99 protein-coding genes and 1 tRNA gene (2 of these 100 cut by a window edge) are annotated in these 113,457 nt (G+C 68.1%); 62 read left to right on the plus strand and 38 right to left on the minus strand.

The features are described from left to right. The 3 genes from ffh to ACN20X_RS07415 all read left to right on the plus strand — a co-directional run. Positions 1-790, plus strand: partial view of a signal recognition particle protein gene (gene ffh, locus ACN20X_RS07405; protein ID WP_016447993.1) — the 3' portion only. 605 nt of this gene lie to the left of the window's left edge; only the last 790 of its 1,395 coding nucleotides appear in the window; its start codon lies off the left edge, out of view; it ends in the stop codon at positions 788-790. 93 nt (positions 791-883) lie between these two features. Beyond that, positions 884-1,438: a C40 family peptidase gene (locus ACN20X_RS07410; protein ID WP_133072301.1), complete on the plus strand. Its 555-nt coding sequence runs from the start codon at positions 884-886 to the stop codon at positions 1,436-1,438. A gap of 86 nt (positions 1,439-1,524) precedes the next feature. Then, the gene (locus ACN20X_RS07415) at positions 1,525-1,920 is read left to right on the plus strand and encodes a helix-turn-helix domain-containing protein (RefSeq protein WP_016447991.1); all 396 of its coding nucleotides are present in this window, start codon (positions 1,525-1,527) and stop codon (positions 1,918-1,920) included. A 22-nt stretch (positions 1,921-1,942) separates the two neighbouring features. On the opposite strand, the gene ACN20X_RS07420 is transcribed toward ACN20X_RS07415, so the two are convergent. The 9 genes from ACN20X_RS07420 to modA all read right to left on the minus strand — a co-directional run bounded on the left by ACN20X_RS07420 (position 1,943) and on the right by modA (position 11,981). Then, a complete protein-coding gene (locus ACN20X_RS07420) occupies positions 1,943-2,617 on the minus strand; it encodes a DUF1266 domain-containing protein (RefSeq protein ID WP_061288083.1) in 675 nt (224 codons plus the stop codon). Next, a complete protein-coding gene (locus ACN20X_RS07425) occupies positions 2,614-3,831 on the minus strand; it encodes a hypothetical protein (RefSeq protein WP_473210407.1) in 1,218 nt (405 codons plus the stop codon). The genes ACN20X_RS07420 and ACN20X_RS07425 overlap by 4 nt, the downstream gene beginning before the upstream one ends. After that, positions 3,828-6,116: a hypothetical protein gene (locus ACN20X_RS07430; protein WP_473210408.1), complete on the minus strand. Its 2,289-nt coding sequence runs from the start codon at positions 6,114-6,116 to the stop codon at positions 3,828-3,830. The genes ACN20X_RS07425 and ACN20X_RS07430 overlap by 4 nt, the downstream gene beginning before the upstream one ends. A gap of 210 nt (positions 6,117-6,326) precedes the next feature. Beyond that, complete coding sequence (miaB, locus tag ACN20X_RS07435; RefSeq protein ID WP_203399951.1) at positions 6,327-7,655, minus strand: tRNA (N6-isopentenyl adenosine(37)-C2)-methylthiotransferase MiaB; 1,329 nt, start codon at positions 7,653-7,655, stop codon at positions 6,327-6,329. 157 nt (positions 7,656-7,812) lie between these two features. Further along, positions 7,813-8,214, minus strand: a complete 402-nt coding sequence (locus ACN20X_RS07440) for a hypothetical protein (protein ID WP_310042457.1) — start codon at positions 8,212-8,214, stop codon at positions 7,813-7,815. A 73-nt stretch (positions 8,215-8,287) separates the two neighbouring features. After that, positions 8,288-9,208, minus strand: coding sequence for a formate dehydrogenase accessory sulfurtransferase FdhD (gene fdhD / locus ACN20X_RS07445; protein ID WP_473210409.1), 921 nt, complete (start codon positions 9,206-9,208; stop codon positions 8,288-8,290). 52 nt (positions 9,209-9,260) lie between these two features. Beyond that, positions 9,261-10,391 carry a molybdenum ABC transporter ATP-binding protein gene (gene modC, locus ACN20X_RS07450; RefSeq protein WP_473210410.1) on the minus strand — a complete coding sequence of 377 codons (1,131 nt, stop codon included), beginning with the start codon at positions 10,389-10,391 and terminating at the stop codon, positions 9,261-9,263. After that, entirely contained in the window at positions 10,388-11,068 is a 681-nt protein-coding gene (modB, locus tag ACN20X_RS07455; RefSeq protein ID WP_473210411.1) for a molybdate ABC transporter permease subunit, read from the minus strand. The genes modC and modB overlap by 4 nt, the downstream gene beginning before the upstream one ends. 151 nt (positions 11,069-11,219) lie before the next feature. Continuing rightward, a complete protein-coding gene (gene modA, locus ACN20X_RS07460; protein WP_160852005.1) occupies positions 11,220-11,981 on the minus strand; it encodes a molybdate ABC transporter substrate-binding protein in 762 nt (253 codons plus the stop codon). 103 nt (positions 11,982-12,084) lie between these two features. Here modA and ACN20X_RS07465 point away from each other — a divergent pair, with 103 nt between their 5' ends. From ACN20X_RS07465 to ACN20X_RS07475, 3 genes are all read left to right on the plus strand, one after another. Next, positions 12,085-12,912 (plus strand): TOBE domain-containing protein, encoded by an 828-nt coding sequence (locus ACN20X_RS07465; RefSeq protein WP_473210412.1) that lies wholly within the window; start codon positions 12,085-12,087, stop codon positions 12,910-12,912. 216 nt (positions 12,913-13,128) lie between these two features. Beyond that, positions 13,129-13,407, plus strand: a complete 279-nt coding sequence (locus ACN20X_RS07470) for a hypothetical protein (protein WP_016447980.1) — start codon at positions 13,129-13,131, stop codon at positions 13,405-13,407. Between the two features lie 93 nt (positions 13,408-13,500). Beyond that, positions 13,501-13,911 (plus strand): hypothetical protein, encoded by a 411-nt coding sequence (locus ACN20X_RS07475; protein ID WP_343740597.1) that lies wholly within the window; start codon positions 13,501-13,503, stop codon positions 13,909-13,911. Between the two features lie 80 nt (positions 13,912-13,991). Here ACN20X_RS07475 and ACN20X_RS07480 read toward each other — a convergent pair whose 3' ends face one another. Beyond that, on the minus strand, positions 13,992-15,149 hold the full coding sequence (locus ACN20X_RS07480) for an MFS transporter (RefSeq protein WP_259649132.1): 1,158 nt from the start codon (positions 15,147-15,149) through the stop codon (positions 13,992-13,994). 736 nt (positions 15,150-15,885) lie between these two features. Between ACN20X_RS07480 and ACN20X_RS07485 the strand changes: the two genes are divergently transcribed. The 5 genes from ACN20X_RS07485 (at position 15,886) to ACN20X_RS07505 (ending at position 23,381) form a co-directional block, all read left to right on the plus strand. Then, positions 15,886-18,054: a TonB-dependent siderophore receptor gene (locus ACN20X_RS07485; protein ID WP_473210413.1), complete on the plus strand. Its 2,169-nt coding sequence runs from the start codon at positions 15,886-15,888 to the stop codon at positions 18,052-18,054. A 249-nt stretch (positions 18,055-18,303) separates the two neighbouring features. Next, on the plus strand, positions 18,304-19,500 hold the full coding sequence (locus ACN20X_RS07490) for an imelysin family protein (RefSeq protein ID WP_016453160.1): 1,197 nt from the start codon (positions 18,304-18,306) through the stop codon (positions 19,498-19,500). 104 nt (positions 19,501-19,604) lie between these two features. Further along, positions 19,605-21,101 carry a di-heme oxidoreductase family protein gene (locus tag ACN20X_RS07495; RefSeq protein WP_473210414.1) on the plus strand — a complete coding sequence of 499 codons (1,497 nt, stop codon included), beginning with the start codon at positions 19,605-19,607 and terminating at the stop codon, positions 21,099-21,101. Continuing rightward, entirely contained in the window at positions 21,101-22,195 is a 1,095-nt protein-coding gene (locus tag ACN20X_RS07500; protein ID WP_473210415.1) for an imelysin family protein, read from the plus strand. The genes ACN20X_RS07495 and ACN20X_RS07500 overlap by 1 nt, the downstream gene beginning before the upstream one ends. Then, complete coding sequence (locus tag ACN20X_RS07505) at positions 22,179-23,381, plus strand: DUF1513 domain-containing protein (protein ID WP_016447973.1); 1,203 nt, start codon at positions 22,179-22,181, stop codon at positions 23,379-23,381. Before ACN20X_RS07500 ends, ACN20X_RS07505 begins: the two co-directional genes overlap by 17 nt. A gap of 106 nt (positions 23,382-23,487) precedes the next feature. Here the strand turns inward: ACN20X_RS07505 and ACN20X_RS07510 are convergent. The 5 genes from ACN20X_RS07510 to ACN20X_RS07530 all read right to left on the minus strand — a co-directional run bounded on the left by ACN20X_RS07510 (position 23,488) and on the right by ACN20X_RS07530 (position 28,619). Continuing rightward, positions 23,488-23,564, minus strand: a tRNA-Met gene (locus tag ACN20X_RS07510). A gap of 129 nt (positions 23,565-23,693) precedes the next feature. Beyond that, complete coding sequence (locus ACN20X_RS07515) at positions 23,694-24,473, minus strand: enoyl-CoA hydratase (RefSeq protein WP_034390562.1); 780 nt, start codon at positions 24,471-24,473, stop codon at positions 23,694-23,696. A 95-nt stretch (positions 24,474-24,568) separates the two neighbouring features. Beyond that, positions 24,569-26,491 carry a M61 family metallopeptidase gene (locus ACN20X_RS07520; protein ID WP_473210416.1) on the minus strand — a complete coding sequence of 641 codons (1,923 nt, stop codon included), beginning with the start codon at positions 26,489-26,491 and terminating at the stop codon, positions 24,569-24,571. A 121-nt stretch (positions 26,492-26,612) separates the two neighbouring features. Next, positions 26,613-27,329: a DsbC family protein gene (locus tag ACN20X_RS07525; protein WP_016447970.1), complete on the minus strand. Its 717-nt coding sequence runs from the start codon at positions 27,327-27,329 to the stop codon at positions 26,613-26,615. Between the two features lie 144 nt (positions 27,330-27,473). Next, on the minus strand, positions 27,474-28,619 hold the full coding sequence (locus ACN20X_RS07530) for an FAD-dependent monooxygenase (RefSeq protein ID WP_026062153.1): 1,146 nt from the start codon (positions 28,617-28,619) through the stop codon (positions 27,474-27,476). A gap of 175 nt (positions 28,620-28,794) precedes the next feature. On the opposite strand from ACN20X_RS07530, the gene ACN20X_RS07535 reads away from it, so the two are divergent. From ACN20X_RS07535 to ACN20X_RS07570, 8 genes are all read left to right on the plus strand, one after another. Further along, positions 28,795-29,661 (plus strand): MOSC domain-containing protein, encoded by an 867-nt coding sequence (locus ACN20X_RS07535; protein ID WP_034347768.1) that lies wholly within the window; start codon positions 28,795-28,797, stop codon positions 29,659-29,661. Between the two features lie 69 nt (positions 29,662-29,730). After that, positions 29,731-30,825, plus strand: a complete 1,095-nt coding sequence (ychF, locus tag ACN20X_RS07540) for a redox-regulated ATPase YchF (protein WP_016447967.1) — start codon at positions 29,731-29,733, stop codon at positions 30,823-30,825. Between the two features lie 159 nt (positions 30,826-30,984). Continuing rightward, positions 30,985-31,527, plus strand: a complete 543-nt coding sequence (locus tag ACN20X_RS07545; protein ID WP_016447966.1) for a CbrC family protein — start codon at positions 30,985-30,987, stop codon at positions 31,525-31,527. Continuing rightward, positions 31,524-32,411 carry an SMI1/KNR4 family protein gene (locus ACN20X_RS07550; RefSeq protein ID WP_310042432.1) on the plus strand — a complete coding sequence of 296 codons (888 nt, stop codon included), beginning with the start codon at positions 31,524-31,526 and terminating at the stop codon, positions 32,409-32,411. Before ACN20X_RS07545 ends, ACN20X_RS07550 begins: the two co-directional genes overlap by 4 nt. A 431-nt stretch (positions 32,412-32,842) precedes the next feature. Beyond that, on the plus strand, positions 32,843-33,991 hold the full coding sequence (locus tag ACN20X_RS07555; protein WP_047217472.1) for a PDDEXK nuclease domain-containing protein: 1,149 nt from the start codon (positions 32,843-32,845) through the stop codon (positions 33,989-33,991). Positions 33,992-34,189: 198 nt separating this feature from the next. Beyond that, positions 34,190-35,140, plus strand: coding sequence for an NUDIX hydrolase (locus ACN20X_RS07560; RefSeq protein ID WP_013804059.1), 951 nt, complete (start codon positions 34,190-34,192; stop codon positions 35,138-35,140). Between the two features lie 124 nt (positions 35,141-35,264). Continuing rightward, the gene (gene nadC / locus ACN20X_RS07565) at positions 35,265-36,146 is read left to right on the plus strand and encodes a carboxylating nicotinate-nucleotide diphosphorylase (protein ID WP_016453171.1); all 882 of its coding nucleotides are present in this window, start codon (positions 35,265-35,267) and stop codon (positions 36,144-36,146) included. A gap of 194 nt (positions 36,147-36,340) precedes the next feature. Then, entirely contained in the window at positions 36,341-37,345 is a 1,005-nt protein-coding gene (locus ACN20X_RS07570; protein ID WP_250438916.1) for a tripartite tricarboxylate transporter substrate-binding protein, read from the plus strand. Positions 37,346-37,393: 48 nt separating this feature from the next. On the opposite strand, the gene ACN20X_RS07575 is transcribed toward ACN20X_RS07570, so the two are convergent. After that, on the minus strand, positions 37,394-38,176 hold the full coding sequence (locus ACN20X_RS07575) for a 3-hydroxybutyrate dehydrogenase (RefSeq protein WP_012203473.1): 783 nt from the start codon (positions 38,174-38,176) through the stop codon (positions 37,394-37,396). A gap of 157 nt (positions 38,177-38,333) precedes the next feature. Next, the gene (locus ACN20X_RS07580) at positions 38,334-39,263 is read right to left on the minus strand and encodes a LysR family transcriptional regulator (RefSeq protein WP_473210417.1); all 930 of its coding nucleotides are present in this window, start codon (positions 39,261-39,263) and stop codon (positions 38,334-38,336) included. 130 nt (positions 39,264-39,393) lie between these two features. Between ACN20X_RS07580 and mdlC the strand changes: the two genes are divergently transcribed. The 9 genes from mdlC to ACN20X_RS07625 all read left to right on the plus strand — a co-directional run bounded on the left by mdlC (position 39,394) and on the right by ACN20X_RS07625 (position 52,194). Further along, positions 39,394-41,040: a benzoylformate decarboxylase gene (gene mdlC / locus ACN20X_RS07585; protein ID WP_223275118.1), complete on the plus strand. Its 1,647-nt coding sequence runs from the start codon at positions 39,394-39,396 to the stop codon at positions 41,038-41,040. Between the two features lie 28 nt (positions 41,041-41,068). Beyond that, positions 41,069-42,007: a ketopantoate reductase family protein gene (locus ACN20X_RS07590; RefSeq protein WP_473210418.1), complete on the plus strand. Its 939-nt coding sequence runs from the start codon at positions 41,069-41,071 to the stop codon at positions 42,005-42,007. Positions 42,008-42,049: 42 nt separating this feature from the next. After that, complete coding sequence (locus tag ACN20X_RS07595; RefSeq protein ID WP_473210419.1) at positions 42,050-43,024, plus strand: Bug family tripartite tricarboxylate transporter substrate binding protein; 975 nt, start codon at positions 42,050-42,052, stop codon at positions 43,022-43,024. Between the two features lie 70 nt (positions 43,025-43,094). Beyond that, positions 43,095-44,093, plus strand: a complete 999-nt coding sequence (locus tag ACN20X_RS07600; RefSeq protein ID WP_141830153.1) for a Bug family tripartite tricarboxylate transporter substrate binding protein — start codon at positions 43,095-43,097, stop codon at positions 44,091-44,093. 453 nt (positions 44,094-44,546) lie between these two features. Beyond that, positions 44,547-45,758: an efflux RND transporter periplasmic adaptor subunit gene (locus ACN20X_RS07605; RefSeq protein ID WP_133072287.1), complete on the plus strand. Its 1,212-nt coding sequence runs from the start codon at positions 44,547-44,549 to the stop codon at positions 45,756-45,758. After that, positions 45,755-48,928, plus strand: a complete 3,174-nt coding sequence (locus ACN20X_RS07610; RefSeq protein ID WP_473210420.1) for an efflux RND transporter permease subunit — start codon at positions 45,755-45,757, stop codon at positions 48,926-48,928. The genes ACN20X_RS07605 and ACN20X_RS07610 overlap by 4 nt, the downstream gene beginning before the upstream one ends. A gap of 11 nt (positions 48,929-48,939) precedes the next feature. Then, the gene (locus ACN20X_RS07615; protein WP_473210421.1) at positions 48,940-50,259 is read left to right on the plus strand and encodes a TolC family protein; all 1,320 of its coding nucleotides are present in this window, start codon (positions 48,940-48,942) and stop codon (positions 50,257-50,259) included. Positions 50,260-50,462: 203 nt separating this feature from the next. Then, complete coding sequence (locus ACN20X_RS07620) at positions 50,463-51,563, plus strand: sensor histidine kinase (RefSeq protein WP_047217479.1); 1,101 nt, start codon at positions 50,463-50,465, stop codon at positions 51,561-51,563. Beyond that, the gene (locus tag ACN20X_RS07625; RefSeq protein ID WP_473210422.1) at positions 51,556-52,194 is read left to right on the plus strand and encodes a response regulator transcription factor; all 639 of its coding nucleotides are present in this window, start codon (positions 51,556-51,558) and stop codon (positions 52,192-52,194) included. The genes ACN20X_RS07620 and ACN20X_RS07625 overlap by 8 nt, the downstream gene beginning before the upstream one ends. A gap of 49 nt (positions 52,195-52,243) precedes the next feature. On the opposite strand, the gene ACN20X_RS07630 is transcribed toward ACN20X_RS07625, so the two are convergent. The 5 genes from ACN20X_RS07630 to ACN20X_RS07650 form a co-directional block, all read right to left on the minus strand. Next, the gene (locus ACN20X_RS07630; protein ID WP_279493306.1) at positions 52,244-53,917 is read right to left on the minus strand and encodes an MFS transporter; all 1,674 of its coding nucleotides are present in this window, start codon (positions 53,915-53,917) and stop codon (positions 52,244-52,246) included. 11 nt (positions 53,918-53,928) lie between these two features. Beyond that, a complete protein-coding gene (locus tag ACN20X_RS07635; protein ID WP_473210423.1) occupies positions 53,929-55,827 on the minus strand; it encodes an amidohydrolase in 1,899 nt (632 codons plus the stop codon). Between the two features lie 124 nt (positions 55,828-55,951). Beyond that, on the minus strand, positions 55,952-56,218 hold the full coding sequence (locus ACN20X_RS07640; protein ID WP_016447950.1) for a XapX domain-containing protein: 267 nt from the start codon (positions 56,216-56,218) through the stop codon (positions 55,952-55,954). A gap of 39 nt (positions 56,219-56,257) precedes the next feature. Then, entirely contained in the window at positions 56,258-56,956 is a 699-nt protein-coding gene (locus tag ACN20X_RS07645) for a hydrolase (RefSeq protein WP_016447949.1), read from the minus strand. A 108-nt stretch (positions 56,957-57,064) separates the two neighbouring features. After that, the gene (locus ACN20X_RS07650) at positions 57,065-57,769 is read right to left on the minus strand and encodes a pirin family protein (protein WP_154835588.1); all 705 of its coding nucleotides are present in this window, start codon (positions 57,767-57,769) and stop codon (positions 57,065-57,067) included. A gap of 102 nt (positions 57,770-57,871) precedes the next feature. On the opposite strand from ACN20X_RS07650, the gene ACN20X_RS07655 reads away from it, so the two are divergent. Then, positions 57,872-58,795, plus strand: a complete 924-nt coding sequence (locus tag ACN20X_RS07655; protein WP_016447947.1) for a LysR family transcriptional regulator — start codon at positions 57,872-57,874, stop codon at positions 58,793-58,795. 39 nt (positions 58,796-58,834) lie between these two features. On the opposite strand, the gene ACN20X_RS07660 is transcribed toward ACN20X_RS07655, so the two are convergent. Next, positions 58,835-59,356, minus strand: coding sequence for a YqaA family protein (locus ACN20X_RS07660; protein WP_016447946.1), 522 nt, complete (start codon positions 59,354-59,356; stop codon positions 58,835-58,837). 106 nt (positions 59,357-59,462) lie between these two features. On the opposite strand from ACN20X_RS07660, the gene ACN20X_RS07665 reads away from it, so the two are divergent. From ACN20X_RS07665 to ACN20X_RS07690, 6 genes are all read left to right on the plus strand, one after another. Further along, positions 59,463-60,050 (plus strand): hypothetical protein, encoded by a 588-nt coding sequence (locus tag ACN20X_RS07665; protein ID WP_473210424.1) that lies wholly within the window; start codon positions 59,463-59,465, stop codon positions 60,048-60,050. A 143-nt stretch (positions 60,051-60,193) separates the two neighbouring features. After that, positions 60,194-61,264: a tRNA dihydrouridine synthase DusB gene (dusB, locus tag ACN20X_RS07670; protein WP_473210425.1), complete on the plus strand. Its 1,071-nt coding sequence runs from the start codon at positions 60,194-60,196 to the stop codon at positions 61,262-61,264. Continuing rightward, positions 61,261-61,494: a Fis family transcriptional regulator gene (locus tag ACN20X_RS07675; RefSeq protein WP_016447943.1), complete on the plus strand. Its 234-nt coding sequence runs from the start codon at positions 61,261-61,263 to the stop codon at positions 61,492-61,494. The genes dusB and ACN20X_RS07675 overlap by 4 nt, the downstream gene beginning before the upstream one ends. A gap of 44 nt (positions 61,495-61,538) precedes the next feature. Continuing rightward, positions 61,539-63,137, plus strand: a complete 1,599-nt coding sequence (gene purH, locus ACN20X_RS07680) for a bifunctional phosphoribosylaminoimidazolecarboxamide formyltransferase/IMP cyclohydrolase (protein ID WP_016447942.1) — start codon at positions 61,539-61,541, stop codon at positions 63,135-63,137. Next, on the plus strand, positions 63,137-63,613 hold the full coding sequence (locus tag ACN20X_RS07685) for a c-type cytochrome (RefSeq protein WP_392412455.1): 477 nt from the start codon (positions 63,137-63,139) through the stop codon (positions 63,611-63,613). The genes purH and ACN20X_RS07685 overlap by 1 nt, the downstream gene beginning before the upstream one ends. 2 nt (positions 63,614-63,615) lie before the next feature. Continuing rightward, positions 63,616-64,215 carry a DNA-3-methyladenine glycosylase I gene (locus ACN20X_RS07690; protein WP_016447940.1) on the plus strand — a complete coding sequence of 200 codons (600 nt, stop codon included), beginning with the start codon at positions 63,616-63,618 and terminating at the stop codon, positions 64,213-64,215. 50 nt (positions 64,216-64,265) lie between these two features. Here ACN20X_RS07690 and hemL read toward each other — a convergent pair whose 3' ends face one another. Together hemL and thiD are read right to left on the minus strand one after the other, a co-directional pair. Continuing rightward, a complete protein-coding gene (hemL, locus tag ACN20X_RS07695) occupies positions 64,266-65,582 on the minus strand; it encodes a glutamate-1-semialdehyde 2,1-aminomutase (protein WP_370690594.1) in 1,317 nt (438 codons plus the stop codon). 74 nt (positions 65,583-65,656) lie between these two features. After that, positions 65,657-66,616, minus strand: coding sequence for a bifunctional hydroxymethylpyrimidine kinase/phosphomethylpyrimidine kinase (gene thiD, locus ACN20X_RS07700; RefSeq protein ID WP_070080647.1), 960 nt, complete (start codon positions 66,614-66,616; stop codon positions 65,657-65,659). A gap of 115 nt (positions 66,617-66,731) precedes the next feature. On the opposite strand from thiD, the gene ACN20X_RS07705 reads away from it, so the two are divergent. The 6 genes from ACN20X_RS07705 to ACN20X_RS07730 are packed head-to-tail and all read left to right on the plus strand — an operon-like array spanning position 66,732 to position 76,907. Beyond that, entirely contained in the window at positions 66,732-66,884 is a 153-nt protein-coding gene (locus ACN20X_RS07705; RefSeq protein WP_017406135.1) for a rubredoxin, read from the plus strand. 47 nt (positions 66,885-66,931) lie between these two features. Then, entirely contained in the window at positions 66,932-67,330 is a 399-nt protein-coding gene (locus tag ACN20X_RS07710) for a response regulator (RefSeq protein ID WP_016447937.1), read from the plus strand. Further along, positions 67,330-67,695, plus strand: coding sequence for a response regulator (locus ACN20X_RS07715; protein ID WP_016447936.1), 366 nt, complete (start codon positions 67,330-67,332; stop codon positions 67,693-67,695). The genes ACN20X_RS07710 and ACN20X_RS07715 overlap by 1 nt, the downstream gene beginning before the upstream one ends. 15 nt (positions 67,696-67,710) lie before the next feature. Continuing rightward, the gene (locus tag ACN20X_RS07720) at positions 67,711-68,238 is read left to right on the plus strand and encodes a chemotaxis protein CheW (protein ID WP_016447935.1); all 528 of its coding nucleotides are present in this window, start codon (positions 67,711-67,713) and stop codon (positions 68,236-68,238) included. An 18-nt stretch (positions 68,239-68,256) separates the two neighbouring features. After that, positions 68,257-70,509 carry a methyl-accepting chemotaxis protein gene (locus tag ACN20X_RS07725; protein ID WP_016447934.1) on the plus strand — a complete coding sequence of 751 codons (2,253 nt, stop codon included), beginning with the start codon at positions 68,257-68,259 and terminating at the stop codon, positions 70,507-70,509. A 50-nt stretch (positions 70,510-70,559) separates the two neighbouring features. After that, positions 70,560-76,907 (plus strand): hybrid sensor histidine kinase/response regulator, encoded by a 6,348-nt coding sequence (locus tag ACN20X_RS07730; RefSeq protein ID WP_473210426.1) that lies wholly within the window; start codon positions 70,560-70,562, stop codon positions 76,905-76,907. Between the two features lie 89 nt (positions 76,908-76,996). Here ACN20X_RS07730 and ACN20X_RS07735 read toward each other — a convergent pair whose 3' ends face one another. Beyond that, a complete protein-coding gene (locus tag ACN20X_RS07735) occupies positions 76,997-78,478 on the minus strand; it encodes a cryptochrome/photolyase family protein (RefSeq protein ID WP_473210427.1) in 1,482 nt (493 codons plus the stop codon). Positions 78,479-78,502: 24 nt separating this feature from the next. On the opposite strand from ACN20X_RS07735, the gene ACN20X_RS07740 reads away from it, so the two are divergent. The 7 genes from ACN20X_RS07740 (at position 78,503) to ACN20X_RS07770 (ending at position 83,820) form a co-directional block, all read left to right on the plus strand. Then, the gene (locus ACN20X_RS07740; protein WP_012203507.1) at positions 78,503-79,102 is read left to right on the plus strand and encodes a YqgE/AlgH family protein; all 600 of its coding nucleotides are present in this window, start codon (positions 78,503-78,505) and stop codon (positions 79,100-79,102) included. After that, positions 79,099-79,557 carry a Holliday junction resolvase RuvX gene (ruvX, locus tag ACN20X_RS07745; protein ID WP_043790397.1) on the plus strand — a complete coding sequence of 153 codons (459 nt, stop codon included), beginning with the start codon at positions 79,099-79,101 and terminating at the stop codon, positions 79,555-79,557. The genes ACN20X_RS07740 and ruvX overlap by 4 nt, the downstream gene beginning before the upstream one ends. Further along, on the plus strand, positions 79,554-80,072 hold the full coding sequence (gene pyrR, locus ACN20X_RS07750; RefSeq protein ID WP_013804027.1) for a bifunctional pyr operon transcriptional regulator/uracil phosphoribosyltransferase PyrR: 519 nt from the start codon (positions 79,554-79,556) through the stop codon (positions 80,070-80,072). Before ruvX ends, pyrR begins: the two co-directional genes overlap by 4 nt. A 2-nt stretch (positions 80,073-80,074) precedes the next feature. Then, positions 80,075-81,037: an aspartate carbamoyltransferase catalytic subunit gene (locus tag ACN20X_RS07755; protein WP_012203510.1), complete on the plus strand. Its 963-nt coding sequence runs from the start codon at positions 80,075-80,077 to the stop codon at positions 81,035-81,037. Between the two features lie 244 nt (positions 81,038-81,281). Further along, positions 81,282-82,577, plus strand: a complete 1,296-nt coding sequence (locus tag ACN20X_RS07760; RefSeq protein WP_016447929.1) for a dihydroorotase — start codon at positions 81,282-81,284, stop codon at positions 82,575-82,577. A gap of 2 nt (positions 82,578-82,579) precedes the next feature. Continuing rightward, a complete protein-coding gene (locus ACN20X_RS07765) occupies positions 82,580-83,329 on the plus strand; it encodes a lysophospholipid acyltransferase family protein (protein WP_016447928.1) in 750 nt (249 codons plus the stop codon). A 14-nt stretch (positions 83,330-83,343) separates the two neighbouring features. Beyond that, positions 83,344-83,820: a GNAT family N-acetyltransferase gene (locus ACN20X_RS07770; protein ID WP_017406130.1), complete on the plus strand. Its 477-nt coding sequence runs from the start codon at positions 83,344-83,346 to the stop codon at positions 83,818-83,820. Between the two features lie 25 nt (positions 83,821-83,845). Here ACN20X_RS07770 and ACN20X_RS07775 read toward each other — a convergent pair whose 3' ends face one another. From ACN20X_RS07775 to ACN20X_RS07790, 4 genes are all read right to left on the minus strand, one after another. Continuing rightward, entirely contained in the window at positions 83,846-84,232 is a 387-nt protein-coding gene (locus ACN20X_RS07775) for a DUF1987 domain-containing protein (RefSeq protein WP_016447926.1), read from the minus strand. A gap of 35 nt (positions 84,233-84,267) precedes the next feature. Next, entirely contained in the window at positions 84,268-84,900 is a 633-nt protein-coding gene (locus ACN20X_RS07780; protein ID WP_016453196.1) for a DUF6272 family protein, read from the minus strand. Beyond that, positions 84,897-86,294 (minus strand): SpoIIE family protein phosphatase, encoded by a 1,398-nt coding sequence (locus ACN20X_RS07785; protein WP_016447924.1) that lies wholly within the window; start codon positions 86,292-86,294, stop codon positions 84,897-84,899. Before ACN20X_RS07785 ends, ACN20X_RS07780 begins: the two co-directional genes overlap by 4 nt. 97 nt (positions 86,295-86,391) lie before the next feature. Continuing rightward, entirely contained in the window at positions 86,392-87,489 is a 1,098-nt protein-coding gene (locus ACN20X_RS07790; RefSeq protein ID WP_034347786.1) for an ABC transporter ATP-binding protein, read from the minus strand. Between the two features lie 212 nt (positions 87,490-87,701). Between ACN20X_RS07790 and ACN20X_RS07795 the strand changes: the two genes are divergently transcribed. The 11 genes from ACN20X_RS07795 (at position 87,702) to ACN20X_RS07845 (ending at position 101,176) form a co-directional block, all read left to right on the plus strand. Continuing rightward, positions 87,702-89,348: an ABC transporter permease gene (locus tag ACN20X_RS07795; RefSeq protein ID WP_473210428.1), complete on the plus strand. Its 1,647-nt coding sequence runs from the start codon at positions 87,702-87,704 to the stop codon at positions 89,346-89,348. 57 nt (positions 89,349-89,405) lie between these two features. Continuing rightward, positions 89,406-90,314, plus strand: a complete 909-nt coding sequence (locus ACN20X_RS07800) for a LysR family transcriptional regulator (protein WP_473210429.1) — start codon at positions 89,406-89,408, stop codon at positions 90,312-90,314. Positions 90,315-90,426: 112 nt separating this feature from the next. Beyond that, entirely contained in the window at positions 90,427-91,812 is a 1,386-nt protein-coding gene (locus ACN20X_RS07805) for an 8-oxoguanine deaminase (RefSeq protein WP_013804017.1), read from the plus strand. A 206-nt stretch (positions 91,813-92,018) separates the two neighbouring features. Further along, positions 92,019-93,335 (plus strand): nucleobase:cation symporter-2 family protein, encoded by a 1,317-nt coding sequence (locus tag ACN20X_RS07810; RefSeq protein ID WP_013804016.1) that lies wholly within the window; start codon positions 92,019-92,021, stop codon positions 93,333-93,335. Between the two features lie 31 nt (positions 93,336-93,366). Beyond that, complete coding sequence (gene arsC, locus ACN20X_RS07815; protein ID WP_016447918.1) at positions 93,367-93,735, plus strand: arsenate reductase (glutaredoxin); 369 nt, start codon at positions 93,367-93,369, stop codon at positions 93,733-93,735. 95 nt (positions 93,736-93,830) lie between these two features. Continuing rightward, a complete protein-coding gene (locus ACN20X_RS07820; RefSeq protein WP_016447917.1) occupies positions 93,831-95,384 on the plus strand; it encodes a Do family serine endopeptidase in 1,554 nt (517 codons plus the stop codon). A 287-nt stretch (positions 95,385-95,671) separates the two neighbouring features. Next, positions 95,672-97,207 carry a phosphatase domain-containing putative toxin gene (locus tag ACN20X_RS07825; protein WP_473210430.1) on the plus strand — a complete coding sequence of 512 codons (1,536 nt, stop codon included), beginning with the start codon at positions 95,672-95,674 and terminating at the stop codon, positions 97,205-97,207. A gap of 35 nt (positions 97,208-97,242) precedes the next feature. Further along, entirely contained in the window at positions 97,243-97,647 is a 405-nt protein-coding gene (locus tag ACN20X_RS07830; RefSeq protein WP_012203525.1) for a hypothetical protein, read from the plus strand. 197 nt (positions 97,648-97,844) lie between these two features. Next, entirely contained in the window at positions 97,845-98,519 is a 675-nt protein-coding gene (locus ACN20X_RS07835) for a response regulator (RefSeq protein WP_017405435.1), read from the plus strand. After that, positions 98,516-99,976, plus strand: a complete 1,461-nt coding sequence (locus ACN20X_RS07840; RefSeq protein ID WP_473210431.1) for an ATP-binding protein — start codon at positions 98,516-98,518, stop codon at positions 99,974-99,976. The genes ACN20X_RS07835 and ACN20X_RS07840 overlap by 4 nt, the downstream gene beginning before the upstream one ends. 168 nt (positions 99,977-100,144) lie before the next feature. Continuing rightward, the gene (locus tag ACN20X_RS07845) at positions 100,145-101,176 is read left to right on the plus strand and encodes a sensor domain-containing diguanylate cyclase (RefSeq protein ID WP_016453209.1); all 1,032 of its coding nucleotides are present in this window, start codon (positions 100,145-100,147) and stop codon (positions 101,174-101,176) included. Positions 101,177-101,276: 100 nt separating this feature from the next. Here the strand turns inward: ACN20X_RS07845 and ACN20X_RS07850 are convergent, their stop codons facing one another. Then, the gene (locus ACN20X_RS07850) at positions 101,277-102,884 is read right to left on the minus strand and encodes a methyl-accepting chemotaxis protein (protein WP_016447912.1); all 1,608 of its coding nucleotides are present in this window, start codon (positions 102,882-102,884) and stop codon (positions 101,277-101,279) included. 442 nt (positions 102,885-103,326) lie between these two features. Here ACN20X_RS07850 and ACN20X_RS07855 point away from each other — a divergent pair, with 442 nt between their 5' ends. Then, entirely contained in the window at positions 103,327-103,860 is a 534-nt protein-coding gene (locus ACN20X_RS07855) for a DUF2939 domain-containing protein (RefSeq protein WP_046987310.1), read from the plus strand. Positions 103,861-103,892: 32 nt separating this feature from the next. Here ACN20X_RS07855 and ACN20X_RS07860 read toward each other — a convergent pair whose 3' ends face one another. The 3 genes from ACN20X_RS07860 to ACN20X_RS07870 all read right to left on the minus strand — a co-directional run bounded on the left by ACN20X_RS07860 (position 103,893) and on the right by ACN20X_RS07870 (position 105,275). Continuing rightward, positions 103,893-104,117, minus strand: a complete 225-nt coding sequence (locus ACN20X_RS07860) for a hypothetical protein (protein WP_016453212.1) — start codon at positions 104,115-104,117, stop codon at positions 103,893-103,895. A gap of 21 nt (positions 104,118-104,138) precedes the next feature. After that, complete coding sequence (gene yfcF / locus ACN20X_RS07865; protein WP_473210806.1) at positions 104,139-104,762, minus strand: glutathione transferase; 624 nt, start codon at positions 104,760-104,762, stop codon at positions 104,139-104,141. Between the two features lie 174 nt (positions 104,763-104,936). Then, positions 104,937-105,275 (minus strand): hypothetical protein, encoded by a 339-nt coding sequence (locus ACN20X_RS07870; RefSeq protein ID WP_017405441.1) that lies wholly within the window; start codon positions 105,273-105,275, stop codon positions 104,937-104,939. An 812-nt stretch (positions 105,276-106,087) separates the two neighbouring features. On the opposite strand from ACN20X_RS07870, the gene ACN20X_RS07875 reads away from it, so the two are divergent. Then, positions 106,088-107,425 carry a methyl-accepting chemotaxis protein gene (locus ACN20X_RS07875; protein WP_312840183.1) on the plus strand — a complete coding sequence of 446 codons (1,338 nt, stop codon included), beginning with the start codon at positions 106,088-106,090 and terminating at the stop codon, positions 107,423-107,425. Between the two features lie 12 nt (positions 107,426-107,437). On the opposite strand, the gene ACN20X_RS07880 is transcribed toward ACN20X_RS07875, so the two are convergent. Continuing rightward, positions 107,438-108,106 carry a hypothetical protein gene (locus ACN20X_RS07880; protein ID WP_473210432.1) on the minus strand — a complete coding sequence of 223 codons (669 nt, stop codon included), beginning with the start codon at positions 108,104-108,106 and terminating at the stop codon, positions 107,438-107,440. A gap of 106 nt (positions 108,107-108,212) precedes the next feature. On the opposite strand from ACN20X_RS07880, the gene ACN20X_RS07885 reads away from it, so the two are divergent. Then, positions 108,213-108,785 carry a helix-turn-helix domain-containing protein gene (locus ACN20X_RS07885; protein ID WP_473210433.1) on the plus strand — a complete coding sequence of 191 codons (573 nt, stop codon included), beginning with the start codon at positions 108,213-108,215 and terminating at the stop codon, positions 108,783-108,785. A 19-nt stretch (positions 108,786-108,804) separates the two neighbouring features. Here the strand turns inward: ACN20X_RS07885 and ACN20X_RS07890 are convergent, their stop codons facing one another. The 3 genes from ACN20X_RS07890 to ACN20X_RS07900 all read right to left on the minus strand — a co-directional run. Then, positions 108,805-109,563, minus strand: a complete 759-nt coding sequence (locus ACN20X_RS07890) for a copper chaperone (protein ID WP_473210434.1) — start codon at positions 109,561-109,563, stop codon at positions 108,805-108,807. A gap of 9 nt (positions 109,564-109,572) precedes the next feature. After that, positions 109,573-111,069, minus strand: a complete 1,497-nt coding sequence (locus ACN20X_RS07895; protein ID WP_473210435.1) for a tyrosinase family protein — start codon at positions 111,067-111,069, stop codon at positions 109,573-109,575. 331 nt (positions 111,070-111,400) lie between these two features. Next, positions 111,401-113,457 carry the 3' portion of an IPTL-CTERM sorting domain-containing protein gene (locus ACN20X_RS07900; protein ID WP_392442605.1) on the minus strand. 13 nt of this gene lie beyond the right edge of the window, so only the last 2,057 of its 2,070 coding nucleotides appear in the window; the start codon falls outside the window, past its right edge — the gene reads right to left on this strand; it ends in the stop codon at positions 111,401-111,403.

The following is a 113,457-nucleotide window of genomic DNA, read 5'->3' on the forward strand; positions in this document are numbered from 1 at the left end:
GGCCGAGATCAAGGATCTGCACGCCACGCTCAAGCCGGTCGAGACCCTGTTCGTCGTCGATGCCATGCAGGGCCAGGATGCGATCAACACGGCCAAGGCCTTCAAGGAGGCCCTGCCCCTGACCGGCATCGTGCTCACCAAGCTCGATGGTGACTCGCGCGGCGGCGCGGCGCTGTCGGTGCGCCAGATCACGGGCGCGCCCATCAAGTTCGCCGGCGTGTCCGAGAAGATCGACGGCCTGGAAGTCTTCGACGCCGACCGCCACGCGCAGCGCGTGCTGGGCATGGGCGACATCGTGGCCCTGGTCGAGCAGGTCACCAAGGGCGTGGACATGGAGGCCGCGCAGAAGCTGGCCGAGAAGGTCAAGAGCGGTGACGGCTTCGACCTCAACGACTTCCTGGCCCAGATCCAGCAGATGAAGCAGATGGGCGGCCTGTCCAACCTCATGGACAAGCTGCCGGCACAGCTCACCGCCAAGGCCGGCCAGGTGGACATGGACAAGGCCGAGCGCGAGATCCGCCGCAAGGAAGGCATCATCTGCTCCATGACTGCCAAGGAGCGCAAGAAGCCCGAGATCATCAAGGCCACGCGCAAGAAGCGCATTGCCGACGGCGCGGGCGTGCAGGTCCAGGAAGTCAACCGCCTGCTCAAGGAGTTCGAGCAGATGCAGGAGATGATGAAGAAGATGAAGGGCGGCGGCCTCATGAAGATGATGAAGCGCATGGGCGGCATGAAGGCCATGAAGGGAATGATGGGCGGTGGCGGCGGCATGCCCAAGCTGCCGTTCTGAGCGGGCCGGGCCCCGCCGATGGACAGTCAAGCCGCAGCACAGCCTGCGGCTTTTCTTTGGCCGCTGCGGGGCTTTGTGAGAACATGCGGCGCCATGAAGGCTGGCGTTTCGACTTCCCTTGCGGCTTCCCGCGTGACTGCATCGCGGCTGTCTCGCCGTGACTGGGGCCTGCTGGCGGCGGCTGCGCTGCTGGCCGGCTGCTCGTCTGCTCCCCGCAAGGGCGCGGGTCCCGGGCCTGCTCCTTCGCCGCAGGCCCTGAACCTGGATGGCGAGTTGCGCGAGGCCCTGCTGGCGCGCACCATGCTCGTGGTCAACACGCCGTATACCTACGGCGGCAATTCGCCCGACGGCGGTTTCGACTGCAGCGGCCTGATCCAGTGGGCCGTGGGCGGCATTACCGAAAGCCGCCTGCCGCGCACCACGGCCCAGTGGGCGCAGTTCAGCAATCCCGTGGGCAGCCGCAGCCTGCAGCGCGGCGACTTCGTGTTCTTCAATACCCTGGGTGCGCGCTACTCGCACATGGGCATCTTTGTGGGCAACGGCCAGTTCGTGCATGCGCCGTCCAGCGGCGGCACGGTGCAGCGCGTGCGCATGGACAACCCCTATTTCGCCAGGCGCTTCACCGAGGCGCGCAGCATCTTCGCCTGAGCGCCTGCCAGGCAAGACGCCGGGCTTGGCGCCGGCTCTTGAATCGATGGTCCAATGAGAGCTCCATAGAAATCCAGGGTTTCGGAATGGATAACAAGCTCGAATTCGCACAGCGCCTGCGCCAGGCCATCGAGGCTGCGGGTCTGGAGCCGCGGCCCAGCGTGCTGCTGAATCTGTTCAATTCCAGTTACTGGGGTCGGCCGATTTCGTTCCAGGCGGTTGCGCGCTGGCTCAACGGCGAGGCCGTGCCCGAGCAGGACAAGCTGGTGCTGCTGGCCGAGCTGCTCAGGATCGAGCCCGAAGTGCTGCGCTTTGGCGACCCTGCCCAGCGGTCACTGCCGCCTCAGCACGAATGCCAGGAACCGGGCGTGGGCTATCTTGAACGCGAAACCTTCGACGCCTTTCTGAGGCTGCCCGCGCCGCAACGCCAGGTGGTGCGGGAGGTGATCCTGACCTTCGCCAAGGTGCACGGCGAAGGCTGAGGGCCGGGCCACTTGGCAGCCGTCACCGCACCGCCTGCGGCTGCCAGGGCATGGCATGCCAGGGATGGCGCGGATCGGCCACCCATTGCTGCACCTCCTCGGGCGTCACGCTGCGGCCCAGCACGTCGGCCCGGCCACGGGCCAGCCATTGGCTGCGGCCCCGCGCATAGGCTTGGCCGAAGGCCTGCCAGCTGTCAAAGCAATCCCGCGCGCGGCATGCGTTCAGGTGAAGGATCTGCTGGTGCAGGGCCTCGTCCAGCCAGCCCAGCAGCCAAGCACATCGCACGTGGAAGGCCACGCGCGCGCAGGCAAAGGCCATGGCGGCATGGGGATCGTCGCCGGCCTGCAGGCGCTGCAGGTCCAGCGTGAACCAGCGCTGGCGCAGGCCGTCGGGCAACTGGCGTGCGATCTGGGCATCGTCCAGGTCGGTGCGCAGGCCAAGGTGGTGCAGCACCATGGGGCGCAGCTGGGTGGTCAGGGCGTCGTCGGCACCATGGAGCTGCCGGTCTGCAAAGCCGCCCTGGATGGCGTGAAAGGCCATGGGATGGGCCAGGGCCAGGGCCCAGTCCAGCGCCGCATCGCCGCTGCGGTAGCTGCTGAAGTCGCCGCGCTGGCGCGCCGCACGCCTGCGGCGCAGGCCGGCGCGCACTGCCCACCAGACCAATGCAGACAGCACAACAAGAGTGAAGGCGGTCATCGCGGATTTCCTGTCCTGCCCGGCGATCCTGCCCGGCGCCGCGCCAGCTCCAGCGACTGCTGCAGGGCCGCGCTGCGCGGCATGCGCTCGAAGGCGGGCACGGGCACGGTGTCGCGGCGTGCCGCGACCAGCCATTGCATCAGGGGCGACCGGATATCCAGCTGCTCCAGCAGCGCCGGGTGGGACTGCAGCAGCCACAGCTGCTCGGCCTCGGTGTGCAGCTCGCCGGCCGCGCACCAGGCGCCGGTGTGGCCCGAGGCCAGCAGATGCGCCGGACGGCGCACGATGCCCATGGCCAGGGCATCCGCTGGCGCCTCGCCATCGGCATCGAGGTGGTTGAGCAGGGCCAGCACGTCGGCCAGGTAGCGCGCAATCGGCGGGCGGTTCTGCTTGCCCTTGATCTGGTCGATGCGCAGCCGCCCGCCGTCAAGCACCTGGGCGCTGACGGTGATGCGCGGCTGGGCCGTGCCCGTGCGGTAGCTGAACAGGCGCAGCCGGCCCTGCTCGCAGGCTTCGGCGTAGTGCTCGCCGTAGCCGCCGCGCAGTGCGCCGCGCTCGCTGAACTGGCCCAGGCAGTGGCGCATCATCTGGCTTTCATAGGCCATTTCGGCGCGCAGGTCCGGGCTTTGGGCATCGAATTCGACGAAGACACCCAGCTGGCCACGCAGCAGCGGGCGCACGGCGCCGGGTCGGTGCTCGGCCCAGCCGCTTTCGCTTTTTCTGGCGAAGGCCAGGTGCTCCAGCGTCCAGCGCGCCAGGGCCTGCGGGCAGTTGATGCGCTGCAGCTTGCCCTCAAGCGCCGTGCCGCGCCGGGTGGACAGGAACTCCAGCAGCCGGCTTTCCAGCGCCAGCAGCGGGGCGCTGTCAGGCTCCACCCACCACAGCGGTGCGCTGGCGCCGGCCGCAGGGCTTTCATGTGGCGGTGGCTGGCGGGCCGCATGCGCGCGCAGGCGCTCCAGCGCCCAGGCGGCAGGCTCGGTGCGCCTGTGCAGGCGCAGCAGTTCGGCCTGCGTGGAGATGGGCTGAACGGCCGGCGGATCGGCGTCGAGGTTGCCGATCACGTGGCGGTAGAAGTGGTTGGCCAGCCAGGCCGCGATCTCCTGACTGTCGCCGCGCGCCGCGCTGCGCTCACGTATGCGCTGCTTGATGTCCGGCGCATTGACCACGTCGCGCGGGCGGTAGGCGCTGGCTGCCGTGGCGGCTCCCGGGTTCACCACAGCTTCCACCAGGGCTTGCTGTCCGAGTGCAGCTTGAGGCAGCGCTGGAGGCCGTCTCTGGCCATCTTGTGCTCGGCCTCGCTGTCATCGGGGGTGAGCTTGGCGATGGCCTCGCGGTGCAGGGCCACGGCCTGATCGATGGGGCCGCAGCTTTCCATGGCGCAGGCCAGGCGGCGCAGCGTGTAGCACTCGCCCAGGGCGCGCACTTCGGGCAGCAGGGCCTCCAGGCGGGGGCGCACCACGTCGCCATGGCTTTCGGAGAAGAAGTCGAGCAGGGACATCAGGGCCGCCAGGTAGTCGCGCCGCTGTTCGCGCTGCTCGTCTGCGTCCAGTTCCTCGAACCACTGGTCCAGGCGTTCCAGCCAGATGCCGATCTCGCCCGCGCGGCCGAGCTGGTAGAGCGCCAGCGCCACGCTGGGGAAGTAGTCGGTGGGGCAGTGGCGGCTGTAGCCGTAGTCCTGGGTGAAGTGCCACAGCTGCTCGGCCGCCGTGACGATGCCGGGTCGGTCATCACGGCGGATGGCACACCACAGCAGGCCGTCATGGTGCTCGGCGAAGGGGCTGCTGGACAGTCCCTTGTGGTGCAGGGCTGCAGCCTCTTCATAGCGCTGCTGCGAGCGGTACTTGATGGCAAGGTTGTTGCAGAGCATGGAGTAGACGTGCAGGTGCGCGTCCTTGTACCTGCCCTGGCCGCTGGCCCAGAAGGCTTCGAAGCGGGCCAGGCCCTCTTCGTAGTAGCGCTGCACCAGCGGCTCGCGCACCTCGTCGTCCGGCACCTGACGGCCTTCGCCCATGAGGGCGGCCAGGTCGTCCTCGTCGTCCAGGGTCACGCCCGCTGCATAGCACCAGTGGGCGCCATGGCCCTGCGCAAAGGGGCGCTGCAGCGCCTGTGCGGCCGGCAGCGCGGCGAAGCGCGCGGCCCAGAGCATGGGCAGCAGCTCGGAGTTGGCGTGCCGGGGCTGCTCGCCCACGCCGCGCTCGAGCAGCGGCAGGGCCTGTTCCCATTGGTGGTTCCTGGCCAGGCGCCAGCCGTCGATCATGTCCAGCAGCGGATGGCCGGGCGCCTGGGCACGCGCCAGGGCCAGGTAGTCGTCGGCGCTGCGCGCAGCAGCCGGGCTGTCTTCCAGGATCTCCTGCATGTCGGAATCCAGTCCCGCCCAGGCCAGGATCAGCGCCCAGGCGGGGGCGTGGGCGGTGTCGCTGTCCACCATGCGCAGTGCCAGCTCATAGCCCTGGCGGGCCGATCCGGGGCGGCTGTGCAGCACGCTCTCCAGCGCCAGGTCCGCCGCATCGGCCAGGCGGCCCGCCTCTTGCAGCCATTGCAGGACCAGGCCGCTGAAGGCGTCGTCGGAGTCGTCCACCAGGCCGAAGCGGCCCAGCTCGGCCAGCTGCAGCGCGGCCTCTGGCTGGCCCATGGCATGGCAGGCCATGGCCTGCAGCCGTGCCTCATGGACCTTGCGGTGCGCGCGCACCGCCTGCGATGCGGCGGGGCTTTCCGTGCGGGCCAGGTGCTGCTGCGCCGCCATCAGCACGGCCGGAACGCTTTGCGGGGCCAGCGGCAGCACTTCGCGCGCAAGGTGCAGCCAGTCGTCGAAGTCCACGTTCTGGTCGGCGTCTGCCAGGGCCAACTGCGCCGTGGCGGCCTGCACATGGCGCACGGTGGCCGGCACGTCGCCGCGCAGGCGGGCCAGCTCGGCCTTGCGCAGGCTGGCACGCGCGTCGCGGCGCGCGGGGGATGCCTCGCCGTCGGGGTCGCTGCGCTCGTGGTTGCACTGCAGGTCCACGCCTTGCTCGGCCAGTTCCCAGGCCTGGGCCTCGCGGGCCAGGTAGTGCCAGCCATTCCAGTAGCGATAGGGCTCGCCGGTGTGCGGCAGCCGGCCCATGAGATCGGCGGCATGCGCGAGCAGGGCCACGCCGCCTTCGCGGTCAAAGCGCAGCCGGCTCTGGATGTCGCTGAGCGCCAGGCTGGCCGTGGCCAGCAGGTGGTTGTCACCCTGCAGGTGCTGCAGCGTGGCATCGCGGTGCTCGCGCAGCAGGGCGTTGGCGGTCTCGGGCCGTTCCAGGTCGAGCCAGAGATCGTGCAGACGCTCCAGTTCGCTCACCGTGGCCGGCGCGAAGCGCTGCTGCGAGAGCAGCTCCATGACGGCCGCCTGGCGTTCGGCCGGGGCGATGGGGCTGGTTTCATCTTCCTGTTGCAGCAGGTCGTGCGCCTGGTCCATGAAGGCATGCAGGGCTTCGCCCTCAAGGATGGCCTGGGCGTTGGCGGGCTGGGAGGTGTTCATGGAATCGATAGCAAGCAAGCGAAGCTGGAAAAGCCATGCAGGCCGACAGACCTCAGGGCGGCAACCCGCGATGCTAGCGGGCCGGCCCGCGCCAGGCCAGTGTGGCCGGGATGTTTTCACGTCCTGTTACACGCAAAAAGCCCGGCATTGCCGGGCTTTCGTTACGCCAGAGGTCGCTGGGCCACCGGGGCCGCCGGGATCGGGTTGGGATCAGTGGCGCACCACGACCTCGCCGCGCAGCGTGAAGGTGCGTGCCTCGGTGATCTTCACATCGATCATCTGGCCGATCAGGCGGTCGTTGCCCGGGAAGTTGACCACGCGGTTGCACTCGGTGCGGCCCATGAGTTCGCTGCCATCGCGCTTGGACAGTCCTTCCACCAGCAGGCGCTGCACCGTGCCCACGCGCTCGTCGCTGATGTCCTTGATGTTGTTGTTGATCACGGCCTGCAGCTCCTGCAGGCGGCGCAGCTTGACCTCGTGGGGCGTGTCGTCGTGCAGGTTGGCGGCCGGCGTGCCGGGGCGGGGGCTGAAGATGAAGCTGAAGCTGTTGTCGAAGCGCACGTCGTGGATGAGCTTCATCATCTTCTGGAAGTCTTCCTCGGTCTCGCCGGGGAAGCCCACGATGAAGTCGCTGCTCATGGCCATCTCGGGCCGGATGGCACGCAGCTTGCGGATGGTGCTCTTGTATTCCATGGCCGTGTAGCCGCGCTTCATGGCCATGAGTATCTTGTCGCTGCCGTGCTGCACGGGCAGGTGCAGGTGGCTGACCAGCTTGGGCAGCCGAGCGTAGGCCTCGATCAGGCGCGGCGTGAATTCGTTGGGATGGCTGGTGGTGTAGCGGATGCGCTCGATGCCGGGGATCTCGGACACGTATTCCAGCAGCAGGGCAAAGTCGGCGATCTCGGCCGTGTCACCCATCTTGCCCAGGTAGGCGTTCACGTTCTGGCCCAGCAGCGTGACCTCCTTCACGCCCTGGTCGGCCAGGCCCGCGACCTCGACCAGCACGTCCTCGAACGGGCGGCTGACTTCCTCGCCGCGCGTATAGGGCACGACGCAGTAGCTGCAGTATTTGGAGCAGCCTTCCATGATGGAGACAAAGGCCGAGGAGCCTTCCACGCGCGCCGGTGGCAGGTGGTCGAATTTCTCGATCTCGGGAAAGCTGATATCGACCTGGGGCTTGTGCCTGGCGGCGCGTGCATTGAGCAGCTCGGGCAGGCGGTGCAGGGTCTGCGGGCCGAAGACCACGTCCACATAGGGCGCGCGCTTGATGATTTCCTCGCCCTCCTGGCTGGCCACGCAGCCGCCCACGCCGATGAGCACGCCGCGTTCCTTCAGGTGCTTGTAGCGGCCCAGGTCGCTGAACACCTTCTCCTGTGCCTTCTCGCGCACCGAGCAGGTGTTGAACAGGATCAGGTCGGCCTGCTCCGGGTCGTCGGTGGACTCGTAGCCCTGGGCTGCGCCCAGCACATCGGCCATCTTGTCCGAGTCGTACTCGTTCATCTGGCAGCCGAAGGTTTTGATAAAGACTTTCTTGGACATGGTGGGGTTCCGTCAGGCAGCCGCCGCACTGCGAGCGGCGGTCTGCAAAAAAATGAAGATGGCCGGGCCAGGGCGGGCGCTGTGCTCCCTGGCCCGAGCCGCTGCGCCCCGCAAGCTGCGGGCCGCATCCATCGTGTGCGTGCGGTGTGCGCCGGCCTCAGTTGAAGAAGCGGTGCAGCATCGACTTGGGCTTGTAGTGCTTGTCGGCCTCGGCCTTGGTCAGGATCCAGGCCTGGTGCAGCCACTGCGTCTGCGGCTCGATCACATAGCCCACCACGAGCTTGCTGCCCTGGTAGTTGACGGCCTGCACCAGCGTGCGCTCGGGGCTGAACAGGCGAAAGCCCGGGCTGGTGCGAATGGTCTTGCCGTCGATTTCGACCACGGGAAACTGCGCGGTCACAACCAGCTCGCCGAACTGGGCCTGCGGCGGGAAGTTGCGTGTCTCGTTGGAGGGCAGGCCCTGCGCGGCCGCGCCCAGGCTGGCGCAGGCCAGGCCGGCGAGCAGGGCGCCGGCGCACAGGCGGCGGACGGCAGAGAAATGGGGCTTGCAGCGGTTCATGGTGTACATCCAGGGGCTGAACCCGCGATTCTACGAACTTGCCGCTGCGCGGGCGCGGCACTCGGGCATTAGGTCAGGCGCGGCCCGGCGCATACAGCACGGCCTTGGGCGGCCGGCACAGGCCCCAGAAGCGCAGGCCGGTCAGCTCGGCCATCTGCACGCCCATGGCCGTGGGGGCGGAGATGGTGGCCAGGGCGGCGATGCCGACCCTGGCGCATTTGCGCACCAGCTCATGGCTGCCCCGGCTGGAGAGCACGACAAAACCGGCCTCGCCCAGGCGGCCGGTGCGCGAGAGGCGGCCGACCAGCTTGTCCAGCGCGTTGTGGCGGCCCACGTCCTCGAGCACATCCGTCAGTTGCCCGTCCAGCCCTGCCCAGCCTGCGGCATGCACGGCGCCGGCTTCGGCGTTGAGCAACTGCAGCGGCGGCAGTGCCGCGATGGCTGCGCAGACGGTGTCGGCATCGACACGGGCGATCCAGTCGTGCGCGGGCAGCGGGTCGAAGGACAGGTCCAGCGCCGCGAAGCTGTCCACGCCGCAGACGCCGCAGCCCGTGCGCCCGCTCATGCTGCGGCGCCGGTCCTTGAGGCGGGCGAAGCAGCGCGAGGCCACGTCCAGCTGCACCTCGATGCCGTCCATGCCGGACAGAAGGCCTGCCGCTTCGGCGGCCACTGCCCGCACCTCGATGCCGTAGCAGTCGGCGCCGCTGTCCAGGATGCCCTCGGTGAGCGCAAAACCCAGCGCAAAGTCTTCCAGGTCCGAGGGCGTACCCATCATCACGGCATGCGAGATGCCATTGAACACCAGGGCGATGGGGACTTCGCTGGCCAGCACCTGGGGTTCGGGCTGGAGGCTGACGGCGCCGCCATCGGCGATCCGGTGGCGCACCACCGCATGCGTGCGCAGTGCGGCAATGGCGGGCGCGATGGCGCAGGCAGCATCTGCCGGGCCCGAGTCCGGGGCGGGTGCGGGAGCGTGTTCGGTGGTGGCGTTCATGGCGTGGGCCGCGCAGGCGGCCTGCGCATGATATCGGTGCCGCCGCGCAGCTTCAGTCCAGCAATGCCATGCCCTTGATCTGGGCGAAGACATGCATGCCCGGCGCAATGCCCAGCTGCCGGGCGGAATGCAGGGTGATGCGCGCCAGCAGGCGGGACGTGCCCAGCTGCAGCGAGACCATGACCTGGCCCGGGCCGTCCTCGCGCAGATCCTGCACGGTGGCCGCCAGGATGTTGAGGATGCTGCTGTCTTGCGGGTGCTGCAGGCTCAGGCTCACATCGCGCGCTTGCACGCGCAGCTGCACGCTCTCGCCGATGGGGCGCGGGCGGGCCATGACAAGGCGAAGGCGCCCGCCGTCGAAGGACAGCGTGCTCAGGTGGGCATCCGGATCGTGCTGCCGGATCTGCGCACTGAGCATGGACGCTGCCGTGTCGCCCATGCTCAGCGGCAGGTCCAGCCGTGCCAGCAGTTCGCTGGTGGCGCCGGCCGCGACGATGCCGCCTGCCTTGAGCAGCACCAGGTGCTGGGCCAGGCGCGCTACCTCGTCGATGGAGTGGCTGACATAGACCACGGGAATGTCGAGTTCACGGCGCAGCTGGTCCAGGTAGGGCAGGACCTCGGCCTTGCGCTGGGCGTCCAGCGCGGCCAGCGGTTCGTCCATGAGCAGCACGCGGGGGCTGGTGGCCAGGGCGCGCGCAATGGCCACGCGCTGGCGCTCGCCGCCCGACAGGGTGGAGGGCATGCGGTCCATCAAATGGCCTATGCCCAGCAGGGACACGGCCTGCTCCTGGGACACCTTGCGCCGCTCGGCGGGCGTGCGCCGCATGCCGTAGTCGATGTTGCGCTGCACGCTCAGGTGCGGGAACAGGCTGGCTTCCTGGAACACATAGCCCAGGGCGCGGCGGTGCGTGGGCAGCCACTGGCTGGCCGCATCGTCCTGCCAGACCTCGCCATTGACGACGACACGGCCCCGTGCGCGCTCCAGCCCTGCCAGCGCGCGCAAGCAGGTGGTCTTGCCGCAGCCCGAGGGGCCGAACAGGGCGGTGACGCCGCGCCCGGGCAGCTGCAGCTGCACATCGAGGCGGAAGTCGGCACGTTCCAGCGCCAGCGCAGCAAGGATTTGCGAAGGGCTCGCGGCGGGCGGGGCGCCGGCCGAAGCAACGGGAGAGAAGTCAGTCATCATGCGCGGCGCTCCTCGCGCGGCTGCAACAGGTGCAGGGCCAGCAGCACCAGGAAGGAGAACACCACCATGCCGCCGGCCAGCCAGTGGGCGTGGGCGTACTCCATGGCCTCCACGTGGTCGTAGATCTGCACCGAGACCACGCGCGTCACGCCGGGGATATTGCCGCCCAGCATCAGCACCACACCGAACTCGCCCACGGTGTGCGCGAAGGTCAGCACGGCTGCGGTGATGAAGCCCGGGCGCGCCAACGGCAGCGCCACGGTGAAGAAGCGGTCCAGCGGCCCCGCGCCCAGGCTGGCCGCGGCCTCCATGGGGCGCGTGCCCAGCGACTCGAAGGCGCGCTGCAGCGGCTGCACCGTGAACGGCAGGGAATACACCAGGGACCCGATGACCAGGCCCGGAAAAGTGAAGGGCAGGGTGCTCAGCCCCAGCGCCTGCGTCAGCTGCCCCACGGGGCCGTTGGGACCCATGGTCACCAGCAGGTAGAAGCCGATCACCGTGGGCGGAAGCACCAGGGGCAGCGCCACCACGGCGCCAATCGGGCCGCGCCAGCGCGAGCGCGTATGCGCCAGCCACCAGGCCAGCGGCGTGCACAGCGCCAGCAGCAGCACCGTGGTCACGCTGGCAAGTTTCAGCGTCAGCCGTATGGCGGCGTAGTCGTCGGCGGTAAGAATCATGCGGGAAGAATTCAGTGGTTCGCAGCGCTGTTGGATCTCACTCAACGCACGAAACCGGCGCGGCCCGGCTCAGCGACGCTGAGCACGGGTCCGTGCCGGCCGACCCCTCCCCAGGAGAGAGGGAAGGCGCGCAAGCGCGCCTCAACAGGTGTCAGAAGCTATAGCCGTAGGAGCGGATGATGGCACGGGCCTTGTCGGCGCGCAGGTACTTCATCAGCTCGGTGGCGGCTTCGTTGTCCTTGCCGCTATTGAGCACGATGGCGTCCTGGCGGATGGGCTCGTGCATGGAGCCGGGCACCTGCCAGGCCGAGCCTTCGCGCAGCTTGCCGTTTTCCATCACCTGCGACAGGGCCACGAAGCCCAGCTGGGCATTGCCCGTGGCCGCGAACTGGTAGGTCTGGGCGATGTTCTCGCCCATGACGATGCGCGGCTGCACCTGGGCCGTGATGCCCAGCTTGTCCAGCACTTCCATGGCTGCCGTGCCGTAGGGCGCCAGCTTGGGATTGGCCACGGCGATGTGCTTGTAGTCGCCGGTCTTGAGGACCTCGCCCTTGTCGTCCACATAGCCGGGCTTGGGGCTCCACAGCACGAGCTGGCCGATGGCGTAGGTGAAGCGCGAGTCGGGCAGGCCACGGCCTTCCTTGGCGATCTTTCCGGGCGTGGTGTCGTCGGCGGCCAGCAGGATCTGGAAGGGCGCGCCGTTGACGATCTGCGCATAGAACTTGCCCGTGGCGCCGAAGGACAGCAGGGCCTTGTGGCCGGTGTCCTTCTCGAACTCGGCGGCGATCTTCTGCATGGGCGCCGTGAAGTTGGCGGCAACGGCCACCGACACTTCGGCAGCCTGCGCAGCGACACCGCCCAACAGGGCAAGGGCGGCAAAGGCGGTGGCACGCAGGGGCTGGTTCACGTTCATGGGTCTCTCGCTATTCCGTTGGTGAATAGCGCAGTGTAGCGACCTGAAAATGCGCATGCAGGGTGCAGGCGTTTTGCTTCGTGGGAAATAACGCTTGGCGGGCATGATGTCGCGCATGACTGCCGACGCTCCTGCTTCACCCTCCGATCTGGCGCCCGCGCTGGGCCATGACCTGGCTGACCGCCGCCTCGCCATCCTGCGCCATATCGCAGCAGGGCATTCGATTTCACAGGCGGCGCGCGAGGCCGGCGTCAGCTACAAGGCGGCATGGCAGGCGCTGGATGTGCTGACCAATCTCGCGGGCTGTGCCCTGGTGGAGCGCTCGGTCGGCGGCGCCGGCGGCGGCGGCGCGCGCATCACCGCAGCCGGGCAGTCCCTGCTGGCCATGGCCGATGCGCTGGAGCAGGCCCGTGCACAGGTGCTGCAGCGCTTTGGCGGGCCGGCCGGCGTTTCCTCGGCGGCTCCCGGACTGGGGCTGAGCCTGCGCACCAGCATGCGCAATCTGTGGCCTTGCCGGGTCGGGGCCCTGCAGGCGCAGGGTGCCCAGGTCCGCGTCTGGATGCTGCCCGATGGCGGTGGCGATGCACCAGGCATTGCCGCTCGCATCACCGCCGAAAGCGCCCAGTTGCTGGGCCTGGCCCCTGGCCTGCCCGTGATGGCGCTGTGCAAGGCCACTGCCGTCCAGGTGCTGCCAGTGGCGCCGCTGGCCGGTGCGCAGGGCCTGGCCAATGCCTGGCCTGCCAAGGTGCAACGCCTGGCCCGTGCCGAGGGGGACGGACCGCGCGAAGTGGTGGCCAGGCTGCCCTGGGGCGGCAGCGGCGTGGGGTATGCGGCGCAGCAGGCGCAAGGCGAGCCCTGGACGCTGCGCACAGGACGCAAGGTCTGGCTGTCGGTGCCGGAGTCCGCCGTGGTGCTGGCCGTGGCCGACTGACACGACTGACCTGACAGGGTCGATTGAGCTGATTGGGCCGATTGGGCGTCGAGAAGGCCGCAGCGCGTTGCGCGTGCGCTGCAGTGGCTGCAGATTCGGACGGGTCTTATGGCGCATCCCGGGCGGGATACGAAAAATTGTGCCGCAGCGCAACCTGCGCGCTCCGGTGGCGCAGGCTTTCCCGGCGACCGATCCATCGAAACCTCCCTGGCCCCCATGAGCATCCTGAAATTGCGCAGGCAAGAGAAAGTGGCGTTCTACACCGCCTTGCTGTGTTCGTCCGTCGCGGCGTTCATCTTCTTCGCGTCCCAGGACGTGGCGGACAGTCTGGAGCAGCGGCTGGGTGCGCTGGCCATCTGCATCGTCATCGGCGCCGTGGTGACCCTGTTCAATCACTGGTGGTTCAGAGTCTGGGGCTGGCACCTGGTGCCGGTCACCCTGCTCCTGTTCTATGGCGGCACGCTGGTCGCAGGCTGGCTGTTTGGCGGTCGATGATCGCGATGGCGCCGAAGGGGAACCTGCCGCAATGCTTTGCGTCGAAGAGCCTTTGCGACTGCCTCCCAGGCCTCACACGGCCTTGCCCCTGCCATGAAGACCACCCTGTCCGCCGCCCTGATCTGCCTGTTCCTGTCTGCCCCGGCCCTGGCCCGTCCGCTGGACCCGGCGCCGCTGGATGCCTCGCAGTTCAACCTGGGACTGGTCGGCCTTGCCGGCGAGATTTCGCCAGCGGAGCAGCATCTGGAGGCCATGCTCAGGCGGCCCGAGGCCAATGCCGTCCTGCTGTCGGTGATCGACGATCCGCGCCGATCTCCCGTGGCCAAGCTCTATGCGCTGTGCGGGCTCAAGCGCATGGGCAGCGGCGGCTACGAGGCAGCGCTGGTCAAGCTGCGCGGCTTTGAGGGCCAGGTCTCCGTGATGCTGGGAGACCAGATGTTCCAGGAAGACATCCGCGAGGCGGCAGACCGCATCGAAAACCTGGAGTGCAGCGAAGGCGGCTGAGCCTGGGCACGCCGGTTGCCGGACAAAAAAAGAGCTGCCATCGGCAGCTCTTTGCATGGCAGGGCCGTTGCCCGCACCGCTCAGGACAGCTCGCGCCCCTTGAGTTCGGGGATCAGGAAGGCCGTGGCCAGCATGTCCAGCACATAGATGGCCGCCAGCAGGGCGATCGCCACCTGGAACGAATAGCTCATGGCCAGCGCACCGATCACCACCGGGCCCAGTCCGCCCACGGCGCGGCCGATGTTGAACAGCACGTTCTGCGCGGTGGCGCGCGCCTCGGTGGGATAGGCCTCGCTCATCACGGCGCCGTAGCCGCCCATCATTCCGTTGACGAACAGGCCCATGAGGGCCCCCGCCCAGAGCATGGCCGTAGGGTCGGACAGCTGTGAATAGAGCACGACCATGATGACCGAGCCCAGCTGGAAGATCAGGAAGCTGGGCTTGCGGCCGATGCGGTCGGCCAGCTGGCCGAAGACCCAGATGCCGACCATCATTCCCACCACGGTCACGGCAGTCCATATCGAGGACTTGGTCAGGCTGAAGCCCAGTTGCTTGGACAGGAAGCTGGGCATCCAGATCATGATGCCGTAGTAGCCGAAGTTCTGGACCGAGGTCAGCACGATCACACCCAGGCTGACCTTGGCCGTGGCGCGGTCCTTCACCAGCAGCTTCAGGCTTTGCAGCACCGGCACGCGGGCCGAGGGCGTGGCGGACTGCTGGCGCTTCACGAAGACCTCGGGCTCGTGCAGCTTGTTGCGAATCACCCAGGCCACCACGGCCGGTATCACGCCCACCAGGAACATGCCGCGCCAGCCTATGAGGGGCAGCAGCAGCGGCGTCAGCAGCGCCGCACCCAGCACACCCATTTGCCAGCCCAGGGCCACGTAGGACGAGACGCGCGCGCGGTGGCGGGCAGGCCAGGCCTCGGCGGCCAGTGCCATGCCGATGCCGAACTCGCCGCCCAGGCCGATGCCCGCAATCGTGCGGTAGGCCAGCAGGTCCCAGTAGCCCTGCGCGAAGGCGCACAGGCCCGTGAAGACTGCGAACAGCATGATGGTCCAGGTCAGCACGCGGATGCGCCCGTAGCGGTCGCTGAGCAGGCCGAAGAAGATGCCGCCGAACACGGCACCGATCAGCGTCCAGGTCACCAGCGAGCCGGCCTGGCCCGGCGTGAGGTGCAGGTCGGCCGAGATGGCCGACAGCATGAAGCCCAGGATCAGCAGGTCGAAGCCGTCCATGGCATAGCCGACGGCCGAGCCGGCCAGGGCCTTCCAGCTGTAGCCATTGACCTGGGTGGCATGGGCGCCGGCATGCGTGTCTGTGCTGGCGCCGGCAGCATGGGCTGCGAGCGCTCCGGAGGAAGTGGTGGTCACGTGAAGATCCTTGAAAGCCAGGACGGCGCGCGCTCTCGCTGGGGTGAGGCACCACGCAAAACGCCTGCGCCGCCGGCTGAGCCGGCGTGCGGACACGCTGCGCGTGTGCTGCATCCTGGGAAGGCGATGGGCACGGGAGTCCTGGTGGGAAAACAAGCTGGGCGGCCGGCATGCCGGAGCATGGCAGGGGCTGCGCGCAAAGACAGAGCGCAAGGTGCAGCGCCAAAAGACCGCTTCTGCAAAAAGCGAAAGCCCTGAATCGGCTGGGCGATCAGGGCTTGGAGGCTGCGGGCAGGCCCGGTGAAAAGGGCGCTCCCATGCGGGCGGGCGCAATGGTAAGGGAAGTGGCCGGACAAGGCAAGTAGGGCAGGCTTGCCAGACAGCTTCTACGGCATGGACGGCTGGTACTGCCCGGCGGGCGCGGGACGGATTCGGGTGTTGCGCGGATGCAGCAGCCCCTGTGCTGCCGATGGCCCAGACAATTGAAGAAACGATAATGAGAACAAATCGCATTCGCTTTCTCTTCATGCCCTTCGACCCATCGGAGGGCATGGCGAGGAAGTTTTTTTATTGCCGTATTGCTGTTCTCCCGGAGCATTTCATGCCACTGCATCGCCTTCAACCCGGCCATCGCCCTGCGCCTCTTGCGCTGGCCATCTCCCTTGCCATCGGCGCCCTGTCCGCTCAGGCTCAGGCATTGCCGGACACGCAGAACCCGGCCACGCTGCCCACGGTCAACGTGATCTCCAACCAGTTGGGCGAGGTGACCGAAGGCTCGGGCTCCTATACGCCGGGCACCATTGCCACAGCCACGCGCATGGTGCTGACGCCGCGCGAGACGCCGCAGTCCATCAGCGTGGTCACACGCCAGAAGATGGATGACTTCAACCTCACCTCCATCGACCAGGTGATGGAGCACACGCCCGGCATCAGCATCGTCACCTATGACAGCGAGCGCACCGAGTACTACGCCCGCGGCTTCGCCATCCAGAACTTCCAGTACGACGGCATTCCGATGATGCGCGACTCCGCGTACTCGGCCGGCAACACCCTCAGCGACATGGCGATCTATGACCGCGTCGAGGTGCTCAAGGGCGCAACCGGCCTGCTCACGGGCAGCGGCACTCCGGGCGCGACCATCAACCTGATCCGCAAGAAGCCCACGCGCGATTTCCGCGGGCATGCGTCCATCTCTGCGGGCAGCTGGAGCAACTACCGCACCGAGGTGGATGTGGGCGGCGCACTCAATGCAAGCGGCAGCGTGCGCGCGCGTGGCGTGGCCGCCTACCAGGACAAGGACTCGTTCATGGACCGCTATTCGCGCAAGACCGCGACGCTGTACGGCATTGTGGAAATGGACCTGACGCCACGCACTTTGCTGACGCTGGGCGGCGATGCGCAGAACAACCGTCCGGTCAACTCCACCTGGGGCGGCATTCCGCTGCTCAATGCCGATGGCCAATTCAATGACATGCCGCGCTCGCACAACAACGGCACGCGCTGGAGCCGCTGGGACCAGTACACGCGCACGGCCTTTGCCACGCTGGAGCACAGCTTCGGCAACGGCTGGGTGGCCAAGGCGCAGTTCAACCACCAGATCAACGGCTACAACGCCAACCTGGGCGCGGCGGCTGCGGGCTTCCCCAACCCGGCCGATGGCTCCGGCGTGTCGCTGTGGCGCGGCCAGTACATAGGCCGCACCACCAGCAATGCGCTCGATGCCTACGCCAGCGGGCCCTTCTCGCTGGGCGGGCGCGAGCACGAACTGGTGCTGGGCGCCAGCGTAGCGAGGCGCCACTGGAAGAACGATGGCTACTGGCAGCTGCCCGCCGACTATGTGTCCACGGTCAATGACTACTACCACTGGAATGGCGATTCGCGCCTGCCGGTGTGGGGCGCCTCACCCGACTACGTGAACAGCGAAGTGACCAAGGAGCAGGGCTTGTACACGGCGGCGCGCTGGAACCTGGCGGCCGACCTCAAGCTGATCACGGGCGGGCGCTGGTCCAACTATCGCAACCAGGTGCAGGGTCAGCGCGAGACCGGCGTTTTCGTGCCCTATGTGGGCGCGATCTACGACCTCAATGGCAACTATTCGGTCTACGCCAGCTACACCAGCATCTTCAGCCCGCAGTCCAAGCAAAACGAGAGCGGCAAGGCGCTGGACCCGCTGCGCGGCAACAACGCCGAGGTCGGCGTCAAGGCGGCCTTCATGGACGGCCGCCTCAATGCATCGGCGGCGCTGTTCCAGCTTCAGCAAGACAACTTCGGTATCGAGACCGGCGGCCTGACGCCCGGCGGCGCCACGGCCTACCGGGCCGTCGATGGCGTCAGGACGCGCGGCTTCGAGGCGGAGATATCCGGCCAGATCACGCCCGCCTGGCAACTGCAGGCCGGTTTCTCGCATGCCATTTCGCGCGACCAAGGCAAGCGCGTGGCCACGCTCACGCCCTCCAACCAGTTCAGCCTGCACACCAGCTACAGGCTGGACGGCCCGCTTTCCGGCCTGACGGTGGGCGGCGGCGCACGCTGGCAGCACAAGACCTGGGGCGACATCTCCACGCCATCGGGCGGCACGGCCGTTCACACCGTCAAGGGCTACTGGCTGCTGGACATGATGGCGCGCTACGAGTTCAGCAAACAGCTGTCGGCCACCGTCAACGTGCGCAACCTGCTGGACAAGAAGTACTACACCATCTTCAGCTACTACAGCACCTACACCTGGGGCGAGCCGCGCTCGGTGAATGTCAGCCTGAACTACAAGTTCTGAGGCCCGGCCCGCGCTGCGCCAGCGCGGGGTCTTTGGCCCTGGCGCCAAGGGCGCCGTGCTAGGCTGGCGCCCGCTGCGGCCCGTGCGCCGCAAGCGCTCCCATTGCCGTCCGTTCACTGCCCGTTGGCCGCCCGGGTCCGTCTATGACCTTGCGGTGCAGTGCGGCGATATCTCGCAGGTTTTGCCAATAAAAACAATTCTCATTACAGTTTGGCATTCCGAGTTCTCCAACCTCCGATCCTTTCTGCCATGCATCCCATCCTGATTGCTGCCGCCCTCGCTTTGGGCGCGGCCGCCCCGATGAGCCAGGCCGCAGCCGCCGGCACCGTTCAACAGCCCGTGAAGAAGAACCTCTCCGTTGCAGAGGTGGTCAAGCATTACGGCACCCTGGTGCACGCCAATTACTCGGATTCCATCAGCTCGGCCAAGACCATGCAGAAAGCCATCGGGGCCTTTCTCGCATCACCCAGCGAGCAGGGCCTGAACAATGCGCGCAAGGCCTGGCTGGATGCACGCGAGTACTACGGCCAGACCGAGGCCTTCCGCTTCTACGCGGGCCCCATCGACAACGATGACGGACCCGAAGGCCAGATCAACGCCTGGCCCATGGACGAGTCCTATGTGGACTATGTGGAAGGCAACCCCAATGCCGGCATCATCAACAACCGCAAGGAAGCCATCACCAAGAAGCGCCTGGCCGAACTCAACGAGCATGACGGCGAGGAGAACGTTTCCACCGGCTGGCACGCCATCGAGTTCATGCTCTGGGGCCAGGACCTGAATGACAAGGGACCGGGCGCGCGTCCCTACACCGACTTCGTCGATGGCAAGAAATCCAATGCCGACCGCCGCCGCGAGTACCTGAAGGTGGTGACCGAGTTGCTGATCGAGGATCTGCAGTCGGTGGCCGACCAGTGGAAGCCCGGCTCGGCCAAGAATTTCCGCGCCCAGTTCGAGAAAAAGCCCGACGACGCGCTGCGCCGCATCTTCGTGGGCCTGGGTTCGCTGTCGCGCGGCGAGCTGGCCGGCGAGCGCCTGGAAGTGGCCCTGGCCAGCCGCGACCAGGAAGACGAGCACTCCTGCTTCTCGGACAACACGCACCGCGATGCCGTGACCAATGCCCAGGGCATCCTCAACGTCTGGCAGGGCAGCTACAAGCGCCTGGACGGCAGCGAGCTGCAAGGCCCGGGCATCAGGGACTGGGTGGCCTCCAAGGACAGCGCGCTGGCCGACAGGACCACGCGCCAGATCACGCAGTCGGTGCAGGCGGCCCAGGCCATTCCCGCGCCGTTCGACCAGGCCATCCAGGGCGCGCGCGACTCGGCCTCGCGCGCCAAGATCCAGGCCACCATCGACAGCCTGGTCCAGCAGAGCAAGGACCTGGTGGAGGCGGCCAATGCCGTCGGCATCACCCAGCTCAACCTGGTGGACCCCAAGGCCAACTAAAAGAACATTCACCCCAAGCGTCCAACCCCTCTCACGCCCATGCGCCAAGGCCGCCGCCCCCGAAAGGGTTCGGCGGCCATGGCATTTGCAGGGTCGCCCTCACCATGAAATTTTCCCCATTGCTGCTGGCCGCAGCCTGCCTGAGTCTGCTGGGTTGCTCGGCGCAACAGCAGGAGTCCAAGGCTGCCGCGCCGCCAGAGCCGATGCCCGCGTCCACGCCTGCGGCGCAACTGCTGTTCGCGGCACCGGGCGAGCCCCTGCCCCCGGGTGGCCAGACCACGGTCCACGCCACGGGCCGCAACGCCTTCTCGCTGCCTGCCGCCAACCTGGACGATGCCGAGCGCACGCGCTTCGTCATCGGCAACTCCTTCTTCAAGCGCAACTGGGTGCAGGCGCCGGCCTCCACCACGGCGCGCGATGGCCTGGGCCCGCACTTCCTGGCGCGCTCCTGCGGCGGCTGCCATGTGCAGGACGGCCGCGCCCAGCCGCCCGACTTCCACAACCCGCTCAAGCCCCAGCCGTTCGCGGGCCTGCTCATGCGGCTGTCCATTCCGGGCGAAGGCCCGCACGGCAGCCCGGTGCCGGACCCGGTCTATGGCGACCAGTTCAACACCGAGGGCGTGCTGGGCGTCAAGGGCGAGGGCCAGCTGCGCATCCGCTATGAACAGGTGCATGGCCGCTTTGCCGACGGCACGGCCTACACGCTGGAAAAGCCGGTCTACGAGCTGGCTGCGCTCAACTACGGCCCCCTCGCTGCCAACCTGATGACCAGCCCGCGCATTGCGCCCCAGGTCATCGGCCTGGGCCTGCTGGAGCACATCCCGGAGTCCGAGATCCTGGCCAACGCTGCCGCCCAGGCGGCCCTGGGCGGCCCCATCAAGGGCCAGCCCAACTATGTCTGGGATGCCTACGGCGAACGCATGATGCTGGGCCGCTTCGGCTGGAAGGCCAACGTGGCCTCCATTGCCCACCAGACGGCTTCGGCCTTCCTGGGCGATATCGGCATCACATCGAAGCGTTTCCCGCACCAGACCTGCACGCCCGCGCAAAAGGACTGCCTGGCCGCGCCCAACGGCAACGGCGCCGAGGGCGTGGAGATCGAGGACCGCGTGCTGGACGACGTGATCTTCTACCAGGCCACGCTGGCGCCGCCTGCACGGCGCAACGCCAGCGACCCTGCCGTGCGCCGTGGCGAGGCACTGTTCCACCAGGCCCAGTGTGCGCAGTGCCACCGGCCCTCGTACAAGACGGGCGGGGCGCTGTTCCCCGCGCTGTCGCCGGCACTCAGCAGCAAGGCGCTGTCGGGCCAGACCATTGCGCCCTACACCGACCTGCTGCTGCACGACATGGGCGATGCGCTGGCCGACGGCCGGCCCGACTTCAAGGCCTCAGGCCGCCAGTGGCGCACGCCGCCGCTGTGGGGCATAGGCCTGCTGCCCGATGTCAACAACCACCAGCGCCTGCTGCACGACGGCCGTGCGCGCGGCGTGCTGGAAGCCATCCTCTGGCACGGCGGCGAGGCCGAAGCCGCGCGCGAACAGGTGCGCCAGTTCAGCGCCGAAGACCGTGAAGCCCTGGTCAAATTTGTGGAGTCCCTCTGATGCAAGGCATGCGCATGACCCCTCGCCAAACCCTTTGCGCCGCCGCGCTGGCGCTGCTGGCCACCACCCCGGCCCAGGCCCAGGAAGTGGAGGCCAACATGGCCATCCCCTTCTACAACACGGCCCATGCCGTGCAGGGGCTTTACGGCCAATGGTTCTCGCCCCAGGCCAAGGCCGCGCAGGAATCCGCCCAGGCACTGAACCAGGCGCTGCGCGCGCATTGCGCAGCACCTGCGGCACCTGCGGGATCGGCCGCTGCCACGCTGCAGACGGCGCGCCAGGCCTATGTGCAATCGTCGCGGCAGTGGAGCAGCCTCTCGGCCGTGGCCCTGGGGCCGCTGGTGGAGCGCCGCTCGGCACGCCTGGTGGACTTCCGCCCCATGCGCCCGGCCCTGCTCAAGAAGGCCATACAGTCGGCCCCCGCCGATCTGGCCGCCATGGAGCGCATCGGCGCACCCGCCAAGGGATACCCGGCGCTCGAGAACCTGCTGTGGACCCAGCCCGTGGAGCCGCAGACGCCGGCCTGCGCCTATGCCACCCTGGTGGCCGAGGAAATCGGCGCCGAGATGGGCATCCTCCGCAATGGCTTTGCCAAGCTTGCCGCCCAGGACTGGTCCGAGGACGGCGATGCCACCACCGAAGCCATGGCCGAGTTCATCAACCAGTGGGTCGGCGGCCTGGAGCGCCTGCGCTGGGCGGACATGGAAAAGCCCTTGCGCAGTGCGGGCAGTGCAGGCAGCAAGCCCCCCGCCTGGGAGCACCTGGCCAGCGGCAGCACCGTCGAGGTCTGGCGCGCGCACTGGCAGGGCCTGCGCACGCTGGCCGTGAGCGTGGACCGCAAGGTGCCCCGGCCCGGCGTGGACATCGTGCCCATCGAGTCCTACCTGCGCGGCCGTGGCCTCAACCCGCTGGCCGACCGCTGGCTCAAGGCCGTCAACGAGGCCGATGCCGGCATGCGCGCCCTGACCGAGCCGACCGCCAAGGCCGTCGATGCCGCCACCAAGCCGCTGTCGCGCCTCAAGCGCCTCATGGAAGGCGAGGTGGCGCCTGCGCTGGAAGTCAACATCGGGTTCTCGGATGCCGACGGGGATTGAGCAGGCGCTGAATCGCCGCCGCTGGCTGCAGGGCCTGGGTCTGCTGGCTGCCATGCCGCTGGCAACCTCCCATGCGGCCAGGCCGTCTGGACCGGCACGGTCGCTGGCTGCGGCCTGGATGCAGGGCGAGCAGATGCGTGTCGGCATCGTGCAGGCCAGTGCGCAGGTGGACAGGCCGCTGCAGGTGCTGCAGGCCCTGGATGTGCCTACGCGCGCCCATGGCATGGCCGCGCTGCGCGACGGCTCCGTGGTCTTCGCCAGCCGCCGCCCCGGCGACTGGCTGGTGCGTCTGAAGCCGGGACAGGCCGCCGAGGATGCGCAATGGCAGTGGATAGAGCCCGACCGCTTCTTCAACGGCCATGTCATCGAAAGCGCCGATGGCCGCCATCTCTACACCACTGAGACCGACCTGGAAGATGCCCAGGGACTGATCGGCGTGCGCGATGCCATCACCTTGGAGAAGATCGCCGAATGGCGCACGGGCGGCATGGACCCGCACCAGCTGCTGCTGGACGCAGACGGCACGCTTATGGTCGCCAACGGCGGCATTCCCACGCAGTCCGAGACCGGCCGGCGCAAGCTGCAGCTGGACCACATGGATTCGTCCATCGCACGGCTGTTGCCGGCAGAAGGCGGCGCCCGTGCCGGCCTTTGGAAGCTGGACGACAGCCGCCTGAGCCTGCGCCACCTGGCCTGGGGCCCGCAGGTCGCCCACGCGCCCGCGCGCCGCTGGCTGGGCATTGCGCTGCAGGCCGAGCATCGCGACACCGAAGCGCGCGCCGCCGCGCCCGTGCTGGCCCTGTTCGATGGCCACCGTTTGCATGCCGTGCCCCTGCCCGAAGGGCGCGAGCCCCTGGCCGGCTATGGCGGCGACATCGGTTGCGACGGCCAGCTCTTCGCCGTCAGTTGCCCGCGCGTGAACACCGTCACCTGGTGGCAGGTGCCCGGCAACGGCCAGGCCAGCGGACGCTGGCTGCGTGGCGATGCCATGCCAGGCGTGTACTGCGTGGCCAACGCAAGCGTCTCGCTCGATGCCAACGGCCGGCCCCTGCCTGCCGAGCCTGCGCTGTGGATGGGCGGTGCGCGCCAGGCCCAGCTGCGACAACGCGGCCAGGTGTTGCGCACGGTGGCGGTGCCTGGAATGGCGCTGGACAACCACTGGATTGAGCTGAAGAGCCGCCGCTAGCAGCCGGGGGAGGGCGCCGAGCAGGGTGCGCTCCCGGCGTGCCCGCGCTCTGTTCGTCGGGCAAGAAAAAAGGGTCTACGCTTGCACGTAGACCCTTTTCTTTGTTTGGTGGCGCTTCACGGACTCGAACCGCGGACCTGTGGATTATGATTCCATCGCTCTAACCGACTGAGCTAAAGCGCCGTAAGACCTAAATTATATGCAGAATTTTTGGTCGATCCGGGAAGTTGTGCAAATTTCTCGAAATTTCTTTGCGAGAGGCCTGCAGTGCCTTGCCGGAAGACGCGCATTGTAGCGTGTCTTTCAGCAGGTTCAGAGATGTTTGAAGTTTGCGGGGCGCTTGTTGACGAAGGCGTCCATGCCTTCCTTCTGGTCCTGCGTGGCGAACAGCGCGTGGAACAGGCGGCGCTCGAACATGACGCCGTCAGCCAGCGAGCCCTCGAAGGCGCGGTTCACCGATTCCTTGGCCGCCATGACGGCGATCTGCGAGAAGCCGCTGATGATGATGGCGGCGCCCAGGGCTTCGTCCATGAGCTTGTCGAAGGGCACGACGCGGCTGACCAGACCGGCGCGCTCGGCCTCGGTGGCGTCCATCATGCGGGCCGTGAGGGCCATGTCCATGGCCTTGGACTTGCCCACGGCACGTGGCAGGCGCTGCGTGCCGCCGGCGCCGGGGATGACGCCCAGCTTGATTTCCGGCTGGCCGAACTTCGCGTTGTCGGCGGCGATGATGAAGTCGCACATCATCGCCAGCTCGCAGCCGCCGCCGAGGGCAAAGCCGCTGACGGCGGCGATCACGGGCTTGCGGATGGAGCGGATGGCTTCCCAGTTGCGCGTGATGTAGTCGCCCTTGTAGGCGTCGGCAAAGCTGTACTTGGCCATGGCGCCGATATCGGCGCCGGCCGCAAAGGCTTTCTCGCTGCCGGTGATGATCATGCAGCCGATGGCCTCGTCGGCATCAAAGGCCTGCAGGGCCTGGCCCAGCTCGTCCATGAGCTGGTCATTGAGCGCATTGAGCTGCTTGGGGCGGTTGAGCGTGATGATGCCGACCTTGTCGGCTTCGACGCGAACTTCAATCATTTCGTAGGCCAAGGGAGTCTCCTGCTGGGGTTGTCGTCGTGATGCTCAAGAATAACCGGCCAGGGGCGCGGGTGCGCGTGTGTGCATGTGCGCGCCTGCACCGCGTTTCACGGCGTGCCGGGAGCCTGCGGGCTGTCGGCGCGGCTGCCCAGCCAGCGTCCCACGGCCTCTTCGTCGGTGATTTCCAGGGCGAGGTTGCTGGGAGACGGGAGCTGTGGAGCGCTGGAGATGGCAGCTTTTGCATCGCCGTTGTCCGTTTTCTCGACCATGGCGGCCTCGCTCAGCAGGGCCGAGCCCCAGGGCAGGGTGAAGGCCAGGATCTGGCGGTCGCGGGCCACCCAGGCCACGACCTCCAGCGCCGTGCCTGCGTACAGCGCCACATCGTCCAGGCGGGTGATGCGCCAGCGTGCGGGCTGTGCATCCTCGGCCCCGGTGGGCAGCTCGATGGCCAGCCATTCGTCGCCGGCCATGAAGCCTGCGCGCTCGGCCAGGCTGCCGCGCAGCACGGTCTTGACGGTGATGCCCTGGCTTTCCTGTACGCGCAGGCCCAGCCGCTGGGCAGTCTGCGCCGGTTCGGCCTTGGCCTGCACGCCCTGGGCGGCCAGCAGCTCGGCCAGCGGCAGGTCGTCGGTGCCGTGCACCCATTGCGTGATCTCGGGGGCGAAGCTGCGCCCGCCCAGCTCCTGCAGCACGGCCAGCACATCGGCCTCGCGCATGGGGCCGCCCTGGCAGCGCTGCCACAGCGCGCGCATCACGTCGTCCAGCGTGCTGCGGCCTTCGCGGCGCAGTTGCAGGTCCAGGGCCAGCGCGACCAGGCAGCCCTTGGTGTAGTAGCTGACGGTCTGGTTGGGCGTGTTCTCGTCCTGGCGGTAGTACTTGACCCAGGCGTCATAGCTGGCCTGGGCCACGGACTGCAGGCGGCGGCCCGGTGTCTGCAGCACCTGGTTGATGGTGCGCGTGACCAGCTTGAGGTACTGGGCGTTGTCGATCAGGCCGGCGCGGCGCAGCAGCAGGTCGTCGTAGTAGCTGGTGAAGCCTTCGAAGAACCACAGCAGCTCGGTGTAGTTCTCCTGCCCGTAGTCGTAGCGTGCGAATTCTGCGGGGCGCAGGCGCTTGACGTTCCAGGTGTGGAAGTACTCGTGGCTGATCAGGCCCAGCAAGGTGGTGTAGCCCTCGGCGGCCTTGCGCTCGCCCACGCGCGGCAGGTCGCGCCGGCCGCAGATCAGGGCCGTGGAGTTGCGGTGCTCCAGGCCCCCATAGCCGTCATCGACCACGTTGAGCATGAACACATAGCGCTGCATGGGCGCGGGCGTGGCCTGCTCGCCCGTACCGTGCCAGAAGGCCAGCACGGTCTCGCAGATCCTGCGTGCGTCGGCAACCAGGCGCGCGCCGTCGAAGCTGGGCGCGGCGCCCGCAACGACGAAGCTGTGGGGCACGCCCGCGGCCACGAAGTCGCCACGCCAGAAGCTGCCCATCTCCACGGGGCAGTCCACCAGTTCGTCGTAGTGGGCAGCGCGGTACAGGCCCCAGCCGCGCGCATCGGCGTCCACGGCGTCCAGGCCGGTGGCCACCTGCCACGATGCCGTGGCGTCCGATGCAAGCAGCTGCAGCGTATGCGGCGTGTCTTCCTGGCCGTGCACGCGCAGGCACAGGCTGGTGCCGTTGAAGAAGCCGCGGCGGCGGTCCAGCCAGGCCGTGCGCACCGAGCTGTCGTAGGCGCAGAACTGGTAGTGGAGCACCAGCGGCACGCCGGCTGCGCAGTCGACCTGCCAGAGGTTCTTGCCCTGCTGGGCCAGCGCGACGGGACGGCCGTCCTGCTCGGCAGACAGGTCCTGGAGGTTCTTGGAGAACTCCCGCACCAGATAGCTGCCGGGAATCCAGACCGGCAGCGACAGGGTCTGGCCGGCGGCCGGGCGGGCGATGTGCAGCTGCACGCTGAACAGGTGCGCGTCCACATCAAGGGCCTGCACGCGGTAGTGGATGTCCGCTGCGGCAGTGGCAGCGGCGGTGGCGGCGAGGGGAGAGGTCATTCGGGCTCCTGCAGGTGTGGCCTGGAGGCTGCCCGGGCCCGCTGCGGCGGGCTGGAGCCGGGAAGCTCCGGCCAAGGGGAATCAGAGGGGCGGGCCCGGCATCGGGCCCGCGAGGCGGCGATCAGCGCGCGGCTGCGGCTGCGGCCAGGTTCTTCTCGACTTCCTGGGCGCTGATGGCGCCAGGCACTCGGGTGTTGTTGGTGAAGATGACGGTGGGCGTTCCCGTGATCTTGTACTTGCGGCCGAAGGCCAGGTTGCGCTGCACGGCCGAGGTGTCGCACTGGGCGGCGGCCGGCACCTTGTCGCGCAGCATGTGGTCGGCCCATGCACCGGCCTGGTCCTTGGCGCACCAGATGTTGCGCGATTTCTCGGCCGAATCGGGGCTCAGGATGGGGTACAGGAACAGGTAGATGGTGACGTTGTCCACGTTCTGCAGGTCGCGTTCGAAGCGCTTGCAGTAGCCGCAGTTGGGGTCCTCGAACACGGCCATCTTGCGTTCGCCCTTGCCGTGGACGATGGTCACGGCGTCCTTGAGCGGCAACTGCTTGAAGTCCACCGCCGTCAGCTGGTTCATGCGGTCTTCGGTGAGGTTGCGGCGTGCCTTGGTGTCGATCAGCTCGCCCTGGATCAGGTAGTTGCCCTTGGCGTCCGTGTAGAACAGATCCGTGCCGATGCGCACCTCGAACAGGCCGGACATGGGCGTGGGGCGGATTTCGTCGATCTTTTCCAGCTGGGGAATGCGCTCGGTCAGCGTCTTGCGCAGGTTGGCGTCCTGGGCGTGAACACCGAGGCTCCAGGTCAGGCTGGCAGCCGTCAGCAGGCAGGCGAAGAGTTTCATGGCAATGCGGAGGTGGGCGGGGCCGCGTTCAGGCCGGCCGCGCCGTGGTTGAGGGGGGAGTGCGCAGCGCAGTGCGCCACGGAGCACGGGTACGAGTCGCAAATCGGCAAAGGGTTCAACGGCAAGCATTCCTGCATGCCGGGCTCAGGCGCCGCTGCGCGGGTCCAGGCCCATGGCCTGGCGCGCCATCCAGTCCTTGAGCGGGCCGAAGCGCTCGAAGCCCTTCATGCCCCAGTTGCGCAGCATCTGCACCGGCACCTCCGGTCGGCTGAACAGCTGCTGCAGCCCGTCCATGGCCAGGCCCATGGGCGCCAGCGCGGCCTTGCGCTCGCGTTCGTAGCGGCGCAACAGGCGCAGATCGCCCGTGCTGCGCCAGTAGCCGCGCTCCTGCAGCACGCGGGCCAGGGCCTGCACATCGCCCAGGCCCAGGTTCAGGCCCTGGCCTGCCAGCGGGTGCACGTTGTGGGCCGCGTCGCCCACCAGCACCCAGCTGCGGGCCGAACGTGCATCGCCGTCAGGCATGGAGCCGCACCAGTGGTCGGCCACGGCCTGCTGCAGCGGCCAGGCCATGCGCGGTGCGCTCAGCTCCAGCCGGCCCAGTGCGCCCTGGCTGATGGCTTCCAGCCGCGCCGTGAAATCCTGCGTGTCGGCGGCCAGCCAGCCATCGGCCAGCTCGCGCGCAATGGACCAGACCACGGCCACGCTGTGGCCTTGGGGGCCTTCCAGCGGAAGCAGGGCCAGGATGCCTTCGGGCGTGAACCACTGGCGCGCCACCTGGCCGTGCGGCAGCTCGCAGTGCAGCCGGGTGGCGATGGCGTGCTGTGCATAGGGCGTGACGGCGAAGTCCACGCCGAATTCGCTGCGCGTGCGGCTGGCACGGCCTTCGCAGATGGCCGTCAGCGGCGCGGCCACGGGCTGGTGCACCACCTCGACCATGGGCTGGTAGCGCACGGCCTCGGCCAGGCGCTGCTCCAGCGCGGGCACATCGACGATCCAGGTCAGGGCGTCGACGTCCTGGCGGGCAGCGTCGAACAGCACATGGCCGTCCAGGTCGCCAAAGACTTCCATCTGCGTCACGGGCGTGGCGTGCTCGTCGTCCGGCCAGCAGCGCAGGCTGTCCAGCAGGCCGCGTGCGCTGGCATTGAGCGCGTAGGCGCGCACATCGGGCGCGTTGCCGGTGGGAGCGGCCACCACCAGGGCCACGCGCAGCCGTTCCCGGGCCAGCAGGAGAGCCAGGGTCCGGCCTGCGATGCCGGCCCCGCGTATACATACATCAAAGGTTTGCGCCATGGCCGGCATTGTAGGAGTCCGGGCCATGCCGGGGATTCCAACTGGCGCAAACTCCGGCTTTGGCGTGATGTGCCGCAGCCTGCGTCGCCATCTGGCATATTGCCGCCCATCGCATGGCGCCATTCGCGCCATGGATGGCATACACACTCCAGATTTCCCCAAAAAGAGCTATCCGATGTTTGACCAAGAAAGAGACGTGCAGGGCCGCATTGCCCAGTTGTGGGTATATCCCGTCAAATCCTGCGCGGGCATCGCGCTGCAAAGCAGCGGCGTCGGCGCCACGGGCCTGGCCTGGGACCGCCATTGGATGGTGGTTGATGCCAACGGCGAATTCCTGACCCAGCGCGACCATCCGCGCATGGCCTGGATACGCCCCGAGCTGGAGGCCGGCCACCTGGTCCTGCATTTCCCCCAGCTCCCGCCCCTGCGCATCCCGCTGCAGGCCACGGGCCCGGTGCGCCAGGCGCGCGTCTGGTCGGATGGGGTCCAGGCCTGGGACATGGGGCCGGAGGCAGCGCGCTGGCTGACCCAGGCCCTGGGCGCGGATTGCGCCCTGGTGCGTTTCGACCCGGCCGCGCCGCGCCGCACCAGCGAGCGCTGGACAGGCGGCGAGGCCGCGCCCGTGCACTTTGCGGACGGCTACCCGTTGCTGGTGCTGAGCCAGGCGGCCGTGGATGAGCTCAACCAGCGCCTGCAGGCCGCCGGCCAGCCCGCCGTCGATGCCCGCCGCTTCCGACCGAACATCGTGATCGAGGGCCTCGAGGCCCACGACGAGGACCGGGTCGACGGGTTCGACGTGCTCGATGCCCGGGGCCTGCGGCTGCGCATGGCCAAGCCCTGCACACGCTGCCCCATTCCCGACATCGACCCCGTCACGGCCGTGCAGGGCACCGCCGTGGGTGATGCCATCCGTGCCTACCGCCAGGACGACCGTGTCGATGGTGCCATCACCTTCGGCATGAATGCCGTGCTGGAAGGCCTGCACGACGGGGCTGAACTGGCTGTTGGCCAGTCCGTGGCCGGCGACTGGCAGTTCGCCTGAAACGACAGGAAATGCCCGGTTGACTAAAATACGGGGTTTGTCCCCAGAATCCCTGTAGAAAGCCCTGCCATGAGCCTCAAATGCGGCATCGTGGGCCTGCCCAATGTGGGCAAGTCCACTCTCTTCAACGCGCTGACGAAGGCCGGCATCGCCGCCGAGAACTATCCCTTCTGCACCATCGAGCCGAACACCGGCGTGGTGGAAGTGCCCGATCCGCGCCTGCAGAAGCTGGCCGACATCATCACGCCCGAGCGCATCGTCCCGGCCATCGTCGAATTCGTGGACATCGCCGGCCTGGTGGCCGGCGCCTCCAAGGGTGAAGGCCTGGGCAACCAGTTCCTGGCCCACATCCGCGAAACCGACGCCATCGTCAACGTGGTGCGCTGCTTCGAAGACCCGAACGTCATCCACGTGGCCAACAAGGTGGACCCCATCGCCGACATCGAGGTCATCCAGACCGAGCTGTGCCTGGCCGACCTGGCCACCGTCGAGAAGGCGCTGAACCGCTACAGCAAGGCCGCCAAGTCGGGCAACGACAAGGAAGCGGCCAAGCTGGTGGCGCTGCTGACCCCCATCCAGGCTGCGCTGGACCAGGGCAAGCCCGCACGCACGGTGCCCGTCTCCAAGGAAGACGCGCCCCTGCTCAAGCAGTTCTGCCTGATCACCGCCAAGCCCGCCATGTTCGTGGGCAACGTCAGCGAAGACGGCTTCGAGAACAACCCGCTGCTCGACAGCCTCAAGGCCTATGCCGAGGCGCAGGGCGCTCCCGTCGTGGCCATCTGCGCCAAGATCGAGGCTGAAATGGCCGAGATGAGCGACGAGGACCGCGACATGTTCCTGCAGGAACTGGGCCTGGAAGAACCCGGCCTGAACCGCCTGATCCGCGCCGGCTTCGGCCTGCTGGGCCTGCAGACCTACTTCACGGCCGGCGTCAAGGAAGTGCGCGCCTGGACCATCAAGGTCGGCGACACCGCCCCCCAGGCCGCAGGCGTCATCCACGGCGACTTCGAGCGCGGCTTCATCCGCGCCCAGACCATCGCCTTCGACGACTTCATCGCCTTCAAGGGCGAGCAAGGCGCCAAGGACGCGGGCAAGATGCGCGCCGAAGGCAAGGAATATGTCGTCAAGGATGGCGACGTGATGAACTTCCTGTTCAACGTCTGAGGCAACGGATGCCGCGGCAGAACTGCTGAAAAGCAGTTCTCGCCCACCTCAGGAAACCGCGCTTGTGCGCGGTTTTTTCATGTCTGGATCGATTCGGTCCCACGCACCGAACGTCCATGGACAATGGCGCCTTTCCATTGGGGAAAGAGAGACCTTGAAATGGACCGCCCGCATTTCAGATTCCATCCCGGTGCCTACGAAGCCGTCTTCGAGCAGGAAGAGGGTGTGTGTTCCTGCTGCGGACAAAACCGCAGCCTCAAGTACGAAGGCCCGTTCTACAGCCAGCAAAGCCCCGACTACCTGTGTCCCTGGTGCATTGCCAGCGGGCAGGCTTGCGAGACATACGACGGCGAACTTGTGGGATACACCGATATCGAAGGCGTGTCGCCTGATCCGGCAGACCCGGAGCCCGCCATCGCCAGGGAGCTGCTGCTGGAAGTATCGCTGCGCACGCCCGGCTACAGGGCCTGGCAGCAGCCCGTGTGGCTCACGCACTGCAACGAGCCCTGCGTCTTCCTGGGTCACGCCGACAGGCAGACCGTAGAGCCTTTCCTTGCTGAAGTCCTGCCCGACATGGAAGGCATCTACAAAAAGGATGCCCAGTGGATGCTGGAGCGGATGTCCAAGGACGGCATGATTTCAGGCTGCCTTTTCCGGTGCGTGCGTTGCGGCGAGCATAGGCTGCATATGGATGTGGGATGAACCCGATGATCGACTACGAAACGCTCTCCACCCAGACCGGCATTGCCTTGCCGCCACTGTTGAAGGAATTTCTGGCATCGGGAAAGACCCACTACGGCCCGGATTGGGCTGATACCTGGCGCCAGCGCTGCCTGCAGGACCCGCCCTTGTTCATGAGTTGGCAGGACTTCGAATGGATAGACGCCGAAGCCAGCCGGGAAATCATCGAGGGCTGGCTCAATCCTTCCGCGCAGAACGGCAGGCGCTTTTTGCCATTCGCCCAGTCGGGCGCCGGCGATGCCTGGTGCCTGACGCCGCTGGACACGCATGGCGTGGGCGTGGCGCTGGTGTTGCACGATGACGAGGCCAGCAGCGTTTCGCACGCCTGCTTCGATGACTTTGTCTGCGCGGGATTTCTGCAGGCCTTTGCGGACCTGAGCGATCAGCTGGATGAATTCTCGGAGCCGGAGGCTTTGCAATTGTTGCGGGCCGATGTCGCACAGACCACGCGCTTCATGACGCAGGAGTTGGGTGGCTATCTGCAGGATTTCTGCCGGCGTCCCTTGGAGATCAGGCCTTGGCGCGACGGGCCCCGGGCGCGTGTTCGCCAGGTGGCTTCATTGATTTCACAAGATGAACTGGCGGCCGAACTGGACAGGCTGCCCGCCGTGGACCTTTCCTTTCCCGTCGTGGCGCGCTGGGAAGTGTGTTCATCGGACGAGGGCAGCACGCAGCCCGGCCTGGTGCCAGAGCCCGCAAAGATCGACTGGCGCACCCTTGCCGCCGATCCCCTGCAGAAGATGGCGGCCATCAGGGCCTGCCAGAGCGAGCATGGCTGCAGCCTGGGACAGGCCAAGGCCATGGTGGACCAGCACCTCGGCGGCCGTGTGAACGCGCACGCCTGACCGGGGGCAGGCCGGCGCCTTCAACCCACCATAGCCATCCATCCCGCCAACCGACCGCCTTCACCCTCCAGTTCCGCAGCCCCTCCCATCCGTGCCGAACTCTTCTGCGGGAATGCAATGCAGATGTCCCGCGGGGTGCCTGGACATTGAGCTTCCGATCGTGCCGGATCGCTCTGCAGAGGCCCAGGCTGTTTCGGAGCGAGCGCCGTAAGATGACCCGTCGTCACCCGACAGGGTGAAAAGACAGGCCCGAGCAAGGTAACGCCAGCAAGAAAGGAATCACGTCCTATGGATAAGCAGGCGCTTGGCGAACGCGATATCTGTACCAAGTTCATCACGCAGGCTATGGAAAAGGCTGGATGTGACGCCCGGACCGAGGTGCGCGAAGAATTCCCTCCGGACGCACTCAGGGCCACCAGCGGGGGCGCAGTATGAGCACCCACCTGCCCGCCGACTACCCGGCACTGCTGGCCGATATCAAGCAGCGTGTCCGCCATGCCCAGACGCGGGCCATGCTGGCGGTCAATGCCGAATTGATCCGCCTGTATTGGGATATCGGGGCACTGATCGACCAGCGCCAGAAGCGGGAAGGCTGGGGTGCCGCAGTCATCCCTCGGCTGGCCAGGGATCTGCACAACGAACTGCCGGAGGAAAAAGGTTTTTCCGAGCGCAACATCAAGCGCATGCTGGCTTTTTATCGCGAGTATCCCTCTCTGGCTGCCACAGCCGGGAGCACAGAGAAAGTGCCACAGGCCGTGGCACAACTTGCCCCCGGCGAAAAAGTGCCACAGGCTGTGGCACAAAGCCGCCTGGCGCCGGGGGTGGCGGCAGATGGCGCACAGGTGTTTGCTGCTGATGTTCTGCTGTCCCTGCCGTGGGGCCACCACGCCGAGCTGATCGCCAAGGTCAAGGAGCCGGGCGCACGCCATTGGTACATGTGCGCAGCCATCGAAAACGGATGGAGCCGCAGTGTCCTGCTGATGCAGATCGAAACAGCCGCGCACCTGCGACAAGGCAGAGCTGCCAGCAACTTCGCCTTGCGCCTGCCTCCGCCGGATTCCGACCTGGTACAGCAAACGCTCAAGGACCCTTACCTGTTCGACTTCCTGACGTTGGAATCAGGTTTCCATGAGCGTGAGTTGGAAACCGGTCTGATCACCCATCTGGAAAAATTTCTCCTGGAGCTGGGCCAGGGCTTCGCCTTTGTGGGGCGCCAATACCACCTGGACCTTGCCGGAGACGATTTCTACATAGACCTGCTGTTCTACCATCTCAAGCTGCGTTGCTACGTGGTCATCGACCTCAAGCGGGGCGATTTCAAGCCTGAATACGCGGGCAAGATGAACTTCTACTGCAACGTTGTGGACGACAGGTTGCGACACGCAACCGACCAACCCACCATCGGTTTGATCCTGTGCCAGAAACCCAATCACGTGCTGGCCGAGTATGCGCTGCGCGGCGTGGACAAGCCCATCGGCGTTTCCGGTTTCGAGCTCACCCGTGCCTTGCCGGAAACCTTGCAAAGCAGCCTGCCCAGCATCGAACAGATCGAGCGCGAGCTGGGAGGCGGGCATGAATGAGCACACCGCCGGGCTGCTGGAAAAGTACCTGCGACAGCTCGAACGCCGCGGGTAGTCATGCGATAGAAAAACACGCCAGCGCTCAACAGGTTGAATTTGACCGTCCGATGGCCCGTGGCGGTCTGCTGTGCCGGGCTCGAAGCCGCCCCTGCAACCCACCATAATCACCCATCCCGCCAACCGACCTCCCTCACCTTCGTGCCCCACCCCACCAGTCCCGCAGCCTCTCCCATCCATGCCGAACTCGTCGCCGTGCTGGCGGCGGTGACCCAGGGCACACCGCGCGTGCTGACCACGGCGGACGGGCAGTTGCTGCCGGCGGGGCCGTTCGAGGTGGGGCACCGTTCGCTGCAGGCCGGCCTGCGCGCCTGGGTGGAGGAGCAGACCCATCACCCGCTGGGCTACATGGAGCAGCTCTACACCTTTGCCGATGGCGATCGCACCGATGCCAGCGGGGCGCGCGTGATCTCGGTCAGCTACCTGGGGCTGACGCGCGAGTCTGCCGACCGCAGCGCGGGGCAGGCCGTCTGGCAGGACTGGTACCGCTACTTTCCCTGGGAAGACTGGCGCGGCGGCGAGCCGGCCCTGCTGCGCTCCCACATCGCTCCGCGCCTGCATGCCTGGATGGCCGAGGCGCGCGGCGCCCAGCGTGCGCTGCGGCGCCAGCGCGCGGACATCGCCTTCGGCCTGGACGGCGGGCCCTGGAACGAGGACATGGTGCTGCAGCGCTACGAGCTGCTGTACGAGGCCGGACTGGTGCAGGAGGCGGCCCACCGCGTCCATGGCGCGGCCGCCATGCTGCCCGGCGAGGCCATGCACCACGACCACCGCCGCATCCTGGCCACGGGCATGGCGCGGCTGCGCGCCAAGATCAAGTACCGGCCCGTGGTGTTCGAGCTGATGCCACCCGAGTTCACGCTGCTGCAGCTGCAGCAGACGGTGGAGGCGCTGGCCGGGCGCGGGCTGCACAAGCAGAACTTTCGCCGCCTGATCGAGCAGCAGGATCTGGTCGAGGAGACCGGCCAGCTCACGGTGGGCTCGGCGGGCCGGCCGGCCAAGCTGTTCCGCTTTCGCAGCGATGTGCTGCTGGAGCGGGCCATCTCCGGCAGCAAGCTGCCGCTGGCCAAGGGCATCGACGGTTCCCCCTGAGCTGCACGGCACTTGCCCGATTGTGACAATGGCTTGACAGCACTTATGCTCGTATCTAGCATAAGTTCCTCGCTCAAGCCCGCAAGGCCGCGCGCCACATTTTTTTGACCTACATATACTCAAAATGAGCATTAATATTGCCAATGCCCTCAGTGCCCGCCTGCCTGTGCCGCCGCTGCCCGACCTGATGCTGGAGCCGCTGGTGCGCTCGGCCCTGCTGGAAGACCTGGGCCGCGCGGGCGACCTGACCACGGATGCCATTGTTCCTGCCGACGCACAGGCCGAACTGCGCCTGGTGGCGCGCCAGGAGGGCGTGCTGGCCGGGCTGGACATGGCGCGGCTGGCGTTCCGTGCGCTGGATGCGCAGTCGCGTTTCGAGCCGGTGCTGCGCGATGGCAGCGAACTGGCGCCCGGCCAGGAGATCGCGCGCATCCACGGCAGCGCGCGCGCCATCCTCACCGCCGAGCGCGTGGCGCTCAACTACCTGTGCCACCTGAGCGGCGTGGCCACGGCCACGGCATCGATCGCGCGGGCCATTGCCGACACGGGTGCACGCGTGACCTGCACGCGCAAGACCATGCCGGGCCTGCGTGCGCTGCAGAAGTACGCGGTGCGCGTGGGCGGCGGCAGCAACCACCGCTTCGGCCTGGACGATGCCGTGCTGATCAAGGACAACCACATCGCGCTGGCCGGCGGCGTGGCCGAAGCCCTGGCCCGGGCGCGCGCGGGCGTGGGCCACATGGTGCAGATCCAGCTGGAGGTGGACACGCTGGAGCAGCTGGAGGTGGCGCTGTCCCTGGGCGTGGAAGTGGTGCTGCTGGACAACATGGACCTGAACACGCTGCGCACGGCCGTCTCCATGGCGCGCGGGCGCGCGGTGACCGAAGCCTCGGGCCGCATCACGCCCGAGACGGCGCGCGCCGTGGCCGAGACCGGCGTGGACCAGATCGCCGTGGGCTGGATCACGCACAGCGCCCGGGTTCTCGACATCGGCCTTGACACCTGAAATGAGGCACCCCCTGAGCCGCTGCGCGGCTTCCCCTGTGTGCACGGCGCCCTCTCTCGCTGCGCGGGAGGGGGGCGTCCGGGCAACCGGCGACACCCTGGCTGCGGGGCGGCGCGGCCGGCCTAGGCCCTTGCTCGGTGTCCCTGAGTTGGGCTGCGCCGGTTTTTTGCAGCTAGCCCAGTGGAGCAGTTGCCATGTTTTTTGAAGGTCGTACCTTGAAGCGACGGAGACTCTGGACGCTGGCGGCCTGCGCGCTGCTGGCGGGCGCATCGGGGCTGTGGCTGGCGGCGCCGGGCAAGGCCGGCACGCGCCTGGAGCGGCCCATCACCATCGTCGTGACGTTTCCGCCGGGCGGCGGCACGGACCTGCTGGCGCGGCGCCTGGGCGAGCAGCTGCAGCAGCGCCTGGGCCAGACCGTGGTGGTGGAGAACCGTCCCGGCGCCAGCGGCAACATCGGCGCCCATGCCGTGGCCCAGGCCGCAGCGGACGGCAGCACCTTGCTGATGGCCAACAGCTCGTTCGCCATCAACCCCGGGGTCTACGAACGCCTGGATTTCGACCCGCGCAAGGACTTCACGGCGGTATTCAACGCGGGCTCCATCGCCTCGGTGCTGGTCGTGCCTGCGGACAGCGCGCTGCAGACGCTGGAGGACGCGCTGGCCCAGGCGCGCCAGGAACGGCCGCTGCTGTTCGCCTCCTGCGGCAACGGCACGCCCCAGCACCTGGCCGGCGAAATGCTGGCCCGCGACGCGAAGCGCTTTGTGCAGCATGTGCCCTACAAGGGCTGCGGCCCGGCCATCACGGCCGTGGCGGCAGGCCAGGTGGCGGCGGGCATGGTCACGGCCAGCAGTGCTGCGGCCATGATCGCTGCAGGCCGCGTGCGCGCCCTGGCCGTCACGGCGCCGCAGCGACTGCCGCAGCTGGCCGGCGTTCCCACGGTGGCCGAGCGCGGCCTGCCGGGCTTTGCGGTGGAGCAGTGGCATGGCCTGCTGGCACCTGCCGCCACGCCCCGGGCCACGGTGCAGGCATTGCATGACACGCTGGAGCAGGCGCTGGCCGATCCCGCCGTCAGCGCTGGCTTGCGCGACCAGGGCTACACCCTGGCGCGGCAGACACCGGGCCAATTCCAGGCGCTGATCGCAGCCGACATCGACCGCTATGCGGCCGTGACCCGGGCGCTGGGGCTGAAGGCCGATTGAGGGCCAGAGAAGAGCCAGAGAAGGGCCAGACAAGGACCGATTGGCGACTTACTGCATGAACCAGCCGTGGCTGACCACCAGCGACTGGCCGGTCAGCGCATTGCTGGGGAAGCCCGCGAACAGCAGGGCCACGCGGGCCACGTCCTCGGTGGTGGTGAACTCGCCGTCCACGGTTTCCTTGAGCATCACGTTCTTGATGACCTCGTCCTCGCTGATGCCCAGCGTGCGGGCCTGCTCGGGAATCTGCTTGTCCACCAGCGGCGTGCGCACGAAGCCCGGGCAGATCACATTGGCGCGCACGCCGTGCTTGGCGCCTTCCTTGGCCACGGTCTTGGCCAGCCCGATCAGGCCGTGCTTGGCCGTGACATAGGGCGCCTTGAGCAGCGAGGCCTCCTTGGAGTGCACCGATCCCATGTAGATCACGCTGCCGCCCCGGCCCTGCGCATACATGTGCTTGAGGCAGGCGCGCGTGGTGAGGAAGGCGCCGTCCAGGTGGATGGCCAGCATCTTCTTCCAGTCGGCAAAGCTGAATTCCTCCACCGGATGCACGATCTGTATCCCGGCATTGCTGACCAGGATGTCGATGCCGCCGAAGGCCCGGGCGGCCTCCTCGACCGAGGCGTTGACCTGGGCCTCGTCGGTCACGTCCACGGCCACGCCCATGGCCTGGGCACCCGTGGCGCGCAGCTCGGCCGCCGTGGCGTCGGCCGCCTCCTTGTTGAGGTCGGCAATGACGATGCGCGCGCCCTCGCTGGCGAACAGCGTGGCGATCTCCTTGCCGATGCCGCTGGCCGAGCCGGTGATGAAGGCGACCTTGTCCTTGAGTTGCATGGTGAGTCTTTCCTGGAGAGTGGATGAAACAGGCCGGTGCCCATCTTCGGCGGGGCCGGCCGCGTGCCCTTGTCGGCGCAGGGACCAGTCTGGCGCCGGTTTCTTAGACGAAACTGAGTCGGCAGGCCCGCAAGTCATGGCCGTGACGGCCGGCCCTTCAGGGCGCGGCGGCCTCGCGGTGCCGGGGCTGCTGGAACAGCTCGCAGACCAGTTCGCGCAGCCAGCGCTTGGCCGGTTCCTGTTCGAAGCGCCAGCTCCAGTGCAGCGACACGTCGAAGCGGTGATCGGGCAGGTCGGCATCGCGCACCGCATAGCCGCCGCGCTCGACAAAGCCGGCCGCGATCTCGGCCGGCATGATCACCGCCAGGTCGGTCTTGCCCACGATGGAGGGCACGGCCATGAAATGCGCGGCCGACAGGCGGATGCGCTCATCGAGCCGCAGCGCCTGCAGGATGCGCAGCGTCTCCGAATGCGAGCGCACCGCCGCGAAATCCAGCTGGCGCAGCGTGGCCAGCGCCAGTGGCCCGCCTTCGGGCACCTGCGCCAGCGCGGGGTGGCCGCTGCGCAGCAGCACGCCGTAGTGGTCGGACAGCAGCACGGTCTGCCGGGTCCGCGTGCCACCCGGCAGAAAGCCGATGGCGATGTCCAGCGTGCCCCGGTCCAGCGCATCGGCAATGCCGTCCAGCGGCATGGGCAGGGTCTCCAGCTGCACATGCGGGGCGCGCTGGTGCAGCGCCTGCATCAGCGGCGGCAGAAAGCGCGCCTCGCCGATGTCGCTCAGGTGGATGCGAAAGCGCTGGCGCGCCTGCAGCGGCTCGAAGCTCTGGGCCTCGGACATGGCGACTTCCAGCACCTCCAGCGCCTGGCGCACGGCCAGCGCCAGGCGCTCGGCACGCGGCGTGGGGCGCACGCCTGCGTGCGCGCGCTCGAACAGCGGATTGCCCAGCAGCAGGCGCAGCCGCGTCACGGCCTGGCTGGCGGCGGGCTGGGACATGCCCAGCTCCTCGGCCGCGCGGCTGACGCTGCAGTGGCGGTACACGGCGTCGAAGACGCGCAGCAGGTTGAGGTCCAGGTTCTTGATATCCATTTGGTGAATATCTCTTAGATAGTTTATTCAATTGCTGGAAATCATAAGCGCCTGCACCATGGGCACCGACTTCCATGGCCACCGCGCGGCACGCACCGGGCGGCCGGCCCATTTCCCAGGAGACCCCATCTTGCAAGCACCCACCACACCGCGCAGCCAGCCCGCCGAGGCATCTTCTTCCACCGCGACCTGCACCGCGACCTACACCGTGCGCCATGCCGTGATCGCCATGCTGCGCGAGCTGGGCATGACGCGCATCTTCGGCAACCCGGGCTCGACCGAGCTGCCGCTGTTCCGCGACTACCCCGAAGACTTCTCCTATGTGCTGGGCCTGCAGGAAACCGTGGTCGTGGGCATGGCCGACGGCCATGCCCAGGCCACGCGCAATGCCAGCTTCGTGAACCTGCATTCGGCCGCGGGCGTGGGCCACGCCATGGCCAACATCTTCACGGCCTTCAAGAACCGCACGCCCCTGGTGATCACGGCGGGCCAGCAGGCGCGCTCGCTGCTGCAGTTCGACCCCTTCCTGCACTCCAGCCAGGCCGCCGAGCTGCCCAAGCCCTATGTGAAGTGGAGCTGCGAGCCCGCGCGCGCCGAAGACGTGCCCCAGGCGCTGGCGCGTGCCTACTACATCGCCATGCAGGAGCCGCGCGGCCCCGTGCTGGTCTCCATTCCCGCCGATGACTGGGACAAGCCGGCCGAGCCCGTCACGCTGCGCCATGTGGGCTTCGAGACGCGGCCCGATCCGCGCACGCTGGACCTTATCGGCGATGCGCTGGATGCGGCGCGTGCCCCGGCCCTGGTCGTGGGCGCGGCCGTGGACCGGGCCCAGGGCTGGGATGCCGTGGTCGCGCTGGCCGAGCGCCACCAGGCCCGCGTCTTCGTGGCCCCCATGAGCGGGCGCTGCAGCTTCCCCGAGGACCATCCCCTGTTCGCCGGCTTCCTGCCCGCCATGCGCGAGCGCATCGTGCAACTGCTGTCCGGTCATGACGTGGTCTTCGCCGTGGGCGCGGCCGCCTTCACCTACCACGTGGAAGGCGAGGGCCCGCACATCCCCGAAGGCACGGCGCTCTACCAGTTGATCGAGGACCCGGCCATTGCCGCCTGGGCCCCCGTGGGCACGGCCGCCGTGGGCAATGTGCGCATGGGCGTGGAGGAGCTGCTGCAGCGCCCCGCGCCCGCACCGCGCCAGGCGCCCGCACCCCGGCCCGCAGCGCCCGTGCCGGCCGCGCCCGCCGCAGGCGAGCGCATGTCGGTGGCCTTTGCCATGCACACGCTGGCCCAGGTGCGTGACCGCCACAGCATCGTGGTGGAAGAGGCGCCCAGCTCGCGCTCCACCATCCAGACCTACCTGCCCATCTTCCATTCGGGCACCTTCTACACCATGTGCAGCGGCGGCCTGGGCCACAGCATGCCGGCCGCCGTGGGCGTGGCGCTGGCGCAGCCCGAGGCCAAGGTGGTCGCCGTCATCGGCGACGGCTCGGCCATGTACGCCATCCAGGCCCTCTGGAGTGCAGCCCAGCTGCGCCTGCCCATCAGCTTCGTGATCCTCAAGAACCGCCGCTATGCGGCGCTGCAGGACTTCGCCCATGTCTTCGGCTACCGCGAGGGCGAGAAGGTCGAGGGCACGGAACTGCCCGACATCGACTTCGTGGCGCTGGCCCGTGGCCAGGGCTGCGACGGCGTGCATGTGGAGAACGCGGCCGAGCTGGCCGAGGTGCTGGCCCGCGCGCTGGCCCATCCCAAGCCCATCGTGGTCGAGGTCGAAGTCGCCTGAGGCGAAGCCCCCTGCAGGAGACAAAGCCATGGAAAACACAAGAAGCATAGGCATCCTCGGCGCAGGCGCCATGGGCACCCTGTTCGGCGCGCGGCTGGCCCGCATCGGCCTGGACGTGACCCTGGTCGACGTGAACGACGAACTGCTGCAGGCCCTGAACCGCGATGGCGCGCGCTGCCACACCGATGAGGGGCTGCTGCAGGCCCACGTACGTGCGGCGCGGGCCGAGCAGCTCACGGCCGGGCCCGCGCTGTGGCTGGTCTTCACCAAGTCGGCCCATACGCGCGCTGCACTGCAGGGCATTGCCCATCTCATCGGGCCGGACACGCATTTCCTGAGCCTGCAAAACGGCATAGGCCATGCCGATGTGTTGCGTGAAATGGTGCCGCTCGAACGCATCGCCGTGGGCGTGACCACCTGGCCTGCGCGCGTGATGTCGCCGGGCGAGGTCAGCTCCATGGGGCAGGGCGGCATCCGCTTCATGCCTTGCGACGGCCAGCGCAGCGCGGTCTTCGACCTGCTGGCGGAAGACCTCAACCGCGCAGGCATGCATTGCAGCATCGACCCGCAGGTGCAGGAGGCCATCTGGGAAAAGCTGGCCTTCAATGCCGCCTTCAACGGCGTGTGCGCCGTGACGCGCCAGACCGTGGACGGACTGGCCAATCCGCAGGGCGAGGCCCTGCTGCAGCGCGTGCTGGACGAGGTGCTGTCCGTCGCCCATGCCCATGGCGTCGCTGCCAGTGCCGAGCGCGTGGGCGCGGCCGTGCGCGATGCGCTGGACCATCACCGGGGCCACCAGCCCTCGATGCTGCAGGACCTGCTGGCCGGCCGTGCCACCGAGACGGGCGCCATCCACGGCGCCGTGCTGCAGGTGGCCGACCGGCTGGGCATTGCCGTGCCCGTGACGCGCACGCTGCATGCACTGGTCAGCCTGTCCGAGAACGCGGGCGCCGTCGCACCGCGCTGAACGCGCTCAAGGCAAAACGAGCCACTACAAGAAGGAGACAAGATGCTGCGCAGACAAGCACTCAAGGCCGCACTGGCCATAGGCGCCCCGCCCCTGCTGGGCATGGGCACGGCACACGCCCAGACCGGCAAGCCCATCGAATGGGTGGTGGGCTTTGCCGCAGGCGGCGGCTCGGACGCCGTGGCGCGCGGCGTGGCCGAAGTCTGGGGCAAGGCCCTGGGCCGCACCGTGGTCGTCATGAACAAGCCCGGTGCAGGCACCAACATCGCCGCCGAGTACGCGGCGCGCACGCGCGAACTGGGCAGCCTGGTCTTCACGGCCGACTTCGCCACGCTGGCGGCCAACCCCCATCTGTTTCGCAAGCTGGCCTACAACGCCGAGAAGGACTTCGTGCCCATCGGCCTGCTGGCGCGCTTTCCGCTGTTCCTTGTGGTCGGCAACCCGTTGCCGGTGCACAACCTGCAGGAGTTCACGCAGTGGGTGAAGGCCCAGCCCGGCCCCGTCAGCTATGGCAGCCCGGGCCTGGGCACGCCCCACCACCTGGCCACCGAACTGCTGTCCCAGCGCCTGGGCGTGAAGATGTCCCATGTGCCCTATCGCGGCGCGGGGCCGGCCCTGATCGATGTGATCGGCGGCCAGATCCCCTTCATGCTGGCCGACAGCGCGGCGGCGGCCCAGCACATTGCGGCCGGCAAGCTGCGTGTCATCGGCGTGGCCAGCGCCGAGCGGCTCAAGAGCCATCCGTCCGTGCCCACGCTGGCCGAGCAGGGCGTCAAGGATTTCGAGGCCCATGCATGGCAGGGCCTGGTGGCGCCGGCCGGCACGGACGACGCCACCGTGCAGGCCTGGTCCGTGGCGCTGCAGCAGGCGCTGCGCTCGCCTGCCGTGCTGGCGCGTTTCGAGGCGCTGTCGCTGGAGCCGCTGCCCGGCACGCCTGCGCAGATGCGTGACTACTGGCGCAGCGAAAGCCGGCGCTGGGGCCAGGTCATCGAGTCGGCGGGCATTCGGCTGGATTGACCGTAGCGCCGCTGCTGCTTCAGGCGCCCTCACCGTTTTCAAGAACTCATAACCCAAGGAGACATAGCTCATGCACAAGACAAATCCCTTCAGCCGCTGGCGCCGCCTGGGCCTGCTGGCCCTGCTGGGCGCGACGGCCTCGGTCCCTGCGCTGGCGCAGAAGGCCGGCGACAAATGGCCCGAGCGTCCCGTGCGCCTGGTCGTGAACTTCGCGCCCGGCGGTGCGGCCGATGTGCTGGCGCGCGCCATCACGCCCACCATGTCCCAGGTGCTGGGCCAGTCGGTGGTGGTGGACAACAAGCCCGGCGCGGGCGGCAACATCGGCATCAGCGAAACCGTGCGCGCGCCCAAGGATGGCTACACGCTGCTGCTCAGCTCGGGCGGGGCCATCACCATCAATCCGATGATCTACAGCAAGCTGGCCTTCAATCCCGAAAAGGATTTGACGCCCGTGGCTGCCGTGGCGCGCGTGCATGTGTTCCTGGAGACCAATCCCGCCGTGCCCGCCACCAACGTGGCCGAGTTCATCAAGCACCTGAAGGCCAACCCCGGCAAGCTGTCCTACGGCTCGCCGGGCCAGGGCAGCTCGCCGCACCTGGCCGGCGAGATGTTCAAGCGCATGGCCGGCGTCGATGCCGTGCACGCCCCCTACAAGGGCGCGGGCCCGGCGCTCAGCGACGTGCTCAGCGGGCAGCTGCAGTTCTGGTTCGACCCGGGTCCGGGCCTCAAGCAGGTCGAGGCCGGCAAGCTGCGCCTGCTGGCCATCGGCAGCCCGCACCGCTCGCCGCAGTACCCCAACGTGCCCACGCTGGCCGAAAGCGGCCTGCCGGGCTTTGATGCGGACACGCTGTTCGGCCTCTACGCGCCCACGGGCACGCCCGAATCGGTGATCGAGGCCGTTCGCACTGCCGTGGCCAAGGCGCTGGAGCAAAAGAACGTCAACGACGTCATCCTCACCCTGGGAGCCACGCCCGCGCCCCTGAGCCGCAAGGCCTTCATCGACCACCACGCCACCGAGCGCGAGCGCTTCGGCGAACTGGTGAAAGCCATCGGCCTGAAAGTGGACTGAGCTTTCCCGCAGGCCATCGCCCGCAAGCCGCCCGCTCCGCGCTGGCGGCTTTTTGCTTTCCGGGCCGGGCTGGGCCGGGCCAGGCCAGGCCGAGGGGCCCTTGTGCCGGCCATCTTCTATACGAAGGTATATCCCGCATCCACCAATGAACAGGCCAACCTTCCCAACAAAGGCTGGCCGCAGGCACTTTCGCCTTTGATAATTCCGGGCACATATTGCACTGCAGCAAACAGGGCTCCCGGCCTGCACGGGGACTGCGCCACCCACACGCAAAGGAGTACCCCATGGACCCCGATCCTGATTCCGATCCCGATCCTGCCAGGCGCTGCCGCGCCGCCTCTTTCCGCCTTTCCCTTCTTCCATTTCTTGATCTGCCCGGACCCGGGCGGAGGCCTGTGATCGCCTGAAGGGGCGAGAGGTCTGCGCGGGTCCGTGGCGCCCGGAGACCTCAGGATGACCCGCTTTCTCGCTTCTGAACGACCAGGCCGACCCCATGGCCGACCCCATGGCCTGCACCCGCGCCATCCCTTGCTGGCGGCCGCCTGGCCTGTGGGCGGGCTGCTGATCAGCGTGGCCATGGCCGCCTGCAACGGCCCGGCCGAAACCCCGGCTGCAGCAGCAACCCCCGCCACCGCCGCCCCGCAGCCGGCTCCCGTGCGCCGCGAAGGCAACCTCATCGTGGTGCCCGAAGGCTCGCCGCTGCGCGAGCGCCTGCAGGTGGCCGAGATCGCGCTGCAGCCGCTGCAGACCCGCCTGTCGGCCCCCGCCACCATCGAGGCCGAGCCTGAAAAGCTGGTCCGCATCACGCCGCCCGTGGCGGGCCGCCTGGTGCGCCTGCACCACCAGCTGGGCGATGCGGTGAAGGCCGGCGATGCGCTGATCACCATGGACTCCTCCGAGATCTCCAGCGTGCGTGCCGAGCACGCCAAGTCCCAGGCCGCGCTGCTGCACGCGCGCCAGGAATTCGACCGCCAGAAGCTGCTGTTCGATGCCGAGATCGCCGCGCGCAAGGACTACGAGGCCGCGCAGCAGTCGCTGGCCGCAGCAGGTGCCGATGCGCGCGCCGCCTCCGATCATCTGTCCCAGCTGGGTGCGGCCGTGCAGGAAGGCTCGCGCGGCAGCTACGTGGTCAAGTCGCCCATCAGCGGCCGCGTGGTCGAGATGGCGGGCTCGCAGGGCGGCTACTGGAACGATGTGAATGCCTCCGTCATGACCGTGGCCGACCTGCGCAAGGTCTGGCTCAGCGCCAGCGTCAGCGAGCGCGACCTGGCCCATGTGGACGTGGGCCAGCAGGCCCACATCGCGCTGGCCGCCTATCCCGACCTGCAGCTGCAGGGCCGCGTGCAGTACGTGGGCGAGCTGGTGGACACCGCCACGCGCAGCGTCAAGGTGCGCGTGGCCGTGGACAACCCCGAAGGGCGGCTGCGCCCCGGCATGTTTGCGCGCGTGGGCTTCGACGCCCCGGCGCGCCAGGCCGTGATGGTGCCGGCCGCGGCCCTGCTGCAGGGCCAGGTCAGCACGCGCGTCTTCGTGGACAAGGGCGGCTGGCGCTTCGAGCCGCGTGACGTGCAGGTCGGCGCGCAGCAGGACGGCCAGGCCGAGATCCTCTCGGGCCTGGCGGCCGGCGAGCGCGTGGTGGTCAACGGGGGAGTGCTGCTGCAATGATCGAGCGCATCGTCAACATCGGCTTTTCGCGCCGCGGCGTGGTCTGGCTGGTCTTTTGCTTCGCGGCCCTGTATGGCGTGTTCAGCTGGAAGCAGCTGCCGCTGGAGGCCTATCCCGACATTGCCGACGTGACCTCGCAGATCGTCACCCAGGTGCCAGGCCTTGCGGCCGAGGAGATCGAGCAGCAGATCACCATCCCGCTGGAGCGCGCCCTGCTGGCCACGCCCGGCATGCACGTGCTGCGCTCGCGCAGCCTGTTCGCGCTGTCGCTGATCACCGTGGTCTTCGAGGACGGCGTGGACGGCTACTGGGCGCGCCAGCGCCTGAAGGAGCGCATCGACGAGGTCACGCTGCCCTATGGTGCCCGCGCCGGGCTGGACCCCTACAGCTCGCCCACGGGCGAGGTCTACCGCTACACGCTGGAAAGCCCGGTGCGCAGCCTGCGCGAGCTGTCCGAGCTGCAGCAGTGGGTGGTGATCCCGCGCCTGAAGAAGGCCCAGTCCGTGGTGGACGTGACCAACTTCGGCGGCCTGACCACGCAGTTCATGCTGGAGCTGGACCCCGCGCGGCTGCTGCAGTACGGGCTGGCGCTGTCCCAGGTGATCGAGGCCATCAATGCCAACAACGCCAGCGGCGGCGGCAGCGTCATCGACCGGGGCGATGTCTCCTATGTGGTGCGCGGCGTGGGCCTGCTGGGCTCGCTGGACGACATGGGCAACGTGGTCGTCAAGACCACGGACAGCGGCACGCCCGTGCTGGTCAAGGACCTGGGGCGGCTGACCTACGGCAACGTGGAGCGGCGCGGCATCCTGGGCAAGGACGGCAACTCCGACACCCTGCAGGGCATCGTGCTGCTGCTCAAGGGCTCCAATCCCTCGCAGGCGCTGGAGGGCATCCATGCCGCCGTGGAGGAGCTCAACGGCAAGCTGCTGCCGCCCGACGTGAAGGTCGTGCCCTACCTGGACCGCACCACGCTGATCGAGCGCACCACCCACACCGTGGGCAAGACCCTGGCCGAAGGCCTGATCGTCGTCACCCTGGTGCTGCTGGTCTTCCTGGGCAGCCCGCGCGCGGCGCTGATCGTGGCGCTGACCATTCCCATGGCGCTGCTGCTGGCCTTCATCTTCATGCACCACGCGAAGATTCCGGCCAACCTGCTGTCGCTGGGCGCCATCGACTTCGGCATCCTGGTGGACGGGGCCGTGGTCGTGGTCGAGAACATCCTGCGGCGCCGCGAGGCCGACCAGAACCGGCCGCTCACGCCCAGGGACGCCATCACGGCCACGCTGCAGGTGGCGCGGCCCATCTTCTTCGGCATGTGCGTGATCGCGGCCGCCTACCTGCCGCTGTTCGCCTTCGAGCGCATCGAGTACAAGCTGTTCTCGCCCATGGCCAGCGCCGTGGGCGCGGCCCTGGTGGGGGCGCTGGCCGTGGCCCTGCTGCTCACGCCGGCCCTGGCCTGGCTGGCCTTCCGCAGGCCGCGCAGGATCTTCCACAACCCCGTCCTGCACCGGCTGGGCGTGGGCTATGACCGCTTCCTGGGCGCGGCCGTGGGCCGCGTGCGCTGGCTGGCGGGGGCCGTGGCGGCCTCGCTGCTGGCGCTGGGCGTGCTGGCCGGCACCATGGGCCGCGACTTCCTGCCGTACCTGGACGAAGGCTCCATCTGGCTGCAGGTGCAGATGCCGCCCGGCATCACGCTGGACAAGGCGCGCGACATGGCCGACGCGCTGCGCAGCGCCGCACTGGAGTTCCCCGAGGTCTCCTACATCGTCACCCAGACCGGGCGCAACGATGACGGCACCGACTACTGGACGCCCTCGCACATCGAGGCCAGCGTGGGCCTGCATCCCTATGGCGAATGGAAGTCGGGCCTGACCAAGCAGCAGCTGATCGCGAAGATGGCCGCGCGCTTCGACCAGTTGCCCGGCTACTCCGTGGGCTTCATGCAGCCCATGATCGACGGCGTGCAGGACAAGCTGTCGGGCGCGCACAGCGACCTCACGGTGAAGGTCTTCGGCCAGGACCTGGCCGAGGACCGGCGCGTGGCCGATGCCCTGGTGGCCGTGCTGGAGAAAGTGCCCGGCGCGGCCGATGTGGCCGTGGACGTGGAGCCGCCGCTGCCCAACCTGCGCATTGCGCTGGACCGCGCCGCTGCCGCGCGCTACGGCATCAATGCCTCCGACGTGGCGCAGCTCATCTCCACCGGCGTGGGCGGGGCCTCCATCGGCCAGCTGTACGTGGGCGAGCGCAGCTACGACATGGCCGTGCGCTTCACGCCCGACACGCGCAGCAGCCCCGAGGCCATCGGCGCGCTGCGCCTGTCGGCCGCCAATGGCGCCCAGGTGCCGCTGGCCGACGTGGCGCGCATCACCACCACCGTGGGCCAGAGCGTCATCGTGCGCGAGGGCGGCGAGCGCCACATCCTCGTCAAGCTCAATGTGCGCGGCCGCGACCTGGCGGGCTTCCTCAAGGATGCACACACCGCCATCGACCAGCACCTGGACTACGACCGCCAGAAGCTGCACATCGAGTGGGGCGGCCAGTTCGAGAACCTGCAGCGTGCCGAGGCGCGGCTGCTCATGATCCTGCCGCTGACGCTGGGCATCATGCTGGTGCTGCTGTTCGGCGAGTTCGGCAACATGCGCCAGCCGCTGCTGGTGCTGGGCGTGGTGCCGCTGGCCATGATCGGCGGCTTTGCGGGCCTGCACCTGCGCGGCATGACGCTCAACGTCTCCAGCGCCGTGGGCTTCATCGCGCTGTTCGGCGTGGCCGTGCTCTCGGGCGTACTCATGGTCTCGCAGATCAACCGCCTGCGCCGCGAGGACGGCCTGGGCCTGCGCGAAGCCGTGCTCGAGGGTGCCTCCAGCCGCATGCGCCCCGTGCTGATGACGGCCACCGTCGCCGCCTTCGGTCTCACGCCGGCCATGCTGGCCACGGGCCTGGGCAGCGACGTGCAGCGGCCCCTGGCCACCGTCGTGGTCTGCGGCCTGTTCAGCGCCACCTTGCTGACCCTGCTGCTGCTGCCCAACCTCTACTACGTGATCGAGGCCCGTGCCGTCCGCGCGGCCGAGCGCCGCCAGCGCCGCGCCGCTGAACGCGGTGAGAGCGGCGATCCGGATGCCGCCGAGCACGAGGGCGGGCATCGCACCGCAACGAGCCAACCCCATTGATGCGAGTCGCCATGCAAACGACCCCTTTCTTCCCCAGGCAGGCCCTGGCCCTGCTGCTGTGCCTTGGCGCCGCAGCCCAGGCGCAGACGGCGCCGTCCGCCGGCCTGCGCTTTTCCGACTACCTCAACGCCGTGGAGCAGCACAGCCCCCTGCTGCGCTCGGAGGAACAGGGCGTGGAATCCGCGCGTGCCGGCATCGGCATCGCCGGCATACGCCCCGACCCCAGCCTCACGCTGGGCGCCTCGCGCGAGCAGGTGCGCACCGGCCAGCCCCGGCCCACCACGCGCAACTACGAGATCAGCATGGAGCTGGAGACGGGCGGCAAGCGCGCCGCGCGCATTCAGTCCGCACGCAGCCAGGTGCGCCTGTCCGAGGCCGGCCTTGAAGGCGTGCGCAGCCAGCTGTTCTCCGATGCCGCCCAGGACTACACCCAGGCCTGCCGCGACTCGCTGGCGCTGGAGCGCAAGCAGCAGACGCTGAAGGCGCTGGGCGATGTGGTGCAGGCCAACGAGCTGAGGCGCAAGGCCGGCGACATCGGCGGCGTGGAATGGCTGCAGTCGCGCGTGGAGCGCGACCGCTTCCAGGCCGAGGTGGTGCAGGCGCGCGCCGAGGCGCAGACCGCGCGGCTGGCGCTGTCCGTCCCGCTGGGGCGCCGCCTGTCCGAAGTCTTTGCCAGCGACACGCTGCAATGCGGCTTCATGGAATTGGCCGAAGACTCGGGACCGGAGGATGCCGATGCCCTGGTCGCCCAGGCCCTGCAGTCGCGCGCCGAGGTGCGCATCGCCCAGGCGGCGCTGGAGCATGCGCGCGACAACGCGGGCCTGGCCCGGGCCAACCGCTGGGTCAATCCCACGCTGGCCGTGGGCATGGCCGCCGTGCCCGCCACGGCCGGTGGCACGGACGCCCAGGGCAATCCCTTCGATGGCGGCGGGCGCTCGCGCACGCTGTCGGTCTCGGTCAGCGTGCCGCTGCCGCTGTCGCGCCTGGACCGGGGCGACCTGGTGCAGGCCGAGGCGGCCGTCACCCAGGCCATGCTGGCCCTTCAGCAGGCCCAGAACCGGGCCGAGGCCGATGTGCGCGGCGCGCGCTTTCGCCTGAGCGCCGCGCGCGAGAACGTGCAGCGCTACCGCGACGGCGTGCTGCGCGATGCGCAGCGCGTGCTCGAAGGCATACGCCTGTCCTACCGGCATGGCGAGGCTTCGCTGCTGGAGCTGCTGTCCGCCCAGCGCTCGGCCGACGAGGCCTACCTGGGATCGCTGGAGGCAGAGACCGAGCTGGCCAAGGCCACGGTGGAGCTCCAACTGAGCGTGGGCCGCCGGCCAGTGTTGTGAACCCCCTGAGCCGCTGCGCGGCTTCCCCCTCTCTCGCTGCGCGGGAGGGGGACGACACCTTCGGTGCGGGGCGTCCCTTCCTCGGTGTCCCTTGTTTTGGGTCGCGCCAGTATCGTACGGTTCGGGTATAGCTTGCATTCAGGTGCAGCGGCTTCTTGAATGAGAATTGGCAGCTGACAGTCCATTCCTTTTCCCTGCACGCCATGACCACCGCTCTGCGCCGCTTTCCCCATTGGCCCCGGGCCCTGATCCTGGCGGCCATGGGCGTCGCCATGGCCGCGATCTTCGCGCTGGACACGCTGACCGACTACGCCGTGGCGGCCGCCGTGTTCCACACCGCCATCATCCTGGTGGCGGTGCGCTGGTTCAGCCCGCGCGTGGTCATCGGCCTCACGGCGCTGTGCATCGTGCTGACCCTGGCCAGCTTTGCGCTCACGCCTGCCGGTGCCTATCGCACCGGACTGATCAACATGGTGATCAGCATCCTGGCCATTGCCATCACGGCCTATCTGGGCCTGAAGATGGTGGCGGCCCAGAACGCGGCCCATGCGGCGCGCACCCAGCTGCTGCGCATCACCCAGACCACCAGCCTGGGGCAGTTGACGGCCTCCATCGCCCATGAGGTCAACCAGCCGCTGGCGGCCATCGTCACCAGCGGCAACGCCTGCCAGCGCTGGCTGGCCCAGGAGCCGCCCAACCTCGCCAAGGCCGGCCAGGCGCTGGAGCGCATCCTGGGCGATGCGCAGCGCGCCAGCGATGTCATCGCCCGCATCCGCAGCATGGCACGCGGAGACGCACCCAGCCGGCAGTCCTTCGACCTCAACGAGGCCGTGCGCGAAATGGCCCGCCTGTCCGTCGCAGAGCTGGACCGGCGCGGCGTGGCCCTGGACCTGCAGCTGGCGACCGCGCTGCAGCCGGCCTGGGCCGACCGCGTGCAGATCCAGCAGGTGCTGGCCAACCTGCTGCTCAATGCCATGGACGCCATGCAGCACACACCGGCCGCGCAGCGGCGCATCGCCATCGCCACGCAGGCCCTGGGCCAGCAGCTGGTGCTGACCGTGGCCGATGCGGGCGAAGGCCTGTCGCCGCTGGCCCGCACCCACCTGTTCGATGCCTTCTGGACCACCAAGCCCGACGGCATGGGCCTGGGCCTGAACATCTGCCGCCACATGGCCGAGGCCAACGGCGGCCGCATCTGGGCCACGGACCGCGAGGACGGGCGCGGGGGCACGGCTTTTCACGTCACCATCGCCTGCGCCCCGGCCACGGGCGCCAGGCCTTCCACGGGATTGCGCCATGGCTGAACCCTCCACCGCCGAAGCCGAGGCACTGGTCTACATCGTCGATGACGACCCCTCGGTGCGCGCAGCCATCGAGGACCTGCTGGCATCGGTGGGCCTGTGCGTGCGCGCCTTCGGCGCCACGCGCGAGTTTCTGGACCACTGGCAGCGGCAGCCGCCGCAGGGACCGGCCTGCCTGGTGCTGGACATCCGCATGCCTGGGCAAAGCGGCATGGACTTCCGGCGCCAGATGCTGGAGCTGGGCCTGAAGCTGCCCACCATCTTCATCACCGGCCATGGCGACATTCCCATGAGCGTGGAGGCCATGAAGACCGGCGCCATCGAGTTCCTGACCAAGCCCTTCCGCGACCAGGACCTGCTCGACGCCATCCAGCAGGGCATTGCCCTGGACCGGCAGCGCCGTGCGCTGGACGCCGGCGAACAGGCGCTGCACGCCTGCTGGCAGTCGCTGTCGCCGGGCGAGCAGGAAGTGGTCGTGGGCGTGGTGCGCGGCCTGCTGAACAAGCAGATCGCGGCAGACCTGGGCGTGAGCGAAATCACGGTCAAGGTGCGCCGCAGCCAGGCCATGCGCAAGATGCAGGTGCGCACGCTGGCCGACCTGGTGCGTGCGCTGGAGCGGCTGGATATCCGCTGAGGTGTCCTGGCAGGCCGGGCGCAGGCCAGGGCAGGCCTGCCGCAACGCTTCAGTGGGCGTGGCCGTGCGCCGGTGCCTGCGCAGGCCCGCTGGCGGCACTGGCAGCACTGGCGGCATCCAGCGCCAGGAAGTGGTGGACCACGGGCCGCTCGGGGCCGATATGAAAGCGCAGCGCCTGGGCCTGCAGATCGGCATCGGCCCTGGACACGCGCTGGTGCTGGCGCAGATGCTCGGCCCAGGACTCCACCAGGAACCACTCGATCACCCGGCCCGGCTCGCCCGTGTGCTCGGCGATGCCCCAGGCATAGGCGCCATCGCGGCGGCGTTCGCGTGCCACATGCTGCATGGCCTCGATGAAGGCCGGCAGGTCCTGGCGGCGCACCTGGTACTCCACCTGGATCATTACCGGGCCCCGGTCATGGGCCACCGGTTCGGCCAGCAGCGGCTCGGGCCAGTGGTTGGAGGCCTGCAGGTCCGCCTCGCCCGTGGGCAGCTTGATGCGGTGGAACACCAGCGAGATGGCCACCAGGCCCGCCGCGCCGATCAGCAGCGCCGTGGGAATGCCCACGCCCTGTGCAAACAGCCCCCAGGCCAGGCTGCCGCCCGCCATGGCGCCGTTGAACACCATCAGGTAGATGGCCAGTCCCCGGCCGCGCACCCAGTTGGGCAGCACCGCCTGGGCCACGCCGTTGAGCGTGGTCAGCGCAATGATCCAGCCCAGGCCCAGCACCAGCATCAGCAGCACGGCGGCCCATTGCGGCGGCGCCGTGGACAGCGCGGCCATCACGGCGGCGCTGAGCACGGAGGACAGCAGCACCAGGCCATCGGCATCCAGCCTTTTGCGCAGGCGCGGCAGCACCAGCGCGCCCAGGATGGCGCCTGCGCCCACGGCGCCCAGCATCACGCCGTAAAAGCCTGCCGAGCCGCCCAGCATGCGCCGCGCCACCAGCGGCAGCAGGGCCCAGACCGAGCTGGCGAACAGGAAGAACACGGCGGCGCGCAGCAGCACCACATGCAGCTCGCGGCTGGAGCGGGCATAGCGCAGGCCAGCGCGAAAGGCGCCGAAGAACTGCTCGTTCAGCGCCGATGCCTCGGCCTTGGGGCGCTTCCACCAGACCAGCGCGGCGATCACGAACACGTAGCTGACCACGTCCGCGCCATAGGCCGCCGCCGCGCCGAAGCTGGCCAGCAGCAGGCCGCCGGCCGCAGGGCCCAGGGCGCGTGCGATGTTGATGCCCAGCGAGTTCAGCGCCACCGCGTTCTTGAGGTCGCTGCGCGGCACCAGCTCGGGCACGATGGACTGCCAGGTCGGCCCCATCAGCGCCGCGCCTATGCCGCCCACGAAGGTCAGCGCCACCAGGTACTCCACGGTCAGCGTGTTGGTGCGTGCCAGCAGCAGCAGGCTGGCGCTGACGGCGGCCAGCAGGATCTGGATGCCGATCAGGAAGCGTCGGCGGTCCAGGATGTCGGACAGCACGCCGGCCGGAATCGCCAGCAGGAAGATGGGCAGCGTGGCCGCCGTCTGGATCAGGGCCACGGCGGCCGGGCTGGCCGACAGCTCGGTCACCATCCAGGAGCTGGCCACATCGCGCATGAAGCTGCCGATATTGCCCAGCACCGTGGCCGCCCACAGCACGGCGAACACGGGCTGTCGCAGCGGCGCGAAGCTGCCGGAGGAACTGCCGGCAACAGCTGGGGCAGACGGCTTGGAATCGATGGACATGGCCTTGCTCCTCAGGCCATCCAGCAGGAGCAGCCCAGCGCGCCGAAGAAGCTTCGGGGGTCGGAGGTCGGCACGTTCGATGCCCAGGCGTCGGCATGGCGGTGGCCGTGCATGCCGCAGCTGGTGCCGCAGCCGCAGGCCGCCGCCAGGCTGCGGTAGCGCGCGGGGTTGAGCGAGTTCCTGCCCGCGCCCTCGGGCTCGCCCCAGGCGCCGTAGCCGCCGAAGCGCCGCACGGGCGACCAGTCGGGCATGGCCGGCGGCAGCGGGTTGTCGTCATGCTGCTGGAAGGGGCCTGCGCCATAGACCACGCGGCCGCCCACCACGGTGAGGTCGGAGGTGAGAAACGAGATCTCGTCCTCGGGCACGGCGAAATAGTCCTTGCTGGGCACGATCATGTCGGCCAGCTGGCCCACCTGGATGCGGCCGCGCAGGCCTTCCTCGTTGGAGAACCAGGCCACGTTCTCGGTCCACATGCGCAACGCGGTCTCGCGGTCCAGCAGGTTGCGCTGGGGGTACATCTGCAGGCCGCCCACGGTCTTGCCCGTCACCATCCACGACAGCGACACCCAGGGGTTGTAGGACGCCACGCGCGTGGCGTCCGTGCCGGCCGAGGTCTTCACGCCGCGCTCCAGGATCTTCTTGACGGGCGGCGTGGCCTCGGTGGCGCGTGCGCCGTAGCGCTCGGTGAAATATTCGCCCTGGTAGGCCATGCGGTGCTGCACGGCCACGCCGCCGCCCAGGGCCGCAATGCGGTCGATGGACTTGTCCGAAATGGTCTCGGCATGGTCGAAGAACCAGTTCAGGCCGTCGATGGGCGTGTCGCGGTGCACCTTCTCGAACACATCGAGCGCGCGCGAGATGGTCTCGTCATAGGTGGCATGCAGGCGCCACGGCCATTGGTTCTGCACCAGCACGCGCACCACTTCCTCCAGGTCGCCCTCCATGCTGGGCGGCATGTCGGGGCGCGGCTGGCGGAAGTCCTCGAAGTCGGCGGCCGAGTACACCAGCATCTCGCCCGCGCCGTTGTGGCGGAAATAGTCGTTGCCCTGCTTGTATTTCACGCTCTGCGTCCAGTTGAGGAAGTCGGTCTTCTCCTCCTTGGGCTTTTGCGTGAACAGGTTGTAGGCCAGGCGCACGGTGATCTGATTGGCCTCGCTGAGCTTCTGGATCACCTCGTAGTCGTCGGGGTAGTTCTGAAAGCCCCCGCCCGCATCGATGACGCCGGTCACGCCCAGGCGGTTGAGTTCGCGCATGAAGTGGCGCGTGGAGTTGACCTGGTAGTCCAGCGGCAGCTTGGGACCCTTGGCCAGCGTGGCATAGAGGATGGTGGCGTTGGGCTTGGCCAGCAGCAGGCCCGTGGGGTTGCCGTTGGCATCGCGCGTGATCTCGCCGCCTGCGGGCTCGGGCGTGTCGCGGGTGTAGCCCACGGCGCGCAGGGCGGCCGCGTTGAGCAGGGCGCGGTCATACAGGTGCAGCAGGAAGACCGGCGTGTCGGGCGCGATGGCGTTGATCTCCTCGATGGTGGGCAGGCGCTTTTCCACGAACTGGTGTTCGGTGAAACCGCCGACCACGCGCACCCACTGCGGCGCGGGCGTGTTGGCCACCTGGCGCTTGAGCATGTCCAGCGCATCGGCCAGCGAGCGCACGCCGTCCCAGCGCAGCTCCAGGTTGAAGTTCAGGCCGCCACGGATCACGTGCGTGTGGTTGTCGAACAGGCCGGGCAGCACGCTGCGGCGCTGCAGATCGATGCGGCGCGTGCCGCTGCCGGCCAGGGCCAGCACCTCGGCGTCCGTGCCCACGGCGATGAACCGGCCGTCCTTCACGGCCACGGCGGTGGCCGTGGGCTGGGCCTTGTTCAGGGTGGTGAAGCGGCCGTTGTGGAAGACGACTTCGGGCGTGGAATCGGACATGGAGGCTCCTTGGCGAGCGTTGGTGGTGCAACCCAGCAGTCCACCCATGGCAAGGGTGGCTGCGGAGCCCAGGACTTTTCTGCGCGTGGTCATGGTGCAGTTTTCTTGAAGGTTTGGGGAGAGGTCAGCCGTGCTGCCGATCGGCATCGGTGCTCTTGCGACCGGGCAACTCGCCCAGCACATGCTCGGTGGCCTGCGTCTTGCTGCAGGCGCTGCGCAGGTCCATGCCCTGCAGCAGGTGCCGGCCCACGGGCACGATCTGCTCGCCGGCCAGGATGCCCAGCAGGCCGACCAGGGCCACCAGCGGCGGTGCGGGCGAGCGCACCTGCAGCAGGCTGTAGACCACGCCGACCAGCAGGCCGGCCCCCAGGGAAAGTGCATAGAGCTTCATGGCGAGACTCCTTTGGCGGGCCGGCGGCGGCGCTGGTGCTCAGGCCTTGGCGGGGTTCGGGCCCACGGTCTCGCCATGCTGCACGCGCTCGGCGGCCTTGTGCACCATGGTGTAGGCATAGTCCACGCCCATGCCGTAGGCGCCGGAATGCTCGCGCACGATGTCCATCACCGCGTCATAGGTCTCGCGGCGGGCCCAGTCGCGCTGCCATTCCAGCAGCACCTGCTGCCAGGTCACGGGCACCACGCCGGCCTGCACCATGCGGTCCATGGCGTAGTTGTGGGCGTCCAGCGACGTGCCGCCCGAGGCGTCGGCCACCATGTAGATCTCGTAGTCCGTGTCATGCAGGGCCGACAGGGCGAAGGTGGTGTTGCACACCTCGGTCCACAGGCCGGAGACCACGATCTTCTTGCGGCCCTGGGCGGCGTTGGCGGCCAGCGCATCCCGCACGTTCTGGTCGTCCCAGGAATTCATGGAGCTGCGCTCCAGCAGCCTGTGCTCGGGGAACACGGCCAGCAGTTCGGGATAGGTGTGGCCGGAGAAGCTGCCCGTCTCCACCGTGGTGATGGTGGCGGGAATGTCGAAGGCCTTGGCCGCCTTGGCCAGGCCCACCACATTGTTCTTGAGCACCTGGCGGTCGATGGACTGCACGCCGAAGGCCATCTGGGGCTGCTGGTCGATGAAGATGATCTGGCTGTTGGCGGGGGTCAGGACTTCGAGGTACTTGCGGTCGGTCATGGTGATCTCCTGTGAGGCAGTGGGTTGGGTGAAGGAAGGGACAGCGGAAATTCGGAAAGACAGTTGGGGCAGGTGGGCCCCGGCCGGAGCCGGGGCGGCAAGGGCGCTTCAGCGCGCCGTGTCGACGAGCACCAGCTCGGCGTCGGTCAGGGCCGTGACGCGCAGGGTCTCGACGTCGCTGATGGCGGCGCCGTCGCGCTCCTGGAGCGTCACGCCGTCGATCTGCACCGAGCCGCTGGCCGGCACCAGGTAGCCCAGGCGGTCGCGGCCGATGCGGTACTCCGTGCTCTCGCCGGCCTTGAGCGTGGCGCCCAGCACCCGGGCGGCCGTGCGGATGGGCAGGGCGTCCTCGTCACCGGGCAGGCCGCTGGCCAGGGCCACGAAGCTGCCCGAGCGCTCGCCCTTGGGGAAGGGCTTGGCACCCCAGGACGGGGGCTGCTGGCCGCGCTCGTCGGGCATGATCCAGATCTGGAAGATCCGCGTCGTGTCCTTTTCCTGGTTGTATTCCGAGTGGCGGATGCCGGTGCCCGCGCTCATCACCTGCACATCACCCGCTTCGGTGCGGCCCTTGTTGCCCAGGCTGTCCTGGTGGGTGATGGCGCCTTCACGGACATAGGTGATGATTTCCATGTTGGCGTGGGCATGGGGCGGGAAACCCGTGCCGGCGGCGATGGTGTCGTCGTTCCACACCCGCAGCGCGCCCCAGCCCATGCGGGCCGGATCGTGGTAGCCGGCGAAGGAAAAGTGGTGCTTGGCATCGAGCCAGCCGTGGTTGGCACCGCCAAGGGCTTGGAAGGGACGGCGTTCGATCATGGTGTTCTCCTGCTGCGTTGTGTGTTGCGATGGATGAACTTTATGTTTTGCTGATCAAGAAGAGAATAGAAAATATGCAAAGACATCTATTCCAAAACTTTCATGCCAAGACTTCCTGACCTCGAAGCCTGGGCCGTCTTCGCCAAGGTGGCCGAGACGGGCTCCTTCGCCAAGGCCGCCGCCGAGCTGGGCGTCTCCCAGCCCACCATCTCCAAGGCCATCACGCGGCTGGAGACGCGGCTCAAGACCAGCCTGTTGCACCGCACCTCGCGGCGCATGTCGCTGACGGCCGGCGGCCAGGCCTCTCTGGAGCGGGCCGCGCGCATCCTGGCCGAGGGCGAGGCCGTGGAGGCCGAGATCAGCGAGCAGTCCAAGAGCCTGCGCGGCCCCATCCGCATTGCGGCGCCCATGTCGTTCGGCATCTCGCACCTGGCGCCGGCCGTGCCCGCCTTCATGGCCGAGCATCCCGAGGTCACGCTGGACCTGCACTTCAGCGACGAGCTGATCGACGTCGTGGCCCAGGGCTTCGACATCGCGCTGCGCATCTCCTCGCTGCCCGACTCCAGCCTGCTGGCGCGGCGCCTGTGCACGGTGCGCCTGCTGCTGGTGGGATCACCCGAATACTTCGAGCGCCACGGCCGCCCCACCCATCCGCGCGAGCTGGCGCAGCACCGGGCGCTGCGCTATGTGCACAGCCGCCTGGGCGAGGCCTGGCGCTTCGTGCATGCGCGCCGCGGCGAGTTCGCCCAGGTCGTGCCCACGGCCATGCGCGTGAACAATGCCGAGGGCCTGGCGCCGGCCCTGCGCGCCGGGCTGGGCCTGGCCCTGCAGCCCGAATTCCTGGCCTGGGAAGATTTGCAATCGGGTGCGCTGCAGACCTGCATGGACGACTGGCAGGTGCCCTCCATCGCCCTGCACATCGTCACGCCGCCGGGGCGCGCCCGGCCGGCGCGCGTGCAGGCGCTCATCGATTTCCTGGCCGCGCATTTCGCGCTGGCGCCCTGGGCGCGCGAGCCGCAGGCGTAGATCGCAAAAGGGGAGGGCTTCGGTTGGGGGGCTTCGGCCTCAGCTGGCCCAGGAGGCCGGCAGCAGCTGCAGCAGCACCACCGTCATCACCACATAGCGCAGGAACTTGCCGATGGCCATGTAGAACACGCAGGGCCAGAACGGCAGGCGCAGCCAGCCGGCCACGGCGCACAGCGGATCGCCCACCACGGGCAGCCAGCTCAGCAGGCAGGCCTTGGCGCCCAGGCGGCGCAGCCAGACGCGGGCGCGGCGCTCGTGGCGTGACAGATTGCGCGGCGGCTTGGCCCGTTCAGGCGGCAGTCCGGCCAGCCGCCGCTCGCGTGCCGCGCGCCAGGCCTTGTGCGCGCCCAGGCCCATCCACCAGCTGATGGCCCCGCCCAGCGTATTGCCGGCCGTGGCCACGAAAACCGTCTGCCAGAACAGGTCGGGATTGAGCTGGAGCAGGCCGACCACCGCAGGCTCCGAGCCCAGCGGCAGCAGCGTGGCCGAGATCAGGGCCACGATGAACACGGTGCTGAGGCCGAACTGCGGCAGCGCCAGCCAGCCCAGCAATTGATGCATCCAGACTTCCATAGGTGCTGCCAAGTGTAGGTCTGCGCTGGCTGACGCCTTGTCGGCCTGAAGCTATCGTGGGGTCTGGTCCGGAACCACAAGCACAGGGGGCGTCATGCAGACAGGGCGGATTGCAGGATGGGCGGGATGGGCGGCATTGGGAATGGCAGCAGCCGGCCTGGCCGGCTGCGCCGCGTTGCAGCCATCGCCAGGCAAGGACACCACCGTGGTGGCACAGGCCGCTGCCCAGGCGCCGCCGACCCAGGAGGCCGCACCGACCTCGGCCTGGGGCAAGGCGCTGCAGGCCAAGGGCTGCACCCTGCCGGACCCGGCCGTGGCCGACAGGCTGGAGCAGCTGCAGCGCGAGCTGGAGCCTCTGGGCCTGGAGCCGCGTCTGCAAGGCTGCGTGAGCCTGGCCGCTCCCGAGACCCGCCCGGCCCTGGTGCTGGACGCCTGGGTGACCGACGGGCGCAAGGCCATGGCCGTGGTGCGCGGCCCGCTGGCCGACGGCGAGGCGCTGGACCTGGGGCTTGAGGCTGGGCTGCAGAAAGCCGGGCTGCAGAAGGTCGGCCTGCGCCCCATGCCCGACGACCAGGTCTCTCCCGACGTGCAATTCAACCGCCGCTGGTGGCAGGGCCGGCTCGGCGCCTACGGGCTGCAGGCCGTTCCGGGCCAGGTGCGCACCTTCGTTCCCACACCATGAAACCGCTGCGCTGTCTTGTTTTCGCCGCTTGGCCGCCTTGACGGCCCGGTTTTAGCCCTGCTGAAAATTTGGGCAGGTACAATCTTGGTCCTTTGTTGCCGCCCGTTTTGTGATCGGCGCGCGCGTTTTCTCCGGCTTTCCCGATGTCCTCCCTTCCCCTGTCCATAGGCCCCCATGCCCTGGCCAACCGCCTGTTCGTCGCCCCCATGGCGGGGGTGACGGATCGGCCGTTCCGCCAGCTGTGCAAGGCTCTGGGCGCGGGCTATGCGGTCAGCGAGATGGTGACTTCGCGCAAGGACCTGTGGAACAGCCTCAAGACCTCGCGCCGCGCCAACCATGAAGGCGAGCCCGGCCCCATCGCGGTGCAGATCGCGGGCACGGACGCCGAGATGATGGCCGAGGCCGCGCGCTACAACCTGGACCGTGGCGCCCAGATCATCGACATCAACATGGGCTGCCCGGCCAAGAAGGTCTGCAACAAATGGGCCGGCTCGGCCCTGATGCAGAACGAGGCCCTGGCCGTGGAGATTGCCCAGGCTGTGGTAGAGGCCTGCGCCCCGCACGGCGTGCCCGTCACGCTGAAGATGCGCACCGGCTGGTGCGACGCGCACAGGAACGCCGTGGTGCTGGCCCGCCGCTTCGAGGAGGTGGGCATACAGATGCTCACCGTGCACGGCCGCACGCGCGAGCAGGGTTACAAGGGCTTTGCCGAGTACGACACCATCGCTGCCGTCAAGGCGGCGGTGCGCGTGCCCGTGGTGGCCAATGGCGACATCACCGGCCCCGAGAAGGCGCGCGACGTGCTCGCCTACACGGGCGCCGATGCCGTGATGATCGGCCGCGCCGCCCAGGGCCGGCCATGGATCTTCCGCGAGATCGCGCACTTCCTGGCCACGGGCGAGCACATGGCCCCGCCCCTGGTGGCCGAGCTGCGCCGGCTGCTGCTGGAGCATCTGCAGGACCACTACAGCCTGTACGGCGAAGGCACCGGCGTGCGCAGTGCGCGCAAGCACATCGCCTGGTACCTGCGCAGCCTGCCGGGCGGCGAGGCATTCAGACAACACATCAACACCATCGAGGACTGCGCGGTGCAATGGCAGTCCGTGGCCGACTATCTGGACGCCCTGGGCGCGCAGATGGACCGGATACCAGCCGCCATCGATGCCGGCGCCACAAGCGCCGAATTCGCAGAGCCCGCAGGAATGACAGTATGAGCAACCAGAACATCGAACAATGCGTGCGTGAAAGCCTGGAGGGGTACTTCCGCGATCTCGACGGCGAAAAGCCCAATGGCATGTACGACATGCTGATCCACCTGGTCGAAAAGCCGCTGCTGGAAGTGGTGATGAGCCAGGCCGACAACAACCAGTCCCGCGCCGCCGACTGGCTGGGCCTGAACCGCAACACGCTGCGCAAGAAGCTGCTTGAGCACGACATGCTCTGAGCGGCACGAATTCCCCTTTTTTCAAACTCCCTGCACCGACGCCCATGAACGCACTGCTCTCCGTCTCTGACAAGACCGGTATTGTCGAATTCGCCCAAGGCCTGCACGCCCTGGGCATCAAGCTGCTGTCCACCGGCGGCACCGCCAAGCTGCTGGCCGAGGCCGGCCTGCCCGTGACCGAGGTCGCCGAAGTCACCCAGTTCCCCGAGATGCTGGACGGCCGCGTCAAGACCCTGCACCCCAAGGTCCACGGCGGCCTGCTGGCGCGCCGCGAGCTGCCCGCCCACATGGCGGCCCTCAAGGAGCACGGCATCGACACCATCGACCTGCTGGTGGTGAACCTCTACCCCTTCGAGGCCACCGTGGCCAAGGCCGGCTGCACGCTGGCCGACGCCATCGAGAACATCGACATCGGCGGCCCGGCCATGGTGCGCTCTGCCGCCAAGAACTGGGCCGACGTGGGCGTGATCACCGATGCCGGCCAGTACGAGGCCGTGCTGGCCGAACTCAAGGCCAATGGAAAGCTGTCCGACAAGCTGCGCTTTGCGCTGTCCGTGGCCGCCTTCAACCGCATTGCCCAGTACGACGGCGCCATCAGCGACTACCTGTCCAGCGTGAAGTTCGAGGACGACAAGCTCTCCGAAGCCTACGTGCCAGAGCGCAGCGCCTTCCCGGGCCAGAGCAACGGCCACTTCACCAAGGTGCAGGACCTGCGCTACGGCGAAAACAGCCACCAGCAGGCCGCTCTGTACCGCGACCTGTATCCGGCCCCCGGCTCCCTGGTCACGGGCGAGCAGCTGCAGGGCAAGGAGCTGTCGTACAACAACATCGCCGACGCCGATGCCGCCTGGGAATGCGTCAAGAGCTTCGAGCAGCCCGCCTGCGTGATCGTCAAGCACGCCAACCCCTGCGGCGTGGCCGTGGGCAAGGACGCGCACGAAGCCTATGCCAAGGCCTTCCAGACCGACCCCACCAGCGCCTTCGGCGGCATCATCGCCTTCAACCGCACGGTGGACAAGGCGGCGGCCGAGGCCGTGGTCAAGCAATTCGTCGAGGTGCTGATGGCCCCCGACTTCACGGCCGAGGCGCTGGAAATCTTCAAGCCCAAGGTCAATGTGCGCCTCATGAAGATCGCCCTGCCGGCCGGCGGCGAGCGCGCCTGGGACCAGGGCCGCAACGCCGTGGACGCCAAGCGCGTCGGCTCGGGCCTGCTGCTGCAGACCGCCGACAACCATGAGCTGGCCCTGGCCGACCTCAAGGTCGTCACCGTCAAGCAGCCTACGCCCGAAGAACTGCAGGACCTGCTGTTCGCCTGGAAGGTCGCCAAGTACGTCAAGAGCAATGCCATCGTGTTCTGCAAGAACGGCATGACCATGGGCGTGGGCGCAGGCCAGATGAGCCGCCTGGACTCGGCGCGCATCGCCTCCATCAAGGCCGAGGCCGCCAAGCTGAGCCTGCAGGGCACGGTCGTGGCCAGCGATGCCTTCTTCCCCTTCCGCGACGGCCTGGACGTGGTCGTTGACGCAGGCGCCACCTGCGTGGCCCAGCCCGGCGGCTCCATGCGCGACCAGGAAGTCATTGACGCCGCCAACGAGCGCGGCGTGGCCATGGTCTTCACCGGCGTGCGCCACTTCCGCCACTGATGGCCGGCCAACTGCCTCCTGGCGCAGACGACGAGGGCGACGACGCCCCCCAGCGGCCCCGCTGGCTGGGCTGGGCGCTCGTGGTCTTCATGCTGCTGGTGGCGCTGGGTGTCTTCAACATCGGCTGGCGCATCATGCGCGGGCCGGCTGTCGGGGCCACCACGGCGGCGGCCGCAGCTGCCGTGACAGCCGACGCGCAGCTGGCCGCCGGCAAGGCCCTGGTGGAAGGCAATGACTGCCTGCGCTGTCACGGCCTGGTGCGCCACTACGTGGGCCCGTCCTTCCAGCAGATCGCCGGCCGCTACCGTGGCCGCGAAGATGCCGCCGAATACCTGGCGCGCAAGATCCGCGAGGGCGGGGCCGGCGAATGGGGCCGCGCCATCATGCCGCGCCACCCGCACATCGATACGGCGCAATCCCTGCAGATGGCGGCCTGGCTGCTGTCCCTCCCTTCTCCCGAACCCGGGAAATCCTGACCATGTCCCGCCTGTTCACCGCCCCCGACGGCCGGCCGCGCTGCCACTGGTGCGCGGCCACGGACAGCTACCTGGCCTACCACGACCGTGAATGGGGCTTTCCCGTCACCGACGACCGGCGCCTGTTCGAGAAGCTCAGCCTCGAAGGCTTCCAGTCCGGCCTGAGCTGGCTGACCATCCTCAACAAGCGCGAGAACTTCCGCGCGGCCTTTGCGGGCTTCGACTTCCACCAGGTCGCGCGCTTCACCGAAGACGACGTGCTGCGGCTGCTGGGCGATGCGGGCATCGTGCGGCATCGCGGCAAGATCGAGGCCGTGATCAACAACGCGCAGCGGGCGCTGGAGATGGTGGAGGCGCAAGGCTCGCTGTCGGCCTTCTTCTGGCGCCATGCGCCGGAGCCCGTGACCGGTGGCGGGCCCGTGTCCGAGACGGCCGAGTCCCGGGCGCTGTCCAAGGAGCTGAAGAAGCTCGGTTGGAAGTTCGTGGGGCCTACGACTGTCTACTCGTTCATGCAGGCCATGGGCCTGGTCAACGACCATGCGCAGGGCTGTGCCGTGCGCGATGAGGTCGAACAGGCGCGCCAGGCTTTTCTTCGGCCCTGACGTGAAAAGAGCCCGCAAGGGCGGGCTCGATCGGCAGGTACGGGCCAGCGTCAGAGCGTCTTGAACACTTCGCGCGCGGCTTCGATGGTCTTGTCGATGTCCTCGTCCGTGTGCGCGGCGCTCACGAAGCCGGCCTCGTACAGGGCGGGTGCGAAGTAGTGGCCGCGCTCCAGCATGCCGTGGAAGAAGCGGTTGAAGCGTGCGCCATCGGTCTTCATGACCTCGGTCCAGGTGCTGGGCAGCTCGGGCAGCAGGTAGAAGCCGAACAGGCCGCCCTGGTGGTCCACGCTGAAGGGCACGCCGGCGGCGTCGGCCTCGGCCTTGAAGCCGGCCATCAGGCGGCCGGTCTTCGCGTGCAGGGCGTCGTGGAAGCCCGGCTCGCTGATCAGCTCCAGCGTCTTGAGGCCGCAGGCCGTGGCAATGGGGTTGCCCGACAGGGTGCCTGCCTGGTAGACCGGGCCCAGGGGCGAGAGCTTTTCCATGATCTCGCGGCGCGCGCCGAAGGCCGCCATGGGCATGCCGCCGCCGATGACCTTGCCCAGCACGGTGATGTCGGGCGCAAAGCCTTCGATCTGCTGGGCGTACAGGCTCTGGGCGCTGCCCAGGGCCACGCGAAATCCGGTCATCACCTCGTCGTAGACCATCAGCGCGCCATGCTCGCGCGTGAGTTCGCGGATGCGGCGCGTGAAGGGCACGCTGGCGCGCACGAAGTTCATGTTGCCTGCAATGGGCTCCATGATCACGCAGGCGATCTGGTCGCCGAACTGGGCGAAGGCCTCCTCGAGCTGGCCCACGTCGTTGTATTCCAGCACCACGGTGTCCTTGACCACGTCCTGCGGCACGCCGGCCGAGGAGGAGGCGCCGAACGTCGCCAGGCCCGAGCCGGCCTTGACCAGCAGGGCGTCGGCATGGCCGTGGTAGCAGCCGTTGAACTTGATGATCTTGTTGCGGCCCGTGAAGCCGCGCGCCAGGCGCAGCGCGCTCATGCCGGCCTCGGTGCCCGAGCTGACCATGCGCACCATGTCCATGGAGGGCATGAGCGAGAGGATCTTCTCGGCCAGCACGACCTCGCGCTCCGTGGGGGCGCCGAAGGAGAAGCCTTCCAGCGCGGCGGCCTGCACGGCGGCCATCACCTCGGGGTGGCCGTGGCCCAGGATCATCGGACCCCAGGAGCCGATGTAGTCGGTGAACTGCTGGGCGTTCTCGTCCCAGAAATGCGCGCCCTGCGCACGGCGCACGAAGCGCGGCGTGCCGCCCACGGCGTTGAAGGCGCGCACGGGCGAATTCACGCCGCCGGGGATCACGGCCTTGGCGCGTTCGAACAGGGGAATATTCAGGTCAGTGGTCATAGTGCAGGAGTCTGCCATGTGCGGGGTACAAGCCAGAGGTGCCAAGCCAAGGGCCTGTGCCGGCCGCGCAGCCGCTCAGGCGGCGGCCTGCCTCAATGCTTGGTGTCATGAGGGGGCATCACGAAGCCTTCGATGGCCTGGGCGTCGGGGTCCAGTTCGGCGAGGGGCTCGGCGGCGGCCTCAGCATCTTCATCCTCGGGCTCGGGCTGGGCCCAGAACATGCGGTCCGGGATGTAGTGGCCCATGCCGGGGCGAAAGCCGCTGTCCAGGCTGCGGTCCAGGTACTCCAGCGCCTCCTGCGTGGCCAGCCCCAGGTCGTTGCCGCTGGCCACCAGGGCCGTCAGCGCGGCCGACAGGGTGTCGCCCGAGCCGGTGAAGGTGGCGTCGAACATCTCGTACTTGCTGTTGCCCAGCACCGACTGCGCCGTGGCCAGCACGTTGTCCACGAACTGGTCGGGCAGGGGAATGCCGGTGACCAGCACGTAGGGCACTTCCAGGGCCTCGGCCGCCATGGCGATGTCGCGCGCCGTGGGGCTGCGGCTGTTGGTCCAGTCGGGCAGCAGCCAGCGCGACAGCGTACTGTGGCTTCCAACCAACACAGACGTTTGCGGAAGAACAAGTTCCTTGAGGGCGTCCATGTACTGGTCGAGCGGGTCTTCCTCCCACCACGACAGGTCGGGCATGTAACAGACGATGGGGATGTCGGGGTAGTCGGAGGCGATCTCGGCAATCGCTGCCAGGTTGCCCGGGCTGCCCACGAAACCGACCTTGATGGCGGACACGGGAATGTCCTCCAGCACGGCGCGCGCCTGCTCGGCCACGGCCTCGTCGTCAAAGGGAAAATGCTCGAAGATCTTGGCCGAATCGCGTGCGTAGGCACCCGTGACCACGGGCAGCGGATGGCCGCCGACCGAGGCGATGGTGGCGATATCGGCCGACAGGCCGCCCGCCCCGCTGGGGTCGCTGGCGTTGAAGACCAGCACGCAGACGGGCGCGGTTTCGTCCATCGGCTCGGTGTCGGGACTGGGGGAGTTGGAGGGGTTCAATGCCATGGCTCAGCCCAGTGTGCGCCCCGCCAGCGAAGGCCGTGGCGGGTGGTTGTGACTAGATACAATCGTTGCATTCTATGTGAAGGCCCTTTAAGCTGTGACCGACCCCAAAACTTGGATGTGCTTGATCTGCGGGTGGATCTATGACGAGGCGCAAGGCTGCCCCGAGCATGGCATCGCACCCCAGACGCGTTGGGAAGACGTGCCCATGAACTGGACCTGTCCCGAGTGCGGAGCACGTAAAGAAGACTTTGAGATGGTCGAAATCTGAGCGCGGGACCACCCGCGCCGACTCATACATTTCCGGGAGGTTTCTCAGTGACGACATCGGGCGCACCCTTGCGCGTACTCGTGGTGGATGACAGCAATACCATCCGCCGCAGCGCAGAAATCTTCCTCAAGCAGGGCGGGCACGAAGTGCTCCTGGCCGACGACGGCTTCGACGCACTGTCCAAGGTCAACGACTACCAGCCCCAGCTGATCTTCTGCGACATCCTCATGCCCAAGCTGGACGGCTACCAGACCTGCGCCATCATCAAGCGCAACGCGCGCTTTGCTGACACGCCTGTGGTCATGCTCTCGTCCAAGGACGGCGTATTCGACAAGGCGCGCGGGCGCATGGTGGGCTGCCAGGACTACCTCACGAAACCCTTCACCAAAGACCAGCTGCTGCAGGCCGTGGAGCAGTTCGGCAAGCAAACCATAGGAGCACTTTGATGCCCATCCGCAAAGTCCTGGTCGTGGACGACTCCAAGACCGAACTGATGTTTCTGTCCGACATGCTGCAAAAGCAGGGCCTGCAGGTACGCACGGCCGAGAATGGCGAAGAGGCCATGCGCAGCCTGGCCGAAGACCGTCCCGACCTGATCCTGATGGACGTGGTCATGCCCGGCCAGAACGGCTTTCAACTGACGCGTGCCATCACGCGCGACCCGCTGTACGCCGACCTGCCCATCATCATGTGCACCAGCAAGAACCAGGAGACCGACCGGGTCTGGGGCATGCGCCAGGGTGCGCGGGACTACATCACCAAGCCTGTGGATGCAGACGAGCTGCAGGCCAAGATCGCGGCGCTGAACTGATCTGGTGCGCTGCCCATGGCGAACCGTGAAGCACTGCGCGATCTGCAGTCCCGTCTGGCTGGCCGCCTTCAGGCCGCACGCAGCGAAGGCGTCAAGGTGGCGGCCTGGCTGGCCGTCCAGGCCGGCGGGCGCAACTACCTGATGCCGCTGGGCCAGTCCGGCGAGATCTTTCCCTGGGCCGGCGTGCAGCCTGTGCCCTATACAAAGCCCTGGTTCCTGGGCATTGCCAACCTGCGCGGCACCCTGGCCGGCGTGATCGACCTGGCCAGCCTGCTGGGCCACGGCGTGACACGCAGCGAACCGGCGCTGGCCGAGTCCAGCCTGCTGGCGTTCAATGCCGCGCTGGAAGTGAATGCGGCCCTGCTCGTGGACCGCCTGCAGGGCCTGCGCAGCGCCGACGCATTCGTGCGCACCGAGCCTGCGCCCGAGCACTCTCCCGCCTTTTTCGGCCCCGTGCATATCGATGAAGCGGGCCACCGCTGGCAGGAGCTGCAACTGCAGCGCCTGTCCCAAACCTCCGAGTTTCTGAGCATTCGCGCCTGAGTTTCTGAAGGTCGTCCCATGTCATTCTTGCAACGTCTTGCAAATCGCTTCCAACGCAAGCCGGCCGACGCCGGCTCCGGTGCGGACAACAGCATGCTCGGAGACACCGTCTCCCAGGATATGTACGCACTCGATGCGTCACTGACCGTGCAGGGCGCCCCCGACGCCATGCCGGGCCGCGACGGCGGCGCAGCCGTTGACCACGACATGGTGGCCCTGCCGCTGCTGGGCCGCGCGCCTGCCGCGCGCCACCAGCGCACGCTGTCCACCTTGCTGGGTGTGTCGGTGCTGGCCCTGGTGCTGGCGGCGGCCTGGGCCCTGCGCCAGGCCGACGGCTCGGCGCAGCAGCTGGCCGCCACCGGCCAGGCGCTGATGCAGTCGCAGCGTCTGGCCAAGTCGGTCTCGCAGGCGCTGACGGGCGCGGCATCCTCCTTTGTGGACGTGCAGGACAGCTCCGGCGTGCTGGCGCGCAACGTGCGCGCCATTGCCTCGGGCGACGACTCCATGGGCGTGCGCCCGCTGGGCGGCGCCTATGCCGACGAACTGGCCCAGATCACGCCGCTGATGGAGCGCGCCGAGCAAAGCGCCAAGGTGGTGATGGACCAAAAGCAGATCCTGACCCAGGTCGGCGACGCGCTGCGCACCATCAACCGGCAGTCCTCGGACCTGCTGGAGATCGCCGAAACCATCTCCTCGCTGAAGCTGCAGCAGGGCGCCAGCCCGGCGGAAATCTCCGCTGCCGGCCAGCTCGTGATGCTGACCCAGCGTATCGGCAAGTCGGCCAACGAATTCCAGACCGCCGAAGGCGTGAGCCCCGAGGCCGTGTTCCTGCTGGGCAAGGACTTGAACTCGTTCAAGGAAATCTCCGAAAGCCTGCTGAGCGGCAGCAGCGAGCTGCGCCTGCCTCCCACGCGCGACGCCCAGACCCGCGAGCAGATCGAGGCGCTGATCAAGCTCTACGAAGAGACCCGCAGCGAGGCCAGCGCCATTTTGGGCAACCTGCAGGGCCTGGTGTCCGCCCGCGAAGCCCAGACCGCCATCAACGCCGACAGCGAACCGCTGCGCCGCCATCTGGAAGACCTGCAGAACAAGCTGCAAAGCGGCGCCGGCATCGGCTCGCTGCCCATGGGCCTGCTGGCGCTGGCCACCGTGCTGGTGCTGCTGTGCGGCGTGGGCCTGTCCCGCGTGCAGCTGCTCGACAGCCGTCTGCGCCAGGAAGCGGCCGAACGCCGCCAGGAAGAGTCCCGCGTGCAGGAGCATGAAGCCAAGCGCATCAACGATGCCAACCAGGCCGCGATTTTGCGCTTGATGAACGAACTGCAATCGGTGGCCGAAGGCGATCTGACGCAGGAAGCGACCGTGACCGAGGACATCACCGGCGCCATCGCCGACTCGGTGAACTACACGGTGGAAGAGCTGCGCGCCCTGGTGGGCAGCGTGCAGAACACGGCAACGCGCGTGGCACAGACCACGGCCGAGGTGGATGCCAACTCCACCGAGCTGCTGGCCGCGTCGACCGAACAGCTTCGCGAGATCCGCGAAACCGGCCGCTCCGTGCTGGACATGGCAGGCCGCATCAACGAGGTCTCGACCCAGGCGCAGGAATCTGCCCAGGTGGCGCGCCAGTCGCTGGAAGCTGCGGACCTGGGCCTGAAGGCCGTGCAGAACGCCATCGGCGGCATGAACTCCATCCGCGACCAGATCCAGGAAACCTCCAAGCGCATCAAGCGGCTGGGCGAATCCTCGCAGGAGATCGGTGAAATCACCGAGCTGATTTCCGACATTACCGAGCAGACCAACGTGCTGGCGCTGAACGCCGCCATCCAGGCCGCATCGGCCGGTGAAGCCGGTCGCGGCTTCTCGGTGGTGGCCGAAGAAGTGCAGCGCCTGGCTGAGCGCTCGGCAGATGCGACGCGCCAGATCGCGGCGCTGGTGAAGGCGATTCAGACCGACACCCAGGATGCCGTGGCCGCCATGGAGCGCTCCACCCAGGGTGTGGTCGAGGGGGCGCGACTGTCCGACTCCGCAGGTACCGCGCTGACCGAGATCGATACCGTGTCGCGCCACCTGGCCGAGCTGATCGAGCTGATCTCCTCGTCCACCTCGCGCGAGGCCGTCCTGGCCAACGACGTGGCCGAGAACATCCAGCACATTTTCGCGGTGACGGAGCAGACGGGCGAAGGCACGCGCACCACGGCGCAGCAGGTGCGCGAACTCTCGCACATGGCCGAGGAACTGCGCCAGTCGGTGGCGCGTTTCAAGATTGCCTGACCCGGTCCAACATAGCTATGCACAGGCCCTAGGGGCTTGGGGAACTGTCCATGTCAGTGGTTGACGAATCGCAAACGGGCGCGGCGCAGGCCGCGCACACCGAACAGGACCTGGGCCCGCTGGCCTGGGTGCTCGATGAGCTGCGCAAGTCGCTGGAAGGCGCGAGCAAGGCCGTGGCGCGTTTCGTGCGCGATGCCGATGCGGCGCGCGCCTCGGACCTTGAGGAGCTTGACACCTCGGCCCTGCGCATCGCCCGCCAGCAGCTGCACCAGGCCTGCGGCGCCCTCGAAATGGTGGGCCTGGGCTCTCCGGCCCTGGTGCTGCGCGGCATGGAAAGCGCCGTGCAGCGCTTCGTGCAGCGCCCCGAGCTGTGCACCGACCAGGCCGCCGCCACGCTGGAGCGCGCCAGCTTTGCCCTGATCGAATACCTGGAAACCGTGCTGGCCGGCAAGACCGTCTCGGCCGTGGCCCTGTTTCCCCAATACCGCGACACCCAGGCGCTGGCCGGCAACGACAAGGTGCATCCGGCCGATCTGTGGCCTGCCGAGCGCCGCGCGCGCGAGCCCGAATGGGCGCGCCAGGCCGAGCCGTTGGCCTACGGGCCCGATGCCCGGGCCCTGCTCGACGGCGTGGTGCTGCGCATGGTCAAGAGCGATGACCGCGAGGCCGCCGCCCAGATGCGTGACCTGTGCCTGCGCTTTGCCGTGGCCCAGACCGAGGATGTCACCGCACGCAGCTTCTGGAAGGTGGCCGCTGGCTTCTTCGACGCGCAGTCGCGCGGCCTGATCGTTGTCGACCTCTATGTGAAACGCATGGCCTCGCGCGTGCTGCTGCAGTACGCGGCCATGGCCAAGGGCGACCGCACGCCGCCTGCGCGCCTGCTGCAGGACCTGCTGTTCTTCTGCGCCCAGGCGCGCCCGGCCGAGCAGGCCGGCGCTGCCCTGCAGGCCGTGCGCCAGGCCTATGGCATGCAGGCCCAGCCGCAGGTGGACTACCAGCAGACCCGCTTTGGTCGCTACGACCCGGCCGTGCTGGTGCAGGCGCGCAAGCGCATCACCACGGCGGCGGAGACCTGGTCCGCCCTGGCAGGCGGCGACCGTGCGCGCACCAAGATCGTGGTGGACCAGTTCGCCCAGGTGGCCGAATCCCTGGTCAAGCTGCACCCGGCCAGCCATGGCCTGGCGCGCATGCTGATCAAGGTGGCCGAAACCGTGGCCCGCATCGGCGAGCCGCCGCCGGCGGAACTGGCCATGGAAGTGGCCACCTCCGTGCTCTATCTGCAGGCGGCCTTTGCCACCATGGACATGGGCGACGAGGAACTGGCCGAGCAATCCGCCAACCTGGTCCAGCGCCTGGAGGAATCCCTGCAGGGCGCGCCCGCGCGGCCGCTGGAGCCGTGGATGGAGGAGCTGTACCGCCAGGCCAGCGACCACCAGACCATGGGCTCGGTCGTGGGCGAATTGCGTGCCACGCTGGCCGAGGCCGAGCGGCACCTGGACCAGTATTTCCGCAACCCCGCCGATGCCACCGTGCTGGCGCCAGTGTCTGGCCAGATGGCGCAGATGCGCGGCGTGCTGTCCGTGCTGGGCCTGGACCAGGCCACCCAGGCCATGCAGCGCATGCGCGAAACCGTGGAGCGGCTGGTATTGGGCGAGATCGCCGAGTCAGAACGTGCCCAGGTCTTCGACAAGCTGGGCAACAGCCTGGGCGCCATGGGTTTCCTGATCGACATGCTGAGCTACCAGCGCAGCATGGCGCGCAAGCTCTTTGTCTATGACGAGGCCGAAGGCGGCCTGCGCATCCTGATGGGCCGCCGTGGCCACCGCGCCGACGACGCGGGCAAGGCGCCCGAGCAGCTGCCGGCCCTGGACACCGCCGCCGTGCCGCCGCAGCGCGAAGCCGTTGCCGTGGCCCAGCCGCTGCCCGTGCCCCAGATCCAGCCCGCCGAGACTGCGCAGGACCTGCCTGCCGAACCCGCTGCGGCAGCACCGTCGGTGCCGGCGCCGCCGCCACCCTCCGTGGACCTTGTGCCCGAGCCCCTGCCGCAGGCGACTGTCGCCGGGCAGCAAGCGCTGGCCGACGATGCCGAACTGGCGCAATTCGCCAAGGCGCTCGAGATACCCGCCGAAGCGGCCCAAGCAGCTGACGTGGCTGAAGCGGCCGAACCGGTGCCCGGCCCTGCTGCCGCTGCTGCCACGGCTCAGCCCGAACCCCTGCCTGAACCCGTTCCCCCGCTGGCCGGTCTGACCGTCTCGGAAGATGATTCCGACGACGAAATCCTGAGCATCTTCCTGGAAGAGGCCCGCGAGGTCGTGGACAACGGCCTGCAGGCGCTGCGCACCCTGGCCGATGAGCCCGGCAACCTCAGCGAGCAGACCACGCTGCGCCGCGCCTTCCATACGCTCAAGGGCAGCTCGCGCATGGTCGGCCTGGATGAATTCGGCGAAGCCGGCTGGGCCATGGAGCAAATGCTCAATGCCTGGCTGGCCGAGCAAAAGCCCATGCCCCAGCCCATGCAGGAGCTGGCCAGCGACGCGCTGCGCGCCTTTGGCGCCTGGGCGTCGGCCATCGAGCGCCAGCAGGCCGATGCCTGGCTGGCCACGCCCTTCCGCGCCGCAGCCGATGCCATGCGCCTGGAAGGCGTGCGCGCCGACGTGGCCCTGGTGCCGCGCGCCGACCGCCGCACGCAGGCCGAGCCTGCCGCGGTCGAGGCGCCGGTGGAGCCCTTCGCCGCAGTGGAGCAGCAGCTGCAGGCCGAGCAGCGGGAAGCCCCCGAGCCGGCCGTGCCCGCCGAGACCGCCGGGCCCGCCGGTGACCTGGACATTGCGCTGGACTTCGGTCTGCTGGACCTGGACCTCCAGCCTGCGGCGGCCGTGCCCGAACAGTCGCAGGGTTCAACGCAGCCGGAGACCGCCGAGGCACCCGCCGCGCTGGCCACCGACGCGGTGGAGGAGCTGGACTTCGCCGCCTTCGAGGCGGCCATGCGCGACAGCGAGCAGGAAGCCCTGGCCGTTGTCTCGGGCGACCAGCCCGCGCTGCCCGGCACAGAGACCGTGCCCGAGGCACATGCCGACGCGCTGCCCGAGCTGCAAGCAGAAGCAGGCGCAGAAGCTGTAGCCGAAGCCGAAGCCGAAGAGCAGGCTCCGCACGCCGCCGTGCTGCTGGCGCCTTTCGAGGGGCTGGATCTGGACCTGACTCCGGCAGCCGCACCTGCCGAGGCCATCGAAGCCGTAGAAGCTTCCGAGGCGGAAACCCCGCAGGAGCTGCATACCGAATCCGTGGCCGATGAGGCGCCCGCGGTGGCTGAGGAGTCCGGCGCACAGGAGCCGTCCGGCGTCGATGCCGATGGCTTCAAGGTCGTGGACGGCCTGCGCATCAGCGCGCCGCTGTACAACGTCTATCTCAACGAGGCCGACGAATGGTCGCGCCGCCTGGACCTGTCGCTGCAGCAATGGGCGACCGAGCCCGGCGAGCCCGTGCCCGATGACGCCATCGCCTTCGCGCATTCGCTGGCCGGCAGCTCGGCCACCGTGGGCTTCAAGGCCTTGTCGGACCTGGCGCGCCTGCTGGAGCATGCGCTGGCCCATCTGCAGCCGCAGCGCTGCGGCACGCCTGAGCAGGTCGCCGCCTGCATTGCGGCTTCCGACGAGGTGCAGCGCCTGCTGCACCAGTTCGCGGCCGGCTTCCTCAAGACACCCCAGCCGGGCGTGGAAGAAGCACTGCAGGCACTGCTGGCGCTGGATATCGAAGTCGCGGACGCTCCGGACAGCCGGCTCGATGCGCTGCTGCCGGAGCCGTTGCCGCAGCCTGGTACGGATGCCGTGCTCGACGCCGGCGCCCATGCGCAGGCCCAGGCACAGGACGTGGCGCCGCTGGCCTATTCCATGCGCCCCCTGGTCAACGACGCACGCCAGGAAGCCGAGCTGCAGCGCCGCATCGATGAGGCCATCGCCCATGCGGTGGCCGTGGGCAACGACCTGGACGACGACATCGACGCCCTGGACGAGGTGGACCCCGACCTGTTCCCCATCTTCGAGGAAGAGGCCATCGAGCTGCTGCCCCGCCTGGGCGCTGCGCTGCGTCGCTGGCATGGCCGGCCTTCCCTGGACGAGGCGCGCCACGAAACGCTGCGCGCCCTGCACACCCTCAAGGGCAGTGCCCGGCTGGCTGGCGCCATGCGCCTGGGCGAAATGGCCCACCGGCTGGAATCCGCCGTCGAGCGGGTCGACAGCGAATCTCCCACGGCCGAGCAGATCGAGCCCTTGCTGGGCAACTTCGACGCATTGCAGGCCGGCTTCGACGTGCTGCGCGTTGCGGGCGAACAGGTGCAGGATGGGCCGCTGGGCCTGGCCGATGGGCCGGACCAGGCCGAGCCTGCCGCCTCTGCGGTGTCTTCTGACGCCACGGCCTCCGACGCCTCGGGCGCTGGCGCATCCCCGGCGCCAGCCGACGCACAGCCGGCTCCTGTCACCGCGCCGCTGCGTGCGGGCGCCCACCAGACGGTGCGCGTGCGCGCCCAGTTGCTGGACCGCCTGATCAGCCAGGCCGGCGAGGTGCTGATTGCGCGCTCGCGTGTCGATGCGCGCCTGGCCCAGGCCCGTGGCTCGCTGGACGAGCTGGCCGGCAACCTGGAGCGCCTGCGCATGCAGCTGCGCGACATCGAGGTCCAGGCCGAGAGCCAGATGCAGTCGCGCCTGGCCCTGTCCAAGGACTCGGCAGCCGGCTTCGACCCGCTGGAGTTCGACCGCTTCACGCGGGTGCAGGAACTCACGCGCATGATGGCCGAGTCGGTCAACGACGTGGCCACCGTGCAGCGCAACCTGCAGCGCGACATGGCGGGCGCCGAGGACGACCTGGTCGCCCAGGGCCGCCAGGCGCGCGAGCTGCAGCGCGACCTGCTGCGCACGCGCATGGTGGAGTTCGACTCCCTGGCCGAGCGCCTGTATGCCGTGGTCCGCCAGACCTCCAAGGAAATGGGCAAGCAGGTGCGGCTGAACATCCTCGGCGGCACCATTGAAATGGACCGGGGCATGCTGGACCGCATGATGCCGGCCTTCGAGCACCTGCTGCGCAACTGCGTGGCCCACGGCATCGAGCCGCCCGAGCAGCGCACCGCTGCCGGCAAGCCGGCCATGGGCACCATCGAAATCATCCTGAGCCAGGAGCGCAACGACGTGGCGCTGTCGGTGGAGGACGATGGCGCCGGCCTGAACCTGCAGCGCATCCGCGACAAGGCCGTGGCCCAGGGCCTGTGGCCCGAGGACCAGACGCTGACGGAGCAGGACGCCGGCCGCCTGATCTTCGAGCCCGGCTTCACCACCGCCACCGAGGTGACCGGCGTGGCCGGCCGGGGCATCGGCATGGACGTGGTGCGCTCCGAGGTCAACGCGCTGGGCGGCCGCATCGAGACCCACAGCGAAGCGGGCCGGGGCAGTGCCTTCCGCCTCGTGCTGCCGCTGACCACGGCCGTCACCCAGGTGGTCATGCTGCGCGCGGGCCGGCTGCTGGTCGGCGTGCCGGCCAGCCTGGTGGAAATCGTGCGCCGTGCGCCCTTGGATCTGCTGCAGCAGGCCTATGCCAGCCACGGCTTTGAAGATGGCGGCGAGACCCTGCCTTTCTACTGGGCGGGCGCGCTGTGGCAGTCCTCCCTGCGCAGCGAGGAAACCGTGGGCCGCACCCGGCCCGTGGTCATTCTGCGCAGCGCGTCGCAGCGCATTGCGCTGCACGTGGACGAAGTGCTGGGCAACCAGGAAGTGGTGATCAAGAACCTCGGCCCCCAACTGGCCCGCCTGCCCGGCCTGACCGGCATGTCGGTGCTGGCCTCGGGCGCCGTGGTCCAGATCTACAACCCTGTGGCGCTGGCCAACGTCTATGGCGACGAGGTGCGCGCCCGGACCGAAGAGGCCGAGCGTGCCGCCGGCCAGGGCGACGGCGAAGCCGTGCCGGCCAGCGCGGGACCGGTCTCGGTGCCGCTGGTGCTGGTGGTGGACGACTCCATCACCGTGCGCCGCGTCACCCAGCGCCTGCTGCAGCGCGAAGGCTACCGCGTGGCCCTGGCGGCCGACGGCCTGCAGGCCATGGAGCGCCTGGCCGAGGAGCGCCCGACCCTGGTGCTGTCCGACATCGAGATGCCGCGCATGGACGGCTTCGACCTGCTGCGCAACATCCGCGCCGACGAGGCCCTGCGCGACCTGCCCGTGGTCATGATCACCTCGCGCATCGCCCAGAAGCACCGCGAGATGGCGCGCCAGCTGGGCGCCAACCACTACCTGGGCAAGCCCTACTCGGACGAGGAGCTGCTGGGCCTGATCCAGCACTATTCCCTGCAAGGGAACAGCACCCAGCCTGCGCCGCTGTCACTGCAGACGGAGACACAGGTGCTGGGCGAAGAAGCCTGAGCCTCGGCGGCCAGCCCTCGCCCCGCAAAAAAGGAGCAGCCAGCGCTGCTCCTTTTTTCTTGGCTCCGGTGTCTTTGCACCGGCTTCCTTCAGCCCGCCTGCTTGACCACGCCGTAGCGGGCCAGCGTGCGCTCGCGCGCGGCTGCGTGGTCCACCACGGGATGGGGATAGTCCGTGCCCAGCACCACGCCGGCCTCGGCCAGCTCCAGCGGCCGGGCCTGCCAGGGTGCGTGGCGCAGCGCGGCGGGCAGGCGGGCCAGTTCGGGCACGTAGCGCTCGATGAAGCGCGCGTCGGCATCGAACTTCTGGCTTTGCGTGATCGGGTTGAAGATGCGGAACCAGGGCTGGGCGTCGCAGCCCGTGGAGGCCGCCCACTGCCAGCCGCCGTTGTTGGCCGCCAGGTCGAAGTCGTTGAGCTGGCGCGCAAACCAGGCCTCGCCCCGGCGCCAGTCTATGCCCAGATCCTTGACCAGGAAGCTGGCCGCCACCATGCGCAGCCGGTTGTGCATGTAGCCCGTGGTGTTGAGCTGGCGCATGGCGGCATCGACCAGCGGATAGCCGGTGCGGCCCTCGCACCAGGCGGCGTACAGCGCATCGGCCTCGGGGCCGGTATCCCACACGATGGCGTCGTAGGCGGGCTTGAAGCTGGCGTGCACCACATGCGGATGGTGGGCCAGGATCTGGAAATAGAAGTCGCGCCAGACCAGCTCGGACAGCCAGGTGGCGGCTCCCTCGCTGTCGTGCGGCTGCTGCTGCGTCTGCTCCCAAGCCAGCCTTGCCAGGCGGCGGATGGAGACCGTGCCGAAGCGCAGGTGCACGCTCAGGTAGCTGGGGCCCTTGACGGCGGGAAAGTCGCGCGCCTGCTTGTAGCGCGGCAGGCGCGGCATGAAGTCGGCCAGCAGTTCCTCGGCGCCGGCGCAGCCCGTGGGCAGGCGCAGGCCGTCCAGCGTGCCGGCCTCGAAGCCCAGGTCGGCTGCGGTGGGCACGGCGCGGCGCTCGCCTTCGGGGCGTGGCGCCAGGCGCTCGGGCAGGTCGCGCTCGCTGGGATAGGCGGACAGGAAGAAGGGCGTGACCTGGCGCAGCCAGGCGTTCTTGTACGGCGTGAACACCGAGAACGGCGCGCCGGCCTGGGTCAGCACCTCGTCGCGCGCAAAGACCATGTGGTCCTTGAAGCTGTGCAGGGCCACGCCCTCGGCGGCCAGGGCCTGGCGCACGCGGGCGTCGCGGGCCAGTGCGTCGGGCTCGTCGTCCCAGTTGCAGAACACGGCCTGGGCGCCGAGCTGCCGGGCCAGGGCCGGGATCTGCTCAGCGGGCCGGCCGCGGCGCACGATGAGGCCGGTGTCGGCGCGGCCCGAGGCCTCGCGCAGCGCCTCGTCCAGGCCCGCCAGGCTCTGGCAGATGAACTCCACGCGCCGGTCGGCACGGGGCAGGGGGGCGAGGATGTCGTCGTCGAAGATGAACACGCAATGCACCTGCCGGCACTGGCGCAGCGCATGGTAGAGGGCGGCATGGTCGGACAGGCGCAGGTCGCGCCGCAGCCAGACCAAGCCCACAGGGTAAGAAGGTGGCATGGATCGCCGGTAAAATCCGTCGTTATGTCTGCTGAAACTGCGCCTATCAATCTGACGCACCACTTCCTGATTGCCATGCCTGGCCTGGAAGACGAAGCGTTCTCGCGCAGTGTGATCTACCTGTGCGAACACAGCGAGCGCGGTGCGCTCGGTCTGATTATCAACAAGCCCTCGCAGCTTACGCTGGAAGGCCTGCTGGAAAAGGTGGATCTGGCCCTGGGCCGCGAGGACCTTCGCGGCAACCGCGTTTTCAACGGCGGGCCCGTACAGACCGATCGCGGCTTCGTGCTGCACGATCCCATGGTGATCGAAGGTGCGCCCGACGACGAGTCCGCCTACGCCTCGACCATGACCATTCCCGGCGGCCTGGAGATGACCACCTCCAAGGACGTGCTCGAAGCCCTGTCCGACGGCGCAGGCCCCAAGCGCCTGCTGGTCACCCTGGGCTATGCCTCCTGGGGCGAGGGCCAGCTGGAGTCGGAGCTGGCCGAAAACGCCTGGCTCACGGTGGGCGCCGACGCCAACGTCATCTTCGATACCCCGGTCGACGACCGCTATGACCGCGCCCTGGGCCTGCTGGGCCTGCAGCGCTGGATGATCTCGCCCGAAGCGGGGCGCGCATGAGCCTGCCCGCTCCCGAGTCCCAGGCAGCAGCGGCAGCCGGCACGGCCGTGCCGCCCGTCGTTCCCTCCCATTTCCAGAGTTTCGTGGCCTTCGATTTCGGGGCCAAGCGCACGGGCTGCGCCGTGGGCACGCGCCTGCTGCGCTCGGCCAACCCGCTGCCCACCATCCGCGCCGAGGCCGGCGAGGCCCGCCTGGCCCAGGCCGGCGAGCGCATCAAGGAGTGGCAGCCCGATGCGCTGGTCATCGGCGTGCCCTACCACCCCGACGGCAACGCGCACGAGAACACGGCGCGGGCGAAGAAGTTCGGCCGCCAGCTCAAGAGCCGCTTCGGCCTGCCTGTCTACGAGGTGGACGAGCGCTACAGCACCACCGAGGCCCTGGCCGGTGGCGCAAGGGATGCCGATGCGGCCTCGGCCTGCATCATTCTTGAACAGTTTTTGAGGAGTCTTCCATGAGTGAATCCATTGCGGGAGCCGGCAGCCTGGTGCTGGACGCCGAGGCCCTGTACCGCGAACTGCTGCGCGGCGTGCGCAGCCTCATGGGGCCTGAAACCCGCCTGGCCGGCATCACCTCGGGCGGCGCCTGGCTGGTGGAGCGCCTGCACAAGGACCTGAACCTGCCCGGCAACCCCAGCGTGCTGTCCTCGGCCCTGCACCGCGACGACTTCGCGCAGCGCGGCATGGCCACCAGCGCCCAGACGCAGATCGACTTTGACGTCAACGGCGCCGACATCCTGGTGCTGGACGACGTGCTCTACACCGGCCGCACCGTGCGTGCCGTGCTCAACGAACTCTATGACTACGGCCGCCCGGCCTGCGTGCGCCTGGCGGTGCTGGTGGACCGGGGCGGGCGCGAGCTGCCCTTCCAGGCCGACTTCGCCGCCGCGCGCATCGCGCTGCCGGCCGACCGCCTGCTGTCGCTGGCGCGCGATGACGCCGGCGTCTTCCAATTCCGCATCCAAGAGGCCTGACCGTGCTGTACAAGCGCAATCCCCAGCTCAACAAGAACGGCGAACTGATCCACCTGCTGTCCACCGAAGGACTGTCCAAGGACATCCTGACCCACATCCTGGACACGGCGGCCAACTTCGTCAGCGTCAATGACCGCGAGGTCAAGAAGGTGCCGCTGCTGCGCGGCAAGAGCGTGTTCAACCTGTTCTTCGAGAACAGCACGCGCACGCGCACCACGTTCGAGATCGCGGCCAAGCGCCTGTCGGCCGACGTGTTCAACCTGGACATCGCGCGCAGCTCGGCCAGCAAGGGCGAGTCGCTGCTGGACACCATCGCCAACCTCTCGGCCATGGCCGCCGACATCTTCGTCGTGCGCCACAGCGAGTCGGGTGCGCCCTACCTCATCGCCCAGCATGTGGCGCCCCATGTCCACGTGGTCAATGCCGGCGACGGCCGCCACGCCCACCCCACGCAGGGGCTGCTGGACATGTACACCATCCGCCACTACAAGAAGGACTTCGCCAACCTGCGCGTGGCCATCGTGGGCGATGTGCTGCACTCGCGGGTGGCCCGTTCCGACATCCATGCGCTGACCACGCTGGGCGCGGCCGAAGTGCGCGTCGTCGGCCCGCGCACGCTGGTGCCGCCGGACCTGGCGCAGATGGGCGTGCGCGTCTTCCACACGCTGGAAGAGGGCATCCGGGACTGCGACGTGATCATCATGCTGCGCCTGCAGAACGAGCGCATGAGCGGCGCCCTGCTGCCGTCCAGCCAGGAATACTTCAAGAGCTTCGGCCTCACGGCCGAGAAGCTGCGCCTGGCCAAGCCGGACGCCATCGTCATGCACCCGGGACCCATCAACCGCGGCGTGGAGATCGACTCCGAAGTGGTCGATGGCCCGCAGGCCGTGATCCTGTCGCAGGTGTCCTTCGGCATCGCGGTCCGCATGGCCGTCATGTCCATCGTCGCCGGCAACGAGGCTTGAAATGAAGCACCCCCTGAGCGACTGCGTCGCTTCCCCCTCTCTCGCTACGCGGGAGGGGGGCGTACGGGCAGCCGGCGACGCCCTCGCTGCAGGGCGGCCTTTGCTCGGCGTCCCTGAGATGGGCCATGCTTTTTCCATGCCCGGTGTCCTGGACTGAGTCCAGGCGCTTTTTGTGAATGCAAATGTTTTTGATCGCCGCAGGCCGCAGCCCATGCGCCGCCTGCGGTCTACGGGGTAGCAAACCATGAAGATACTCATCCGCAACGGCCGAGTGATGGACCCGGCACGGGGCCTGGACCAGCAGGCCGACGTGGCCATCGATGGCGGCAAGGTGCTGGCCATCGGCAAGGCGCCCGAGGGATTTGCCGCAGAACGCGAGATCGATGCGGCCGGCTGCTGGGTGCTGCCGGGCCTGGTCGATCTGGCCGTGCGCCTGCGCGAGCCCGGCCACGAGCACGAAGGCATGCTGCAGTCCGAGATGGCCGCCTCGGTGGCCGGTGGCGTGACCAGCCTGGTCTGCCCGCCTGATACCGATCCCGTGCTCGACGAGCAGGGCCTGGTGGAGATGCTCAAGTTCCGCGCCGAGAAGCTGCACCAGTCGCGCCTGTTCCCGCTGGGCGCGCTGACGCTGGGCCTCAAGGGCGAGGTGCTGACCGAAATGGCCGAGCTGACCGAGTCCGGCTGCATCGGCTTCGGCCAGGCCGAGGTGCCCATGACCAGCACCCAGACCCTGCAGCGTGCCCTGGCGTATGCGGCCACCTACGGCTACACCGTGTGGCTGCGCCCGCAGGAGCTGTACCTGGGCAAGGGCGTGGCCGCCAGCGGCCCGCTGGCCACGCGCATGGGCCTGTCCGGCGTGCCCGTGGCGGCCGAGACGATTGCCCTGCACACCATCTTCGAGCTGATGCGCGGCACCCAGGCGCGCGTGCACCTGTGCCGCCTGTCCAGCGCCGCAGGCGTGGAACTGGTGCGCCGTGCCAAGGCCGAAGGCCTGCAGGTCACGGCCGACGTGTCCATCAACTCGCTGCACCTGACCGATACCGATATCGGCTACTTCGACAGCAGCGCCCGCGTCACGCCGCCGCTGCGCCAGCAACGCGACCGCGATGCGCTGTCTGCCGCGCTGGCCGATGGCACCATCGACGCCCTGGTCTCCGACCACACGCCCGTCGATGAGGATGCCAAGGTCCTGCCCTTTGCCGAGGCCGAGCCCGGCGCCACGGGCGTGGAGCTGCTGCTGTCGCTGGCCGTCAAGTGGTCGCAGGACGGTGGCGTGCCTTTGAACCGTGCCCTGGCCGCCATCACGGCATCGCCCGTGCAGGTGCTGGGCTCGTCTCTGGGCGAGCTGCAGGGGCAGCTGGGCCGGCTGGCCGAGGGCGGCGTGGCCGACCTGTGCATCGTCGATCCGCAGGCGGCCTGGACGGTCAAGCCCCAGGAGCTGGCCAGCCAGGGCAAGAGCACGCCCTTCGGCGGCTACGAACTGCCGGCCCGCGTGCGCTGCACGCTGGTCGACGGCCATATCGCTTACGAACGCCGCTGAACATGAGCCGTCTGCGCAGGGGAGGGCGCGCCACGCTGCGCGCAGCGCGCCTGTTCGGCCATGTGTGCAAGGGGCTGTGGATCGTGGCCCTGCGCTTTCCGCAGCTGCCCGAGGAGCGCCAGCACGCCCATGTGCAGGCCTGGGCCCTGCAGTTGCTGGCCCATGCGGGCGTGCGCCTGGAGATCCAGGGCGAGCCGCCGAGCCAGGGCCCCATGCTCATGGTCAGCAACCATATTTCCTGGCTCGACATTCCCGTGCTGCATGCGGCGCGGCATTGCCGCTTCATCTCCAAGTCCGACGTCAAGGGCTGGCCGCTGATCGGCACGCTGGCCACGGCGGCGGGCACGCTGTACATCGAGCGCACCTCGCGCCGCGATGCGCGGCGCATGGTGCAGAGCATGGAGGAATCCCTGCAGCGCCGCGAGATCCTGGCCATCTTCCCGGAAGGCACGACGGGCGATGGCCGCAAGCTGCTGCCCTTCCATGCCAATTTGCTGCAGGCGGCCGTGCAGATCGGTGCGCCCGTGCTGCCCGTGGGCCTGCGCTTCATCGACGGCGCCACCGGGCAGATCAGCCACGCGCCCAGCTACGAGGGCGATGAAACCCTGCTGGGCTCCATCTGGCGCACGCTGTGTGCCGACGATCTGGTCGCCGCCGTCCACTATGGCCAGCCGCAGACGGCCGATGGCCGCGACCGCCGCGTCTGGGCCCAGGACCTGCATGCCGAGGTGGACCGGCTGCGCCAGGCCTGAACCTTGCCAGCGACATGACTGACACTCTCACGCTCCGGCCCGCGCGGCCTGATGACACCGCTGCCCTGAACGCCGTTCTCTGGGCCACCTACGAGAGCACCTGGAAGCCCCAGCTGACGGCGGACAAGGATGCGCGGTTCCGCGCCTCGGGCCGCACCGCGCAGTACGTGCAGTCGCGCGGCCACCTGTTCTGGGTGGCCGAGTGCGATGGCGTGGTGGCCGGCTTCGTGGACCGCGTGGATGACTTCATCGGCGCCCTGCATGTGCTGCCGGCCTGGCAGGGGCGCGGCGTGGGCCGTGCGCTGCTGGCCCACGCGGAGCAGGCCATGCGCGCCGACGGCCACGCCCAGGTGCGGCTGGAGACCGACAGCTTCAACACCCAGGCCCTGGGCTTTTACACGGCGCAGGGATATGCCACGCTGGACACCTATCCCGACGAGGAATGGGACTGCGGCCTGACCACGGTGCTCATGGGCAAGCCGCTGGCCTGAAGGCCAGGGCGGAGCAGGCCTGCCCTCAGTTGCTGTAGGGCTGTCGCTCCAGCACCAGGTTGGCGAAGTCCTCCACCAGGTCGGCGCCCAGTTCCTCGATGGCGTCGTCCTCCTCGTCAAAGGCCCAGACCACGCGGATGTCCGTGCCCTTTTGCCCGGCCTGGTCCAGCAGCGCGAACAGCGAGCGCAGGCCCATGGTGGAGGCGCTGTTGATGTACTGCAGCTTCATCTCGGCCACGAAGCGAGGGGGCTGGCTCGCCTCGAAATACCGGCCCAGCATGGACAGGATGGGGTTGAAGAAGGGCAGGGGGTTTTCGGGATAGCACTCGCCTTCGATGCGCAGAAGCTGCTCGGCCGGCGAGAAGACCACTTCGGGCGTGACGGAGGTGCGTTCGGATTTCAATGCTTGCATGGCGGCAGGTCGGTTCGTTGAAGGACGCCCGGCGTTCAGATCAGCGCCTTGACGTGGAATACGGCATGGGGCGCGGTCTCGGCGGCGTCCTCTCCCGTGGCGATGTGGTACTGCAGCGGTGCCGAGGCATCGCGCGCAATGGTCAGCCAGCCCAGGCCCGCGCCCCGGCTGATGTCGTCGCTGGTGCCGTGGTCCGTGTTGTGCAGCTGGGCCTTGTAGGCGGCCTTGATCTCGGGGTGGCTCATGGCGCGCACGGCATCCAGCTTGGCGGCCAGGCGCGGCACATGCTCGCTGCGCACGGCATTGCTGCAGGCGATCCAGAAGCGGGCCGGCGCCGGCTCGGCGCCCGCCTCCTGGGCGCAGGCCAGCGCATCGATGCGGCCCACGCCGATGGCGCCCTGTGGCACGGGCGCGCTGAGCGCCTGGCGGGGGCCGGTGTCGGCCGCAGGCAGGGGCGCTGCGTAGTGCAGCACGTTCTGCGCCATCTCGATGAAGGTGGAAAACAGCTTGCGCTTGGCGCTGCTCGATCCGTCCTCGCTGGCCAGGCGGCTCTTGAGCGTGTCGGCCGCCGCCTGGATCACGTGGGGGTTGAAGGTGCCCGCGTAGTACAGCAGCAGGCCGTTGTGCTCGGCCTGGGCGCGCAGCTGAGCGAATTCGGCCGGGCTCATGGCTGGCCTTGCACGCAGGTGGCGGGCTGCAGGGCCTGGTTGCGCCAGACCAGCAGAGACACATCGTCGCGCCGGCGCTGCGTGCCCTGCCACTGGGCGAAGGCCTGCCGGAATTCGGCGCAGGCCTGGGCGGCGGGGCGGTCCTGCTGCTCGTGCAGGAAGCGCGCCAGGCGCTTTCTGCCGTGGGCGATCTGGCGCGGGCCGCCCAACTGGTCGATGACGCCATCGGTGGCCACCATCAGCAGCGAGCCAGGCGCGACCTCCAGCACCTGCGTGCTCCAGGCCGCGTCGTCGGGCGTGGTCGCATAGCCTATGCCCAGCTTGTCGCCGGCATGGATCTGCACCTGGGCCGCCTCCTGCACGCCGGGTGGCGCCACCAGCAGGTCCAGCCGGGCCGAGGCAAAGCGCAGTTGCGTGCCGCAGGGCGACTGCAGGAACAGCGCGGCGTCCAGGCCGTCGCTGGAGGTCTTCTCCGCCGGCAGGCCGTCGGCGGGGGCCGCTGGTGCGCCCCAGGCCGGCTGGGCGTCGCGGCTGCGCTGCTGCAGCACGCGCTTGATGTAGCGGTTCATCTGGCCCAGCAGGGCGCCGGGGTCGATGGCGGCGCCGGTGCCGGTACTGGTGCCGATACCTGCAGGCGCCACGGCCTGTTCGAGGAAGGACAGCGCAATCAGCGTCATGAAGGCGCCCGGCACGCCGTGGCCCGTGCAGTCGAACATGCAGCCCAGCAGGCCCTGCGGTGTGGCACGGAAGAAATACGCATCGCCGCCCACCACGTCGCGCGGCTCCCACAGCAGGCCGTGGTCGGCCAGCTGGCTGGCCAGCACGCGGTCGGACTCGACCAGGTGCGAGCGCTGGATCAGGCTGGCGTAGTCGATGCTGGCCATGAGCTGGCGCGTCTTGTCGGCCTCGATGTCGGACATGGCGGCCATCAGCGCGTGGCCAGTGCCTATGCCTGCATAGCGGCCTTCCTCGACGGTGATGAAGCCGTCCTTGAGCACGCGGCTGCCGCTGGCCAGCGCCTGCTGCACCAGCTGGTCGATGGGCAGGCCGGCCGCCACCACCATGGGCGCGGTGTCGGTGAATACCAGGCAGCTGCGGCGGCCGAACACGTCGCGCGCAAAGGGCCGCGCGTACTGCTCCATGAAGCGCTGGCGGTTGATCAGGCCCAGCGGCCGGTCGTCGGCCACCACGGCCAGGGTTTCGAGCAGGGGCTGCTCGCTGAACAGCCGGTGCACGTCCTCGTTGCTGGTGTCGGGGGGAATCGGCGCCGTGGGCTGGCTGAGCTGGCCTGCGCGGGCCAGCAGGCGTGGCGCGGCGGGCGCAGGGGCAAGCGCCGGAACCGGTGTCGGAGCAGATGCAGCGTGCTGCGTGGAGGAGGGGTCCAGAGCAAACATGGGTGGCCTTGAATTGTCACAAGATGTGACAGATTCTGGGTTTCACCCATGACCGTCGGATGACAAAGGCCTGGACGGCGCGGCGGCGGCCGCCTGCTCAGGCCGCTGCGGTCTGCGCAGTGCCCTGTCTCTCGCGCGGGAAGGCGACCACGTGATTCATGTCCAGCCGTATGCCCACCCACTCGCCCACCGCATGGTCGTGGTGGCTGGGCACATGGGCCAGCACGCTGTGGCCGCTGGCCAGCTCCAGCGTGTAGAGGAACTCCGAGCCGCGAAACGCCTTGCGCAGGATGCGCGCCTGCACGGGCGAGGCATCGTCGTGCACCACATCGTCGGCGCGCAGCAGCACATCGCACTCGCCGTCCGCAAACTGCGCAGGCAGCGGGCAGGTGGCCGGATCGACCAGATCGCCCAGCGCCGTGCGCGCCACCACGCCGCCGGCACCGCTGTGGGCCAGCGTGGCCGGCACGAAGACGCCGTGGCCGATGAAGTCCGCCACGAAGCGCGTGGCCGGCCGGTGGTACAGCGAATAGGCGTCGTCCCACTGCTGTAGCTGCCCCTGGTGGACCACGCCGATCATGTCGCCGATGGCAAACGCCTCCAGCTGGTCGTGCGTGACGAACAGGGCCGTGGCGCCTGCTGCCTTGAGGATGCCGCGCACCTCATGCGCCAGGCGCTCGCGCAGGTCCACGTCGAGGTTGGAAAACGGCTCGTCCAGCAGCATCAGCTGCGGGCTGGGCGCCAGCGCGCGGGCCAGCGCCACGCGCTGCTGCTGGCCGCCTGACAGCTCGTGCGGAAACCTTCCTGCACTGCCGGCCAGGCCCACCAGCTCCAGCACCTCGGCCACGCGCTCGGCCTGGCGCGCCTTGGGCAGATGGTGGATGCCGAAGGCCACGTTGCGGCCCACGTTCAGATGGGGGAACAGCGCATAGTCCTGGAACACCATGCCGATGCGCCGCTGCTCGGGAGGGAGCGAGAAATCCGCGCTGCCCACGAGCTGGCCGTCGATGCGGATCTCGCCGCCGCTCACGGGCTCCAGGCCCGCCACGGCACGCAGCAGCGTGGTCTTGCCGCAGCCCGAGGGGCCGATGAGCACGCCGATGTCGCCAGCGGCCAGATTCAGCGTGACGCCCTGCACGGCAGGCCTGTCGCGGCCCGGGTAGCGCACCTCGAGTTGGGAGACGGTCAAAAACATGCGGCGATTGTAGAACCGCGCAAATGAATAGAATTCGCATTTGCATTGGCGGGCCAGGGGCATGCCCGGAGCCCGCCGACTCCAGCAGCCCGCAGGCACGTCCGGTCTCGGCGGCACCTCGGCCCACAGGCCGGTGGCTGCCGCGGATCCCGGCCCGTTCCATAGCCCGGCAGCCAGATCCTCCCCCTCATCCTCTAGCCGAGACCTCCGCTTTGCGCCGTCTGTCGTCCGTACTCCGCTCCCTTCCCCTGCTCCTGCTGGCCCTGGTGCTGATGCTGCCCGTGCTGGCCGTGCTCGGCTCCTGGCTGCCTCTGGGGCAGGGCGATGCCCTGGCCGGCTCCATCCTGCGCGAGATGGCGGCCACCGTGCTGCCCGGCTATCTGTGGACCACGGTCTGGCTGGGCCTGCTGGTGGCGCTGGGCGCGGCCATCGTGGGCACGGGCACGGCGGCGGCCGTGACGCTGTTCGACTTCCGCGGCCGGCGCCAACTGGAATGGCTGCTGCTGCTGCCGCTGGCCATGCCGGCCTATGTCACGGCCTATGCCTATACCGACTTCCTGCAGTTCAGCGGCCCGCTGCAGACCTGGATGCGCGACACCTATGGCCTGGAAGGCCGGCTCCTGCCCGAGGTGCGCAGCCTCGGCGGCGCGGTCTGGGTCTTCATCTTCTCGCTCTACCCGTATGTCTACCTGCTGGCGCGCACCGCGCTGGGCGAGCGCGCCGCGCACCTGATGGAGGCCGCACGCCTGATGGGCGCGCCGCTGTCGCGGCGCATCTGGTCGGTGGCGCTGCCGCTGGCGCGCCCGGCCGTGGCCGCTGGCGTGGCCCTGGTGGTGATGGAGACGCTGGCCGACTTCGGCGTGGTCAGCTATTTCGGCATACAGACCTTCACCACGGGCATCTACAAGGCCTGGCTGTCCATGGACAACCGCATTGCCGCTGCGCAGCTGGCCACCTTCCTGCTGGTGCTGGTGGTGCTGCTGCTGCAGCTGGAGCTGCGCGCCCAGCGGCGCATGCGCTTCGTCACCGGCAGCACGGGCCGCGCCGGCTCGGCCGAGGCGCAGCCGCTGCGCCTGCGCGGCTGGCGCTGCGCGCTGGCCTGGCTGGTGTGCCTGCTGCCCGTGCTCATGGGCTTTGTGGCGCCCGTGTTCTTCATGCTGCGCCCGCTGGCGGCCGACTGGTCGGTGCTGCCCTGGGACCGCTTCCTCGACTGGGCGCTCAACAGCGTGCGCCTGGGCGCCATCACCTCGGTGCTGGCCGTCATCATCGCCGTGGCCCTGGCGTTTGCCGTGCGCCGCCACAAGGAGTCGGCCGTCACGCGCGGCGTGGTGCAACTGGCCAGCCTGGGCTATGCGGTGCCGGGCGCCGTGGTCGTCGTCGGCCTGCTGCTGCCCGTGGGCTGGGTGCAGCAGGTGCGGCCCGAATGGGGTTTTGCCGGCCTGGTCACGGCCACCGCCGTGGGCATTGTCTGGGCCTACCTGGTGCGCTTTTGCGCCGTGGCCCTGCAGTCCATGCAAAGCGGCTATGCGCGCATCGCGCCCAGCCTGGACGACTCGGCCCGCATGCTGGGCACGGGCGCCTGGGGCGTGCTGTCGCGCGTGCACTGGCCGCTGCTCAGGCGCTCCACGGCGGCGGCGGCGCTGCTGGTCTTCGTCGATGTGATGAAGGAGCTGCCCGCCACCATGGTGCTGCGCCCCTTCAACAGCGACACCCTGGCCGTCGTGGCCTACCAGCTCGCGCGCGACGAACGCCTGGGCGAGGCCGCCCTGCCGTCGCTGGCCCTGGTGCTGGTGGGCCTGATCCCCGTGATCATGCTCAGCCGCACGCTGCGCGCCGAGCGCCCGGGCGCGGCCCGCTGAGCCTGCGCCGCCGGGCGCTGCAAAGCGCGGCCCGGCAAACCCCGCTACGCTCGCGCCATGCATGCCAGAGTCCTGCGCTATCTCGACGAAGTGGTCCGCCGCGGTTCCATCCGCAAGGCGGCCGAACATCTGCACGTGGCCCCCACGGCCGTCAACCGCCAGATCCTCGACCTGGAGGCCGAGCTGGGCACGCCCCTGTTCGAGCGCATTCACAAGCGTCTGCGCCTTACCCCGACGGGCGAGATGGTGCTGGCCCATGCGCGCGCCACGCTGCGCGAGCATGCGGCGCTGCGCGAGCGCATTGCCGAACTGCAGGGCGCGCGCAGCGGCGAGATCACCGTGGCCGCGACCACGGGGCTGGCCGGCTCGCTGCTGCCCTCGCTGGTGCATGAGTTCCGCCAGCGCCACCCGGGCATCGTGGTGCGCATCATCGACCTGCCCCTGAGCGACATCGCGGCCGCCGTGGAAGGCGGCGACGCCGACCTGGGCCTGGCCTACGACCTGTCCGAACGCCCCGCGCTGCGCGCGCTGGCCACCAGCGAATGGCAGATCGGCGCCATCGTGCCGCCCCGGCATGCGCTGGCGCGCCAATCGTCGGTGCTGCTCAGCGAGTGCATAGGCCATCCGCTCATCCTGCCCGCGCCGCCGCTGTCCATCCGCAGCCTGCTGGACGAAGCCCTTGCGCGCAACGCCATCGAGGTCACGCCCGTGGCCGAGTCCACCTCCATGGCGCTGATCCAGCGCCTGGTCATGCTGGGCGAGGGCATCGCCCTGCTCAACCCGCTGGACGTGATGGAGGAGCGCAGCCGCAATGCCCTGGTCTTCGTGCCTTTGCGCGATGCGCATCTGCGGCGGCAGACGCTGGTGCTGACCGGCCGGGCCAGGGGGCAGTTGAGCGCGGCGGGCGAGCTGATGGCCCAGTCCATCGGCCAGGCGCTGGCAAGGCTGTTTGCCGGGGGGCGGTGAGTCTTAGGCACTTGTCCACTTTTTGTGGACACATCGGGCGGAATTCAGCGCTATCGGCAATGGCTTGTCCTTCCTAGACTGGCGGCTTTTCCATTTCGAAGAAGAGAACGCCATGACCTTGATCGCACTGAACGCCGATGTACTCGTCACCATGGATGCGCAGCGCCGCGAGATCCGCGACGGCGCCCTGGTGGCCGACGGCCCGGCCGTGCAATGGGTGGGCGCCACGGCCGATCTGCCGCCGCAGTACCGCCGCATGGTGGACGACGGCACGGCCCAGGTGCTGGACATGCGCGGCCGCGTGGTCATGCCGGGCCTGGTCAACACGCACCACCACATGTACCAGAGCCTCACGCGCGCCGTGCCTGCCGCGCAGGATGCGGAGCTGTTCTCGTGGCTCACCAACCTGTACATGCTGTGGTCGCACCTCACGCCGGAGATGATCCACGTCTCCACCCAGACCGCCATGGCCGAGCTGATGCTGTCGGGCTGCACCACCACCAGCGACCACCTGTACCTGTATCCGAATGGCGCTCGGCTGGACGACTCCATCGCCGCGGCGCAGCAGATGGGCATGCGCTTTCATGCGGCGCGCGGCTCCATGAGCCTGGGCCGCAGCAAGGGCGGCCTGCCGCCCGACGCAGTGGTGGAGGAAGAGGAAGCCATCCTGCGCGACAGCCTGCGCCTGATCCAGCAGTACCACGACAGCGCACGCCACTCCATGCTGCGCGTGGTGCTGGCGCCATGCTCGCCGTTTTCGGTGACGCGCGAGCTGATGCGCGAGTCCGCCGTGCTGGCGCGTGCGCATGGCGTGTCGCTGCACACCCACCTGGCCGAGAACGACAACGACGTCGCCTTCTCTCGCGAGAAATTCGGCCTCACCCCCGCGCAGTACGCAGAAAGCCTGGGCTGGGTCGGCCCCGATGTCTGGCATGCCCACTGCGTCAAGCTCGATGCCGAGGGCATTGCGCTGTTCGCGCGCACGGGCACGGGCGTGGCGCATTGCCCGTGCTCCAACATGCGCCTGGCCTCGGGCATCGCACCCGTGCGCACCATGCGCGATGCGGGCGTGCCCGTGGGCCTGGGGGTGGACGGCAGCGCCTCCAACGACGGCGCCCACATGCTGGGCGAGGCGCGCCAGGCCCTGCTGCTGCAGCGCGTGGGCCACGGCCCTGCCGCCATGGGCGCGCGCGAGGCGCTGGAGATCGCCACCCTGGGCGGCGCGCGCGTGCTGGGGCGCGACGACATCGGCGCGCTGGCGCCGGGCATGTCGGCCGACTTCGTGGCCTTCGACATGTCGGGCGTGGGCTACGCGGGCGCAGGCCATGACCCCGTGGCCGCGCTGGTGTTCTGCACGCCCACCGACGTGTCCACCAGCGTCATCAACGGCCGCGTCGTGGTGCGTGACGGCCACCTGCTCACGGCCGACCTGCCGCGCGTGCTGACACGCCACCGCGAACTGGCCCGCACGCTGTTCGAGCGCGCAGCGGGCCACTGACATCACCCTGCAGCGCGGCAGGCCGGCACCCAGGCCATCGTGGGTGCCGGCGTGCCGCCCTGCGCCATTTCCCCGAAGCATCTCCAGGAGGCTCGAAGACCCGGACAGCACTTTCAGGACCCCCACCCTTTTCCGGCACCACTGCCCCGACATACATACAAGCGCCTCTGAAGAGGCCGACGGCCAGGACACAAGGAGACAAGACAATGGAACAACTGCTTTACAAGGTGGAAGACCGACCGCCAATGCTCATCACCACGGTGCTTCTGTCGCTGCAGCACCTGCTGGCGGCGCTGGGCGGCATCATCGCCGTGCCCCTGGTCTTCGGCGGGGCGCTCAAGCTGCCGGCCGACCAGATCGTGGCGCTGGTGAATGCAGCGCTGCTGGGCTCGGGCGTGGTCACCATCGTCCAGTGCAGGGGGGTGGGGCCCGTGGGCATACGGCTGCCCTGCGTCATGGGCACAAGCTTCGCTTTCGTGGGCGCGGGCATCAGCGTGGGGCTGGAGCATGGCGTGGCCGGCATCCTGGGCTCCTCGCTGGTAGGGTCGCTGGTGATGATCGTGGGCAGCTATTTCATGCCCGTGATCCGCCGCTTCTTTCCGCACACCGTGACCAGCGTGGTCGTGACCATGATCGGCCTGTCGCTGACCCCCGTCGCCGTGGATTGGGCTGCGGGCGGCGTGGGCCGCAGCGACTACGGCGCGATCGGCCACCTGGCCATCGCCGGCTTCGTCCTGGTGCTGGTGATCGGCTTCGTGCAGTGGGGCAGGGGCATCGTCTCTGCCTCGGCCGTGGTGCTGGGCATCGCCTGCGGCTATGTGCTGTGCCTGGCGCTGGGCCTGATCGACTTCACCCAGGTGAGCGAGGCCGCGGTCTTCGCCATCCCGCAGCCGCTGACCTTCGGCATGACGTTCCCGGTGGCCGGCATCGTCGCCATGTCCATCGCTTTTCTGGTGACCATCGTCGAGACCACGGGCACCTTCATGGCCCTGGGCGCGGCCACGCAGACGCGCATCGACGGCAAGCGCCTGTCCAGCGGCATGCTGTGCGACGGCGTGGGCTCGGCCTTCGCGGCCGTGATGTCCAGCCCTCCGCTGTCCACCTTCGCCCAGAACGTGGGCGTGGTCTCGCTGACCGGCGTGGCCAGCCGCCATGTGGTCATGCTGACGGGCGTCATGCTGCTGCTGGCCGGACTCTTTCCTGTGCTGGGCGCACTGGTGGTGACGATTCCGCAGCCCGTGCTCGGCGGCGCGGGGCTGATGATGTTTGCCATGATCATTTCTGCTGGCATCCGCATGCTCAGCGGCGCCGAGCACTCGCGGCGCGCCAGCCTGATCATCGCGGTCTCGCTGGGCTGCGGCCTGGCGGTCACGGTGCGCCCGGACCTGCTGGCCCGCATGCCTGCCTTCGTGCGCGAAGTCTTCGGTTCGGGCATTACCGTCGGCGCCCTGGTCGCGGTGGGGCTGAACCTGCTGCTGCCCGGCCGCGAGGTCGATGCCCATCCCGAGGAAGCCGTGGCCTGAGACGCATTTTCATGGGCCTACACTGCGGCCCATGAACACCACCGCCCCCCGCACCGACATCACCATCTACCACAACAACCGCTGCAGCAACTCGCGCGGCGCGCTGGCCCTGCTGCGCGACAACGGCATAGAGCCGACCATCGTCGACTACATCGCCCAGCCCCTGGACGCTGAGCAACTGCAGGCCCTGGTCCGGCAGCTGGGCATGCCCGTGCGCGAGCTGCTGCGCAGCAAGGAAGCCGTCTTCGCCGAGCTGGGCCTGGGCGATGCATTGGCCAGCGATGCGCAGTTGCTCGCCGCCGTGGCCGAGCACCCGGTGCTGCTCAACCGCCCCATCGTCGTCACGCCCAAGGGCGCGGCGCTGTGCCGCCCGCCGGAGAAGGTGCTGGCGCTGATCTGAGAGGCACGGCGAGGCTTCTAAGCCTCGCCTAAGTCTGCCCCTTCAGACTTCTCCCCAACGCAGCAAGGAACGCTGCTTTTGAGGAAAGGTCTGCCATGAACAAGATTCTGTCGACTCCCCGCCGTCTGGTGCTGGCCCTGGTGGCCGCAGGTGCCATCGGCGCCCTGGGCGCCACGGGCGCCGGTCTGGTTGGTGTGGTGCATGGCGATGCGCGTGCCGCCACGTCGCTGTTTGCGCCTGCAGCACAGCCTGCTTCTGCCGCTTCTCCTGCTTCTCCCGCCGGCGCCGTGGCGGCGCCCAACTTTGCCGACATCACGGCGCGCAATGGCGCGGCCGTGGTCAACATCAGCGTGGTCGGCAGCTCGCGTGCCATGGGCGAGGACGGCGACGAGGCCGCAGCGCGCCAGGGGCAGCAGGGCGTGCCGGGCATGGACCCCAACGATCCGTTCTTTGAATTCTTCCGCCGCTTCGGCGTGCCCGGCATGCCGGGCATGGGCCAGGGCCAGCCCCAGCGCGATGTGCCCACGCGCGGCGAAGGCTCGGGCTTCATCGTCTCCAGCGACGGCCTGATCCTGACCAACGCCCACGTGGTGCGCGGCGCCAAGGAAGTGACCGTCAAGCTGACCGACCGGCGCGAGTTCAGCGCCAAGGTGCTGGGCGCCGATCCCAAGACCGACGTGGCCGTGCTGCGCATCGAGGCGAAGAACCTGCCCACGGTGTCGCTGGGCAAGACGGCCGATCTGCGCGTGGGCGACTGGGTGCTGGCCATCGGCTCGCCCTTCGGCTTCGAGAGCAGCGTGACGGCCGGCGTGGTCAGCGCCAAGGGCCGCACCCTGCCTGACGACAGCTTCGTGCCTTTCCTGCAGACGGACGTGGCCATCAACCCCGGCAACTCGGGCGGCCCGCTGTTCAATGCGCGCGGCGAGGTGGTGGGCATCAACAGCCAGATCTACTCGCGTTCGGGCGGCTACCAGGGCGTGTCCTTCGCCATTCCCATCGAGGTGGCCACGCGCGTGCAGCAGCAGATCGTGGCCACGGGCAAGGTGCAGCATGCGCGGCTGGGCGTGGCCGTGCAGGAGGTGAACCAGGCCTTTGCCGATTCCTTCAAGCTCGACCGTCCCGAAGGCGCCCTGGTGTCCAGCGTGGACAAGAACGGCCCTGCCGCCAAGGCGGGACTGGAGCCCGGCGACGTGGTGCGCAAGATCGATGGCCAGCCCATCGTGGGCTCGGGTGATCTGCCGGCCTTTGTGGGCCAGGCGCTGCCGGGCCAGAAGGTCACGCTGGAGATATGGCGCAACGGCGAGGCCCGCACGCTCAGCGCCGTGCTGGGCGATGCCAGCGACAAGGCTGCCAAGGTGGCCAAGGACAAGCCCGACGCCGGCAAGGGCAAGCTGGGCCTGGCCCTGCGCCCGCTGCAGCCCGAGGAAAAGCAGCAGATCGGCGTGAAGGACGGCCTGGTCGTTGCCGACGCCGCAGGCCCGGCGGCCGAGGCCGGCATCACGCAGGGCGATGTGCTGCTGTCCATCAATGGCTCGCCTGCCGGAGATATCGAGGCCGTGCGCGCCGCCATGGCCAAGGCCGGCAAGACCGTGGCCGTGCTGATTTGGCGCGATGGCAACAGGATATTTGTTCCCGTACGTCTCGGGTAAGCGAAAGGAGGTAAGGGACTGAAAAGCACCTGCACACTGAATTGATCGCACAGCCCCGGCACGAATGTGCCGGGGCTTATTGCATGGGGAATTCAACCGGCCAGTGGCTGGCTATTCCTGCATTCGTGCGGCAATGTGATGGTTGTATTCTGTGAATTCGCGTCCTTTTGCGTTAGCGGTGTTTCAAATTGTGACGATTTGAGATAGAGCGAATACGCTTAGACTGCCGGCCCATCCAGGCGGGCGTGCACCGTTCTGGTTTCAGGAAGAAGCGCCCGCAAGGGCCCATGGCAAAACAGGAAGGGCATGCTTTGAAGCAGGACTACAGCTTGCAGGCGGCGGGTTTGGGCGCATCGTTCGGCGCGCGCGTCATCCTGGCTGAGGTGGACTTCACGCTGCCCACCCACGGCATCACGGCCCTGCTGGGCCCCAGCGGCTCGGGCAAGTCCACGCTGCTGCGCACGCTGGCCGATCTCAATGCCGCCAATCCGCGCTTTCGTCGCTGGGGCAGCGTGCGCTACGCGGGCCAGGAATGGACCGGCGCCATGCAGGCGCCGCGCCTGGTGCAGCAGCAGGCCCGGCTGATGATGGCCAGCACCTTCGACGCCATCGTCGAGCTGGCCCGGCCCCGCCTCAAGCTCGTGCCGCATGCGCTGCGCGACTGGTGCCGCGTGCAGGTGCAGGCCTTCGGCTTTCCCGAGCTTGCGCTGATGTTCGACCAGCCGGCGCTGCAGCTGTCCCCCGTGCAGCAGCGTGCCGTGGCCATCCTGCGCGAAGCGCTGGCCGAGCCGGCCCTGCTGATGGTGGACGAGCCCACGGCAGAGCTTGAGGGCTACGAGGCCTTCGTGCTGCTGGAGCTGCTGCGCCAGGTGGCCCAGCGCACGGCCGTGCTGATGAGCACGCACCACCAGCAGCACGCACAGGCCGTGGCGCAGGACATGCTGCTGCTGGCCGGCGGCCGCATTGCCGAGGCGCAATCCATGGAAGCCTTCCAGCGTGCGCCGCTGTCGCTGGCGGGCCAGCAGTTCCTGCGCACCGGCAGCTGTGCCGTGGCCTCTCCCGATGCGCGGGCCGAAGACCTGGAGGAGGGCGTGCCCCTGCCTCCTCCGCTGCCTGCAGCGGCCGTGGCCGCGATCTCCGAATTCCTGTCGGATGCAGTGGCCGCCGAGCCTGCAACCGAACCCATGCCTGTACCTGCACCTGCGCCCGTCCCTGCACCCGTGCCTGCGCCGGTACCAGCACCAGCGCCCGCACCGGCACCCGCTGCCGCAGCCCGGCCGCGCGCCGTCAATCCCTCCGTGCTGGTGGACTGGCAGCCGCTGGTGGCCGACCCGCAGGCCGTGCCGGCCAGCCGTGGCCCCAGCGGCTTTGCCTGGCTGGTGCCGGGCCGGCTGGCGGGCGCGCCGCAACCGGGCGTGGTGCAGTCCATGGACTTCGACCTGAAGGCCCTGCGCGGCTGCGGCGTCACCGTGCTGATCACGCTGACCGAAAACGACCTGCCGCAGGAGCCGCTGCAGCGCCATGGCCTGCGCAACCTGCACCTGCCGGTGCGGGACCACGAATCACCGTCGGTGGCCCAGATCCAGATGCTGCTGGCGCGCATGTCGGCCATGCTGCGCGCGGGCGAGGTGCTGGCCGTGCACTGCCTGGCCGGCCTGGGCCGCACGGGCACGGTGCTGGCCGCATGGCTGGTGCGCGAGGGCCTCACCGCCGACGAGGCGCTGCGCCGCGTGCGCCTCATCGATGCCCAGTACGTGCAGTCCCAGGCCCAGGAGGACCTGCTGTATGCGTACGAAGTGGCACTGCTGCTGAAGATGGGCTGACCGATCACATCCATTCACAAAAAAGGAAAGCTGCAATGAGCCTGGATAACGTTTTGAGCGAGGTGGCCGGTTCGGTGCCCGAATGTCTGGCCATCGGCTATGTGGATGCCGCCTCCGGCATGCTGCTGGCCATCCGCACGGTGGACTCGCATCCGCGCGAAGTCATCGATCTCGTGGCCGCTGCCACGGCCGACCTGTTCAACGGCCCCAACGTCTCGATGATCGAGAGCCTGTTCAAGAAGTCGCGCGGCCTCAAGGACGACGGCCACCACTACTTCCAGGAACTCATCGTCAACAGCGACAACCTCATCCACGTCTTCCTGCGCGGCAAGCTCATGCCCGACTACGTGGCCGTCTTCGTCTGCCGGCGCACGGCCAACCTGGGCATGGCGCTGACCAAGGCCCGCATGGCCATGCCTAAGATTGAAGCGGCGGTGTGACCGCCGCTCACCCCCTGAGTCGCTGCGCGCCTTCCCCCTCTCTAATCGCTTCGCGAAGGAGGGGGACGACAGCCTCGCGGCGGGGCGGCGCGGCCGGCTTAGGCCCTTGCTCGCTGTCCCTGAGGTTTGAGCGCGCCAGTTTCGGGCGGCATGTGCCTCAGAACTGAGCCAGCCTTGCAGGGAGCTATTCTTCTGCCATGCGCTTACTGCTTGTCGAAGATGACGCCATGATCGGCGAGGCCGTGCAGACCCTGCTGCGCGGCGAGGGCCATGCGGTGGACTGGGTCCGTGACGGCCTGCAGGCCGATGCGGCCCTGTGCCCCGGCCCGGGTGGCGGCCATGGCTATGACATGGTGCTGCTGGACCTGGGCCTGCCGGGGCAGGACGGTTTGCAGGTGCTGCGCCGCCTGCGCGGGCGCCGCGACCGCACGCCGGTGCTGGTGGCCACGGCGCGCGATGCCGTGCGCGACCGCATTGCCGGGCTGGATGCGGGGGCCGACGACTACGTGGTCAAACCCTATGACCTGGACGAGCTGCTCGCGCGGCTGCGTGCGCTGGCGCGCCGGGCGTCGGGCGCAATGGATCCGCTGTACGAGCGCGAAGGCGTGCGGCTCAATCCCGCCACGCGCGAGGCCAGTGTCGAGGGGCGCGACGTGGTGCTCTCGGGCCGCGAATGGGCGGTGCTGGAGACGCTGCTGGCGCGCCCGGGCAGCACGCTGTCGCGCCAGCAGATCGAGGACAAGCTCTACGGCTGGGGCGACGAGGTCAGCAGCAACGCCATCGAGGTCTACATCCACGGCCTGCGCAAGAAGCTGGGCGCGGGGCTGATCCTCAATGTGCGCGGCGTGGGCTACATGGTGCCCAAGCCATGACGGCGCCGGCTTCCTCTGTCATCGCCCGGCTGCGCGGCCGCCTGCCCGGCGCACTGGGCACGCGGCTGCTCATGTTCCTGGGCGCGGCCATCGTGCTCACGGCGCTGCTGCAGGGCCTGCTGGCCTACCGCAACGCGCTGCTGCAGACCGACACCCTGTTCGACTACCAGATGCAGCAGACCGCCTTCGCGCTGCGCGCCGGCCTGCCGGTGGATGCGCGCGGCAGGCCCCAGGGCACGCCGCCCGAGGATGAGAACCACGAATTCATCGTCCAGGTCTGGACCAACGAGGGCCTGCGCATTTTCGAGTCCGCGCTGGGTGCGGCATTGCCGCAGATGGCCGTGCTGGGCTTTGCCGATGTGCCCGCGCGCGGCACCGTCTACCGCGTGTTCTCGCTGCAGACGCGCTCGCAGGTGATCCAGGTGGCGCAGGACATGCGCGTGCGCCGCACGCTGGCGCGCGATGCCGCCTGGCAAAGCCTGCTGCCCATCGCCTTGCTGGCGCCCGTGCTGGCGCTGGCCGTGTGGTGGGTGGTGCGCAGTTCGCTGGCGCCCGTGCAGCGCGTGCGCCGCGAGCTGGCCGCGCGCCGCCCGCAGGACCTGGCCCCCGTGCCGGCCGAGGGCCTGCCCGACGAGGTGCGGCCCCTGGTGGCCGAGCTCAACGCGCTGCTGCAGCGCGTGGGCCAGGCCTTCGAGGCGCAGCAGCACTTCGTGGCGGACGCCGCGCACGAGCTGCGCTCTCCGCTGGCCGCGCTCAAGCTGCAACTGGTGGCCTTGCAGCGCGCGCCCGATGCGGCCGCGCATGACGAGGCCGTGCAGCGTCTTTCGGCCGGCATAGACCGGGCCACACGGCTCGTCGAACAATTGTTGACATTGGCGCGGCAGGAAGCCCAAGGCACGGTACAAGGCACGGCCCCAGGCCCGCAAGGCATGCAGGGGCAGCACGGCGCTGCCACGGCCGCACCTGCGGACGTGGACCTGCGCGAGGTGGTGGAGCAGGCCCTGGCGGACCAGGCCGTGGCGGCCCAGCAGCACGGCCTGGACATGGGCCTGAGCGAGTCCCCGCATCTGCGGCAGTCCTTTGCCGTGGCGGGCGACGCACAGGCTTTGCAGATGCTGGTGCGCAACCTGCTGGACAACGCCATCAAGTACGTTCCGCAAGGCGGCCGCGTCGATGTGGGCTGGCGCAGCGATGCCCAGGGCCGCGCGCTGGTGGTCGAGGACTCGGGCCCTGGCATTGCCGAGAGCGAGCGCGAACTGGTGCTGCGGCGCTTTGTGCGTGGGCCCTCTGCGGCTTCAGCGGCTTCTGCGGGCCAGCAGGCGCAGGGCAGCGGACTGGGCCTGGCCATCGTGCAGACCATTGCCCAGCGGCATGGAGCACGCCTGCTGCTCGACCGCTCGCCCACGCTGGGCGGCCTGCGCGTGCAGGTGATATGGCCGCCTGTGTCGGCCTGCTGACAGCGGCGCGTGGCGCGCAGGCTTGTCGGCCTGCAGCGCGGCCGGGATGCTTCCCGCCTGCGTCTGGCCGGGTCACAATCCCCAAATTGGTGCCGGCCCGCCTGCCTTCCCATTCCCTCATCAGGCGCGCGGGCAGTCTGCTTCCGTCGTCATTTCGAGAGGTATTTCATGGAGTCCCTTGTCCAGCGCCTGTCCCAGTCCGTGACCCAGGCGCATTCTCTGGAAGAGTTGACGCGGCCCCTGCTGCAAATGCTCGAAGAGAGTACGCATCTGGAGTCCACCTATCTCACCACCATCAACGAAGAACAGGGCCAGCAGCGCGTGCTGTACGCGCGCAACGCGAGCGAGATGCAGATTCCCGAAGGCCTGGTCGTCCCCTGGGGCGACACGCTGTGCAAGCGCGCCCTGGACGAAGGCCGCATGTACACGCCCGATGTCGGTGCCTGCTGGGGCGACTCCGAGGCCGCGCGTGAACTGGGCATTCGCACCTACGCCAGCGCCCCGGTACGCTTTTCCGACGGCCAGCTCTACGGCACGCTGTGCGCGGCCAGCAAGACCTCCCAGGCGTTGAGCACCGAGGCCCAGGGCCTGCTGCGCCTGTTCGCCAACCTCATCGCCGAGCGCGTGGAGCGCGAGCAGCTCATCACCAGCCTGAGCAAGGCCAACCAGGAGCTGGCGGCACTGGCCTTGCTGGACCCGCTGACCGGTCTGCCCAACCGGCGCTGCCTCACCGACGAACTGGGCCGGCTCATTGCACGCTGCGCACGCAGCCAGGAATGCGTGGTGGTGGGCTTCATCGACCTGGACCGCTTCAAGAACGTGAACGACGAGCACGGCCACGAGGCCGGCGACGCACTGCTGCGCGCCATGGGAGAGCGCCTGTCCTCCCATCTGCGCAGCGCCGACATGCTGGCGCGCTTCGGCGGTGACGAGTTCGTCTTCATCGGCGTGGGCCCGCTGTTCGGCAGCGAGGCCGACGCCGTATCGCGCGACCTGCAGCAGCGCCTGTCGGAGGCCTCGGTCATGAAGGTCGAGCTGCCCGATGGCAAGACGCTGGACTACGGCGGCGCCAGCGTGGGCGTGGTCTGCCTGCGGCCGGACTCCATTGACGCCGACGACGCGCTGCAAAAGGCCGATGCGGCCATGTACCGCGTCAAGATGGCGCGCAGCCGCGGCGCCAGGGGCACCGCGCTGCATTGAGCCAGCCGCAGGCACTGGCCCGGCGGCCAGGGCCTGTTGCTGCCTTGCTCTGGCCTGTCTGGCGGCTTCTCGCGCGCGCTCTTTCTTGTTTCTTTCCGTCTCAGCCTGCTGCCAGCATGGGCTGCCTGCGCTGCAGCTCCACGGCGGCATGCTGATGGCCGCTTGCCGCCTCCAGCTTGAAGGCGCCCACCGTGCGCACCAGGTCGCCGGCCTGGCCGCGCAGGCTGGAGGCCGCGGCGGCCATCTCCTCCACCAGCGCCGAGTTCTGCTGGGTGGCCTGGTCCATCTGCGTGACCGCCTGGCCGATCTGGGCCACGCCCGAGCTTTGCTCGGAACTGGCGGCGCTGATCTCGCCCATCAGATCCGTCACGCGGCGTATGGCGTCCACCACCTCGGCCATGGTCGTGCCGGCCTGGTCGGCCAGCGCGCTGCCGTTGTGCACGCGGCTGGTGCTGTCGGTGATGAGCTGCTTGATCTGCTTGGCGGCCTCGGCGCTGCGGCTGGCCAGGCCGCGCACCTCGGTGGCCACCACGGCAAAGCCCCGGCCCTGTTCGCCGGCGCGTGCCGCTTCCACGGCCGCGTTCAGCGCCAGGATGTTGGTCTGGAAGGCAATGCCATCGATCACGTTGATGATGTCGGCGATCTGCCGGCTCGATTCGCTGATGCCGCGCATGGTATCGACCACCTGCCGCACGACTTCGCCGCCCTGCTCGGCCACGGTGGAGGCGCCCAGGGCCAGCTGGTTGGCCATCTGTGCGTTGTCGGCGTTCTGGCGCACGGTGGAGCTGAGCTGCTCCATGGAGGCTGCCGTCTGCTGCAGCGCGCTGGCCTGGCTTTCGGTGCGCGAGGACAGGTCCTGGTTGGCCTGCGCGATCTGCCCGCTGGCCGCCGCCACGCTGACCGATCCCTGGTGCACCTGGCGCACCACGCCGCGCAGCCCCTCCTGCATGGTCTGCAGCGCGCGCAGCAGCATGGACACCTCGTCCTTGCCGCGCACATCGATGTGCCGTGTCAAATCGCCTGCCGCCACGGCATCGGCCGTATGGATGGCCTGTCGCAGCGACCGCGCCATGTTGCGGATGATGGACCAGCCCAGCAGCACTCCCAGCAGCACGCCCCCGATGATGGAGCCCACGGCCACCGCAAAAATCACCTGGTACAGCGATTGCGCGGCCTCGTATTCCTCCTTGGCGACGCGGGTCTGCAGCGCGGTCAGCTGCACGATCACATCACGCAGCGGCGCGTACAGCGCCTCGTCCTTGTCGATCAGCAGCTGCCGGGCCAGCTCCAGGTCACCGGACAGCAGCGCCTGCTGGGCCGGCTTCAGAAAGCCTTGCAGGAACAGCGCGCGCACGGCCTCGAAGCGGTCGGCCAGCTGCGCCTCTTCCTCTGTCATCCGGGTCTGGCGGAACGAGGCCCAGGCCTTGTTCACGTCGTTGATGTTGGTCTGTATCTCCTGCTGCTTTTGCTGCGTGTATTCGGGCAGGTGCACGGCAATGGCGCCCGAGACCGCATTGCGGTTGCGCAGCAGCAGGCGCTGCACTTCCAGCAGATCGCCCAGTGCGACCAGGCGCTCTTCATAGACCACCTTGAATCGGCGGTTGGACTCGCTGATTCCATAAAGCCCGAAAGCGCCGATCACGATCATGAGCAGTGAGAGAAAACCAATCAAGGCGGTCAGGCGAGTCGATAACTTGAAATTATTCATACTGCGTCCTTTGCATGCATTGCGGATGGTTGGTGGGTACTCGCGTTGTCAGGCCGCCCCGTGATGGCTCACATCTCTCGCAAAAAGAACTCGGTCGTGAAAATGAGATTTCATTCACGGTAAATGCCCGGTCTGCACAAAGGCTCACAGGCATCCGGAAACGGCGATGCTGGCTTGCCGATGGCCTGCGTGGCCAATGGCGATCCATGTTGTATTAGTTTGTAAACTATTTGTTACAAACTATAGTATGAATCGGATGGAGCAGGCAATACCAGCTTTTCAGGTATTCGCCCTGGCCTGATAGGGGTTCTCTGCCCATTGCTGCGGCAGGAAGAGACGGCCTGTGCCCGGGGCCGTCCCTGGCCGGCGCCGCGCGCCGGACGGGCCCGCCTAGAATCCGCGTTTGCGCGTGGCCGCTGGCACGCTTTCACGAAAGAGATCCATGAAACCCAAAACACTGGCCGGTGCGCTGGCCGCCCTCTGCGTGGCTGCGGCCGGACTGCTCTATGCATCGCCCTATATCGCCCTGCACCAGATCGGCAAGGCCGTGGAGCGCCGCGACGCCCAGGCCCTGTCCGGCTACGTGGACTTCCCTGCGCTGCGCGAAAGCATCAAGGGCCAGATGATGGCCAGGCTGCAATCCCAGATGGGCGGCTCGGGCGACAGCGCCTCCAACCCCCTGGCCGGCTTTGGCCAGCAACTGGCCCAGGGCCTGGTCAGCCAGTTCACCGAGGCGCTGGTCTCGCCCGACGGCGTCATGCTCATGCTGGAAAAAGGCAAGCCCGGCAAACCCACGGACGTGGCCGCCGCAGGCGTGGGCGTGGACACCCAGGGCGGGCCGCCGCGCAAGGACTACTCCGTGGAGTACCAGGGCTGGTCCAAGGTCTTCGTGCACCCGCGCGGCGAGCCGGGCGGCTTCATCTTCAGGCGTGAAGGCCTGATGGGATGGAGGCTGGTGGCCGTGAAGATGGATTGAGGGGCGCGGGCAGGCGCCAGCACCCTGGCGCCTCAGCCTTGATGCAGCACCTTCATCACATGGCGCTTGCCCAGTCGCAGCGCGCGGGCATCGGCCTCTGGCTGCGTGTCGCAGGGCTGGTCATCTGTGATGGCCTCCAGGGCCTTGCCGCTGGCCACCTCCAGCAAGGTGGCGCGCGGCAGCCAGGCGCCTGGCGAGGCATCGCTGGGAAGTGACGCGGGCGTGATCCGCACGCCCATGTAGAGAAGGCTGTCCATGGCCTGCCGTATCCGTTCGGATCAGCCTGCCAGGGGCGGGCGGGGCAGGGCCAGCCACTGCTGGACGGCGGGGTGCTGCCACTGCCGGCGCGCATAGGCGGCCAGCGGCGCGGGCACGGCATCGCCGTTGAGCACCAGGCGATTGAGCATCAGCGCCAGATCCACATCGGCAATCGACCATGGGCCGGCGATGTGGTCGCCCTCCGAGCGGATGAAGGCTCCGGCCACCGAAAACAGCTTGCGCGCCGCCGCCTGGCCCGCATCCGACAGCGGCGTGGGCGTGGGGCGGTAGAACACCACCTCGGTGCTGCGCTCCGAGCGCAAGGCCATCAGATCGCTGCGCAGCCAGGCCTGGACCTGGCGCACACGGGCGCGCGCCTGCGCATCCTCGGGATAGAGCCGGGCGCCGCCAAAGCGGTCCTGCAGGTACTCGCAAATCGCCGAAGACTCCGACAGGCTGAAATCGCCATCCACCAGCGTAGGCACCCGTGCCGTCAGTGACGCGGCCACATAGTCCGCCCCGGTGTTCTGTCCCGCCGAAAGGTCCAGCGTGCGCAGCTCGAAGTCAATCCCCTTGACCTTCAGCGACACGAACACGGACAGGGCATAGGGAGAGGCGAATTGCGAATCGGCGTACAGCAGCATGAGGGCCTTCCAGGGAAACTGCATGGGGATGGGGGCACCGATGGTAGCCGAGTGGGCAGCCGGATGACCGGGCCGGCCATGCCCAGGCCCAGGCCCAGGCCCAGGCCCAGGCCCAGGCCCAGGCCCAGGCCCAGGCCCAGGCCCAGGCCCAGGCCCAGGCCCGCAGTCCCGCGATCACACCTTCAGTGACCGCTCGATATCCGTCAGCTTGTAGCGGGCCAGGGCGAGGTTGCCACGGGCCTTGTCCAGCACCAGGTAAAGAAACAGCCCGGGGCTGTTGGGGATGAGGCGGATCAAATGGTATTGGTCGCCCAGGGTGATCAGGATATCTTCGATGCCCTTGCGCAGTCCCAGCGACTCCATGGTCTTGAGCTTGGCCCGCACCACCTGGGTATTGCCTGCCGCAGCAAGCTCCAGATCCACGCCGCTGCCCGCCTGGGCCAGGCACATCCCGCTTTGATGGTCCACCAGGGCCGCCGCCATGGCGCCTTCGATGGAAATAATGGATTGCATGGATTGGGACAGATTGCTTGACATTGAAACTTCTCTTTTTCTGGAATCGGTGTTGTCACCGGATGAAAATCGGGCTGAGAGCTTTTGCAGCTCTTCGATCAAAACAAACCAAAGTGTTTCTGAACTGCTGTCCGGTAATCGGTAAAGCTGAATGGATTCATGGTGCGGCATCCGCATTTGCTTGAGCGCTATTTCTTCCATGATGGCGCTTGGCATCAGAAAAATGCGTACGCAACGCACGGCCTCATTCAATGCTCTCTGAAACAATTCCCTGGCCTGATGAACGGCGCCGGGGCCGATCAGCAGTACCAAGGCGCCCGGCGCCGAGGGCTCGCACAGCGGCTCATCCCTCCCCGGAGGTCCGCCCCAGTCGATGACAGGGGCGCTTTCCGAGTCCGCCAGCCTCACGGCAACCCGCGGCTTGCCGGGGGCGTACGCCACGCCCAGCTTGGCCAGGGCGCGGCCGCCCAGGCTGGAAGTCAAATCGATCACCCGAACGCCACAAGACATTTTTCAAGCACACAAGACAGAGGACACCGCCAGGCGACGGAATGCTGTGAACTCTATATCAATTAGTTACATGTGTTTCTTGCTGCTTGAAAGACTTGGGTGGAAAAAGGGAATTGGATGCCTTGAGAAAATGCAAACAATTGTGAATTGAAGGGCATTTTTTTATTTCTGTAGGCATCTTCTGACAGAAAGTGCACGTCAATGCGAAGAGTGCAGAAAATAGCAAACAGATACAATCGTTGCCAGACCAGCCCATTGTCGGGCGCCAATCACCCATTCAGCGCTGAATAACAAGGGCTTCCATGCGCGGCATCCGCTCCATCCTGTCCAGGCTCGGCCTGCGTTCCGATTCCCCAAGCTCCCAACTGAAGGCCTTGTACAGCACCCAGGCCGTCCTCGAGCTCGATCCCCAGGGCCACATCCTCTTCGCCAACGCGCAGTTTCTGGACCTCATGGGCTATGAGCTGGACGAGCTGCGCGGGCAGCACCACCGCATCTTCCTGGATCCGGCGGATGCGCAGGCCAGGGACTATCGGGACTTCTGGGCACGGCTTGCGCGCGGGCAGGCCTTTGTGGGCCGGTGCCGGCGCATCGACCGCCAGGGACGTGAGGTCTGGCTGCAGGCCAACTACAGCCCCGTGCTCGACAGCCGTGGACAGGTGCTGCGGGTCGTCAAGTACGCCATGGATATCTCGGCCGAAGTGCTGCGCGATGCCGAAGCCAGCAGCCAGCTAGCGGCGGTAGGCAGGGCCCAGGCCGTGATCGAGTTCGGTCTGGACGGCAGCATCCTGCGCTGCAACCGCAATTTTCTGCAGGCCATGGGCTATGCATCCGAAGACGAGCTGGTCGGCCGGCACCACAGCATATTCGTGGCCCCGCAGGAGCGCAGCTCGGCCGAGTACGCGGCCTTCTGGGCGCACCTGTCGCAGGGCAAGCACTACCGGGGCCAGTTCCGGCGCATAGGGCGCCTGGGCAACGATGTCTGGATCGAGGCCAACTACAGCCCCGTGCTCAACCAGTCCGGCCAGCCCTTCAAGGTGGTGAAGTACGCCACCGACATCACGCAGCGCTACGAGGCCACGCGCCTGGTGCAATCGGCTTTCGAGCAACTGCAGCAATTGGTGCGCGACAGCGCTGCCCAGGCGCATGACGCGCATGCCCAGGCGCGGGACGTGACGCGCATTGCCCAGCGCGGCGACGTGGCCCTGGACAGCGCGGTCGACGCCATGTCCAGCATCTCCAGCAACTCCCGTCGCATCGGCGAGATGGTGGGCCTGATCGATGGCATTGCCTTCCAGACCAATCTGCTGGCGCTCAACGCCGCCGTCGAAGCCGCGCGTGCGGGCGAGCAGGGGCGCGGGTTCGGTGTCGTGGCCGGCGAAGTGCGCAGCCTGGCCCAGCGCTGCGCCGAGGCGGCCAGGGAGGTCAAATCCGTCATCGGCGCGTCTGCGGCCAGCGTGCAGCTGGGCTTCGAGCGTGTGAATGAATCCGGCGACATGATGAAGCAGATGCGCGCGGCTGCCGTGAATGCCAGCGACATCATGGACACCATCATCCAGGCCTCGCAGGCGCAAGACACGCGCCTGGGCGAGGTGCGCGAAGCCGTGCTGAGGCTGGAGAACGTCGTCGTCCAGAGCTGAGCCGCGCCCCGCTCATCCCAGGCGGCCCATGCCGCCTTCAAAGATATGGCGCACGTCGCGCAGGACCGGCGCGCCCCAGCCATCACGGTGCTCGCCATGCAGGGCGGCGGCCACGAAAACGATCTCCGTCAGCTGCGCAATGCGCGCCGCCATGCCGTGCGCCACGACATGGGTCTCCGTGTCCTGGCGATGGCCCATCTGCATCAGCGCCTGTGCCAGCTGCTGGGCCTCGTAGTTGGCCTGGCGGGCCAGCTCGCGCCACTGTGCGGGCGCGGGATCGGCAACGCTCTCCGCCTGCAGCCTGGCCAGCGTGTCACGGGGAAAAACGATGTGGTCCGTCGGCGTTTCAGAGATCTGTGAGAGCGCCAGCGCCGCTTCGGCCAGCAGGCCGGAGCGCGGGGCGGATTCCGCATGGCCGGGCACCAGGCGCGCCGCGTTGATGCAGGCCGCCACGTCAAAGGCCATGTTCTGCGGGTCCTGCAGGTCCTGCGATGAGTCGGCCTGCGCGGCACTGCGGGCCACACCGCTGGCAATGTGCAGCAGGCGGTCGGATTCGACGCCGTGCCGGTGGTCTTCGGCGGTCATCGCGGCCTGCCGGAACGCTTCAGCCGCATGCTGAAACAGCGCGCGGTACGCCGCAGCGAGCTTCTTGCGCGACGGTTTGGCGGCGGAGTGCTTCATGGACCTCCTTCGTGCAACGTACAGGCGCGCAAAGGAGCCGCCTGAGGGGTCAGGTAGTATTTGGAGTCAAGGTCTACAAGGTACATCGACTATTGCACGGAAATCCGTGATCGTTAGCAAGATGAATGCAGAAATCCGTGTAATTTTTGGTGAACGCCTTCGTCAGGAGCGCGAGCGTCTCGGCCTGTCTCAAGCGGACATGGCCAAGCTGGGCGGCACCAAAATGCGCACTTATCAGGACTGGGAGCGTGACGTGGCAACCGTCAGCGCCGAGTTTCTTGCACGGATTTCTGCGCATGGCCTGGACATTTCCTTTGTGCTGACCGGCCTCCGCTCGTTTGACCCGAACGCCATCCAGCATGAGCGCCCCGAACCCACCCTTGCCGCCCGCCTGCAACAGGAACGCCAGCGCCTGAACCTCAGCGAAGCCGAACTCGCCCGCAAGGCCGGCCAAGCCAAACAGGTCCTGCAGCAATTCGAGTCCGGTGACCTTGTTCCCGACGCCACGGCGCTGCAGCAATTGCACCTTGCCGGCGTCGATATCTGCTACGTGCTGCTGTCCCTGCGCTCCCATGCGCCCGACGCCGATGTACAGGCACTGCTGGCGCATTACGGCAAGGCGACGGACGCCGGGCGTGCGCTGGTGCGAGGGGTGGCGGAGCTGGCCGGGCGGGGGTGAGGCTCACCCTCCACAAGGTTCAGTGTCTTGTCGCCCGGCCCAGCGACGTGCGCGGCTTGCCGTGCAGAAGGCGCCGCAGGACATAGGGCAGGCGCCAGGCGGGCCGCAGCGATGGGCCTGTGCGCTCCACAAAGAGCAAAACGGCAGCAACAGCCATGGCCGGCAGGTGCCAGGCCGCAGGAAAGGCGAAGGGCGCCAGCATCCACGGCCAGCATACCGTGGCGCATGCCACGCCGGTTCGCAGTCCGTGCTGCAGGCTGTCCCGGTTGGCCGTGGGGCCGCTGGCGGCCACGGGGTACAGCCTGTGGCAGGCATTGTGGGCGCGTGTTCCTGCGGGCGATGAACTCCACAGGACCGCCACGGCAATGCAGGCAAGAATGAGCGCGGGATGCGCGGCTGCGTGCAAGAGGGCGGCAAGCGGCACCATGACCAGCCCGGCCGCCATCCACACCAGCGCATAGCCCGCAAGCAGCAGGCCCGCCGCCAGCAGGCGCCGGCGGGCCACGCTCGATCGCATGGCGTGGCGCACCTGCCGCAGTGCCAGCAGCGGCATCATGGCCAGGACCATGGCCAGCCATGCCACACCGAGGATGCCGAGCGTGTGCCCGTCCAGCACCAGCGGCGACAGGTCGGCCAGCGTGACCGAGGACAGCGAGCCGCACAGCGACAGGCCGGGCGTGGCAGGCGGGCTGATGGCCAGGCTGATGAAGCCTGCCCCCGACACGGCCATCAGTGCTGGCGCGGGAGCGGTCCGCAGGTCTCTCAGCAGCGCGTCCATACGCGGGCCTTAGCGGGTGGCGTCCTGTGCGACCACGCTCACGCGGTCCACGGTGATTTCGCGCCCGGGGTCGGCTTCGGGCTGTTCGATGGCCACGTTCAACTGGTCCAGACTGCCGCCTGCGTCCAGGATGGCCTGCGTGGCATCGGTGATGTCGATGGTGGCGCCCAGTCCGTTGCCTCCATGCGGTCCGTCGCTGGCCGAGGCCTTGGCCAATCCGAACAGGGCGACGGTGTCTGCATGCCGTGCCGCCGCCCCGGGCGAGCCGATGGAGACCGTCAGCACGCCGCTGGGCGCATTGCCGCGAATGCCTTCCAGGTGAAGAAAGTAGCGCTGTGGCCGCGGCAGCGCGGCGCCTGCCTGCAGCAACTCGACCTTTGCGGCACCGGGGTCCGCGATCGATACGGTGGTCAGCCGCGGCGTGCGGCCCACGATGACCCGCTCCGCATTGGAGCCCAGTACACGCGGCGCGGGCGGCGGGACCGTCGAGAATTCTGCGGGCATGTCGATCTCCTGCGGTGTGAGGCTTGCCGTGCTGGCCGTGAGCGTGGTGGCGCCCGTGCCGCTGGTCAGATTGTCATAGTCAGGGGCCAGCGCACCGCCCGGCAGGGTTTCACCCGGATCATAGGAGGCCAGCTTTCCTTCGGTGTCCGGCATGACGAAGCCGCGGCCGGCAGGGCCGTTGCTCCAGGCGGCGCTGTTGTCCTGGATGTTGCCGGGCTGGGTCAGCCAGGCTGCCCAAAGCCGGTCCACATTGCAATGGTGCACCCAGAAAATCGGGTCCAGGGCGGCATAGTCCGGGTCTGACATGAATCCATAGGGCTCCTGCAGTCCGCCGACCATGATGTGAACCAGATTGTGCGGATTGGATTCAATGGCGCCAGTGTCGCTGCCGTCATGGGAAAAGGCGGTGATGCCACCGCCGTATTCCAAGGTGCCGGGAGCGCTGGTGAAGCGGTGGTAGTCCTGGCAACCCAGCGTGATATCACGGGGAATGTCAGGCGTTGGTCCCAGGCGCTTTGACCCATTGCGCCTGGCCTTGGCCAGGAAATTGGGAGAACCATCCGGCAATTTCTCTTCCAGGAAAGCCTGGGGTATGTTGCGTGCGGCCTGATTGCTGGAATTCAGGTAGTTCCAATAGGGAAGCGCCCAGTCGGCAGGGCCACCAAGCTCCTTGACGGTCTTCGCCACAATGGCTTCGAATGCGGCGAGATAGCCGCGATGCCAGGGAAGAAAGTACCAGGTGCCATGCTGGCATTGGTCCCACATCTCCTCGGTTTCGGAGGTGGGTGGCAAAGGGTCCTTGGCCGAGAGCACGCCGGCACTGATCCAGCCGCTCTTGTTGATGCCATGAATGGCGGCAAGATATCTCCAGCTGGTCCTGTCCGTAATGGGAAGAGAGTAAAGGTGCCCCACGGCTTTGGAATACCAGATCAGCGTTTCATTCCAGACAGTTCCACCTTGATTGACATCACGACGAATTCCAGTCATTGCGTTCTCCTCCATGAAAGTTGGAGGCTGGAGTGTATGAAGGCGGATTTTATTTTGCAAGGAATTGCTTTTTTTATTGTGTCGGGTAGGGCATTTCAATTGATATTGAGATCGCATTCACATTGCGATCATCTCAATGGGATTGAATTGAGGATTTCCAGTATTGACCCATGGTAGGCATTGAGTCAGCTGACGGTGACGATTTTTTGTGTTGGAGCCGGGTTCTGGGTTCTTGCCATGGAGCTATCAAGGAAATGCATTGAGGGACGGCAGAGAGCGGTAAGCCCGGTTGCTCGCTTCGCGGTCGGTGAAATGGAAAAAAGCCACCCGAAGGTGGCTTTTGTTTTCAGCCCTGGCGGCGGCGCATTCTTGCGATGCCGAACATGGCCAGAAGGGACGACAGCGCGATGATGCCCCATTCAGACAGGGTGGGAATCGCTGCAGTGCTGGCGGGTGCTGCCAGCAGTGCAAAGCCTCCCGGATCCTGGATGGATTGGTTGGCTATGCCGTCGTTGTCGCCGAGCCCGCCGTCGGTCAGCGTCAACGTGGCGCTCAGCCGGTCCGATGCCAGCACAGCACGGTTGGCAGGCAGTTGGTACCAGTGTGGTTGAGCACATGCTGCGCCTTGGCAGTTGAAACCATCAGGGCTGGGGCCGTACTTCATGTATACCGCGCCTGCAGGCACCGGTGTGCTGAAGTTCAGGGTGACGGTTGCATCGCTGCCCAGGTTGCCGCTGCTGAGATTCAGCGAGAGCAGTCCAGAGGGGAAAGTCACGCCTTGCGGAGCGGTCGCGGGTGGCGTGGTGCTGAAGCTGGCGTTGCTCACCTGCCAACCGTTGGCTGTCTGCAGTGCGACCATTGCCTTGCTGCCTCCAGCGGTGGACCAGGGGGCTTCGCAGCTGTTGGCGCTGCCGCCGTTCAAGCCCTGGCACTGCCAGGTGTATTTGCCACTGGCGCTGGAGATCGCCGTAGCCGTGCCCGCGCTGCACAGGCCCGCTGCAGGGGCCAGTGCCGTGGCTTGGCCCGCCGCCGTGCCACAAGCGCCAGCGACTGGCACCTGTACATCAACGTTGTGCACGGTTCCTGTCGCGAAGCCCCCTGCAATGGGCTTGGCTGCTGCGGTGCTCTCGATGCCGGTGCCGCTGCTGTTGAGGTCCAGGCGCAGGCTGCCCGTGCCGCTGATGGCAGTGACGGGTACAGTCCATGTGATGCCGTTGTCGGCACTGGATGGCGTGCCCATCGTGCCGGTGGCGGTGCCTGTAGTGGTCAGCGCGAAATCGGTGCCATCCACTCCGTTGACCGCTTCGCTGAAGGTCACTGCGAAATTGATGCTTGTGGCGCTGGCTGATGGTGTGCCCTGCGGGGCAATCGATGCCACCGAGGGTCCACCCGGCGTGGCACTGGCGACGACGTTGCCGAGGAAGTCACCCCAGATCCAGAAAGAAGAGGCGCCGGCTGCGGCAGATATCGTCTTGGTTTCCGTATCGGTGGCGACATCAATGACATGGACTGTGCCATTCGATGTAATGGCATACAACGCCGCATCGTTTGCCGAGATACCAAGCCCTGTAATGGTAGATGCTGGACCGTTCAGTGTGATCGAGGTTTGCGTTGAGGTGTTAGCAGTGTCAACAATGTGGAGTACATTATTTCCTCCTCCGACATACAGCTTGCTGCCATTTTTGCGTACTGCGACTTTACTAGCGGCACCTTGAAGTCCAGTTATTGGTATCTGAGTAACCGAATTATCCGATAAGTTAAGCAGATAAACAATTGGGGCTGAATTGTTGGAAGCGTAAAGCTTTCCGCTGCCTGTGGGGTCATAAGCTAACCCATAACCATTAGTGGTGGTATTTGGGAACGTGGACAACGTGTTAGTTGCTGTGTCCAGTTTTTGGATTACCCCAGAATCGCACCGTACGTAAAGCGATGCGCCATCAGCGCTTAGTGCAGAGGCGATGGTCTGGCATCCGGTGCTCAGGCTGTTCGTTATCTGTTTTGTGGTGGCGTCAATGACATGCAGCTTTTGACCGGAGTAGTCACTGACATAAGCTATTGCGCCATTTAAAGAAAAAGTTATGGCTACAGAGCCTCCAGTACCATTGATTACTGTCTTCAGTGTGTTGTTTGTCGTGTCAATGACGCCTAGTTTGTTGTTTGATAGATATTGCCCGAACCACGACTCATTGTTGGCGCCTGGTCGCAATGCAAGAGTGTAGATGTTATTATTTAACGTTGCGTCCATGCTTGCTGGACTTAATGTGGTGGAAAGTTCGCCAGTCGCGGTATTGATGACCGAAATTGTTCTGCTGCCTGAATTGGGAATGTAGGCGTAATCGGCGGCGCTTACGGCACAGGCAATGAGTGAGAGCGAAGCGGCGGCGAGGACGTGCTGCGAAGAAC

The sequence above is a fragment of the Delftia sp. PX-1 genome (assembly GCF_055797465.1).

Coding starts and splice junctions, on each gene's coding strand:
- ACN20X_RS07595 (WP_473210419.1), top strand. CDS start 42,050: ATGCTGCGCAGACAAGCACTCAAGGCCGCACTGGCCATAGGCGCCCCG.
- ACN20X_RS07625 (WP_473210422.1), top strand. CDS start 51,556: ATGGCTGAACCCTCCACCGCCGAAGCCGAGGCACTGGTCTACATCGTC.
- ACN20X_RS07410 (WP_133072301.1), top strand. CDS start 884: ATGAAGGCTGGCGTTTCGACTTCCCTTGCGGCTTCCCGCGTGACTGCA.
- ACN20X_RS07530 (WP_026062153.1), bottom strand. CDS start 28,619: ATGGCGCAAACCTTTGATGTATGTATACGCGGGGCCGGCATCGCAGGC.
- ACN20X_RS07800 (WP_473210429.1), top strand. CDS start 89,406: ATGCATGCCAGAGTCCTGCGCTATCTCGACGAAGTGGTCCGCCGCGGT.
- ACN20X_RS07870 (WP_017405441.1), bottom strand. CDS start 105,275: ATGCAATCCATTATTTCCATCGAAGGCGCCATGGCGGCGGCCCTGGTG.
- ACN20X_RS07600 (WP_141830153.1), top strand. CDS start 43,095: ATGCACAAGACAAATCCCTTCAGCCGCTGGCGCCGCCTGGGCCTGCTG.
- pyrR (WP_013804027.1), top strand. CDS start 79,554: ATGAGTGAATCCATTGCGGGAGCCGGCAGCCTGGTGCTGGACGCCGAG.
- ACN20X_RS07855 (WP_046987310.1), top strand. CDS start 103,327: ATGAAACCCAAAACACTGGCCGGTGCGCTGGCCGCCCTCTGCGTGGCT.
- ruvX (WP_043790397.1), top strand. CDS start 79,099: ATGAGCCTGCCCGCTCCCGAGTCCCAGGCAGCAGCGGCAGCCGGCACG.
- dusB (WP_473210425.1), top strand. CDS start 60,194: ATGTCCTCCCTTCCCCTGTCCATAGGCCCCCATGCCCTGGCCAACCGC.
- ACN20X_RS07570 (WP_250438916.1), top strand. CDS start 36,341: ATGTTTTTTGAAGGTCGTACCTTGAAGCGACGGAGACTCTGGACGCTG.
- ACN20X_RS07490 (WP_016453160.1), top strand. CDS start 18,304: ATGCATCCCATCCTGATTGCTGCCGCCCTCGCTTTGGGCGCGGCCGCC.
- ACN20X_RS07770 (WP_017406130.1), top strand. CDS start 83,344: ATGACTGACACTCTCACGCTCCGGCCCGCGCGGCCTGATGACACCGCT.
- ACN20X_RS07480 (WP_259649132.1), bottom strand. CDS start 15,149: ATGGACGGCTTCGACCTGCTGATCCTGGGCTTCATGCTGTCGGCCATC.
- ACN20X_RS07890 (WP_473210434.1), bottom strand. CDS start 109,563: ATGGACGCGCTGCTGAGAGACCTGCGGACCGCTCCCGCGCCAGCACTG.
- ACN20X_RS07830 (WP_012203525.1), top strand. CDS start 97,243: ATGAGCCTGGATAACGTTTTGAGCGAGGTGGCCGGTTCGGTGCCCGAA.
- ACN20X_RS07715 (WP_016447936.1), top strand. CDS start 67,330: ATGCCCATCCGCAAAGTCCTGGTCGTGGACGACTCCAAGACCGAACTG.
- ACN20X_RS07875 (WP_312840183.1), top strand. CDS start 106,088: ATGCGCGGCATCCGCTCCATCCTGTCCAGGCTCGGCCTGCGTTCCGAT.
- ACN20X_RS07645 (WP_016447949.1), bottom strand. CDS start 56,956: ATGACCGACCGCAAGTACCTCGAAGTCCTGACCCCCGCCAACAGCCAG.
- ACN20X_RS07415 (WP_016447991.1), top strand. CDS start 1,525: ATGGATAACAAGCTCGAATTCGCACAGCGCCTGCGCCAGGCCATCGAG.
- modB (WP_473210411.1), bottom strand. CDS start 11,068: ATGATTCTTACCGCCGACGACTACGCCGCCATACGGCTGACGCTGAAA.
- ACN20X_RS07640 (WP_016447950.1), bottom strand. CDS start 56,218: ATGAAGCTCTATGCACTTTCCCTGGGGGCCGGCCTGCTGGTCGGCGTG.
- ACN20X_RS07825 (WP_473210430.1), top strand. CDS start 95,672: ATGGCAAAACAGGAAGGGCATGCTTTGAAGCAGGACTACAGCTTGCAG.
- ACN20X_RS07655 (WP_016447947.1), top strand. CDS start 57,872: ATGCCAAGACTTCCTGACCTCGAAGCCTGGGCCGTCTTCGCCAAGGTG.
- ACN20X_RS07610 (WP_473210420.1), top strand. CDS start 45,755: ATGATCGAGCGCATCGTCAACATCGGCTTTTCGCGCCGCGGCGTGGTC.
- ACN20X_RS07545 (WP_016447966.1), top strand. CDS start 30,985: ATGGACCGCCCGCATTTCAGATTCCATCCCGGTGCCTACGAAGCCGTC.
- ACN20X_RS07575 (WP_012203473.1), bottom strand. CDS start 38,176: ATGCAACTCAAGGACAAGGTCGCCTTCATCACCGGCTCGGCCAGCGGC.
- ACN20X_RS07535 (WP_034347768.1), top strand. CDS start 28,795: ATGTTTGACCAAGAAAGAGACGTGCAGGGCCGCATTGCCCAGTTGTGG.
- ACN20X_RS07690 (WP_016447940.1), top strand. CDS start 63,616: ATGTCCCGCCTGTTCACCGCCCCCGACGGCCGGCCGCGCTGCCACTGG.
- ACN20X_RS07470 (WP_016447980.1), top strand. CDS start 13,129: ATGAGCATCCTGAAATTGCGCAGGCAAGAGAAAGTGGCGTTCTACACC.
- ACN20X_RS07720 (WP_016447935.1), top strand. CDS start 67,711: ATGGCGAACCGTGAAGCACTGCGCGATCTGCAGTCCCGTCTGGCTGGC.
- ACN20X_RS07685 (WP_392412455.1), top strand. CDS start 63,137: ATGGCCGGCCAACTGCCTCCTGGCGCAGACGACGAGGGCGACGACGCC.
- fdhD (WP_473210409.1), bottom strand. CDS start 9,208: ATGAACGCCACCACCGAACACGCTCCCGCACCCGCCCCGGACTCGGGC.
- ACN20X_RS07615 (WP_473210421.1), top strand. CDS start 48,940: ATGCAAACGACCCCTTTCTTCCCCAGGCAGGCCCTGGCCCTGCTGCTG.
- ACN20X_RS07895 (WP_473210435.1), bottom strand. CDS start 111,069: ATGGAGGAGAACGCAATGACTGGAATTCGTCGTGATGTCAATCAAGGT.
- ACN20X_RS07475 (WP_343740597.1), top strand. CDS start 13,501: ATGAAGACCACCCTGTCCGCCGCCCTGATCTGCCTGTTCCTGTCTGCC.
- ACN20X_RS07465 (WP_473210412.1), top strand. CDS start 12,085: ATGATGTCGCGCATGACTGCCGACGCTCCTGCTTCACCCTCCGATCTG.
- ACN20X_RS07525 (WP_016447970.1), bottom strand. CDS start 27,329: ATGAAACTCTTCGCCTGCCTGCTGACGGCTGCCAGCCTGACCTGGAGC.
- ACN20X_RS07505 (WP_016447973.1), top strand. CDS start 22,179: ATGCCGACGGGGATTGAGCAGGCGCTGAATCGCCGCCGCTGGCTGCAG.
- nadC (WP_016453171.1), top strand. CDS start 35,265: ATGAGCATTAATATTGCCAATGCCCTCAGTGCCCGCCTGCCTGTGCCG.
- arsC (WP_016447918.1), top strand. CDS start 93,367: ATGAACACCACCGCCCCCCGCACCGACATCACCATCTACCACAACAAC.
- modC (WP_473210410.1), bottom strand. CDS start 10,391: ATGATGACTGACTTCTCTCCCGTTGCTTCGGCCGGCGCCCCGCCCGCC.
- ACN20X_RS07725 (WP_016447934.1), top strand. CDS start 68,257: ATGTCATTCTTGCAACGTCTTGCAAATCGCTTCCAACGCAAGCCGGCC.
- ACN20X_RS07430 (WP_473210408.1), bottom strand. CDS start 6,116: ATGAACACCTCCCAGCCCGCCAACGCCCAGGCCATCCTTGAGGGCGAA.
- ACN20X_RS07580 (WP_473210417.1), bottom strand. CDS start 39,263: ATGGATATCAAGAACCTGGACCTCAACCTGCTGCGCGTCTTCGACGCC.
- ACN20X_RS07550 (WP_310042432.1), top strand. CDS start 31,524: ATGAACCCGATGATCGACTACGAAACGCTCTCCACCCAGACCGGCATT.
- ACN20X_RS07660 (WP_016447946.1), bottom strand. CDS start 59,356: ATGCATCAATTGCTGGGCTGGCTGGCGCTGCCGCAGTTCGGCCTCAGC.
- ACN20X_RS07440 (WP_310042457.1), bottom strand. CDS start 8,214: ATGAACCGCTGCAAGCCCCATTTCTCTGCCGTCCGCCGCCTGTGCGCC.
- ACN20X_RS07730 (WP_473210426.1), top strand. CDS start 70,560: ATGTCAGTGGTTGACGAATCGCAAACGGGCGCGGCGCAGGCCGCGCAC.
- ACN20X_RS07850 (WP_016447912.1), bottom strand. CDS start 102,884: ATGAATAATTTCAAGTTATCGACTCGCCTGACCGCCTTGATTGGTTTT.
- yfcF (WP_473210806.1), bottom strand. CDS start 104,762: ATGCTGCTGTACGCCGATTCGCAATTCGCCTCTCCCTATGCCCTGTCC.
- ACN20X_RS07810 (WP_013804016.1), top strand. CDS start 92,019: ATGGAACAACTGCTTTACAAGGTGGAAGACCGACCGCCAATGCTCATC.
- ACN20X_RS07790 (WP_034347786.1), bottom strand. CDS start 87,489: ATGTTTTTGACCGTCTCCCAACTCGAGGTGCGCTACCCGGGCCGCGAC.
- ACN20X_RS07485 (WP_473210413.1), top strand. CDS start 15,886: ATGCCACTGCATCGCCTTCAACCCGGCCATCGCCCTGCGCCTCTTGCG.
- ACN20X_RS07605 (WP_133072287.1), top strand. CDS start 44,547: ATGACCCGCTTTCTCGCTTCTGAACGACCAGGCCGACCCCATGGCCGA.
- ACN20X_RS07555 (WP_047217472.1), top strand. CDS start 32,843: ATGAGCACCCACCTGCCCGCCGACTACCCGGCACTGCTGGCCGATATC.
- ACN20X_RS07785 (WP_016447924.1), bottom strand. CDS start 86,294: ATGTTTGCTCTGGACCCCTCCTCCACGCAGCACGCTGCATCTGCTCCG.
- ACN20X_RS07705 (WP_017406135.1), top strand. CDS start 66,732: ATGTGCTTGATCTGCGGGTGGATCTATGACGAGGCGCAAGGCTGCCCC.
- ACN20X_RS07835 (WP_017405435.1), top strand. CDS start 97,845: ATGCGCTTACTGCTTGTCGAAGATGACGCCATGATCGGCGAGGCCGTG.
- ACN20X_RS07520 (WP_473210416.1), bottom strand. CDS start 26,491: ATGACCTCTCCCCTCGCCGCCACCGCCGCTGCCACTGCCGCAGCGGAC.
- modA (WP_160852005.1), bottom strand. CDS start 11,981: ATGAACGTGAACCAGCCCCTGCGTGCCACCGCCTTTGCCGCCCTTGCC.
- ACN20X_RS07665 (WP_473210424.1), top strand. CDS start 59,463: ATGCAGACAGGGCGGATTGCAGGATGGGCGGGATGGGCGGCATTGGGA.
- ACN20X_RS07635 (WP_473210423.1), bottom strand. CDS start 55,827: ATGTCCGATTCCACGCCCGAAGTCGTCTTCCACAACGGCCGCTTCACC.
- ACN20X_RS07630 (WP_279493306.1), bottom strand. CDS start 53,917: ATGTCCATCGATTCCAAGCCGTCTGCCCCAGCTGTTGCCGGCAGTTCC.
- miaB (WP_203399951.1), bottom strand. CDS start 7,655: ATGTCCAAGAAAGTCTTTATCAAAACCTTCGGCTGCCAGATGAACGAG.
- ACN20X_RS07495 (WP_473210414.1), top strand. CDS start 19,605: ATGAAATTTTCCCCATTGCTGCTGGCCGCAGCCTGCCTGAGTCTGCTG.
- ACN20X_RS07860 (WP_016453212.1), bottom strand. CDS start 104,117: ATGGACAGCCTTCTCTACATGGGCGTGCGGATCACGCCCGCGTCACTT.
- ACN20X_RS07780 (WP_016453196.1), bottom strand. CDS start 84,900: ATGAGCCCGGCCGAATTCGCTCAGCTGCGCGCCCAGGCCGAGCACAAC.
- ACN20X_RS07420 (WP_061288083.1), bottom strand. CDS start 2,617: ATGACCGCCTTCACTCTTGTTGTGCTGTCTGCATTGGTCTGGTGGGCA.
- ACN20X_RS07675 (WP_016447943.1), top strand. CDS start 61,261: ATGAGCAACCAGAACATCGAACAATGCGTGCGTGAAAGCCTGGAGGGG.
- ACN20X_RS07735 (WP_473210427.1), bottom strand. CDS start 78,478: ATGCCACCTTCTTACCCTGTGGGCTTGGTCTGGCTGCGGCGCGACCTG.
- ACN20X_RS07760 (WP_016447929.1), top strand. CDS start 81,282: ATGAAGATACTCATCCGCAACGGCCGAGTGATGGACCCGGCACGGGGC.
- ACN20X_RS07620 (WP_047217479.1), top strand. CDS start 50,463: ATGACCACCGCTCTGCGCCGCTTTCCCCATTGGCCCCGGGCCCTGATC.
- ACN20X_RS07500 (WP_473210415.1), top strand. CDS start 21,101: ATGCAAGGCATGCGCATGACCCCTCGCCAAACCCTTTGCGCCGCCGCG.
- ychF (WP_016447967.1), top strand. CDS start 29,731: ATGAGCCTCAAATGCGGCATCGTGGGCCTGCCCAATGTGGGCAAGTCC.
- ACN20X_RS07590 (WP_473210418.1), top strand. CDS start 41,069: ATGGAAAACACAAGAAGCATAGGCATCCTCGGCGCAGGCGCCATGGGC.
- thiD (WP_070080647.1), bottom strand. CDS start 66,616: ATGGCATTGAACCCCTCCAACTCCCCCAGTCCCGACACCGAGCCGATG.
- hemL (WP_370690594.1), bottom strand. CDS start 65,582: ATGGCAGACTCCTGCACTATGACCACTGACCTGAATATTCCCCTGTTC.
- purH (WP_016447942.1), top strand. CDS start 61,539: ATGAACGCACTGCTCTCCGTCTCTGACAAGACCGGTATTGTCGAATTC.
- ACN20X_RS07880 (WP_473210432.1), bottom strand. CDS start 108,106: ATGAAGCACTCCGCCGCCAAACCGTCGCGCAAGAAGCTCGCTGCGGCG.
- ACN20X_RS07840 (WP_473210431.1), top strand. CDS start 98,516: ATGACGGCGCCGGCTTCCTCTGTCATCGCCCGGCTGCGCGGCCGCCTG.
- ACN20X_RS07740 (WP_012203507.1), top strand. CDS start 78,503: ATGTCTGCTGAAACTGCGCCTATCAATCTGACGCACCACTTCCTGATT.
- ACN20X_RS07805 (WP_013804017.1), top strand. CDS start 90,427: ATGACCTTGATCGCACTGAACGCCGATGTACTCGTCACCATGGATGCG.
- ACN20X_RS07765 (WP_016447928.1), top strand. CDS start 82,580: ATGAGCCGTCTGCGCAGGGGAGGGCGCGCCACGCTGCGCGCAGCGCGC.
- ACN20X_RS07820 (WP_016447917.1), top strand. CDS start 93,831: ATGAACAAGATTCTGTCGACTCCCCGCCGTCTGGTGCTGGCCCTGGTG.
- ACN20X_RS07650 (WP_154835588.1), bottom strand. CDS start 57,769: ATGATCGAACGCCGTCCCTTCCAAGCCCTTGGCGGTGCCAACCACGGC.
- ACN20X_RS07775 (WP_016447926.1), bottom strand. CDS start 84,232: ATGCAAGCATTGAAATCCGAACGCACCTCCGTCACGCCCGAAGTGGTC.
- ACN20X_RS07845 (WP_016453209.1), top strand. CDS start 100,145: ATGGAGTCCCTTGTCCAGCGCCTGTCCCAGTCCGTGACCCAGGCGCAT.